The organism is Rhodococcus sp. 05-339-2 (assembly GCF_002258965.1).
In the GTDB taxonomy this organism is placed as follows: domain Bacteria; phylum Actinomycetota; class Actinomycetes; order Mycobacteriales; family Mycobacteriaceae; genus Rhodococcoides.
Genome location: NZ_NOYW01000021.1, coordinates 456,391 through 571,733 on the forward strand (window position 1 = coordinate 456,391; position 115,343 = coordinate 571,733).

General features: G+C 65.4%; 107 protein-coding genes, 1 tRNA gene and 2 pseudogenes (2 of these 110 only partly in view). 69 read left to right on the forward strand and 41 right to left on the reverse strand.

What is annotated here, in order from left to right:
* The 5 genes from CH273_RS27895 to CH273_RS26665 all read left to right on the forward strand — a co-directional run.
* A protein-coding gene (locus CH273_RS27895; protein ID WP_032394377.1) for a hypothetical protein crosses the window boundary here: on the forward strand, window positions 1–68 show its 3' end. Its footprint begins 109 nt before the window's first position; the window shows 68 of its 177 coding nt (coding positions 110–177); the start codon falls outside the window, past its left edge; its stop codon occupies window positions 66–68.
* A 307-nt stretch (window positions 69–375) separates the two neighbouring features.
* On the forward strand, window positions 376–3,513 hold the full coding sequence (gene ileS, locus CH273_RS26650; protein ID WP_032394376.1) for an isoleucine--tRNA ligase: 3,138 nt from the start codon (window positions 376–378) through the stop codon (window positions 3,511–3,513).
* Entirely contained in the window at window positions 3,510–4,160 is a 651-nt protein-coding gene (locus tag CH273_RS26655) for a peptide deformylase (protein WP_032394375.1), read from the forward strand. Before ileS ends, CH273_RS26655 begins: the two co-directional genes overlap by 4 nt.
* A gap of 62 nt (window positions 4,161–4,222) precedes the next feature.
* On the forward strand, window positions 4,223–5,524 hold the full coding sequence (locus tag CH273_RS26660) for a DNA polymerase IV (RefSeq protein ID WP_442981391.1): 1,302 nt from the start codon (window positions 4,223–4,225) through the stop codon (window positions 5,522–5,524).
* Between the two features lie 197 nt (window positions 5,525–5,721).
* A complete protein-coding gene (locus CH273_RS26665; protein ID WP_176459229.1) occupies window positions 5,722–6,207 on the forward strand; it encodes a WKL family lipoprotein in 486 nt (161 codons plus the stop codon).
* A gap of 96 nt (window positions 6,208–6,303) precedes the next feature.
* Here the strand turns inward: CH273_RS26665 and CH273_RS26670 are convergent, their stop codons facing one another.
* Window positions 6,304–7,047: a hypothetical protein gene (locus CH273_RS26670; RefSeq protein ID WP_032394374.1), complete on the reverse strand. Its 744-nt coding sequence runs from the start codon at window positions 7,045–7,047 to the stop codon at window positions 6,304–6,306.
* Window positions 7,044–8,006 carry a hypothetical protein gene (locus CH273_RS26675; RefSeq protein ID WP_230596641.1) on the reverse strand — a complete coding sequence of 321 codons (963 nt, stop codon included), beginning with the start codon at window positions 8,004–8,006 and terminating at the stop codon, window positions 7,044–7,046. The genes CH273_RS26670 and CH273_RS26675 overlap by 4 nt, the downstream gene beginning before the upstream one ends.
* 89 nt (window positions 8,007–8,095) lie before the next feature.
* Here CH273_RS26675 and lspA point away from each other — a divergent pair, with 89 nt between their 5' ends.
* The 4 genes from lspA to dnaE all read left to right on the forward strand — a co-directional run bounded on the left by lspA (window position 8,096) and on the right by dnaE (window position 13,987).
* A complete protein-coding gene (gene lspA / locus CH273_RS26680) occupies window positions 8,096–8,716 on the forward strand; it encodes a signal peptidase II (protein WP_032394373.1) in 621 nt (206 codons plus the stop codon).
* Window positions 8,713–9,639 (forward strand): RluA family pseudouridine synthase, encoded by a 927-nt coding sequence (locus CH273_RS26685; protein ID WP_032394372.1) that lies wholly within the window; start codon window positions 8,713–8,715, stop codon window positions 9,637–9,639. Before lspA ends, CH273_RS26685 begins: the two co-directional genes overlap by 4 nt.
* Entirely contained in the window at window positions 9,639–10,304 is a 666-nt protein-coding gene (locus tag CH273_RS26690) for a hypothetical protein (RefSeq protein ID WP_032394371.1), read from the forward strand. Before CH273_RS26685 ends, CH273_RS26690 begins: the two co-directional genes overlap by 1 nt.
* Window positions 10,305–10,450: 146 nt before the next feature.
* Window positions 10,451–13,987 carry a DNA polymerase III subunit alpha gene (gene dnaE, locus CH273_RS26695; protein ID WP_032394370.1) on the forward strand — a complete coding sequence of 1,179 codons (3,537 nt, stop codon included), beginning with the start codon at window positions 10,451–10,453 and terminating at the stop codon, window positions 13,985–13,987.
* Here the strand turns inward: dnaE and CH273_RS26700 are convergent.
* Window positions 13,958–14,227, reverse strand: coding sequence for a hypothetical protein (locus tag CH273_RS26700; RefSeq protein ID WP_045194929.1), 270 nt, complete (start codon window positions 14,225–14,227; stop codon window positions 13,958–13,960). The two genes, dnaE and CH273_RS26700, sit on opposite strands and share 30 nt — an antisense overlap.
* Before the next feature lie 157 nt (window positions 14,228–14,384).
* Here CH273_RS26700 and CH273_RS26705 point away from each other — a divergent pair, with 157 nt between their 5' ends.
* Together CH273_RS26705 and ilvA are read left to right on the forward strand one after the other, a co-directional pair.
* Window positions 14,385–14,819 (forward strand): nitroreductase family deazaflavin-dependent oxidoreductase, encoded by a 435-nt coding sequence (locus CH273_RS26705; protein ID WP_032394369.1) that lies wholly within the window; start codon window positions 14,385–14,387, stop codon window positions 14,817–14,819.
* 70 nt (window positions 14,820–14,889) lie between these two features.
* Window positions 14,890–16,245, forward strand: a complete 1,356-nt coding sequence (ilvA, locus tag CH273_RS26710; protein WP_032394689.1) for a threonine ammonia-lyase IlvA — start codon at window positions 14,890–14,892, stop codon at window positions 16,243–16,245.
* A gap of 29 nt (window positions 16,246–16,274) precedes the next feature.
* Here the strand turns inward: ilvA and CH273_RS26715 are convergent, their stop codons facing one another.
* Window positions 16,275–16,799 carry a TetR/AcrR family transcriptional regulator gene (locus CH273_RS26715; RefSeq protein WP_032394688.1) on the reverse strand — a complete coding sequence of 175 codons (525 nt, stop codon included), beginning with the start codon at window positions 16,797–16,799 and terminating at the stop codon, window positions 16,275–16,277.
* Between the two features lie 132 nt (window positions 16,800–16,931).
* Here CH273_RS26715 and CH273_RS26720 point away from each other — a divergent pair, with 132 nt between their 5' ends.
* Window positions 16,932–18,479, forward strand: coding sequence for an MFS transporter (locus CH273_RS26720; protein ID WP_032394368.1), 1,548 nt, complete (start codon window positions 16,932–16,934; stop codon window positions 18,477–18,479).
* On the opposite strand, the gene treZ is transcribed toward CH273_RS26720, so the two are convergent.
* The 4 genes from treZ to CH273_RS26740 are packed head-to-tail and all read right to left on the reverse strand — an operon-like array spanning window position 18,452 to window position 27,077.
* Window positions 18,452–20,212: a malto-oligosyltrehalose trehalohydrolase gene (gene treZ / locus CH273_RS26725; protein WP_230596639.1), complete on the reverse strand. Its 1,761-nt coding sequence runs from the start codon at window positions 20,210–20,212 to the stop codon at window positions 18,452–18,454. The genes CH273_RS26720 and treZ overlap by 28 nt on opposite strands.
* Window positions 20,209–22,584, reverse strand: coding sequence for a malto-oligosyltrehalose synthase (gene treY, locus CH273_RS26730; protein WP_032394366.1), 2,376 nt, complete (start codon window positions 22,582–22,584; stop codon window positions 20,209–20,211). The genes treZ and treY overlap by 4 nt, the downstream gene beginning before the upstream one ends.
* A gap of 3 nt (window positions 22,585–22,587) precedes the next feature.
* Entirely contained in the window at window positions 22,588–24,885 is a 2,298-nt protein-coding gene (glgX, locus tag CH273_RS26735; protein ID WP_032394365.1) for a glycogen debranching protein GlgX, read from the reverse strand.
* Window positions 24,886–24,941: 56 nt separating this feature from the next.
* Window positions 24,942–27,077, reverse strand: a complete 2,136-nt coding sequence (locus tag CH273_RS26740; protein WP_032394364.1) for an acyltransferase family protein — start codon at window positions 27,075–27,077, stop codon at window positions 24,942–24,944.
* Window positions 27,078–27,370: 293 nt separating this feature from the next.
* On the opposite strand from CH273_RS26740, the gene CH273_RS26745 reads away from it, so the two are divergent.
* A complete protein-coding gene (locus CH273_RS26745) occupies window positions 27,371–28,585 on the forward strand; it encodes an MFS transporter (RefSeq protein ID WP_032394363.1) in 1,215 nt (404 codons plus the stop codon).
* Window positions 28,586–29,114: 529 nt separating this feature from the next.
* Here the strand turns inward: CH273_RS26745 and CH273_RS26750 are convergent.
* Window positions 29,115–29,912 (reverse strand): MerR family transcriptional regulator, encoded by a 798-nt coding sequence (locus CH273_RS26750; RefSeq protein WP_032394362.1) that lies wholly within the window; start codon window positions 29,910–29,912, stop codon window positions 29,115–29,117.
* 147 nt (window positions 29,913–30,059) lie between these two features.
* On the opposite strand from CH273_RS26750, the gene CH273_RS26755 reads away from it, so the two are divergent.
* Entirely contained in the window at window positions 30,060–30,980 is a 921-nt protein-coding gene (locus CH273_RS26755; RefSeq protein ID WP_032394361.1) for a GGDEF domain-containing protein, read from the forward strand.
* On the opposite strand, the gene CH273_RS26760 is transcribed toward CH273_RS26755, so the two are convergent.
* Window positions 30,932–31,528 (reverse strand): CHAP domain-containing protein, encoded by a 597-nt coding sequence (locus CH273_RS26760; protein WP_032394360.1) that lies wholly within the window; start codon window positions 31,526–31,528, stop codon window positions 30,932–30,934. The genes CH273_RS26755 and CH273_RS26760 overlap by 49 nt on opposite strands.
* Window positions 31,529–31,575: 47 nt before the next feature.
* Between CH273_RS26760 and CH273_RS26765 the strand changes: the two genes are divergently transcribed.
* Complete coding sequence (locus CH273_RS26765; RefSeq protein WP_032394359.1) at window positions 31,576–32,352, forward strand: SIR2 family NAD-dependent protein deacylase; 777 nt, start codon at window positions 31,576–31,578, stop codon at window positions 32,350–32,352.
* A gap of 157 nt (window positions 32,353–32,509) precedes the next feature.
* Here CH273_RS26765 and CH273_RS26770 read toward each other — a convergent pair whose 3' ends face one another.
* Window positions 32,510–32,890, reverse strand: a complete 381-nt coding sequence (locus tag CH273_RS26770; RefSeq protein WP_230596636.1) for a helix-turn-helix transcriptional regulator — start codon at window positions 32,888–32,890, stop codon at window positions 32,510–32,512.
* A gap of 62 nt (window positions 32,891–32,952) precedes the next feature.
* On the opposite strand from CH273_RS26770, the gene CH273_RS26775 reads away from it, so the two are divergent.
* The 3 genes from CH273_RS26775 to CH273_RS26785 all read left to right on the forward strand — a co-directional run bounded on the left by CH273_RS26775 (window position 32,953) and on the right by CH273_RS26785 (window position 36,113).
* Window positions 32,953–33,342 carry a hypothetical protein gene (locus CH273_RS26775; RefSeq protein WP_032394357.1) on the forward strand — a complete coding sequence of 130 codons (390 nt, stop codon included), beginning with the start codon at window positions 32,953–32,955 and terminating at the stop codon, window positions 33,340–33,342.
* Window positions 33,343–33,409: 67 nt separating this feature from the next.
* Window positions 33,410–35,713 carry an accessory Sec system translocase SecA2 gene (secA2, locus tag CH273_RS26780; protein ID WP_032394356.1) on the forward strand — a complete coding sequence of 768 codons (2,304 nt, stop codon included), beginning with the start codon at window positions 33,410–33,412 and terminating at the stop codon, window positions 35,711–35,713.
* Complete coding sequence (locus CH273_RS26785) at window positions 35,706–36,113, forward strand: META domain-containing protein (protein ID WP_052049321.1); 408 nt, start codon at window positions 35,706–35,708, stop codon at window positions 36,111–36,113. Before secA2 ends, CH273_RS26785 begins: the two co-directional genes overlap by 8 nt.
* 4 nt (window positions 36,114–36,117) lie before the next feature.
* Here CH273_RS26785 and CH273_RS26790 read toward each other — a convergent pair whose 3' ends face one another.
* Window positions 36,118–36,705 (reverse strand): TetR/AcrR family transcriptional regulator C-terminal domain-containing protein, encoded by a 588-nt coding sequence (locus CH273_RS26790; RefSeq protein WP_032394355.1) that lies wholly within the window; start codon window positions 36,703–36,705, stop codon window positions 36,118–36,120.
* A gap of 125 nt (window positions 36,706–36,830) precedes the next feature.
* Between CH273_RS26790 and bioB the strand changes: the two genes are divergently transcribed.
* Genes bioB through CH273_RS26805 form a run of 3 tightly spaced genes read left to right on the forward strand, consistent with a single transcriptional unit; the run spans window position 36,831 to window position 38,667 of the window.
* Window positions 36,831–37,823, forward strand: coding sequence for a biotin synthase BioB (gene bioB, locus CH273_RS26795; protein WP_032394354.1), 993 nt, complete (start codon window positions 36,831–36,833; stop codon window positions 37,821–37,823).
* Between the two features lie 22 nt (window positions 37,824–37,845).
* On the forward strand, window positions 37,846–38,070 hold the full coding sequence (bsaP, locus tag CH273_RS26800) for a biotin synthase auxiliary protein BsaP (protein WP_032394353.1): 225 nt from the start codon (window positions 37,846–37,848) through the stop codon (window positions 38,068–38,070).
* 6 nt (window positions 38,071–38,076) lie between these two features.
* The gene (locus tag CH273_RS26805) at window positions 38,077–38,667 is read left to right on the forward strand and encodes a DUF2567 domain-containing protein (protein ID WP_032394686.1); all 591 of its coding nucleotides are present in this window, start codon (window positions 38,077–38,079) and stop codon (window positions 38,665–38,667) included.
* A gap of 10 nt (window positions 38,668–38,677) precedes the next feature.
* Here the strand turns inward: CH273_RS26805 and CH273_RS26810 are convergent, their stop codons facing one another.
* Window positions 38,678–39,376: an NUDIX hydrolase gene (locus CH273_RS26810; RefSeq protein WP_032394685.1), complete on the reverse strand. Its 699-nt coding sequence runs from the start codon at window positions 39,374–39,376 to the stop codon at window positions 38,678–38,680.
* Window positions 39,377–39,455: 79 nt separating this feature from the next.
* Between CH273_RS26810 and nadA the strand changes: the two genes are divergently transcribed.
* From nadA to CH273_RS26835, 5 genes are all read left to right on the forward strand, one after another.
* Window positions 39,456–40,514, forward strand: a complete 1,059-nt coding sequence (gene nadA, locus CH273_RS26815; RefSeq protein WP_052049319.1) for a quinolinate synthase NadA — start codon at window positions 39,456–39,458, stop codon at window positions 40,512–40,514.
* A complete protein-coding gene (locus CH273_RS26820) occupies window positions 40,511–42,079 on the forward strand; it encodes an L-aspartate oxidase (protein WP_032394352.1) in 1,569 nt (522 codons plus the stop codon). Before nadA ends, CH273_RS26820 begins: the two co-directional genes overlap by 4 nt.
* Window position 42,080: 1 nt before the next feature.
* Window positions 42,081–42,956, forward strand: coding sequence for a carboxylating nicotinate-nucleotide diphosphorylase (gene nadC / locus CH273_RS26825; RefSeq protein ID WP_032394351.1), 876 nt, complete (start codon window positions 42,081–42,083; stop codon window positions 42,954–42,956).
* A gap of 33 nt (window positions 42,957–42,989) precedes the next feature.
* Window positions 42,990–43,364 (forward strand): RNA-binding S4 domain-containing protein, encoded by a 375-nt coding sequence (locus CH273_RS26830; protein ID WP_032394350.1) that lies wholly within the window; start codon window positions 42,990–42,992, stop codon window positions 43,362–43,364.
* A gap of 65 nt (window positions 43,365–43,429) precedes the next feature.
* Window positions 43,430–43,612 (forward strand): hypothetical protein, encoded by a 183-nt coding sequence (locus CH273_RS26835; protein WP_032394349.1) that lies wholly within the window; start codon window positions 43,430–43,432, stop codon window positions 43,610–43,612.
* A gap of 150 nt (window positions 43,613–43,762) precedes the next feature.
* Here the strand turns inward: CH273_RS26835 and CH273_RS26840 are convergent, their stop codons facing one another.
* Complete coding sequence (locus CH273_RS26840; RefSeq protein ID WP_052049318.1) at window positions 43,763–45,520, reverse strand: HNH endonuclease signature motif containing protein; 1,758 nt, start codon at window positions 45,518–45,520, stop codon at window positions 43,763–43,765.
* A gap of 79 nt (window positions 45,521–45,599) precedes the next feature.
* Entirely contained in the window at window positions 45,600–46,583 is a 984-nt protein-coding gene (locus CH273_RS26845) for a LysR family transcriptional regulator (RefSeq protein WP_032394348.1), read from the reverse strand.
* Window positions 46,584–46,661: 78 nt separating this feature from the next.
* On the opposite strand from CH273_RS26845, the gene CH273_RS26850 reads away from it, so the two are divergent.
* A complete protein-coding gene (locus tag CH273_RS26850) occupies window positions 46,662–47,078 on the forward strand; it encodes a DUF5997 family protein (protein ID WP_032394347.1) in 417 nt (138 codons plus the stop codon).
* Here CH273_RS26850 and CH273_RS26855 read toward each other — a convergent pair.
* The 3 genes from CH273_RS26855 to rhtB are packed head-to-tail and all read right to left on the reverse strand — an operon-like array spanning window position 47,075 to window position 48,239.
* Window positions 47,075–47,458, reverse strand: coding sequence for a YchJ family protein (locus CH273_RS26855; RefSeq protein WP_032394346.1), 384 nt, complete (start codon window positions 47,456–47,458; stop codon window positions 47,075–47,077). The genes CH273_RS26850 and CH273_RS26855 overlap by 4 nt on opposite strands.
* Window positions 47,455–47,601, reverse strand: a complete 147-nt coding sequence (locus CH273_RS27900) for a hypothetical protein (RefSeq protein ID WP_155290785.1) — start codon at window positions 47,599–47,601, stop codon at window positions 47,455–47,457. Before CH273_RS27900 ends, CH273_RS26855 begins: the two co-directional genes overlap by 4 nt.
* Before the next feature lie 11 nt (window positions 47,602–47,612).
* Entirely contained in the window at window positions 47,613–48,239 is a 627-nt protein-coding gene (gene rhtB / locus CH273_RS26860; RefSeq protein WP_032394345.1) for a homoserine/homoserine lactone efflux protein, read from the reverse strand.
* An 81-nt stretch (window positions 48,240–48,320) separates the two neighbouring features.
* Here rhtB and CH273_RS26865 point away from each other — a divergent pair, with 81 nt between their 5' ends.
* The 12 genes from CH273_RS26865 to hisI all read left to right on the forward strand — a co-directional run bounded on the left by CH273_RS26865 (window position 48,321) and on the right by hisI (window position 57,294).
* On the forward strand, window positions 48,321–48,788 hold the full coding sequence (locus tag CH273_RS26865) for an SRPBCC family protein (protein ID WP_032394344.1): 468 nt from the start codon (window positions 48,321–48,323) through the stop codon (window positions 48,786–48,788).
* Between the two features lie 21 nt (window positions 48,789–48,809).
* Window positions 48,810–49,328 (forward strand): DinB family protein, encoded by a 519-nt coding sequence (locus CH273_RS26870; RefSeq protein ID WP_032394343.1) that lies wholly within the window; start codon window positions 48,810–48,812, stop codon window positions 49,326–49,328.
* 89 nt (window positions 49,329–49,417) lie between these two features.
* Complete coding sequence (gene hisD, locus CH273_RS26875; RefSeq protein WP_032394342.1) at window positions 49,418–50,770, forward strand: histidinol dehydrogenase; 1,353 nt, start codon at window positions 49,418–49,420, stop codon at window positions 50,768–50,770.
* Window positions 50,767–51,897 (forward strand): histidinol-phosphate transaminase, encoded by a 1,131-nt coding sequence (locus CH273_RS26880; RefSeq protein ID WP_032394341.1) that lies wholly within the window; start codon window positions 50,767–50,769, stop codon window positions 51,895–51,897. The genes hisD and CH273_RS26880 overlap by 4 nt, the downstream gene beginning before the upstream one ends.
* Window positions 51,894–52,517, forward strand: coding sequence for an imidazoleglycerol-phosphate dehydratase HisB (gene hisB, locus CH273_RS26885; protein ID WP_032394340.1), 624 nt, complete (start codon window positions 51,894–51,896; stop codon window positions 52,515–52,517). The genes CH273_RS26880 and hisB overlap by 4 nt, the downstream gene beginning before the upstream one ends.
* A 61-nt stretch (window positions 52,518–52,578) precedes the next feature.
* Window positions 52,579–53,697: an MFS transporter gene (locus CH273_RS26890; protein WP_032394683.1), complete on the forward strand. Its 1,119-nt coding sequence runs from the start codon at window positions 52,579–52,581 to the stop codon at window positions 53,695–53,697.
* Window positions 53,694–54,323: an imidazole glycerol phosphate synthase subunit HisH gene (gene hisH / locus CH273_RS26895; protein ID WP_032394339.1), complete on the forward strand. Its 630-nt coding sequence runs from the start codon at window positions 53,694–53,696 to the stop codon at window positions 54,321–54,323. Before CH273_RS26890 ends, hisH begins: the two co-directional genes overlap by 4 nt.
* Complete coding sequence (locus CH273_RS26900) at window positions 54,320–54,526, forward strand: hypothetical protein (RefSeq protein WP_032394338.1); 207 nt, start codon at window positions 54,320–54,322, stop codon at window positions 54,524–54,526. Before hisH ends, CH273_RS26900 begins: the two co-directional genes overlap by 4 nt.
* Window positions 54,527–54,582: 56 nt before the next feature.
* Window positions 54,583–55,317 carry a bifunctional 1-(5-phosphoribosyl)-5-((5-phosphoribosylamino)methylideneamino)imidazole-4-carboxamide isomerase/phosphoribosylanthranilate isomerase PriA gene (gene priA / locus CH273_RS26905; RefSeq protein WP_032394337.1) on the forward strand — a complete coding sequence of 245 codons (735 nt, stop codon included), beginning with the start codon at window positions 54,583–54,585 and terminating at the stop codon, window positions 55,315–55,317.
* Window positions 55,318–55,324: 7 nt separating this feature from the next.
* Entirely contained in the window at window positions 55,325–56,155 is an 831-nt protein-coding gene (locus CH273_RS26910; protein WP_032394336.1) for an inositol monophosphatase family protein, read from the forward strand.
* On the forward strand, window positions 56,152–56,925 hold the full coding sequence (gene hisF / locus CH273_RS26915) for an imidazole glycerol phosphate synthase subunit HisF (protein ID WP_032394335.1): 774 nt from the start codon (window positions 56,152–56,154) through the stop codon (window positions 56,923–56,925). Before CH273_RS26910 ends, hisF begins: the two co-directional genes overlap by 4 nt.
* Before the next feature lie 15 nt (window positions 56,926–56,940).
* Window positions 56,941–57,294, forward strand: coding sequence for a phosphoribosyl-AMP cyclohydrolase (gene hisI, locus CH273_RS26920; protein WP_032394334.1), 354 nt, complete (start codon window positions 56,941–56,943; stop codon window positions 57,292–57,294).
* Here the strand turns inward: hisI and CH273_RS26925 are convergent.
* Together CH273_RS26925 and CH273_RS26930 are read right to left on the reverse strand one after the other, a co-directional pair.
* The gene (locus CH273_RS26925; protein WP_032394333.1) at window positions 57,285–57,791 is read right to left on the reverse strand and encodes a MarR family winged helix-turn-helix transcriptional regulator; all 507 of its coding nucleotides are present in this window, start codon (window positions 57,789–57,791) and stop codon (window positions 57,285–57,287) included. The two genes, hisI and CH273_RS26925, sit on opposite strands and share 10 nt — an antisense overlap.
* A 183-nt stretch (window positions 57,792–57,974) precedes the next feature.
* Entirely contained in the window at window positions 57,975–58,436 is a 462-nt protein-coding gene (locus CH273_RS26930; RefSeq protein ID WP_032394332.1) for a peroxiredoxin, read from the reverse strand.
* A 56-nt stretch (window positions 58,437–58,492) separates the two neighbouring features.
* Here CH273_RS26930 and CH273_RS26935 point away from each other — a divergent pair, with 56 nt between their 5' ends.
* The 13 genes and pseudogenes from CH273_RS26935 to CH273_RS26990 all read left to right on the forward strand — a co-directional run bounded on the left by CH273_RS26935 (window position 58,493) and on the right by CH273_RS26990 (window position 75,207).
* Window positions 58,493–60,061, forward strand: coding sequence for an anthranilate synthase component I (locus CH273_RS26935; RefSeq protein ID WP_032394331.1), 1,569 nt, complete (start codon window positions 58,493–58,495; stop codon window positions 60,059–60,061).
* Window positions 60,058–60,723: a TIGR02234 family membrane protein gene (locus CH273_RS26940; RefSeq protein ID WP_032394330.1), complete on the forward strand. Its 666-nt coding sequence runs from the start codon at window positions 60,058–60,060 to the stop codon at window positions 60,721–60,723. The genes CH273_RS26935 and CH273_RS26940 overlap by 4 nt, the downstream gene beginning before the upstream one ends.
* A gap of 79 nt (window positions 60,724–60,802) precedes the next feature.
* Window positions 60,803–61,612 (forward strand): indole-3-glycerol phosphate synthase TrpC, encoded by an 810-nt coding sequence (gene trpC / locus CH273_RS26945; RefSeq protein WP_032394329.1) that lies wholly within the window; start codon window positions 60,803–60,805, stop codon window positions 61,610–61,612.
* A gap of 134 nt (window positions 61,613–61,746) precedes the next feature.
* Window positions 61,747–63,018, forward strand: coding sequence for a tryptophan synthase subunit beta (gene trpB, locus CH273_RS26950; protein WP_045199662.1), 1,272 nt, complete (start codon window positions 61,747–61,749; stop codon window positions 63,016–63,018).
* Window positions 63,015–63,818: a tryptophan synthase subunit alpha gene (gene trpA, locus CH273_RS26955; RefSeq protein ID WP_032394328.1), complete on the forward strand. Its 804-nt coding sequence runs from the start codon at window positions 63,015–63,017 to the stop codon at window positions 63,816–63,818. Before trpB ends, trpA begins: the two co-directional genes overlap by 4 nt.
* Entirely contained in the window at window positions 63,815–64,837 is a 1,023-nt protein-coding gene (gene lgt / locus CH273_RS26960; RefSeq protein WP_032394327.1) for a prolipoprotein diacylglyceryl transferase, read from the forward strand. The genes trpA and lgt overlap by 4 nt, the downstream gene beginning before the upstream one ends.
* Window positions 64,838–65,029: 192 nt before the next feature.
* Window positions 65,030–65,323: pseudogene (locus CH273_RS28545) on the forward strand (hypothetical protein); the annotation flags it as partial.
* A 139-nt stretch (window positions 65,324–65,462) separates the two neighbouring features.
* Window positions 65,463–65,726, forward strand: a complete 264-nt coding sequence (locus CH273_RS28550; protein WP_235387202.1) for an NINE protein — start codon at window positions 65,463–65,465, stop codon at window positions 65,724–65,726.
* A gap of 49 nt (window positions 65,727–65,775) precedes the next feature.
* Window positions 65,776–66,387, forward strand: a pseudogene (locus CH273_RS28555) (TM2 domain-containing protein); the annotation flags it as partial.
* Between the two features lie 267 nt (window positions 66,388–66,654).
* Window positions 66,655–71,238 (forward strand): glutamate synthase large subunit, encoded by a 4,584-nt coding sequence (gene gltB / locus CH273_RS26975; protein ID WP_032394680.1) that lies wholly within the window; start codon window positions 66,655–66,657, stop codon window positions 71,236–71,238.
* Window positions 71,231–72,736: a glutamate synthase subunit beta gene (locus CH273_RS26980; RefSeq protein WP_032394324.1), complete on the forward strand. Its 1,506-nt coding sequence runs from the start codon at window positions 71,231–71,233 to the stop codon at window positions 72,734–72,736. The genes gltB and CH273_RS26980 overlap by 8 nt, the downstream gene beginning before the upstream one ends.
* 122 nt (window positions 72,737–72,858) lie before the next feature.
* On the forward strand, window positions 72,859–74,277 hold the full coding sequence (gene pyk / locus CH273_RS26985) for a pyruvate kinase (RefSeq protein ID WP_082073683.1): 1,419 nt from the start codon (window positions 72,859–72,861) through the stop codon (window positions 74,275–74,277).
* 105 nt (window positions 74,278–74,382) lie between these two features.
* Complete coding sequence (locus CH273_RS26990) at window positions 74,383–75,207, forward strand: acyl-CoA thioesterase (RefSeq protein ID WP_230596678.1); 825 nt, start codon at window positions 74,383–74,385, stop codon at window positions 75,205–75,207.
* On the opposite strand, the gene CH273_RS26995 is transcribed toward CH273_RS26990, so the two are convergent.
* Window positions 75,173–75,691: a DNA-deoxyinosine glycosylase gene (locus CH273_RS26995; protein WP_032394321.1), complete on the reverse strand. Its 519-nt coding sequence runs from the start codon at window positions 75,689–75,691 to the stop codon at window positions 75,173–75,175. The two genes, CH273_RS26990 and CH273_RS26995, sit on opposite strands and share 35 nt — an antisense overlap.
* Before the next feature lie 57 nt (window positions 75,692–75,748).
* On the opposite strand from CH273_RS26995, the gene CH273_RS27000 reads away from it, so the two are divergent.
* The gene (locus CH273_RS27000) at window positions 75,749–75,952 is read left to right on the forward strand and encodes a hypothetical protein (RefSeq protein ID WP_141214795.1); all 204 of its coding nucleotides are present in this window, start codon (window positions 75,749–75,751) and stop codon (window positions 75,950–75,952) included.
* Here CH273_RS27000 and CH273_RS27005 read toward each other — a convergent pair.
* A complete protein-coding gene (locus CH273_RS27005) occupies window positions 75,928–76,548 on the reverse strand; it encodes an anthrone oxygenase family protein (RefSeq protein WP_230596635.1) in 621 nt (206 codons plus the stop codon). The two genes, CH273_RS27000 and CH273_RS27005, sit on opposite strands and share 25 nt — an antisense overlap.
* Before the next feature lie 19 nt (window positions 76,549–76,567).
* Between CH273_RS27005 and CH273_RS27010 the strand changes: the two genes are divergently transcribed.
* A complete protein-coding gene (locus CH273_RS27010; protein ID WP_032394678.1) occupies window positions 76,568–77,557 on the forward strand; it encodes an AraC family transcriptional regulator in 990 nt (329 codons plus the stop codon).
* Here the strand turns inward: CH273_RS27010 and CH273_RS27015 are convergent.
* The 3 genes from CH273_RS27015 to CH273_RS27025 form a co-directional block, all read right to left on the reverse strand.
* The gene (locus CH273_RS27015; RefSeq protein ID WP_032394319.1) at window positions 77,542–78,273 is read right to left on the reverse strand and encodes an AAA family ATPase; all 732 of its coding nucleotides are present in this window, start codon (window positions 78,271–78,273) and stop codon (window positions 77,542–77,544) included. The genes CH273_RS27010 and CH273_RS27015 overlap by 16 nt on opposite strands.
* 3 nt (window positions 78,274–78,276) lie before the next feature.
* The gene (locus CH273_RS27020; protein WP_032394318.1) at window positions 78,277–78,516 is read right to left on the reverse strand and encodes a hypothetical protein; all 240 of its coding nucleotides are present in this window, start codon (window positions 78,514–78,516) and stop codon (window positions 78,277–78,279) included.
* Window position 78,517: 1 nt separating this feature from the next.
* Window positions 78,518–78,594: transfer RNA gene (locus CH273_RS27025), tRNA-Leu, on the reverse strand.
* Between the two features lie 120 nt (window positions 78,595–78,714).
* On the opposite strand from CH273_RS27025, the gene CH273_RS27030 reads away from it, so the two are divergent.
* Both CH273_RS27030 and CH273_RS27035 read left to right on the forward strand, forming a co-directional pair.
* The gene (locus CH273_RS27030; RefSeq protein WP_032394317.1) at window positions 78,715–79,347 is read left to right on the forward strand and encodes an ANTAR domain-containing response regulator; all 633 of its coding nucleotides are present in this window, start codon (window positions 78,715–78,717) and stop codon (window positions 79,345–79,347) included.
* 173 nt (window positions 79,348–79,520) lie between these two features.
* Window positions 79,521–80,855 carry an ABC transporter substrate-binding protein gene (locus CH273_RS27035; RefSeq protein WP_032394316.1) on the forward strand — a complete coding sequence of 445 codons (1,335 nt, stop codon included), beginning with the start codon at window positions 79,521–79,523 and terminating at the stop codon, window positions 80,853–80,855.
* Between the two features lie 144 nt (window positions 80,856–80,999).
* Here CH273_RS27035 and CH273_RS27040 read toward each other — a convergent pair whose 3' ends face one another.
* Genes CH273_RS27040 through CH273_RS27055 form a run of 4 tightly spaced genes read right to left on the reverse strand, consistent with a single transcriptional unit; the run spans window position 81,000 to window position 85,224 of the window.
* A complete protein-coding gene (locus CH273_RS27040) occupies window positions 81,000–81,800 on the reverse strand; it encodes an ABC transporter ATP-binding protein (protein WP_032394315.1) in 801 nt (266 codons plus the stop codon).
* On the reverse strand, window positions 81,797–82,894 hold the full coding sequence (locus CH273_RS27045) for an ABC transporter ATP-binding protein (protein ID WP_032394314.1): 1,098 nt from the start codon (window positions 82,892–82,894) through the stop codon (window positions 81,797–81,799). The genes CH273_RS27040 and CH273_RS27045 overlap by 4 nt, the downstream gene beginning before the upstream one ends.
* A complete protein-coding gene (locus CH273_RS27050) occupies window positions 82,887–83,876 on the reverse strand; it encodes a branched-chain amino acid ABC transporter permease (protein ID WP_032394313.1) in 990 nt (329 codons plus the stop codon). The genes CH273_RS27045 and CH273_RS27050 overlap by 8 nt, the downstream gene beginning before the upstream one ends.
* Window positions 83,877–83,883: 7 nt before the next feature.
* Complete coding sequence (locus CH273_RS27055; protein WP_052049316.1) at window positions 83,884–85,224, reverse strand: branched-chain amino acid ABC transporter permease; 1,341 nt, start codon at window positions 85,222–85,224, stop codon at window positions 83,884–83,886.
* Window positions 85,225–85,485: 261 nt separating this feature from the next.
* Here CH273_RS27055 and polA point away from each other — a divergent pair, with 261 nt between their 5' ends.
* Complete coding sequence (gene polA / locus CH273_RS27060) at window positions 85,486–88,227, forward strand: DNA polymerase I (RefSeq protein ID WP_032394312.1); 2,742 nt, start codon at window positions 85,486–85,488, stop codon at window positions 88,225–88,227.
* Between the two features lie 77 nt (window positions 88,228–88,304).
* On the opposite strand, the gene trxA is transcribed toward polA, so the two are convergent.
* The 3 genes from trxA to CH273_RS27075 all read right to left on the reverse strand — a co-directional run bounded on the left by trxA (window position 88,305) and on the right by CH273_RS27075 (window position 90,478).
* Complete coding sequence (gene trxA / locus CH273_RS27065) at window positions 88,305–88,676, reverse strand: thioredoxin (RefSeq protein ID WP_032394311.1); 372 nt, start codon at window positions 88,674–88,676, stop codon at window positions 88,305–88,307.
* Window positions 88,677–88,763: 87 nt separating this feature from the next.
* Window positions 88,764–89,762 carry a helix-turn-helix domain-containing protein gene (locus CH273_RS27070; protein ID WP_032394310.1) on the reverse strand — a complete coding sequence of 333 codons (999 nt, stop codon included), beginning with the start codon at window positions 89,760–89,762 and terminating at the stop codon, window positions 88,764–88,766.
* Between the two features lie 209 nt (window positions 89,763–89,971).
* A complete protein-coding gene (locus tag CH273_RS27075; protein ID WP_032394309.1) occupies window positions 89,972–90,478 on the reverse strand; it encodes a 2'-5' RNA ligase family protein in 507 nt (168 codons plus the stop codon).
* Between the two features lie 10 nt (window positions 90,479–90,488).
* Here CH273_RS27075 and CH273_RS27080 point away from each other — a divergent pair, with 10 nt between their 5' ends.
* The gene (locus tag CH273_RS27080; RefSeq protein ID WP_032394676.1) at window positions 90,489–91,586 is read left to right on the forward strand and encodes an isocitrate/isopropylmalate dehydrogenase family protein; all 1,098 of its coding nucleotides are present in this window, start codon (window positions 90,489–90,491) and stop codon (window positions 91,584–91,586) included.
* 12 nt (window positions 91,587–91,598) lie between these two features.
* Here the strand turns inward: CH273_RS27080 and CH273_RS27085 are convergent, their stop codons facing one another.
* Window positions 91,599–92,429, reverse strand: a complete 831-nt coding sequence (locus CH273_RS27085) for a class I SAM-dependent methyltransferase (RefSeq protein ID WP_032394308.1) — start codon at window positions 92,427–92,429, stop codon at window positions 91,599–91,601.
* Window positions 92,430–92,644: 215 nt separating this feature from the next.
* Between CH273_RS27085 and rpsA the strand changes: the two genes are divergently transcribed.
* Window positions 92,645–94,123, forward strand: a complete 1,479-nt coding sequence (gene rpsA / locus CH273_RS27090; RefSeq protein ID WP_027497255.1) for a 30S ribosomal protein S1 — start codon at window positions 92,645–92,647, stop codon at window positions 94,121–94,123.
* Between the two features lie 156 nt (window positions 94,124–94,279).
* Here the strand turns inward: rpsA and CH273_RS27095 are convergent, their stop codons facing one another.
* Window positions 94,280–94,489, reverse strand: coding sequence for a hypothetical protein (locus CH273_RS27095; RefSeq protein WP_032394307.1), 210 nt, complete (start codon window positions 94,487–94,489; stop codon window positions 94,280–94,282).
* Between the two features lie 129 nt (window positions 94,490–94,618).
* Between CH273_RS27095 and coaE the strand changes: the two genes are divergently transcribed.
* On the forward strand, window positions 94,619–95,836 hold the full coding sequence (coaE, locus tag CH273_RS27100) for a dephospho-CoA kinase (protein ID WP_032394306.1): 1,218 nt from the start codon (window positions 94,619–94,621) through the stop codon (window positions 95,834–95,836).
* Window positions 95,837–95,881: 45 nt separating this feature from the next.
* Here the strand turns inward: coaE and CH273_RS27105 are convergent, their stop codons facing one another.
* A complete protein-coding gene (locus CH273_RS27105) occupies window positions 95,882–96,427 on the reverse strand; it encodes a ribonuclease FAU-1 family protein (protein WP_032394305.1) in 546 nt (181 codons plus the stop codon).
* A gap of 77 nt (window positions 96,428–96,504) precedes the next feature.
* On the opposite strand from CH273_RS27105, the gene uvrB reads away from it, so the two are divergent.
* A complete protein-coding gene (gene uvrB, locus CH273_RS27110) occupies window positions 96,505–98,667 on the forward strand; it encodes an excinuclease ABC subunit UvrB (protein WP_032394304.1) in 2,163 nt (720 codons plus the stop codon).
* A gap of 95 nt (window positions 98,668–98,762) precedes the next feature.
* Complete coding sequence (locus tag CH273_RS27115) at window positions 98,763–99,629, forward strand: SCO6745 family protein (RefSeq protein ID WP_032394303.1); 867 nt, start codon at window positions 98,763–98,765, stop codon at window positions 99,627–99,629.
* A gap of 6 nt (window positions 99,630–99,635) precedes the next feature.
* Here the strand turns inward: CH273_RS27115 and CH273_RS27120 are convergent, their stop codons facing one another.
* Both CH273_RS27120 and CH273_RS27125 read right to left on the reverse strand, forming a co-directional pair.
* Window positions 99,636–100,493 carry an ABC transporter permease gene (locus CH273_RS27120; RefSeq protein ID WP_032394302.1) on the reverse strand — a complete coding sequence of 286 codons (858 nt, stop codon included), beginning with the start codon at window positions 100,491–100,493 and terminating at the stop codon, window positions 99,636–99,638.
* A complete protein-coding gene (locus CH273_RS27125) occupies window positions 100,490–103,345 on the reverse strand; it encodes an alpha/beta fold hydrolase (protein ID WP_032394301.1) in 2,856 nt (951 codons plus the stop codon). The genes CH273_RS27120 and CH273_RS27125 overlap by 4 nt, the downstream gene beginning before the upstream one ends.
* Window positions 103,346–103,527: 182 nt before the next feature.
* Here CH273_RS27125 and CH273_RS27130 point away from each other — a divergent pair, with 182 nt between their 5' ends.
* Window positions 103,528–103,980, forward strand: a complete 453-nt coding sequence (locus CH273_RS27130) for a universal stress protein (protein ID WP_032378962.1) — start codon at window positions 103,528–103,530, stop codon at window positions 103,978–103,980.
* A gap of 69 nt (window positions 103,981–104,049) precedes the next feature.
* On the opposite strand, the gene CH273_RS27135 is transcribed toward CH273_RS27130, so the two are convergent.
* The 3 genes from CH273_RS27135 to CH273_RS27145 form a co-directional block, all read right to left on the reverse strand.
* Window positions 104,050–106,371, reverse strand: a complete 2,322-nt coding sequence (locus CH273_RS27135; RefSeq protein ID WP_032394300.1) for a HelD family protein — start codon at window positions 106,369–106,371, stop codon at window positions 104,050–104,052.
* A 140-nt stretch (window positions 106,372–106,511) separates the two neighbouring features.
* Window positions 106,512–107,702: a DoxX family protein gene (locus tag CH273_RS27140; RefSeq protein ID WP_032394299.1), complete on the reverse strand. Its 1,191-nt coding sequence runs from the start codon at window positions 107,700–107,702 to the stop codon at window positions 106,512–106,514.
* 137 nt (window positions 107,703–107,839) lie between these two features.
* A complete protein-coding gene (locus CH273_RS27145; protein ID WP_032394298.1) occupies window positions 107,840–108,529 on the reverse strand; it encodes an MBL fold metallo-hydrolase in 690 nt (229 codons plus the stop codon).
* Between the two features lie 257 nt (window positions 108,530–108,786).
* Here CH273_RS27145 and uvrA point away from each other — a divergent pair, with 257 nt between their 5' ends.
* A complete protein-coding gene (gene uvrA, locus CH273_RS27150; protein WP_032394675.1) occupies window positions 108,787–111,717 on the forward strand; it encodes an excinuclease ABC subunit UvrA in 2,931 nt (976 codons plus the stop codon).
* Window positions 111,718–111,831: 114 nt separating this feature from the next.
* On the opposite strand, the gene CH273_RS27155 is transcribed toward uvrA, so the two are convergent.
* Window positions 111,832–112,212: a DUF1844 domain-containing protein gene (locus CH273_RS27155; RefSeq protein ID WP_052049360.1), complete on the reverse strand. Its 381-nt coding sequence runs from the start codon at window positions 112,210–112,212 to the stop codon at window positions 111,832–111,834.
* Window positions 112,213–112,593: 381 nt separating this feature from the next.
* Here CH273_RS27155 and infC point away from each other — a divergent pair, with 381 nt between their 5' ends.
* The 5 genes from infC to pheS all read left to right on the forward strand — a co-directional run.
* Window positions 112,594–113,334, forward strand: a complete 741-nt coding sequence (gene infC / locus CH273_RS27160) for a translation initiation factor IF-3 (RefSeq protein WP_045199680.1) — start codon at window positions 112,594–112,596, stop codon at window positions 113,332–113,334.
* Between the two features lie 117 nt (window positions 113,335–113,451).
* Entirely contained in the window at window positions 113,452–113,646 is a 195-nt protein-coding gene (gene rpmI, locus CH273_RS27165) for a 50S ribosomal protein L35 (protein ID WP_032394297.1), read from the forward strand.
* An 87-nt stretch (window positions 113,647–113,733) separates the two neighbouring features.
* Complete coding sequence (gene rplT, locus CH273_RS27170; RefSeq protein ID WP_032378959.1) at window positions 113,734–114,123, forward strand: 50S ribosomal protein L20; 390 nt, start codon at window positions 113,734–113,736, stop codon at window positions 114,121–114,123.
* A gap of 38 nt (window positions 114,124–114,161) precedes the next feature.
* Entirely contained in the window at window positions 114,162–114,968 is an 807-nt protein-coding gene (locus CH273_RS27175) for a TrmH family RNA methyltransferase (protein ID WP_032394296.1), read from the forward strand.
* Between the two features lie 106 nt (window positions 114,969–115,074).
* Window positions 115,075–115,343: the start of a phenylalanine--tRNA ligase subunit alpha gene (gene pheS / locus CH273_RS27180; protein WP_032394673.1), read on the forward strand. The gene runs 799 nt beyond the window's last position; 269 of the gene's 1,068 nt are visible here — the first part of the coding sequence; it begins with the start codon at window positions 115,075–115,077; the stop codon falls past the right edge of the window.

Sequence of the window (115,343 nt, forward strand, 5' to 3'; positions counted from 1 at the left end):
TGGGTGCTGTTCTACTTCTGGTCGGCGCGCTCACGGGTCGACGACCGCCGCCCGAGCTCGACAGGTAGCATCACGATTCGCAGGTGTCAGATTCACAGGTGTCAGATTCAACGGCGTCGATCCGGCCATCACCGGGGAGCTTTCGGAAGAACGACGTCGGTACGAAGCACCCAGGTGCTTGGGAACGGTGTTCAGTAGAACCGAACGGGTGAGCCCGTCACAGCTCGTCTGGAGTGGCGCACTCCGACGATACGGTCGTCGAGAGCGTGCAAGCGGGGTGGTACCGCGGTATCGGGCGTACGAATCGCCCGGATGTCGTCCCCGTGCCAACTTTGCGTCGCGTCTGAGACGTGGCCGGCACGGAGGAGACTTGACATGACAGATGCAACCGAACGTCCGAACTCGGGGTCCTACCCATTGGTGGACCTCGCCGAGGGCCGCTCGGGCAGCGTCCCGTTCCCGGATCTCGAGCGCATCGTTCTGCACGAGTGGGCCGAGGACGGCACCTTTCGTGCCAGCATCGACAATCGAGCAGGTGCGGACGAGTTCGTCTTCTACGACGGCCCTCCCTTCGCGAACGGCCTGCCGCACTACGGTCACCTGCTCACCGGCTACGTCAAGGACCTCGTCCCGCGATTCCAGACGATGCGGGGCAAGAAGGTCGAGCGTCGCTTCGGGTGGGATTGCCACGGTCTGCCCGCAGAGCTCGAAGCGGAGAAGCAGCTCGGCATCAAGGACAAGTCCGAGATCGACGAGATGGGCCTGGCGAAGTTCAACGCCTACTGCAAGCAGTCGGTACTCCAGTACACCGACGAGTGGCGGGACTACGTCACCCGGCAGGCGCGATGGGTCGACTTCGACAACGACTACAAGACCCTCGACGTCGACTTCATGGAGTCGGTCATGTGGGCGTTCAAGACGCTGCACGACAAGGGCCTGATCTACCAGGGATACCGGGTGCTGCCGTACAGCTGGTACGAGCAGACACCGCTGTCCAATCAGGAGACCCGCCTGGACGACGCCTACAAGATGCGTCAGGATCCCGCGGTCACCGTCACGATGCCGTTGACGGCTCCCGGCTCGCCCCTGGACGGTGCGAACGCGCTGATCTGGACCACCACGCCCTGGACCCTTCCGTCGAACTTGGCGATCGCGGTGCACCCGGAGGTGCAGTACCTGCAGGTGCGAGGCGCGGACGGTGAGCGTTACGTGCTTGCCGCTGCACGTCTTTCGCACTACGCGAAGGAACTGGGGGAGGAGCCGGAGGTGCTCTCGGAGCACACCGGTGCCGAGTTGGTCGGGCTGTCCTACACACCTCCATACGATTTCTTTCTCGGCCACGAGAACTCGCACCGTGTGCTAGAGGCCGACTACGTCACCACCGATTCGGGCACCGGAATCGTCCACCTCGCACCGGCTTTCGGTGAGGAGGACATGGACGTCGCCACCGCGAACGGTATCGAGGTGGTGCAACCGCTCGACGCGGGCGGAAAGTTCACCTCGCTGGTGCCGCCGTACGAGGGTCTGATGGTGTTCGACGCCAACCCGGTGATCATCAAGGATCTCAAGGCCTCGGGTCGGTTGCTGCGGCACGAGACCATCGAGCACTCGTACCCGCACAGCTGGCGCAGTGGTCAGCCCCTGATCTACATGGCGGTGCCGTCGTGGTTCGTCGCGGTCACCAAGTTCCGTGATCGGATGGTCGAGCTGAACCAGGAGATCACCTGGGTTCCCGAGCACATCAAGGACGGCCAGTTCGGCAAGTGGCTCGAAGGTGCACGCGACTGGAACATCAGCCGAAACCGTTACTGGGGCAGCCCGATCCCGGCGTGGACCTCCGACGACCCGGCCTACCCGCGTCTGGACGTGTACGGCAGCCTGGACGAGCTCGAGCGTGATTTCGGCGTGCGACCGACCGATCTGCACCGCCCGTACATCGACGAGTTGACCCGGCCCAACCCGGACGATCCGACCGGCAAGTCGACGATGCGTCGCGTCCCCGAGGTGTTGGACTGCTGGTTCGAGTCGGGCTCGATGCCGTACGCGCAGGTTCATTTCCCGTTCGAGAACGAGGAGTGGTTCTCCACACACAACCCGGGCGATTTCATCGTCGAGTACAACGGCCAGACGCGAGGCTGGTTCTACACCCTGCACGTGCTGGCGACCGCGCTGTTCGATCGCCCGGCGTTCAAGACCGTTGCCGCACACGGCATCGTGCTCGGTGACGACGGACTGAAGATGAGCAAGTCCAAGGGTAACTACCCCGACGTCAAGGAGGTCTTCGACCGCGACGGCTCCGACGCCATGCGGTGGTTCCTGATGTCCTCACCGATCCTGCGCGGCGGCAACCTCATCGTCACCGAGCAGGGTATCCGCGAAGGCGTTCGCCAGGCATTGCTGCCGATCTGGAATGCGTGGAGCTTCTTGCAGCTCTACGCGTCGAAGCCAGGGCAGTGGCGAACCGATTCGCCGAACGTGCTCGATCGCTACGTACTGGCCAAGCTGTCGGCCACCCGCGACGCGATCACCGATGCGCTCGAGGGCAACGACATCGCCGGTGCCTGCGACGAGCTGCGCACGTTCTGCGATGCACTGACCAATTGGTATGTGCGCCGGTCGCGTTCGCGGTTTTGGAGCGAGGACGCCGACGCCATCGACACCCTGCACACCGTGCTCGAGGTGCTCACTCGCATCGCAGCCCCGCTGTTGCCGCTGATCAGCGAAGTGGTGTGGCGTGGACTGACCGGTGGCCGCTCGGTGCACCTGACCGACTGGCCCGAGGCAGGCGAACTGCCGTCGGATCCCGAACTCGTCGAGAGCATGGACGAGGTCCGCACCGTGTGCTCCACGGTGCTGGGTCTGCGCAAGGCCCAGAATCTGCGCGTGCGGTTGCCGCTGCCCGAGGTGACGGTCGCAGCCGCCGATGCGGAGCGGCTGCGTCCGTTCGTCGACATCATCTCCGACGAGGTCAACGTCAAGAAGGTCGATCTCACCGAGGACGTCGCCGTACACGGAAAGTTCGAGCTCGTCGTCAATGCCCGTGCCGCGGGCCCGCGTATCGGCAAGGACGTCCAGACGGTCATCAAGGCCGTCAAGGCAGGTGATTGGTCGGAGGACGCCGACGGAGTCGTCAGTGCGGCAGGCATCGCGTTGCTACCGGAGGAGTACACGCGCAAACTCGTTGCCGCCGAGCCCGAATCGACGGCACCGTTGCCAGGAAACGCCGGACTGGTCGTGCTCGATTCCGCCGTCACCGAGGAGCTCGAGGCGGAGGGCTGGGCCAAGGACCGCATCCGTGAACTCCAGGACGCCCGTCGCAATCACGGATTCGAGGTCTCGGATCGAATCGACATCGTCATCGACGTCCCCGAACATCGGCAGGCGTGGCTCGACACTCATCGTGATCTGATCGCAGGCGAGGTGCTCGCGCTCTCGCTGGTCGACGGACACGTGGGGGACGACGGCAACGATCTCGGCGAGGGAGTGCGAGCAGCGATCACCAAGTCGTCATGATAGACGGCGACGCCTCGGTCGACGCCGTTCGTGAGCTTCTCGCCGAAGCTCACGGCGGCGTCGTGCCCATCGTCGCCGCGGGTCACCCGGTTCTGCGGTCGAGGGTCGTGCCGTACGCCGGGCAGCTCGACTCCGAGACTTTCGGGGAGTTGATCGAGGTGATGCGCGCAACCATGCACGACGCGCCCGGTGTCGGTCTGGCTGCCCCGCAGATCGGTATTCCGTTGCAGATCGCGGTGATCGAGGACCTGTACGAGGTAGGAGCGGACGTCGCCCGCGTCCGAGAGCGCACGCCGCTTCCGTTCCGGGTACTGATCAATCCGCGGTACACCCCGGTCGGGACGCGGACGGCGGACTTCTACGAGGGATGTCTCAGTGTTCCCGGCTACCAGGCGGTCGTCACCCGAGCGGCGGAAGTCCGGCTCGAATGCACCGACGAGACCGGGCGCGCGATCGACGAGGTGGTCAGCGGTTGGCCGGCGAGGATCGTGGCCCACGAGACCGATCACCTCCACGGCACCCTGTACGTCGATACCGCCCACACTCGATCGCTGACCACCAACGAGACCTACGGCGAACTGTGGTCGGATCCCACACCCGAACGCGCCGCGCACGCTCTCGGATTCGCCACCGACGACCGTCGTTGACAACCGTGCCCGATACCGCCGACCACACCCTGCGGAGTCGTCGATGGGTGCTGCACCTGGACATGGACGCGTTCTTCGCCTCCGCCGAACAGTTGACGCGACCCACGTTGCGGGGCCGCCCGGTTCTCGTCGGTGGCGCGGGCGGGCGGGGAGTGGTGGCCGGTTGCAGCTACCAGGCCCGCGCGTTCGGAGCGCGCTCGGCCATGCCGATGCATCAGGCTCGCCGACTGGTGGGGGCCGGGGCCGTGGTGTTGCCGCCGCGGTTCGTTCTCTACTCGGAGCTGAGCCGACGCGCCTTCGAGGCGCTGCGGGGACCCATGCCCGTCCTCGAGCAACTCTCGATCGACGAGGCGTTCGGTGAGCCGCTCGAACTGGCCGGGGCGACGGTTCGCGAGGTGGAGCAGTTCTGCGCCGGCCTGCGCGCACTGATTCTCGCCGAGACCGGGCTGGTCGCCTCGATCGGTGCCGGATCCGGAAAACAGATCGCCAAGATCGCGTCGGGACTGGCCAAGCCCGACGGCATCACCGTCGTCGCTCCGGGAATCCAGGCCGAGCTGATGGCGGCTCTTCCGGTGCGGAAGCTGTGGGGGATCGGACCGGTGGCGGGAGAGCGTTTGCGGCGGTTGGGCATCGACACCATCGGCAAGTTCGTGGCCACGCCCGAGTCCGAGGTGGCGTCGATCCTCGGGGCCACGATGGGACCGAGCCTGCATCAGCTGGCGCGCGGAATCGACAACCGAGTCGTGGCCGAGCGAGCCGAGGCCAAACAGGTCAGCGCCGAGACGACGTTCGCCCAGGACCTGATCTCTCTCGCGCAGCTTCGCCCGGCCATCGAGTCCATCGTCGACTCGACGCATCGCCGATTGCTGAAGGACGGTCGGGGTGCCAGGACGGTGGTACTCAAACTACGCAAGTCCGACATGAGCATCATAACTCGATCGGCCACGTTGCCGTACGCCACGGTGGACAAGCAGACCATCGTGGCAACGGCGCAGCGGCTTGCCGTCGATCCGGTCGATGTCGGTCCGATCAGGCTGGTCGGGGTCGGATTGGCCGGGCTGTCGGCCGTTCGGCAGGGATCGCTGTTTCCCGAACTGGAGTACGAGCCGGTCGCCGATGCGACCGAGGAGTCGCCCGCCCCGATCGAGGCCGCCGCCGATGTCGTCGTCTCGGAAGGCCCTCGGTGGCAGCCGGGTATGGATGTGCGGCATCCCGACTTCGGCCACGGCTGGGTGCAGGGGGCCGGTCACTCGGTGGTGACCGTCAGATTCGAGACTCGCACCACCGGGCCGGGAATCGCGCGTACCTTCGCGGAATCGGACGAGAACCTGGTCGTCGCCGACGTTCTCGACAGCCTCGAGTGAGTTGTGGCCTGGCTGAGGAAACTCTGTGAGGTTTCACAGGTATGCCGATCGCGTTGTGACTCGGGCGTGTCGAGCTGACATAGTGGACCAGGTCCGAGACGACCCCATTCCAGACGACCGACGAGTCACAGAACGATCGAGATGTGACTCAGAGTGAAAAGGACAAGCACTTGAAGCTTCGCAACACCCGACGGGCAATGGTTGCCGGCATCGCCATCGCCGCAGCGCTCACCATGACCGCCTGCAGCTCGGAAGGCGGTGACGAGCCGACCGCGACCACGACGGCTGTCACCACCTCTGCGGTTGCCGCTCCCGACGCCGGTGCGTACCCCCCGGTTCCGACCGTCGAAGAGCTGAACGCCGAGCTCGCCCGCGGGCTCGATCCCAACGTTCCGGTCGAGGAGAAGGCCGCCCTCATCCAGGGTGCATCCGCCGATCCGGATCTGATCAACCAGGTCGCCGCCGCTGCAGTGGCCAACAACGCCCAGATCGAAATCACCAGCATCGACGATCTCGGCACCGGCGTTCTCAATGCCGGCATCACGATCACGCTCAACGGCCAGGCCAACCCCGGCACCTTCCAGTTCGTCCCCGAGGACGGCGTGTGGAAGCTCTCCAAGGAGAACGCCTGCGGCATCGTCTCGCTCGCTCAGCTGACCAGCCCGGCGTGCCCCGCACCCTGAGTCCTGCCGATCGTCTCTGACCGACAGTAGAACTGCCGGTGGCATGTCCCCTCGGGGATGTGTCACCGGCAGTTTTTCGTGGGGCGACCGCCCGGTTCACATGCTCGGTGTCACCGATCGGATGCGCTCGACGGCCGCCTCGGCGACAGCGGTGACCGTATCGGGTTCCAGGCCACTCCGATCGGAGACGACGATCTGGACGACCGTCGAATCGACGACGGCCACCACCACGTCGGAGATCAAGGTGAACCCTTCACTGCTGGTGGTCAGGCGTACCGAGGCCGATGCGTCACCGACCGACGACTGCTCCCGGCCTTCCAGCGCATAGTCGACGCTCACACCGTCCGCATCCGTACCACTGAACGTCGTGCACCCTGCCCACGCCTGCTGAATCGCCGTGAACGCCTCGGCCGTGCCCGTATCGGAGTAGCTCGCCGCATCCTCGTCGATCGACGAGAAGTTCGGTCCCGAGAAGCGGGCGACTGCGGTAGACGTCGCCCCGCCCCGCTGCTCCGAGATCGGAGCCAGGACAGCGGCGCATTCGGCCGGGTCGGTACCGGACCTGTCGGGGGAGTCGTACTCGGGAGCCGGGTCGAGCCCCAGATCCCGGACCGGGTCGGGGATCGAGGAGAACCCGTCCGGGAGGTCGCCGAGACCCAACATCGCCGCAGCCAGGACGCCGGAGTCGGTGATGGGGGTGCCGAGCAGAGGATCGGGCGCGGGGACGGAGCTGGGTGCGGCTGCAGGGCTCGGGGCAGGCTCGTCTGCACCGCACCCGGCCGCGGCGACGCCGACCAGCGCCAGCGCCGCCAGCAGCTGCGTCGTGGTCCGCGCCGTCATCGGGCAGCCCAGCCGATGGAGTCTCCGACGGTCTGGCGCAGCACCGTCGTGCTGTCGGGATCGGTGTACATCTGCTCACCACCTGCAGTGATCGACCCGCCGACGGGGAGTGGACGGGTCAGATCGATCTCCAGCGTTCCCGAGCCGGTGAAGGTGTACGTCGCGATGTTCAGCGTGCCGGCGTTGTCCGGCAGGTTCCATGTCGACGATTCGGGCGTTTGGGTGATCGCGACGTCCAGGGTCGCTCGGTCACCGTCGAGCGCTCGCAGCGTGACAGTGCTGCGCTGGTTCAAGGTGATGCCGCTCAGTACCTGCTGATCGACCGTCCATACCGCGCCCACTCCCACCTCTGCGTCGGGGAAGTCGACGGAGCGGTACACCGCGGCGTTCAACGACCGTTCGATCGCCGCGCGGGCGGTATCGAGCGCGGCGTCGGCGGGGGTGATGTGCAGTGCGGTGATCGCTCCGGAGTCGGTGCTCGCCAGCCGCGCCGTCGAGCCCTCGGAGGCGGCGAGTGCGTCGGTCAGTCCCTCGTCGGGTGACGTCGCAGCTCCGATGGTGAGCTCGACGGATCTGGTCGCGCCGGTAGCAGCGTCGTCGTCCGGCACGGTCTCGGACGTCGACGCGGACAGGGGCACGGTCAGATCGGGACTCGAGAAGTCCTGCGGAGCACCGTTGTCGATCTGCTGCGACACGGTGGATGTGGTGGTCAGGTCCACGGTCTGCTCGTCGGAGTCGGAGGTGTCGAAAGCCAGCACGCGCCGTGGCTCGGCACCGGGGTCGACGACCGTCGTGGTCGTCGGTGTCACGGCGATCGTCACCTCGTTCGAGGACGCGGCCTGATCGGGAGCTGGATCGGAGTCGGCGTCGGTGCTCGAACATCCGGCGACGAGTGCCACTGCACAGCAGGCAGCGAGAAAACCGGAGCGGACGGTGCGGTTTCGATCGGTCGTCTTCACGCGCACCAGGCTACTGACACCGCCCGCGGTGACCGGTGGTGCGCGGCACGGATGAGGACCCACCGCCGTCCATACGCCATGATGGACAGGTGAGTGAAGACCGCGCCGACGATCCGCCAGCCGAGACGAGTAGTGTTCCGGCACCGAACGAGACCGCGGACTCGCAGGTGACCGAAGCCGACAGCGCCGAGATTGGACTTTCGAAGCCGCTCAAGACGCGGTTGCTGATCGTGATCGCGGCCGTGATTCTTCTCTTCGATCTCGTGACCAAGATTCTGGTCGTGCACTACGTCGAGCCCGGCAACCCGATCGAGATCGTCGGAGATGTCGTGACGCTGCGGCTGGTACGCAATCCCGGTGCGGCGTTCTCGATGGCCACCGGAATGACCTGGTTGCTCACCGTCGTGGCCGTCGCGGTCGTCATCGGAGTGATCAAGATCGGTCGGACGCTGCGATCGCCGTGGTGGGCACTGGGATTGGGTCTCGTTCTCGGCGGCGCACTCGGCAACCTGATCGACCGCTTCTTCCGGGCACCCGGCCCGTTCCAGGGACACGTCGTCGACTTCGTGTCGGTGGGCTGGTGGCCGGTGTTCAACGTGGCCGACTCGTCCATCGTCTGTGGTGCCATCCTGCTCGTCGTCCTGAGCCTGTTCGGGTTCGAGCCGAACGGTGAACGAGCCGGCAAGTCGAGTTCCGAGGCCGACAAGTGAGGGAATCGCGCTCGATGCCCGTCCCCGACGGCCTGGACGGAATGCGGGTGGACGCCGGTCTGGCTCGGCTGCTCGGGCTCTCGCGTACCGTCGCCGCGACCCTCGCCGAGGAGGGCTCGGTTCTGGTCGATCACGGTGCCGTCGGCAAGTCCGACCGGCTGGCCGCCGGTTCGTGGCTCGAGGTGACGCTGCCCGAGCCCGCCCGTGAGTTGACGATCGAGGCGGAGCCGGTCGAGGGGATGGAAATCCTCTACGCCGACGACGACATCGTGGCCGTGGACAAGCCGGTCGGGGTCGCTGCGCACGCCAGTGTCGGCTGGACCGGCCCCACCGTCATCGGTGGTCTCGCGGCCGCCGGATTCCGTATTTCGACCTCCGGTGCGCACGAGCGGCAGGGCATCGTCCATCGCCTCGACGTCGGCACGTCCGGGGTCATGGTGGTCGCCACGTCCGAGCGGGCGTACACCGTGCTCAAGCGGGCGTTCAAGGCGCGGACCATCGACAAGCGCTACCACGCACTGGTGCAGGGCCACCCGGATCCGAGCAGTGGAACGATCGATGCCCCGATCGGTCGACACGGCAGCAACGACTGGAAGTTCGCCGTCCGAGCCGACGGCAAGCCCAGCGTCACCCACTACGACACGGTCGAGGCGTTCCAGGCCGCGAGCTTGCTGGACGTGCACCTGGAAACCGGTCGTACGCACCAGATCAGGGTGCACTTCTCGGCGCTGCGGCATCCGTGCTGCGGCGATCTGACCTACGGAGCCGATCCGAGGCTGGCCGAACGGTTGGGCCTGGAACGGCAGTGGCTGCACGCTCGCTCGCTCGGCTTCGCGCATCCGTCCGACGGCCGCTGGGTCGAGATCGAGAGCAAGTATCCGGCCGACCTCGAGCACGCACTCGAGGTGCTTCGGAAGGCGTGATGCGCAGCAGGGGAGTCTCCGGAGTGCTCGGCGGCGTCGTTGTCGCGGCACTCGTGATCGGGGCGCTCGCCGTGATCGGGCACCGGAATCCGGTACGACAGTCGATCGTGAGTACCGACCGCCTCGGCCCGGACAGTGGCGAGCAGGTGACCGAGTACCTGGCCCGCGCCGAGGAGAGTCTGCGCAGCGACACCACCGAACCTCGATGGGGCTCGGTGTCGTTCGATCGCGAACTCACCGCCGAACAGGTTCGTACCGTCGCCGACGGGGTCCGTATCTCGCAGGTGTTGGTGCGTGTTCCGCTCGACCGCGTGCAGACTCCGATACTCACCGTGGGTGTACCCGGCAGTGAGCGCTCGGTACTGAATTCGACCGCGCGTGCAGCGAGCCTGGCGGCGGCGTCGTTCGGGGTGGGGGACCGGCAGGCGCAGATCGCCGCAGTGTCGCAGCGACGTCTGCTCGACGGGTGCGCCTGTGTGGTGACAGTGGTGGTGCGCGGGACCCCTGCCGAGTTGACCGAGCTGGCCGGCCGGCCCGATGTGCGAGCGGTGCAAGCTCTTCCGCCGGATGCGGTGTCCGGCAAGTTCGCGGTCGAGCCGCTTCTGCCGGAGTACGTCGACGTCGTCGGGCCGCTTCCGGACGACGGTCTCGTGCCGACCGAATGAGGCGATTTCTCGTCGCATCCGTCACACCCGTCACGTCCTCCCAGGACACACCGGCAGCGTGGAAAATCTGTCGGTTCGACCGCTTACAGTGAGTACGTTCGCGGCTCGTACTGTCGACAACGCACGACCTTCAGGAGAGAACCTTCGTGGCCGATTCGTTCGTTCATCTGCACAACCACACCGAATATTCGATGCTCGACGGTGCCGCCAAGATCGGGGCGATGTTCGCCGAGGCGGCGCGGTTGGAGATGACGGCAGTCGGCATGACCGACCACGGCAACATGTACGGGGCCAGCGAGTTCTACAACGAGGCCAAGAAGGCCGGAATCAAACCGATCATCGGCATCGAGGCCTACATCGCCCCGGAGTCTCGCTTCAACAAGAAGCGCGTGCTGTGGGGCGACCGCAGCCAGAAGTCCGACGACGTCTCCGGTAGCGGTGCGTACACGCACATGACGATGGTCGCCGAGAACGCCACCGGAGTTCGCAACCTGTTCAAACTGTCCTCCCTCGCCTCCATCGAAGGGCAGCTGGGCAAGTGGGCCCGGATGGACGAGGAGATCATCGCCTCGCACGCCGAGGGCATCATCGCCACCACCGGCTGCCCGTCGGGGGAGGTGCAGACTCGCCTGCGACTGGGCCAGGATCGTGAGGCGCTGGAGGCTGCCGCGAAGTGGCGCGAGATCTGGGGGCCGGACAACTTCTTCCTGGAGCTGATGGATCACGGTCTGTCCATCGAGCGACGCGTCCGCGAAGGTCTGCTCGACATCGGCAAGAAGCTCTCGATCCCGCCGCTGGCGACCAACGACTGCCACTACGTCACCAAGGACGCCGCCGAGAACCACGAGGCGCTGCTGTGCATCCAGACCGGTAAGACGCTCAGCGACCCCACCCGCTTCAAGTTCGACGGTGACGGCTACTACCTCAAGTCCGCCGCCGAGATGCGTGAGCTCTGGGACGATCAGGTGCCCGGTGCCTGCGACAGCACCCTGCTCATCGCCGAGCGGGTGCAGCCCTACGACGAGGTGTGGGCGCACCGCGACCGGATGCCGATCTTCCCCGTGCCCGAGGGGCACACGCAGGGAACGTGGTTGCGCCACGAGGTCATGACCGGGCTCGAGCGGCGGTTCCCCGACGGTCCCGGCGAGGACTACCTCGCGCGTGCGGAGTACGAGATCAAGGTCATTCTCGAGATGGGCTTCCCGGCGTACTTCCTCGTCGTCGGCGACCTGATCAACCACGCCAAGGCCGTCGGCATCCGCGTCGGGCCCGGTCGAGGCTCGGCCGCGGGCTCTCTCGTCGCGTACGCGATGGGTATCACCAACATCGATCCATTGCCGCACGGTCTGCTGTTCGAGCGATTCCTCAACCCCGAGCGTGTGTCGATGCCCGATATCGATATCGACTTCGACGATCGTCGCCGCGGCGAGATGGTCCGCTACGCCACCGAGAAGTGGGGCAGCGATCGAGTGGCCCAGGTGATCACGTTCGGCACCATCAAGACCAAGGCCGCCATCAAGGACTCCGCGCGCGTGCAGTTCGGCCAGCCCGGGTTCGGAATCGCCGATCAGATCACCAAGGCGCTGCCGCCGCCCATCATGGCCAAGGACATCTCCGTGGCCGGCATCACCGACCCGGCGCACGAGCGCTACAAGGAAGCCGTCGAGGTCAGGGCCCTGATCGACTCAAACCCCGACGTCGCGACCATCTACAAGACGGCCAAGGGGCTCGAGGGCCTGATCCGCAACGCGGGCGTGCACGCCTGCGCGGTCATCATGTCGTCCGAGCCGCTCACCGATGCCATTCCGGTGTGGAAGCGCGCGCAGGACGGCGCGATCATCACCGGCTGGGATTACCCGTCGTGCGAGGCCATCGGTCTGCTCAAGATGGACTTCCTGGGTCTGCGCAACCTCACCGTCATCGGTGACGCCATCGACAACATCAAGGCCAACCGCGGCATCGACATCGACCTCGACGCGCTCCCGCTCGACGATCCGGCGACCTTCGACTTGCTCTCTCGCGGAGACACTCTCGGCGTCTTCCAGCTCGACGGCAGCGCCATGCGCGATCTGCTCCGCCGGATGCAGCCCACCGGCTTCGAGGACATCGTCGCCGTCCTTGCCCTGTATCGGCCGGGTCCGATGGGCATGAACTCGCACAACGATTACGCCGACCGCAAGAACGGTAGGCAAGAGGTCAAGCCGATTCACCCGGAGCTCGAAGAGCCGCTCAAGGTGATTCTCGGCGAGACCTACGGCCTGGTGGTCTACCAGGAGCAGATCATGCAGCTGGCGCAGAAGGTTGCCGGCTACACCCTCGGCCAGGCCGACCTGCTGCGTCGCGCCATGGGCAAGAAGAAGCTCTCCGAGCTGGAGAAGGCCTACGCCGGGTTCCGGCAGGGCATGTTGGACAACGACTTCTCCGAGGCGGCCATCAAGGCTCTGTGGGACACCGTGCTGCCCTTCGCGGGCTACGCGTTCAACAAGTCTCACTCCGCGGGCTACGGCCTGGTGTCGTACTGGACGGCATATCTCAAGGCCAACTACCCGGCCGAGTACATGGCCGGACTGCTCACCAGCGTCGGCGACGACAAGGACAAGGCCGCGATCTACCTCGCCGATTGCCGCAAGCTGGGCATCACGGTGCTGCCACCGGACGTCAACGAATCCGAACTCAACTTCGCGTCGGTGGGCAAGGACATCCGGTTCGGGCTCGGTGCGGTCCGCAACGTCGGTACCAACGTTGTCGCCTCGATCATCAGGGCGCGATCGGAGAAGTCCAAGTACACCGACTTCTCCGACTACCTCGGCAAGATCGATGCGATCGCGTGCAGCAAGAAGGTCACCGAATCCCTCATCAAGGCAGGTGCCTTCGACTCACTCGATCATCCCCGCAAGGGCCTGATGCTCATCCACGCCGACGCCATCGACGCGGTGATGGGCACCAAGAAGGCCGAGGCGATCGGTCAGTTCGATCTGTTCGGCGGCGAGGATGCCGACGAGTCCATCTCCGCCGTGTTCAACGTTCGGGTGCCGGACGAGGAGTGGGAATCCAAGCATCGGCTCGCCCTCGAACGCGAGATGCTCGGCCTGTACGTCTCGGGACACCCGCTGCTGGGCGTCGAGCACATGCTCGCCGCGAAGTCCGACTGCAACATCCCCACCATCCTCGAGGGTGACATCAAGGACGGCACACAGGTCACCGTCGGCGGCATTCTGGCTTCGGTGAATCGTCGGATCAACAAGAACGGGCTGACGTGGGCGTCGGCTCAGCTCGAGGACCTGGCCGGCGGTATCGAGGTGCTGTTCTTCCCGCAGGCGTACTCGGTGTTCGGTGCCGATGTCACCGAGGACTCGGTGGTACTCGTCAAGGGCCGCGTGTCGGTGCGCGACGATCGAATCTCGTTGATCGCCAACGATCTTGCGGTACCCGATCTGTCCGCGATCGGCATCGACAAGCCACTCGCGGTGAGTCTGCCGACTCGGTTGTGCACGGCGGACAAGGTCGGTGCCCTCAAGCGGGTGCTGTCGAGCCACCCGGGAACCTCGGATGTGCACCTGCGGTTGGTCAGTGGCGACAAGATCACCACGATGAAGCTGGACGACAGTCTGCGCGTCACGCCGACATCGGCGTTGATGGGGGACCTGAAAGCGCTACTCGGCCCGGGCTGCCTGACGGGCTGACGCCGGTCCGGTCGAACCCAGTTCGGTCAGGCGCAGCGTCCACCAGGTGAGTACGGCGACTGCTGCGCCGGCCAGCACTGCTGCGTGCAGGGAGCCGGCGACGACGAGCGTCGCAGTGAACACGATGAACCCGAGTGCGAGGGCCTCGAGCTTGTAGACGGGCCACGCGATGCCCGCCACGTCCGCGGTACGTAGGGCCGGAGCGGGTCGACGGCTCACCTGGGTGCTCGTGTAGGTCATCGCGTTCTCCTCTGGTGCCACCGGCAGGTTCGGGTCTCCGCTGCAGGAAGTTCAGACTATACCCGCAAAAGATTCGGTGGGCCGAACTTGGGGTCCGGACCTGGCAATGTCGATGATCTCGTGGCGTGCCGACGCCTCGAGGTGTTGACTGAAAGCCATGCCATTGACAGGAGAATACGAACCGAGTTCATCCGACTGGGCCCGCAAGCAGGCCGAGCTGTACGAGAACTCCGGCGGAACCGAAGGCACGACGATGAACGGGATGCCGGTGGTGCTGCTGACCACGAAGGGCAACAAGAGCGGAAAGCTGCGCAAGTCACCGCTGATGAAAGTCGAACACGATGGTGAGTACGCCATCGTTGCCTCCCTCGGCGGTGCCCCGAAGCACCCGGTCTGGTATCACAACGTCAAGGCCGAGCCGCTCGTCGAGCTGCAGGACGGTCCGGACAAGCACGACTACATCGCCCGCGAGGTGACCGGCGACGAGAAGGCAGTGTGGTGGGAACGCTCGGTTGCCGCGTACCCCGACTACGCGGAGTACCAGAAGAAGACCGACCGCGAGATACCTGTGCTCGTACTCTCCCGCGTCTGAAACGCCGTCGGTCCGGTCGTGGAGCGGTCCCGGATGGGCAACCGTTCCACGCTGGTGGCAGCATGTGCTGGTGTCTTCATCCCCTGAACTCGCCTCCCAGCATTCACCCTCGGTAGCCGTCACCGCTGCCGACATCGATGCCGCTGCGGTGCGTATTTCTTCGGTGGTTGCTGCGACACCCCTCCAGCTGTGCGAACGGCTGTCCGCGGAGACGGGCGCAAAGGTCTACCTCAAGCGCGAAGACCTGCAGATCGTGCGGTCGTACAAGATTCGCGGCGCATACAACCTGATGGACCAGCTGACCGAGGCCGAGCGTGCGGTGGGCGTGGTGACGGCGAGCGCGGGCAACCACGCGCAGGGCGTCGCATTCGCGTGCCGCACGATGCAGGTCCGCGGTCGCATCTACGTTCCGGCCAACACTCCCAAGCAGAAGCGTGACCGCATCCGCGTGCACGGCGGCGAGTTCGTCGACCTCATCGTCATCGGCGACACGTTCGATGCCGCGGCAGCAGCTGCTGCCGAGGATGTCGCTCGTACCGGTGCCACCATGGTGCCTCCGTTCGACGACCCCCGTACCGTCGCCGGCCAGGGCACCATCGCTGCCGAAATAGTCGACCAGCTCGGTGGCGCGCCGGACGTCGTCGTCATGCCCGTCGGCGGCGGCGGATGCATCGCGGGCATCTCGAGCTACCTGCGCGAGCGCGCACCGCAGACCTCGCTGGTGGGCGTCGAGCCGTCCGGTGCCGCATCGATGACCGCCGCACTGATCGCCGGTGGTCCGGTCACGCTCGCCGACATCGATCCGTTCGTCGACGGCGCCGCCGTCCGCCGAATCGGGGACGTGCCGTATGCGGCGCTCCGGTCGTTGGGTGCCACCGTCGTCTCGCACGCGTCGTTGCCATTGCTCACTGCGCCGGTGTTCGACAGTGCGGGTCCCGGTGCGTTCTTGGTCACGCAGATCGACGAGGGCGCGATCTGCACCGCGATGCTGGCTCTGTACCAGAACGAGGGTGTCATCGCCGAGCCCGCGGGCGCACTCGCGGTTGCTGCGCTCGAGCACCTCGACATCGCCCCCGGAAGTACCGTCGTCTGCCTGGTGTCCGGTGGCAACAACGACGTCTCCCGTTACGGCGAGATCCTCGAGCGTTCTCTGGTTCACCTGGGGCTCAAGCACTACTTCCTGGTGGACTTCCCCCAGGAACCCGGTGCGCTTCGCCGATTCCTCGACGAGGTGCTCGGCCCCGAGGATGACATCACGCTGTTCGAGTACGTCAAACGCAACAACCGCGAGACCGGTGCTGCTCTGGTCGGCATCGAACTCGGGTTCGCGAGCGGATTGAGCCCGCTGCTCGAACGTATGCGGGATTCTCACCTGCACGTCGAGCAGTTGGAGCCGGGTTCACCGGTCTACCGCTACCTGACCTGATCCGGCGCGCCGGGCCTGTCGGCGCGCAGTTACCGGCCGAGAAGGCGATCGACCACCTGTCGGTGCAGGTCGGGGTCGACGCCCGGGAGATCGAGAAGGGCTCCGAGGTAGATGCCGTCACCGACGAGTCGGATGATCTCGGCCTGAACCGGATCGTCGATTTCGGTGCGAAGACCCTCGTCCCACAGCCGCATCATCTCTGTGACGGCATCTTGCACCTCGCCGGAATTGCCGTCGACGCTGCGCAACGCGGCCAGGGTCGATCGATACAGGGCGATCTCCTTCTCGGAGATGGAGTCGGGTGGTTGCAGATACCACTCGGCCACCGAGGTGCCGCCTGCTGCGGCGTCGGCGCGCTGCTGATCGGCCTGGGCACCGAGTCGTCGCACCATAGCGGCGATCAGCGCGTCCTTGGTCTTGAAGTGATAGAGCAGCCCGCCCTTGGAGACGCCTGCGGCGGCGGCGACGCTGTCGAGGGTCACTTTGGTCAAGCCGTGTTCGATCAGCATCGCTTCGAGTGCGTCGAGTATCCGGTCGCGAGTGTCCGATGACATGAAACTCACTTTACCGGCTGGACGGTTGGAGGTACGCTCGATCACTGTACCGGCTGGACGGTCGGTACTCGTCGTCGCTTCGGGACCAGTTCCGGTCACCGAGCGCAGAACGTAGGAGCAGCAGTGAGTGACATGCGCACCGGTTCGGTGCACGAGGCGACCGGAGCATCCGAGCACCGAGCCACCCCGAAAGACTGGCTGGGTCTGGTGGTGCTGGCATTCGCCGTGTTGCTCATCGCCGTCGACGGCACGGTCCTCGATCTGGCCCTGCCCTTCATCAGCTCCGACCTGGCACCGACCAGCAACCAGCTGCTGTGGATCATCGACGTCTACTCGTTCGTCCTGGCCGGCCTGCTCATCACCATGGGCACGCTCGGCGATCGGATCGGTCGTCGTCGACTGCTGCTGATCGGTGCCGCGGGTTTCGGTATTGCCTCGCTCGTCGCCGCTGTCTCGACCAGCGCCGAGATGCTCATCGCGGCCCGGGTGCTTCAGGGCATCTCCGGCGCAACTCTGATGCCTGCGACCCTCGGCTTGATCAGGACCATCTTTCTGAACCCGCGTCAGCGCGTCGCCGCCATCGGAGTGTGGGGCGCAATGGCCGGTGGCGGTGCCGCCGCGGGACCGCTCGTCGGAGGCTGGCTGCTCGAGCACTACTGGTGGGGATCGGTGTTCCTCATCAACATCCCCGTGATGATCGTGCTGATCGCTCTCGGGCCGCTGGTCATCCCCGAGTCCAAGGATCCGAACCCGGGGCGCTTCGACCTGACGAGCTCGGCACTGTCGATGCTCGCCATCGTGCCCGTGGTGTTCGCGGTGAAAGAGACCGCGGCACACGGATTCGACGTGGTCTATCTGGTCTCCGCAGTGATCGGCATCATCGCCGGGTTCGTGTTCGTGCGGCGGCAGCGAACTCTCGCGGCCCCGATGATCGACCTGCGGCTGTTCGCCAACCGAGCGTTCTCGACGGGTGTGGCCACGAATTTCCTGTCGGTCTTCGCCCTCGCCGGGGTGCTGTTCTTCGGTTCGCAGTACCTGCAGCTCGTCCTCGGCAACAGTCCGCTCGAGGCGGGACTGTTGCTGCTGCCCGGCACCGCCGCCAGTATCGTCACGTCGTTGCTGGTCGCGGTCCTGGTTCGGTACTTCAGCGCGGGAACGGTTCTCGGTGTCGCGATGTTCGTCGCGGCTGCGGGCGCAGGCATCTTGGTCGGCTTGGCCACGGACAGTGGTCCGACACTCTTCATTGCCGGATTCGTGCTCGTGGGCGCAGGCGTCGGTGTTGCGCTCACACTGACCTCCGAGTTGGTCGTCAGCTCCGTCGAACCCGAACGAGCGGGAGCTGCCTCGGCAGTGTCGGAGACCGCATACGAGCTGGGCATCGCGTTGGGTGTCGCCGTACTCGGCACGGTGGTCATGGCCATCTTCCGTCGTGGAATCGACGTCACCCAGCTGACCCCCGAGCTCGGAGCCAAGGCAGGCGAAACACTCGGCGGCGCGGATGCCGTGGCTCGTGGATTGCCGGACTCGATGGCGACGGTTCTGCTCGATTCCGCACATGCTGCCTTCGTAGCGGGCATGCATGTAGCGGCCGTCGCCACCGCGGTGGTTCTCGCCGTCACCGCCGTGTTCGTCCTGGTCAACCTACGCAGGCGTCAGGACTCCAGTACGACGACGGAGTGACCGGGAACCGTGGTGGCAGAGCCGGTCTCGTTCGAGGTCGTCGGCTCCCACTCGAGTAGTGCGGAGCCGCCGACCGGCACCGTCACAGCGGATTCGGACAGGTTGCACACCACGCTGATGCGGCCGCGACGAACGACGATCCACTGCGCGTCCTCGTCGTAGTCCACCTTCACGTGGTCGAGCCACGGGTCGGTCAGTTCGGTCCGGTCGCGGCGCAGCCGCAACAAGTCGCGATAGACGGCCAACAGTCGCGCATGATCGTCGTCGCCCAGCTCCGACCAGTTCAGCTTCGACCGCGTGAACGTCTCGGGATCCTGCGGATCCGGGATATCGCTCTTGTCCCACCCGTGCTCGGCGAACTCCGCCTTGCGTCCCTCTGCCGTGGCCTTGCCCAGCTCGGGCTCGGGGTGCGAGGTGAAGAACTGGAACGGTGTGGACGCTCCCCATTCCTCGCCCATGAACAGCATCGGGGTGTAGGGCGAGGTCAGCACGAGCGCGGCCTTGATCGCAAGCTGACCGGGGGAGAGGTAGAAGCCCGGACGGTCGCCGATCGCGCGGTTGCCCACCTGGTCGTGTGTGGTCGTGTAGGTCACCAGGGAGCTGGCCGGGATGCGCCGGGTGTCCAGTGGTCGACCGTGGATGCGACCACGGAAACTCGAGTACGTTCCGGCGTGGAAGAACCCCTGCCGCAACGTGTTCGCCAGCCCCTGCAGCGAACCGAAATCGCCGTAGTAGCCCTGCCGCTCACCGGAGACCGCGGCGTGGATGGCATGGTGGATGTCGTCGTCCCATTGGGCGTCGAGTCCGTACCCGCCGCCCGACCGAGCAGTGATCAGCATCGGATCGTTGAGGTCGCTCTCGGCGATCAGGGTCAGTGGCCGACCCAGATGTGCCGAGAGACTTCGGGTTTCGATCGACAGCTGCTCGAGCAGGTGCACCGCAGTGTGGTCGACGATCGCGTGCACCGCGTCGAGTCGCAGTGCGTCGATGTGAAACTCGGAGAACCAACGCAGTGCGTTGTCGAGGGCATAGCGCCGCACCTCGCCCGAATCGGCCTCGGCGTAGTTGATTGCCTGGCCCCAGCTGTTGGCCCCCTCGGTCATGTACGGGCCGAAGCGGTCCAGGTAGTTTCCGGACGGGCCGAGGTGGTTGTAGACCACGTCCAGAACGACACCGATACCGCGACCATGGCAGGCATCGACCAAGCGCTGCAAGCCTTCCGGGCCGCCGTACTCTTCGTGCACGGTGTACCAGAGAACGCCGTCGTAGCCCCAGTTGTGCACGCCGTTGAACCCGTTGACCGGCATGATCTCGATGAACGTCACGCCCAGATCGACGAGATGGTCCAGCTTGCCGACGGCCGCGTCGAACGTGCCCTCATCGGTGAACGTGCCGATGTGCAGCTCGTAGATCGACGAGCCGGGCAGTTGCCGTCCGGTCCAGGCCGCGTCGGTCCACAGCGTCGGATCGACTTCGAAGACCTGCGACAGCTCGTGTACGCCGTCGGGCTGGCGGGGCGAACGCGGGTCGGGGAGCGCCTTGTCCGCGTCGTCGAGCAGGAAGCCGTATCGAGAGTTCGGTGCGGCGTCGACGTCGGCGTGCCACCATCCGTTCGAGGACCGCTGCATCGGGTGCACCGTGTCGTCGAGCTGGAGGCGGACCGTCTCCGGGGTCGGTGCCCAGACCTGGAACCGACGGGTCGTTGCCGGTGATGTCACTGCGGAAGACGTCACTGTGTCACCGTTCCTTCGTTGTCGCGCACCAGAAGTGCGACCGGGAGTGAGGCGAACACCTCGGCCACCGACACCGTGCCGGTGTGTTCGACGTCGGTGATGCGGTCGCGCCAACGGCCGTCGGGCAGGGCCACGGATGTCTCACCCCAACCCTGCTCGGACAGGCCGAGCGATAATCTCGTGGCGAGTGCGATCACGTCGGCGTTTCCGGGAACCGGTCCACGCGAGAACCCGACGAGGTGCTCGGCTGCGGATCCGTCCGCGACGATGGGCGTGTAGGTCCCGCCGACGAAACTCTTCGGCCGCTCGCGTCGCACGTGCAGTGCGGCGCGAACGACGGCGAGCTTGGCCGCACCCGTGTCGATCGAGAGCGCAGCGGTGTTCGACGCGGCGAGCATCGATCGACGCACCGAGTAGTCGACGGGCCTTCGGTTGTCGGGGTCGACGAGCGAGTCCTCCCACAACTCGGTGCCCTGGTACACATCGGGGATGCCTGGCCCGGCCAGGTTGAGCAGTTTTTGACCCAGTGCGTCGGAATGGCCGTGCGGAGCGAGCTTCTCGACGAGCATCGACATCGAGCGCGCGACGGCACCGTCGAAGATCGCGTCGAGCCAGCTGTGTACTGCGGACTCGAACTCCTCGTCCGGGTCGGTCCACGTCGTGCGAAGGGCGGCCTCGCGGATCGCCTTCTCCGCATAGGCGTGGACGCGTTCACGCAACGAGGACGTGACCACCCCGTCGGTCGGCCAGACTCCGAACAGGTTCTGCCACAAGAACATTCCGGTGGTGCCATCGGGACTCGGGGTCAGTTCTTCCCAGTCCGTTATACAGCGGGCCCACAGTTCGGGAGTCTGCGACAGCACGCCGATGCGTGCCCGCACGTCCTCGCCTCGCTTGGTGTCATGAGTCGACAGCGTGGTCATCGCCGCCGGCCAACGCTTCGCGCGGTCCGCATTGGTGAGATGGAAGAACTCGGTGCTGCAACCGAATCGGCTGGGATCACCGCCGACCTCCTGCAACGAGATGAGCCGGTTCGCACGATAGAACAGGCAGTCCTCGACACCCTTGGCCGTGACGGCACCGCACACCTGATCGAAGCGCACCGGCGATTCGGCACCGCTGATCAGAGCCGTCGTCAACGCGCCGAGGCCGGTTGCCAATTCGGGCTGCTCCTCGCCGATCTCCGCGATCACTCCGGGCAGCACGCGAGCGAGCGGCGCGTAGTCGGTCCGGTAGACGGGGACGGCCGCGACGACGGCGACGATCGCGTCGATGACGGACTCGAGATCGACGGTGGTGCCCGATTCGCGCACGACGGCCCGCGCGAGGCGTCGCACCTCCGGGGACAGATCGCCGCGGGCGACCCCGGTCTTGAGGTCCAGTTCGGTCTCGTGCAGCGTCTCGCTGTCGTAGGCGATGCCCGAACGCACCTGCGACAGAGCGGTGAGTGCATGCACGCCCTCGGGGTCGACGAACACGCCGCCGACCGCGGCCAAGGCGTCGTATCCGGTCGTCCCGTCGACGGGGAGCGATTCGTCCAACGGTTCGCCGTCGGCCAGGATCTTCTCGATGACCAACCACCGGTCGGGGCCGAGAAGTCCGCGGAGCTCGGTGAGGTAGCCGGCGGGGTCGGCCAGGCCGTCGGGATGGTCGACGCGAAGTCCGTCGATCAGACCGTCCTCGATCCAACTTGCCACCTGTCGATGGGAGTCGGTGAAGACGTCGAGGTCTTCCTGCCGGATTCCCGCCAGACCGTTCACCGAGAAGAAACGTCGGTACCCGATCAGCCCGTCGGACCAGCTCACCAGTCGGTACGACTGGCGATCGTGTACGGCCTGCGCATCGCCGCTGTCGGTGCCGTCGGCGATGGGGAAGCGGTGCTCGTAGAACGCGAGCAGAGGCCGGTCCTCGGAGCGGTCGACGGTCAACTCGCCGACATCGCTCGCGCTCCCGAGAACGGGGATGGCGATCTTGCCGTCGACGCCGTTGTCGGCTCCGAAGTCGATGTCGAAGTACGTCGCGTACTCGGAGTCACGACCGCGACGAAGTACGTCCCACCACCATGCGTTCTGCCGCGGGTCCTCCACTCCTACGTGGTTGGGCACGATGTCGACGATGATCCCCATGCCCACTTCGGATGCACGAGAATGCAACTGCGTCAATGCTTCTCGGCCTCCCAGTGCGGCCGAGACCGTCGAGGTGTCGGTGACGTCGTAACCGTGTGTCGACCCGTCCGTCGCCGTCAGGATCGGCGAGAGGTAGAGGTGGGTGACCCCGAGGTCATGCAGGTAATCGACCACGTCCGAGGCGTCGGCAAGGGTGAAGGCATCGCCCCGCAGTTGTAACCGGTATGTACTGGTGGGCAGCGGCATGTGTCAGGCAGTCTTTCGTAGAACGAGCAAGGAACGAGCGGTGACTTCCACCGGTGTACCCGCTTCGATCGATTTCTCACTTGTCCCGGTTCGCGACGCGGTGTTCAGCGCCACCGTCCATTCCTTGGCGTAATTTCCGTCGGGGGTCACGAACTCGATGGTCTCGTGATGTGCGTTGAAGCACAACAGGAACGAGTCGTCCACCACGCGCTCACCGCGTTGGTTCGGCTCCGGGATTCCCTCGCCGTTGAGGAACACCGTGAGCGACTTGCCGAATCCGCTGTCCCAGTCCTCCGGGGTCATCTCCTCGCCCGCGGGGGTGAGCCAGGCGATGTCTCGAGCCTGCTCGCCGGTTCGAATGGGGCGGCCCTCGAAGAACCGTCGGCGTCGGAACACCGGATGCTCGGCGCGCAGCGCGATGGCGTTGCGGGTGAACTCGATCAGTTCGGCGTTCTTCTCTGCCAACGACCAGTCCATCCAGGCCAGTTCGGAGTCCTGGCAGTAGACGTTGTTGTTGCCTTGCTGGGTGCGCGCCATCTCGTCGCCGTGGGCGATCATCGGCGTGCCTTGGCTCAGTAGCAACGTCGCCATGATGTTGCGGATCTGGCGCGCACGCAGGTCCAGGATCTCCGGATCGTCCGTCGGGCCCTCCACGCCGCAGTTCCACGAGCGGTTGTGACTCTCGCCGTCGTTGTTGTCCTCGCCGTTGGCGTCGTTGTGCTTGTCGTTGTACGACACCAGATCGTTGAGCGTGAACCCGTCGTGCGCGATGACGAAGTTGATGCTGGCACCGGGGCGACGGCCGGTGGCCTCGTACAGATCCGAGGATCCGGTCAGTCTCGATGCGAACTCACCCAGTGTGGCCGGCTCGCCCCGCCAGTAGTCGCGCACGGTGTCGCGGTACTTGCCGTTCCACTCCGTCCACAGGCCGGGGAAGTTGCCGACCTGGTAGCCGCCCTCGCCCACGTCCCAGGGCTCGGCGATCAGCTTCACCTGGCTGACGACCGGATCCTGTTGCACCAGATCGAAGAACGCGCTCAGGCGATCGACGTCGTGCAGTTCGCGCGCCAGGGTCGACGCGAGGTCGAATCGGAATCCGTCCACGTGCATCTCGGTGACCCAGTAGCGCAGCGAGTCCATGATGAGCTGCAGCGTGTGCGGGTGTCGCGCGTTGAGGCTGTTGCCGGTACCGGTGTAGTCCATGTAATGCTCGAGGTCGCCGTCGACGAGCCGGTAGTACGCGGCGTTGTCGATGCCGCGGAAGCTGATGGTCGGGCCCATGTGGTTGCCCTCGGCGGTGTGGTTGTAGACCACGTCGAGGATCACCTCGATGCCGGCGGCGTGGAACGAACGGACCATGGCCTTGAACTCGGTGACCGCGGCACCGGGGGACTGCAGCGAGGAGTACTCCGCGTGCGGGGCGAGGAAACCGAATGTGTTGTAGCCCCAGTAGTTTCGCAATCCCTTGTCCAGCAGAACCTGATCCTGCATGAACTGGTGCACCGGCATCAGCTCGATGGCCGTGACACCGAGGTGGTTGAGGTGGTCGATGATCACCGGGTGCGCCAGGCCCGCGTAGGTGCCGCGCTCGGCTTCGGGGATGTCGGGATGGTTGATCGTCATGCCCTTGACGTGGGCCTCGTAGATCACCGTCTCGTGATACGGGCGTTTGGGAGCGCGATCGGCCTGCCAGTCGAAGAAGGGGTTGATCACGACGGTGGTCATCGTGTGTCCGAGCGAATCATGCTGGGGGAAGTCGTTGTTCGGCACCTCGTCGTGCGCGACGGGGGCTTCGTCGATGATCTCGTCGTCGGGATCGGCGAGATCGGCGGCGTCCTCGAACGGGACCTCGACGTCGAGCGAATCCGCGGCTTCCTCGACGATCCGTACCTCGGACTCGGGCTCGGGTTCGGGAGCCGGGGCGTCCATGTTGTACGAGAACAGCGATCGGTCACCGTCGAACGTTCCCTCGAACGCCTTGCCGTACGGATCCACGAGCAGCTTGCTCGGATCACAGCGATGCCCGGCGGCCGGATCCCACGGGCCGTGAACGCGATAGCCGTAGCGCTGACCCGGTACCACCGTGGGCAGGTACGCGTGCCAGACGTAGCCGTCGGACTCCTCGAAACGGATGCGGGTCTCGGTGCCGTCCTCGGCGATCAGGCACAGATCCACCGCCTCCGCGACCTCGGAAAACAAGGCGAAGTTGGTTCCTGCTCCGTCGTAGGTTGCGCCCAGCGGATAAGCGGATCCCGGCCATACTGCGATGGCAGGCGTGTCGTCGGAGGCTTCGTGCAGCATGGATCAACCCTACTGTGGCGGGTGGGCCCGGGCTTACCGAGCGCGAGCCGCCCCGCTCACGGTCCGGCCCACCAGCCGGTGGCCGATCCGATCTGTCGGCCCAGCTCGGTGGTGAGGGTTCGCACGTAGGTCGCGGTGAGATGGTGTTCGTCACGGTAGATCAGAACGTTTCCCTGCTCGGCGCGGCACACGAAGTCGTCGCACACGGCATCGGACAGGTCGAGCGCAGAGAATCCGCCCAGCTGAAACGACGAGGCCAGGGCCGGATTGACGGGGTCCAACGCGTCGTCCCTCGGAATACCGCACGAGACGGCCGTGCCGCCGTCGGCGAGGCAGTCGATGGCCCGGTAGGCGAGCCACGGGGTGTCTCGGATACCGAGAATCCCGACGCCGTCCGCGGTCAGTTGCTGCCACACCGAGGCGTACCAGGGGGGAGTGAAGTCGCCGGGGGCGTCCTCTCGAGGCCGGGTGGCGGTTGTGAACACGTAGTCCGGCTGCATGTCGGCGATGTCGGAGAGCACGGTCCGAGTCCAGTCCAGGCAATCCGGGTACTCGTTCGGGCCGAGCATCGGCATCGTGTTCACGCTCAGCGGGCATCCCATCTTGAGGAAAGTGACCACCGCGAAGCCGTGTTCACGTCCCAGGGCGTCGAGGGCCGTGACCCAGTGCTCGGCATGCGAGCTGCCCGCCAGCACGATGGTTCGGGTCGCGTCGACGTCGCCGTAGGAGCACGAGATCGCTTCCCGGGTCTCGAAATCCGCGATGCAGCCCTCGATGGTGGTGGCCGGCAGGTCCTCCGGGGCCGAATACAGGGGCGGGATCACGTCGGCGGTGTCCGCACGAATCCCGTCGGTCAACTCGAGCGCGCCCGGGTGGGTCAGCTCGTCGATGGATCCGTTGGCTTGCACGGCGTCGATCGAGCGGCTGATGTAGGCGTTCCACCCGATCGAACTCGCGGTGACCGCGACCGCGGCCACCACCGCACACGCGGTCACCGCGATGCGTGCCGGGGTGAACGTGGTCGACTGCGTGGGCCGCTCGACCAGACGAACGGTGAGGAATGCGAGTGCGACCGAGGCAGCGACGATGCCGAGGCCGCCGAGCATGTCGACGTGGGACCGATCGGTGGCCGAGAGGTAGAAGATCAGCAGCGGCCAGTGCCACAGGTAGAGCGGAAACGCGATGGATCCGAGCCAGGCGAAGAAGCGGTTGGAGAGCGTGGCCGCGACGGCCGTCTCGGAACCGGCGACGATCAGCGCGATGGTGGCCAGCACCGGGATCAGGGCCAGCGGCCCCGGAAAAGCAGCAACACCGTCGACGAGAAAGCCGCACGCGACGATGACACCGATGCCGACAACGGCAAGGGCCCCGCGTGCTGCGGAGCACGTTCGGGTGTCACGGGCAGACGGCTCGGCCGCCGTATTGCCGCTGCGTGCGGCGAACACGGCTGCGACTGCCGCCCCGAGCATGATCTCCCATAGTCGCGCCCCGGTGTCGTAGTAGTTCCACGCCTGGTGGCGTCGAACACCGTCTGCTGCGTACACGAAAGACACCACCGCGATCACGGCGAAAATCACCGCGAACGTCACAGGTCGAAGACTTCGTGGTCCCTCGGGTCGCGCGACACGCCGGACCCATGCCAGACCGAACACGACGGCAATGGCCAGTAGGTAGAACTGGAACTGCACGGCCACCGACCACAGGTGCTGAACGGGACTCACCGAGGGGTCGGCCGCAAGGTAGTCGTTCGCCGTCGTCGCCAGCTGCCAGTTCACGAAGTAGAAGACACCGGCCACCAGCTGATCGCCCAGGTCGGCCCATCGGGTCCGGGGAAGCAGGAACACCGATGCGACGGCCACCGTGAACAAGGTGATCAGCAGTGGCGGCCCGAGTCTGCGCAGTACTCGCGAGATACGCGTGATCGGGTTCAGGCTCGCGCCGGACTCGGCCGATCTCAGCAGAGATGCAGTGAAGAAGAAGCCGGACAGGGTGAGGAACACATCGACGCCGCCCGACACTCGACCCATCCAGATGTGGAAGACGACGACGAGGGCGATGGCGACACCGCGCAGGCCGTTGAGGTCGTGTCGCTGTGGTGGCCGACGCGGTTCGCTCGACGGCGGAGCTGCGTCCCCCTGAGCCGGAACGGCAACTGCGGCCGAGGTATCGGCGCTGCTCTGGGGTACGTGCATGGAGGAGAAGTGACTTCCCGGCTGTGTATCGACCACTCGGTCGGGGGTCGCGGACGGTTGGTACCCGACTCCGGTGAAATCGGGATTCAGGGGGAAACAATACGTGTACGTGAGGTGAAGTACCCCTCGGAGTCTGCCTTGCGGCAATAGTCCCAGTTCGCGGACGGTTTCGGTCCAGCCACGCATGACCGGCTTGCGCATGCATGAGGCGTATGCAAGCATTTATCAAGCGCGTGCAACTAAACGCGATAGCTCGATAAATGCGTACGCATCTTCCATTCAGGAGTTCAGACATGCCACTCGGCTTGCTCGCCCTCGCCATCGGGGGATTCGGAATCGGTCTGACCGAATTCGTCATCATGGGCCTACTGCCCGAAGTCGCGGCCGATTTCGCGGTCACCGAGGCCACCGCCGGCTGGCTCATCACCGGCTACGCGCTCTCCGTCGTCGTCGGGGCCCTGATCGTCACCGCCGCCGTGACACGGTTTCCTCGCAAGAACGTCCTGCTCGCACTGATGTGCCTGTTCATCGTCGGCAATCTCGTCTCCGCACTGTCGAGCAGCTACGAGATGATGCTGTTCGGCCGCGTCGTCGCAGCGCTGTGTCACGGAGCGTTCTTCGGCATCGGTGCCGTCGTCGCGGCGAGCCTGGTCGAGCCGGCGAAGAAGGCCGGAGCCATCGCCATGATGTTCGCCGGCCTCACCGCCGCCAACGTCCTAGGAGTTCCGTTCGGGACGTTCCTGGGTCAGAACCACGGTTGGCGCTCGACGTTCTGGGCGATCACGGTGATCGGCATCGTCGCGTTGATCGGCATCGCCACCCTCGTTCCTCGCGACACCGGGAGCGACGAGGTGAGCAATCTGCGTCGCGAGTTGCGCGCGTTCCGGTCGGTGCAGGTATGGCTGTCCATTGTGGTCACGGTGCTCGGGTACGGCGGCATGTTCGGTGCGTTCACATACATCGCGTTCACGCTCACCGACGTCAGTGGCTTCGCGTCGAGTTCGGTGCCGTGGCTCCTCGTGCTGTTCGGCGGCGGGTTGTTCGTCGGCAACTATCTCGGCGGCAAAGCGGCAGACCGCAACCTCACCGGCACACTGACGATTCTGCTCGGGGCACTGACCGTCGTACTCGTCTTCTTCGCGCTCACCGCGGAGAGTCGCCCGGCGACGATCGCATCTCTCGTGCTCATGGGTGCGTTCGGTTTCGCGACGGTCCCTGGGCTGCAGATGCGGGTGATGTCGTTCGCATCCGACGCTCCGACGATGGCGTCCGGCGCGAACATCGCCGCATTCAATCTCGGAAACGCATTGGGCGCGTGGCTCGGCGGTGTGACGATCTCCGCCGGTCTCGGCTACACCTCGCCGATCTGGGCCGGAGCCGGTATCACTGCGGCGGCCTCGATCGTTCTGTTGTTCGCAACCGGTCTGCTTCGACGCGCCGACGCGGATCCGGTCGCGGGAGCGAGCCGACCGAGCGCTGCGACCAGTGCTGCGGGATCGTCCACCTGAAGGCCGAAGGAGTCGGCAGTACCGTCGACCCTCCGTCGCTTCAGAGGCGCGGGCACGGTAACCGTTGTGGCACAGGACAGGTCGATGTCGACCGAGGTGCCGTCCTGATTCGGTAGTACGAGTCGGCCGCCGTCGAGAGCCGGCGACGCGACTCCGTAACGGCGGTGGATTCGGGCGGAGACGATGGTCGCTCGGTTCACCGTCGCGACGACCTTCCCGGAGGATCGCAGAGTGAGTGTCGTCGGCGAGAGAACATGAGGATGGACGCGGGCCAGCGCGACCGACGAGGTGAGTACCAGCAGTGACGCCGCCGACAGGGCGGCAACCACTGCACTGATCCACAGCACCGGAATCAGCAGATGCAGAACGGCCATCTCGATGACGGTGACGATGCCGAACATCGCAGGCATGGCAAGGGTTCCACGCACTGCCGTGAACGTTGCGGAGTCCGAGTCGACCGGGGCATGCCGTCCCCGCGCCCACAGCAGCAGTGCGTGCCATCGGCCGACCTGGCCGGGAGTGTGGACCGTCATCGAGCACCACCGGGGCGGATGGGTTCGCCGGTCTCCAGACGCGCGATGGCCTCGATGATCACTGCGCGCTGAGCGGGATCGGGCACGATGTCGTCGATGCTCAGCGGGCCGCTCTCGTGGGCAGGGACGTCGGGCTCCGTCGAGACGAGAGCGTGGATATCGAGCACCGACGCCAATTCTGCTGCGAGAGAATCGATGTCACCTGCGGCATCGTCGACGCCTCGGCCTTCGAGCGCGCTGAATCTGCGCAGGAGTGCCAGGTACTTCAGACGGGTTCCGGGATCGTCGAGCGTCGCGGTCATCGTCTCGAAGAACGACGCGGGGACGGTGCTCGAGATCGCCATCACCTCGAGTAGGTCACGTTCACGAAGCAACGCGTCTCGGTCGGTCTCGGCGGCAGTATCGATCAACGCGGCCAGTGTGTCGGCCGCATCGCGCGGCAGGGCCGTCAGTGGACGCTGCTCGACGGCGTCGTCGAGCAGGGCCGACAAACGAGCATGCCTGTGCGCCAGCGCTTTTTGTTCCGTTTCGATAGCCGCGAGCAGAGCGCGCAGATCGGCGACCACGTCGCTCTCGTCCGTAGCGGACCGGTCGAGGGCGGCTGCGATCGCACCGAGGGGCATTCCGGCATCGGCGAGCCAGCGAATTCTCATCAGTCGAACCACGTCGTCGATCGTGTACTCGCGATAGCCGTTCGACAGTCGGCGCGGCTCACCGAGCAGGCCGAGACGGTGGTAGTGACGCACGGTTCGAGGTGTCGTTCCGGCGGCCTCGGCCAGGGATCCGATTCTCATGTGTTCAGTGTGAACCGTGACGCTACGTCAAGGTCAAGATCGGCCGCGCCCTGCTCGTGAGCAGTCCGATACGACGCACCGAGTAGTCTCGGTGGTCCGTGCGATTCGACGTGGCTCGCACAGTTCGAGGAAGAGACCCGGCTGAAGATGGTCGACACCGATCGTTGGTATCGGGAGATGTTCGAGGCCAGCACAGTCGGATTGGCCCTGGCCGACGAGAACGGATTGTTGGTTCTCGCGAACGAGGCGTATGCGGCCATCGTCGGTTGTCCGCGCCATCTGTTGTCCGGCCGGTCCTCGCGTGAGTTCACCCATCCCGACGATCTGGCTCAGCACGCCGCGATGGAACAGATCATGGACGACGCCAAGGCGCGCGGGGAATCGGTTCATGTCGAGAAGCGCTACCTGCATTCCGACGGCACGGTTCGGTGGGGGTGGATCTCGGCCAGTGAGGTTCCCGGCCCCGGGGGCATTCGGTGGACGATGGCCGTCGTACACGACACCACCGACCGGCGGCGCGTCGAGGACGACCTCCGTCAAGCCGCGCAGACCGATGCCCTCACCGGCTTGCTCAACCGACGTGGATGGCGAGATCGGTTGCATCAGTTGACGACACCCCGTGGTGCCGACCTCGCATTGGCTCTGGCGATGATCGACTTCGATCGGTTCAAGTCGTACAACGACAGGTACGGGCACGGACGCGGGGATCGGTTTTTGGTTCGGTTCTCCGCTGCTGCGCAGGACCTTCTCGGTGGCCGGGTCTCCATCGCCAGGTGGGGCGGCGAGGAGTTCGCACTCGCGATGCCCGGGGTGGATTCGACGACCATGTCGGCCGTGCTGGCCGAGCTGTCGGCGGTCGTGCCCGACGGACAGACCTTCTCGGCCGGTTACACGACCCTGCGCGCGGGGGAGTCCGTCGACGACTGTTTCGACCGCGCGGACATGCTGCTCTATCGGGCCAAACGAGACGGTGGTGCACGCTCGTACGGCGAGGCGTACGAAGCGCCCTGTGACGACCGTCAGCTCTGCAGCCGGCCGAATCCGACGACCCCGGAATCGGATGCGTAGTTCAGTGTGTGCACCCTGATCTTGCCGGCTTCGTTGCCTCCGACGGTGATGGCCTCGCCGCCCTCGACCGCAACGATCACGTTGGTGTGCTGGCCGGCCCAGCTGGCGTTGTCGTAGAGCACCACATCGCCCACCGATGGCGTGTAGTCGCCCACGGCCTCGAATCGGCCCTGCTCCTGGTAAAACTCCTGCAGAGTGTAGACGCCGGGTATGCGCCACGAACCCGAATGAGGATTCGACAGCGGCAGTCCCGCCTCCTTCATGATCCAGCTGACGAAATCGGCGCACCACGCTTCGTCGATGCCTTCGGCGTAGAACGTTCCCGGCCGCTGCAGCTCGTGCTCGGTGCGCAGGAGTTCGACCACCCGGGCCTGATCGGTGGTCAACTCGCCGGCATTCACCTCAGGGAATGCTTCGGTGTCCCATGGGAGGTACCGGCTCGGTGCCAGCCACAGAACACCGACTACCGCGACCACGACGACAGCCGTGCAGGCTGCCACCCACAGCGGCCACCGTCGTCGGGTCCGCGCGGTGGCGTCGATGCTCATGCGACCACGGTAGCGCGAGGTGGCACACCGCTCGGCACAATGACCGTGTGACCACTTTCGAGAATTCGTCGCCCGTTGCCGTTCCTGAGCCCGTCGTGGACGCCGCGAGAGGGGCAGCGCGGATCACCGTACTCACCGGTGCAGGCATGTCGGCCGAATCGGGGATCGCAACATTTCGGGACGCCCAGAGCGGGTTGTGGAAGGACTTCGATCCCAAGGATCGCGCCAGCCCCGAGGGGTGGTCGGCCGACAGCGATCTGGTGTGGGGCTGGTATCGATGGCGGGCCGAATTGGTCCGACGCTCCGAGCCCAACGCCGGTCACGTGGCACTCGCGCAATGGCAGCAGCGGGCGCACGTCGACATCGCCACTCAGAATGTCGACGACCTGCACGAGAGGGCGGGGGCCACGGTTCTCTCGCACGTGCACGGGTCACTGTTCGAGCCGTACTGCAGCGATTGTGGAACGCGGGCGCAGTTCGACGATGCCGCGGACGCACCTGCCGAGGCGGACCAGCGGGTTCCGCCGCCGGAGTGCCCGCTGTGCGGCGGGCTGATCAGGCCGGGTGCGGTGTGGTTCGGCGAATCGCTTCCCGAGGCCGCGTGGGAGGCGGCCGAGGATGCCGTCCGACATGCCGACCTGGTTCTCGTGGTCGGCACGTCCGGAGTTGTGTACCCGTTCGCCGGACTGCCTGCGATCGCTCGCAGCGCCGGAGCGACGGTGGTGGAGATCAACCCGGTCGAGACCGAGGTCTCGGACATGGCCGATCACCGGTGGCGTACCACGGCTGCGACGGGGCTGCCTGCGTTGGTTGCGCAATTGTGAAACGGGGGCCTCGCACCTCCAAGAGCCAGGAACAGTGACAGCCCACCGAACTGCGCAGCGAATCGCCTGTGTCGGGCCGTCTCGATCGTCGAAAATCGCCACAACTGCCGATTGCCACATCCAACGATTGCAGCTCGACGACTAAGGCAACCCCGGGTCAGTCGGTCGTCAATGCCTCGACCAGAGCGATCATTGCCGATGCGGCACTGTCGGTTTCGCTGGGTCCCAGGGCGGCGAGGCTGGCGATGAGTGCTGCTATCTCGGGGGCGGTCAACCGCACCGGCCGGGGCGCGGCGACGCTTGCCAGTCGAGATCCGCCGTGCACACCCGGTACCGCATCGATGGGAACCCCGGACTCACGCAACCGGGCAAGGTCGCGTTCGACGGTGCGCACGGAAACCCCGAGCCGTTGCGCGAGTTCGGGTGAGGTCAACGGCGCAGCCGCCGACCCCAGCCATTCCACGATCCGCTGCTGACGCGCGACGCGGCGCAAGGTGAGTGCGCTGTCGAGCGATCGGGGCGCGTTGTCCTTCGGCACCGTCCGAATTCTTCCCGATTCCCGACACTGCCCTGACGGGATTGGGTCCTACCGTTGTCGATATGACACCTGACACCGAATCGATCGACAGCTTCTTCGCCCGCTACACGGGGTACTTGACCTCGGGCGATCTCGACGGTCTGGCGAATATCTACAACTATCCGGCTCTGGCCGTCACGGCGCGGGGGTGTGCGGCGATCGCCGAGCCGCAGCAGACCCGAGAGTTCTTTCGGCAGGGGCAGACCTACTATCGGTCGCGCGGAATACAGGGGGTGCGGGCGCGCGACATCGTCACCGAGGCGCAGGTGCCGGGTATCTGGGTCGGGCATCTTCTGCTGGAGAACCTCGACTCCGACGGTTCGCCGGTGGGAACCGAGCGCAACGCCTATCAGGTGGTGACGCTGGACGACGGCACGCGTCGGATTGCGGTGACGACCCCGCTCGATGCCTAGAGCTGGGCGGAGCCGCACTCGGTACTGTGGGTGGGAACGGTTCTTCTTTCTCAGGTAGGGATAACAGATGGCTTTGGGCTCCGACCGATTCTGGCGCGTACTCGGCCGCTCGGCGCAGAAGGCGCAGAGCACCTCGCGTCGACGCGTCGACCGGGCCCAGGAGCATGCGGAATGGGCTGCTGCCCTGAGCGCGAGCGAGTTGGCGACCGAGGCGACCGCGCTGCGGGTCGACAATGCCGACCGTCTCGATGTCCCTCGGTACCTGGCGTTGACGCGCGAGGCGAGCGAGCGTGCCCTGAAGCTTCGGCCCTTCGACGTTCAGTTGCACGGTGCCGTGCGATTGCTCGCCGGTGACGTGGTGGAGATGGCAACCGGCGAGGGCAAGACGTTGGCCGGTGCCATCGCTGCCGTCGGATACGTGCTGTCCGGGCGTTCGGTGCACGTCATCTCGGTCAACGACTTTCTCGCGCAACGTGATGCGCAATGGATGCAGCCACTGTTCGAGTCCCTCGGTATCACCGTCGGTTCCATCGGCGAGTCGTCGACCGCATCCGAGCGGCGCGCCGCCTATGCCTGCGACATCACCTATGCCTCGGTCAACGAGATCGGGTTCGACGTTCTGCGTGATCATCTGGTGAACGACCGAAACGATCTGGTGGCACCCGTGCCGGACGTCGCCCTGATCGACGAGGCCGATTCCGTACTGGTCGACGAGGCGCTCGTTCCGCTGGTGTTGGCCGGTTCGGTCTCCGGCGACGTCTCGACCTCGACGGTCATGGATGCAGTCCGATTGCTGGACAAGGGAGTTCATTTCGACACCGATGCCGAAGGACGCAACGTGTTCCTCACCGACGAGGGCGCACTGCGGATGGAGAAGGAGCTGGGCGGTATCGACCTGTACTCCGAACATCACGTCGGGACGACATTGGTGGCGGTCAACGTGGCACTGCACGCCCAGGTGCTGGTCCAGCGCGACGTCGACTACATCGTCCGTGACGGACGGGTGCAGTTGATCAACGCCTCGCGTGGCCGGGTGGCCGAACTGCAGCGATGGCCGGATGGATTGCAGGCTGCGGTCGAGATCAAGGAGGGGCTCGCTCCCACCGAGACCGGTGAAATTCTCGACACGATCACCGTGCAGGCGTTGATCAATCGATACGCGACGGTGTGCGGTATGACCGGTACCGCCATGGCGGCGGGGGAGCAGCTTCGCACGTTCTACGGCCTCGGAGTCTCGATCATCGAGCCCAACGTTCCCACGGTGCGCGTCGACGAAGTCGACCGCGTGTACGACACGATCGAGCACAAGAACGCTGCAATTGCGCTGCAGGTGAAGGAGATCCACGAGACCGGTCAGCCGATCCTCATCGGCACCCACGACGTCGCAGAGTCCGAGGCGCTGGCCTCGACGCTCACCGCGTCGGGCGTGGAGGTGGTGGTGCTCAATGCCAAGAACGACGCCGAAGAGGCGGCGGTCATCGCTGCGGCGGGCGTACACGGCGCGGTGACGGTCTCGACGCAGATCGCCGGACGTGGAACCGACATCAAGCTCGGTGGTCCCGACGGCACCGACCGCGAACGGATTGCCGAGCTCGGCGGACTGTTCGTTCTCGGCACCGGTCGCCACACCACCGAGCGACTCGACAATCAGCTCCGAGGACGTGCAGGTAGGCAGGGAGACCCCGGCCGGTCGCTGTTCTTCGGCAGTTGGGAGGACGACGTCGTCAAGAACAACATCGGCGACAAGGATGCCCCGAAAGGCATCGACGAGAGCGGCCTCTTCACCTCGGCTGCTGCGGCCGACCGTGTCGATCATGCGCAACGCATCGCCGAGGGCCAGATGCTCGAAATACATTCGCGCACGTGGCGTTACAACCAGCTGACGGCTCAGCACCGTGAGATCCTCGATCGCCGCCGGGCCACGTTGCTCGACTCCGACGAGGCACTGACGCTGCTCGAGCAGCACGCACCGGCGCGCTCGAAGGAGTTGCGCGAGACCGTGTCCGAGGAGACTCTGATCGAGGTCGCCCGCCAGATCGTCCTGTACCACCTCGATCGGTCGTGGTCGGACTACCTCGCGCACCTCGCCGACGTACGGGAGAGCATCCACCTGCGCGCACTGGGGCGGGAGAACCCGCTGGACGAGTATCACCGGATCGCTGTCGAGGCGTTCAAGACGGTGTCCTCCAAGGCGATGGATCTCTCGCACGCGACGTTCGAGTCGGCCGAGATCACCTCGGAGGGAATCGATCTGGACGAAGCCGGCTTGCGTCGACCGACGTCGACCTGGACGTACATGGTGCACGACAACCCGTTCGCGTCCCGCGGAAATGCCGGTGCGGCCGGTCTGGGGCCGATTTTCGGTGGCTGACGCGCGGCGCGCGTTGCTCGCTCTCGCGTTCGGCGCGAGCGTGGTGGCTTCTGGGTGTGCCGACTCGTACGGCGAATTCCCGGCGGGCAAGACGTACTCGTCGGTCGATGCACCCGACTCCTACACGCCGGTCGCCGGAACGACGGTCAGGCTCGAATTCGTCGACGACCGGATCTCGGCCGAGGCGGGGTGCAACAGGTTGTTCGGCACCGTGGACACCTCGCAGGGCAGAATCACCATCGACTCTCTCGGGTCGACGCGCGTGGCCTGCCCGGAGGCGATCATGGAGCAGGACCGGTGGCTGTCGGCGTTCCTGACCTCCTCGCCACGGTGGTCGCGGGACGGCGGAACCATGACCCTGGACAACGGGAACGAGCGGATCGTCTTCGCCGAATTCTGATCGATCAGCGGCGGATGCGGTTCACCGCGGTGTGGCGTACCCCGTCGAGAAAGAGTTTCAGTCCGAAATCGAATCTGCTCGTCGGATCTGGACTCTCGAAAAGCGGCGACGCGTCGGGCGTGAGGGCTCCGGCGGAATCCATCTGAAGCCGCGCTTGCTCGTCCACGGTCTGACCGAGGATGTAGTACAGCAATGTGTCGGCGGTGAGTTCCGCGTCGCGTCGCGGCAGTCCTGCTCGAATGCACACGGCGGCAATGCGTTCGCGAATGTGGTTGGTGGTCAGCCTCGACGCGTAGGTCGCGGCCACCAATTCGGCACCGTCGCGTCGGGAGAGAAGCGCGTCGCGCAGTCGGTGCGCGATCTGAGCGATCTGTGCGTCCCACGAATCCTCGGTGGACGGTGCATCGGCACCCGAGAGTATGTGGTCGGCGATGGCACCGAGCAGCGTCTGTTTGTTGGGGAAGTGCCAGTACAGCGCGCCCGGCTGGACGTGCAGTGACGTCGCCAGACGGCGCATCGTCAGGTCTGCCAGGCCGTACTCGTCGAGAATGGCGATCGCGCCGTCCAGGACGTCCTGCCTGTTCAGTTGCACGTACTTCCCCCTGTCGTTCGACGCCGCGTCGCTTTGACAGTAGCCGAGCGCGGTGCCTAACGTGAACGCCGTTCAACTTGAACGGTGTTCAATTTCGATGCCGTTCGACGACGAGGGGACCCGGAATGGACATTTTGCGCACGGCGCGTACACAGGTGCTCGGCGACGGCACCGCGCTCGATCGATCTCAGGTTCTCGAGGTTCTCGAGCTCGGTGACGACCGTCTCGAGGAGACGATGCTGTTGGCCCACGAGGTGCGGATGAAGTGGTGCGGGCCCGAGGTCGAGGTGGAAGGAATCGTCAGCCTCAAGACCGGCGGGTGCCCCGAGGACTGCCACTTCTGTTCGCAGTCCGGGCTTTTCGCCTCCCCGGTCCGAGCTGCGTGGCTCGATATCCCCTCGCTGGTGGAAGCTGCGAAGCAGACCGCGAAGACCGGAGCGACGGAATTCTGCATCGTCGCCGCGGTGCGCGGACCGGACGATCGGTTGCTCGCGCAGGTCGCCGCGGGTATCGAGGCCATTCGGAACGAGGTCGAGATCGATATCGCCTGCTCGTTGGGCATGCTCGATCAGGATCAGGTCGATCGGCTCGCGGCAATGGGTGTGCATCGCTACAACCACAATCTCGAGACCTCTCGCTCGTACTTTCCGAACGTGGTGACCACCCATACCTGGGAGGAGCGGTGGAACACCCTGAAGATGGTGCGCGAGGCAGGCATGGAGGTGTGCTGCGGCGGAATTCTCGGCATGGGGGAGACGCTCGGGCAGCGGGCCGAGTTCGCAGCCGATCTCACCGCACTCGAACCCGACGAGGTGCCCCTGAACTTCCTCAACCCCCGGCCGGGAACCCCGTTCGGAGACCTCGACGTGCTGCCGGCATCGGATGCTCTGCGCGCTGTCGCTGCGTTTCGTCTCGCCCTGCCGCGCACGATTCTCAGGTTCGCCGGCGGCCGCGAGATCACTCTCGGTGATCTGGGTGCGAAGCAGGGAATTCTCGGCGGCATCAATGCGGTCATCGTCGGCAACTACGTGACGACGCTCGGTCGTCCGGCAGAGCAGGACCTCGACCTTCTCGGCGAGCTGCAGATGCCGATCAAAGCGCTCAACTCGACTATCTGATGGGCGTATTAGGGTGGGTCGAATGACGAGCGAGACCCACTACGACCCGTACACCGGCCTGCCTGTCGAATCCCGAGCCGAGATGGGCGCGGATTCGTTGTCGGTCGCCGTCCGGCTCGGGCTGGAGCCGCCGCGGTTCTGCGCAGAATGCGGACGCCGCATGGTGGTCCAGATCGTCCCCGACGGGTGGACATCGCTGTGCTCGCGTCACGGTCTCGTCGACTCGGCCGCGACGGGTAGGCGCTAGGTGGTCATGTCGGACGTTCTCGAAGTCCCACCGCGGACCAGTACCGTTCGTGTGCTGTCGGTGGTTGTCGGAGTCTCGGTGGCAGTGTCGGCTCTGGGCGGGATGTTGTGGGGATTCTTGGCACCGGCGCAGCAGCTGCTCGTGGTGGCGCAGGACCGTGGGGCCGCACTGACCGGTGAGAGTCTGCACCGCTTCGACGGCCTCGCGCTCTTCTCCTTCGTGTCCTTGGCCCTGGGTCTCGTCATCCCGATCGGGTGGTGGCTGTGGAAGTCGGAGCGAGGTCCGCGGCTGTTCGGTGCGATCTTCGTCGGCGCTCTCGCAGGTTCGGTCGCTGCTCTCCTGGTGGGCAACGGGATTGCTGCTCTTCGGTTTCCGAAGGCCGCCGACCCTGCAGTCGGGTCGATCGTCACTGTTGCGCCGAGCATCGACACTCCGCTGGTGCTGATCGTTCAGGCGCTGATGGCATCGCTGGTGATCCTGCTGCTGGCGGCGATGAATCCCAACGACAATCTGCACTACACCGATCCCGAACCGGACGACCTCGATGTCGAGTTCTCCCCGCCGCCGCCGTCGTTCGACTCGAATCGGGTCGACTGACCGCAGCGGTTCACGTCTGCGGTGGGCGCAATGCGGCGAACTCGTCGGTGACTCGAATGCTGTTGTCGGCAAAGCGGAACAGTGCAGGCGGTCGTCCACCTGCCTTGCCCGACGGCGCGCGTCGTCCGGTGGGTTCGATGACACCACGCCTGCTCAGTACGCGCTGCAGATTGGTGGCGTCGACCTGATATCCGAGTGCGGCACCGTAGATCTCGCGCAGCGAGGAGATCGCGAAATCGACCGGCGCGAGTGCGAATCCGATGTTGGTGTACGAGAGTTTCGCGACCAGTCGATGTCTCGCGTGCGCGACGACGGTTCCGTGATCGAACGACATGTGGGGCAGTGCGGAAACCGGGTGCCAAGCCGTGTCGGAGGGGAGTGTCGGCTCGGCCGAGATCGGCACCAGGCCCAGGAAGGTCGACGCGATCCGCCGATCTCCCGGCACACGTTCGGGTTCGCTGAAGACGGACAGTTGCTCGAGGTGTGCCACCGAGCGCACGTCGACCTTTTCCGCGAGCTGACGCCGAGCGGAGGTGGCGAGGTTCTCGTCGTCGCGCAGGGTGCCTCCGGGTAGCGACCAGGTCCCGGCCTCGGGATCGAGCGCGCGCTGCCACAGCAGTACCGCCAATTCCGGGGCATCGGGGTCGGAAAAGGTTCGAACTTGGAACACCGCAATGAGGACTTCGTGGACGGTGCTACGATGAATCATGTTTTCGATCATAGGTCGAAAACTCCCTCGGAGGAAATTCGGTCACCGACGACCGGATGATCGGTGAAGGAGAACCGTCATGACCAGCAGCGCTACCCGGGTGAACACCCTGGACTCGGCATTCGCCGGAGTTCGCGACATCGTCGACGGAGCCGGTGGCTACGGGGGAGTCGAGGCGACGCCGGAATGGGCCGCCGAGGTCCGACGGCTCGCCGATCTGCGTGGTGCGACGCTGCTCGCACACAACTACCAACTGCCTGCGATCCAGGATGTCGCCGATCATGTCGGTGACTCGCTCGCACTCTCGCGCATCGCCGCCGAGGTGTCCGAGGACACGATCGTGTTCTGCGGCGTCCACTTCATGGCCGAGACAGCGAAGATCCTGAGCCCGCAGAAGACGGTCCTCATCCCCGATCAGCGCGCCGGTTGCTCCCTCGCGGATTCCATCACCGCAGAGCAACTCCGCGAATGGAAGGCGGATTTCCCGGAGGCCGTCGTCGTCTCGTACGTCAACACCACCGCCGAGATCAAAGCGCTGACCGACATCTGCTGCACCTCGTCGAACGCCGTCGAGGTGGTCGAGTCGATCGATCCGGGCCGCGACATCCTGTTCCTGCCCGATCAGTTCCTCGGCGCGCACGTCAAGCGCGTCACCGGACGCGAAAACCTGCACATCTGGGCCGGAGAATGCCACGTGCACGCCGGTATCAACGGCGACGAGTTGGCCGAGAAGTCTCGCACCCACCCGGACGCAGAACTGTACGTCCACCCCGAATGCGGCTGCGCCACTTCGGCTCTGTACCTCGCAGGCGAGGGATTCGTACCGGCGGACAAGGTGAAGATTCTCTCCACCGGCGGCATGCTCGACGCTGCGCGCACCACGGCGTCCAAGCAGGTTCTCGTCGCCACCGAGATCGGCATGTTGCATCAGTTGCGGATGGCTGCACCCGAGGTCGACTTCCTCGCTGTGAACGACCGCGCATCGTGCGGCTACATGAAGATGATCACCCCTGCGGCTCTGCTGCGCTGCCTGGTCGAAGGACGCGACGAGGTGCACGTCGACCTCGAGACCGCGCACATCGCGAGCAAGTCGGTGCAGCGGATGATCGAGATCGGCACCCCGGGCGGCGGCGAGTGAATCCATCGGTCGCGTGGGAAACCACGGCCGATCTGGTCGTCGTCGGCGGTGGAATTGCCGGACTCACCGCGGCGCGCACCGCGACGGCCCGCGGCCTGCGGGTGGTGACCGTCAGCAAGGGACAGTCCACCGACACCGCAACGCAGTACGCCCAGGGTGGAATTGCGGTCGTCGGTCCCGAGCTCGAGGACTCGATCGAATCGCATGTGGCCGACACCTGTGTTGCCGGTGCCGGTTTGTGCGACGAGGACGCGGTGCGCTCCATCGTGTCCGGCGGACGCGCGGCGATCACCTCGCTCGAGGCTGCGGGCGCGCAGTTCGACCTGGCGGCTGACGGCGAGGTGGCACGGACCCGCGAGGGTGGCCACAGCGTTCGTCGCATCGTTCACGCCGGGGGAGATGCGACCGGGGCTGAGGTGCAGCGCACGCTGGACGCGTCGGTGCCCACGGTGCAGTTCGACACGACCGCACTGCGGGTGCTGACCACCGACGGAGAGGTTGTCGGTCTCCTCGTGCGTGGACCTCGCGGCGTCGGCGTCGTTCATTGCCCGACGGTGCTGCTCGCCACCGGCGGACTGGGGCAGCTCTTCTCGTGCAGCACCAACCCGCCCGGCGCGACGGCCGACGGCATCGCACTCGCACTCGACGCCGGTGCGCGGATCGCGGATCTGGAGTTCGTGCAGTTCCATCCGACGGTTCTGTTCGCCGCCGGGTCGACGGGCCGCCGCCCGTTGATCAGCGAGGCAGTGCGAGGAGAGGGAGCCCGCTTGGTCGACGTCACCGGTCGTGCGTTCATGGCGGAGGTGCACCCGCTTGGTGACCTCGCGCCACGCGACGTGGTGTCCCGCGCCATCGCCGAATTGCTGCACGACAGCGGTGACGACCACGTTTTGCTGGACGCCCGCACGGTCGAACGCGTCCACGAACGGTTCCCGACCGTGACCGCCTCGTGCCTGGAGGCCGGCTTCGATCCGGCGACGGACCTGATTCCGGTGGCACCGGCAGCGCACTATTCGTGCGGGGGCGTGGCGACGGATACGGCCGGACGTACCTCGGTCCCCGGCCTGCTGGCCGCGGGCGAAGTGGCGCGCACCGGCTTGCACGGTGCCAACAGGTTGGCGTCGAACAGTCTGCTCGAGGGTCTCGTCGTCGGTGAGCGTGCGGCCTACGTGGCTGCCGAACGGGTCGGCCGCACCGGCAGCATCTCGGATATCGCACTGCCCACCTACCGCCGTATCGACCGCGCGGTGCTGCAGCGCTCCATGACCGCCGAGGTCGGCGTCGTACGGGATGCAACGGGTCTTGCTGCAGCGCAACGTGTTCTGGAGCACGGCGTGGTATCGGAACCGCCCGTGGATGCGCGCGCGGTCGAGGACGCAGCGTTGACCGCTGCGGCGGAGGTGATCGTGCTGACCGCGTCCGAGCGGCGCGAGAGCAGAGGGTGTCATACCCGACGCGATGCGCCGGAGAGCGATCCGGCGCAGCGCCGCAGTCTCTTCGTCGAACGAGATCTCGATGGACGGTTGACGATAGTGAACGACGATGTGATGACGGGAGCACGTTGACATGACCGATTCCCCGAACGAGGTGAACCCGGGCGTCGACCGAGACGAGGTTCTCGCACTGATCAGGACCGCCCTCGACGAGGACCTGCGGTACGGACCCGACATCACCACGCTGGCAACGGTTCCCGAGGACGCCGTCGCCACGGCGTCGGTGGTCTCGCGCCAATTCGGCACGGTGGCCGGAATCGATGTCGGCCTCCTGGTTCTCGACGAGGTGATCGGAAGCGGCGGATACTCCGTCGTGCATCGCATCGAGGATGGATCCGACGTCGAACCGGGACAGGCCGTTCTGACGGTCGAAGCCCCGACTCGAGGTCTGCTCACCGCCGAACGCACGATGCTCAACATCGTCTGTCATCTTTCGGGAATCGCCACTGCGACGGCCGGCTGGGTCGCCGAGGTCGCCGACACCGAGTGCAAGATCCGGGACAGCCGAAAGACGTTGCCGGGACTGCGTTCACTGCAGAAGTATGCCGTTCGCGCCGGCGGGGGCGTCAATCACCGGATGGGTCTGGGAGATGCCGCGCTCATCAAGGACAATCACGTGGCGGCAGCCGGTTCGGTCGTCGCTGCGTTGAACGCAGTGCGGGCCGCGGCTCCCGACATCGCATGCGAGGTCGAGGTCGACAGCCTCGAGCAACTCGACCAGGTACTGGCGGAGAACGTGGAACTAGTTCTGTTGGACAACTTTCCGCTCTGGCAGACACAGATGGCGGTGCAGCGCCGCGACACGTTCGCGCCGCAGACGAAGCTGGAATCCTCGGGTGGCCTGACCGTCGACGTGGCACGGGACTACGCGCGTACGGGGGTCGACTTCCTTGCGGTTGGCGGTCTGACACACTCGGTCACAGTGCTCGACCTCGGCCTGGACATGTAGTCGAGCCTCGCAATGTGAGGAATTCTTTCGAAGATGGAAGTTCAGAGCGTCCGCCTCGACAGTTGGATCTGGGCGGTTCGGTTGTTCAAGACGCGGTCTGCGGCGGCTGCTGCCTGCCGCGGCGGGCACGTCCGCGTCAACGGAACTCCCGCCAAACCCGGGCATCGCATCGGCCCGGACGACGAGATCAGACTGCGGGCCGACGGAGTCGAGAAGATCGTCGTCGTGGTGCGGGCCATCACCAAACGAGTAGGCGCAGCGGTCGTTCCCGAGTGCTTGATCGATCGCAGTCCGCCGCCGCCACCGAAAGAAGTTCTGGCTTCCGTACCGAGGCGTGATCGAGGGGCAGGCAGGCCCACCAAGCGCGATCGTCGTGAAATCGACCGACTGCGGGGCCTGGGCCTCTAGTGCTCCCGGCTCCCTTCAGTTACCTTCGGTAACGACACGTAGTTCGTACGCGCAAGGAGGTGGGAATGGACTCCGTCCTGTGGACTCCACGTTTCGCAGCAGTCTATTTCCTGGCAGCAGCGTTGCTTCTCATTCTGTTTCTGGCCATCGACGCTTCCCTCACCATCGCAGCTTCACTGCTGGTGATACTGGTGGGGCTCGGAATCGCGGTTCTGATTCGCCATCGACAGCGTCATCCGGCCCGCTGATTCGGGCCGGTTCGACGGCAGGGCTGCGCCCTGACGGTGATATGGATCGTCAGGCGGGTTGTCGTGGTTCTTCGTCGCCGGTGTCGTTGTGGTTGTGGTTGTGGTTGTCGGGTGGGTAGAGGACTTCTTCTGGGTGGTGGGCGTGGTTGATCAGGCCTCGGCGTGTGGGGTCCATTCCGGCGGGTGGGTGCCAGAGGGTGCGGCCCGGGTACCGGTGTCCTGCTCCGGTTTGGTGGTGGCCCACTTGCCGGGGCCGGTGCCGACGAGTGCGTGGTGCATGTCGCAGCCGAAGGTCAATCCGTCGATGTCCGTGTTGCCGCCGGTGTTCCAGTCGGTGACGTGGTGGGCTTGGCACCAGGTTGCAGGGCGGGTGCAGGAGGGGAAGCTGCAGCCGCGGTCGCGGGCGATGAGCACGATGCGTTGGTCGGCGGAGGCGATGCGTTTGGAGCGGCCGAGGTACAGGGCTCGGCCGTGGTCGTCGAAGATCGTCAGGTAGTGGTGGGCGTGCGAGGCCATGCGGATCGCATCGCGGATCGACACCCGTGATCCGGTGGCGGTCATGGCGTAGCCGCAGCCGGCTTCGAGGTCTTTGAGGGTCATGGTGACGATGGCGGTGACGGGAAGGCCGCGGTGGGTGCCGAGTGTCCCGGAGGCCAGGGTGTGCCGGAGCGCGAGTTTGAGGGCGTCGTGCTGGCGTTCGCGTTGGGTGCGGATATCCCGCGCGGCGGCAGCGTCGCGTGCTGCAGCCTTACCCAGCGCTTCGTCGCCGTCGGTATCGGCATCGACTGTGTCGTCGGGCTCAGCAGTGTCCTCTGGTTCTGTGGTGTCGTCGTGCCCTGTGCAGCAACCACAGTCGAGGCCGTCACCGCACCGGCCGTCACCGTCGCAGGGATCGTCGCCGTCGTCGAATGAACCGCCGTCCCACAGTCCCGCATTTCCTGACCACCCGTCTTCGGGCTCCGGTAGCGGTGGGGTGTCGGTATCGCAGACGCCACCCGGTGTGGGCGAATCCGGTTCGGCTGCTGCAGGATCGGGACGCGTACCGTCGCTCGCAGCCCCGAGGTTCGTGCTGTTCTTGCCGCCGGAAGAGCTGTCGGTCTCGTCGTCGACGATCGGGTTACCGTCGGCGGGGTTGTACATGCCCGGTTTCGCGGCTTTGGAGAACAAGGCTTCGAGGTAGGCGCGTAGTTCGGGGTCGACGCAGAACTTTCCTTCCGACATACCGTCGGCACCCTGCTCGCCGAGGTAGAAGAACGCATCCCGCCGCTTCCGTGGCCTCGGCTTTCCGTCGTCGTCGTGGTCGCCGTCGGGGTGGAGAATCGAGTCCAAATGCGCGACGACCGGCGCGAAGTCGTCGGGCCGGAACTTCTTCGCCTCTGTCACCAATTGCTGTTCGGCGAGATCGCGGGTCTGCGGATCGACATCCCGGGGCAGATGGCGGAAGAACTCGCGGATCATCTGCACATGCTTGGCATCGAGTAACCCCGCCCGCAACGCAGCAGCAGTGTGCGGCAGCAACGGCGGCAGCACTTCACCGGAGAAGGCGGTGCGGTCACCCAATTCCGCAGCCAGACGCACCCGTGCTCCGGCTGCTCGCGGGGTGATCCTCAGCATCCACGCCACCGACGACGGCACCGATCCCGGATACACATCGAGGCCGTGCTGAGAGATCAGCTCGTTGAGCCAGGTGTACGAGTACGCGGTCAGGGATCTGGTCAGCATCTCCATCCGTTGGATCACCGCGCGCCGGTCGGCGTTCGACCACGACACCGACGCCTGCCCGGCCAACTCCGCGACCGCGGACTCGATCCGGACGACCAGCGCAGACAGTTCGGGATCGGGCACCTCGGGGGCGGGCGGCACCGTCTCGATGCCGTCCACCCCTGATCCGCCGTCCCCCGAAAGCATGAACAGAATCTATCGCCACCCACCGACACGCTTTCGAACACGCGTTCTCATGGATTCGGGGCGGAGCGAGATGCAGACGTCAGCGACGCTTCCCGCTGCGTCGAGCGCTCGTCTTCGTCTTGGCAACGGGGCGAGCGGGTTTGGAGGGGTGCGCTTTCTTCTTCTTGACCGGTGCCTCGTCCGACGGTCCGCGTGAACTGCGGGTCGAGCGGCCGCGGACGATACCGATGAATTCCTCGATGCGGTCGTCCTCGCGTTCGGCGACCCAGGCCAGTGCAATCTGTGACTGCTCGACATCGGTCACCGGGCGGTAGACGAGGTCCTTGCGGGCGTTGAATCGGGCGACCGAGTGCGGCACGATCGCCACCCCGAGCCCGGCGGCCACGTACTCGAACGTCTCGGCAACGGAATTCATCGGCGGCAGTCCCGGTCGATTCCCGGAAACGAGTTCGGTTGCCACCGCTGCCCATTCGGGCACGGTCGCTGGTTCGGCGAGCAGATGCTCGTCGGCGAGATCGGTCGCGGTGACCGAATCGAATGCGGCGACCGCGTGGTCTTTCGGGACCACCACCACCTGCACTTCCTGGTACAGACCGATCGCGTTGAGCCCATCGCGATCGATCGGCGGACGAACGAAGCTCACATCGACCGTTCCGTCGCGCAGGGCCGACACCTGTGTCTGCGGCGTCGTCGCCACCACGGACAGCGTGACGTCGGGGAACCGATCCGCCCAGATGCGTGTCCACTTCGTCAGCGTCACGCCTTCGGCGTATCCGATGGTGAAGGTCGTCGGCTCTGCCGCAGCGACCTGCGCGAGTTCCGAGAGCCGATCGTCCTCGGCGATCTCCACCAGCGCCCGCTCGAGCAGATCGCGGCCTTCGGCGGTGAGCTCGGTGGGGGATGCCCCGGGCACGAACAGGTCGACGCCGAGCTGTTCTTCGAGTTCCACGATCGTCTTGCTCAAGCGGATCCGCGAGATTCCGAGCGACCGAGCAGCGCGCGCGAAATGCAGTTGCTGCGCCACCGCCGCGTACCAGCGCAGTGTCTGCACATCGATGTTCACGATGTCGAGCCTATGGGACGAGGAGGGCAGTGAGGGACGGTGGCGTCGAGAGCGCCGACGGCCGGATAAGCTGGTCCGGTGAGCCCGGAGAACAAACAGCAGACCATGAAGCCATTGACCGCGGCGAACAAGCTCGGCATCTACCTTCCCGCAGCACCCGAAGAATTCCAGAACTCGATGATCAGCCGGTCCGACCTGGACGCACTGCGCAGCGATCCGCCGCAGTGGTTGACCGACCTGCAGACCAACGGACCCTTCCCCCGCGACGTCATCGCCAAGAAGCTCGGCGTGTCCATCGCGGGGCTGGCCCGCGGCGGTGTCACCGAAGCGCTGACCACCGAGGCAATCGACGAACTCGTCGCCAGCCCGCCCCAGTGGCTCGTTCGCGAGCGTCGCACCCAGATTCAGGTGCGCAAGGATGCCGAACGCATCAAGGAAAAGCAGGAAGCGCGTCGCACCTCGGGCAACCGACCGACCAAGCTGCGCAACCTCTAACGCGAGACGATCCCGTCGAGGTAGAGCCACCGGCCGTCGATGCGGGCGAATCGGCTGACCTCACTCATCGAGCCCGCCCCGTCGGGATGCTTGTACCGAGCGCGGAACTCGACCGTTCCCGCGTCGTCGAACATGCCACCGGCGTCGGTCGCGAGAATGTCGAGTCGATACCACCGCTGGTCGGGGTCCAATTCCAGCTCGGCCGGTGCGGTGTTGGGATGCCACGATGCGCGAAGATAGGCCACATCGCCGACGGCGAACGCGGTGAATCGCGATCGCATCAGCTTCTCCGCCGTCGGCGCGCTCGCATCCCCGCGCAGATACGGCTCGCAACAGGCATCGAACGTGTCACCACTCGAACACGGACACCGTCCGCTCACTCGTCGACAACTTCGACGGAATAGGTGCCCAGTTCGTGCTCGTCCCGTTTGCCGACGTCCTGGATCCAGGTGTTGGCCTCCAGAAGTGTGTCGAACAGTCCCAGTGGAATCGGGTCGCCGCCGAGGGCATTCTTCATGATCACGCGATATTTCCTCACGGAGTCACCCGCCGGACGGTCGCCAGAAACGTTGCGGCGGCAAAGAACAGCCCGGCGAACGTGCGATTCATCGTCTTCTGTTGACGCTGGGATTTCATCAAGCGCAACACCCGCGACGCCAGCGAGGTGTACCCCGTCATCACGAGCATGTCGACCGCGACCATCGTGGCGGCGATCAGCAGGTACTGGACGACGAGAGGCCGTGTCGGATCGAGGAACTGGGGGAGCACCGCGACCATGAAAACGACGGCTTTCGGGTTGCTGGCGTTGACGAGGAAGCCTCGGGCGAGCATCGTCGTGCCACGGTCGGCTACTGCCGGGGCGTCGGCGACCTCGGTCGGGGCTGCCCGCCACTGTCGAACTCCGAGGTAGACCAGGTATGCGACGCCGAACCATTTGATGACGGAGAAGGCCAGCGTCGAGCTCGCCAGAACGGCTCCCAGTCCGACGGCGACGACGCCGATCTGAATCAGCAGACCGATCTGCAGCCCGAAGATGTTCCAGTATCCGCGGCGCAGGCCGTAGCGGAGCCCGGTGGACATCGACGCGATGGCACCGGCGCCAGGGGAGAGACTGATGACGATGCTCGCGCCGAGAAAGGCGAGCCACACTGACCAGGACATGGGTTCATTGAACTACGGCCGTCAACTCCGATTCGGCCCGGTAGGTGTGTCGAACCGGGCGCTGTGGGGTAGACCGCGGACATGGCAGACATCAGAACCATTGACACAGGCCCGCAGCACGTCACCCGTCAGACCGAGGTGCGGGCACCGGCGTCCGAACTGTTCGACATGGTGGCCGATCCGAAGCGGCACGGCGAGCTCGACGGATCCGGCACCGTCAAGGACACTGTGCGCGGCCCCGATCGACTCAGCACCGGTGCGAAATTCTCCGTCGGCATGAAGCAGTACGGCGTGCCCTACAAGATCACCAGCACCGTCACCGAGTTCGTCGACGCCGATCGGCACAAGGTCGTCGAGTGGCAGCATCCGATGGGGCACAGCTGGCGCTGGGAGTTCGAGGAGAAGCAGCCGGGCCTGACCACGGTCACCGAGAGCTTCAAGTACGGCACCGCCAAGGTCCCGAAAATGCTCGAGCTGTTCAAGATGCCGCAGAAGAACGCGCAGGGCATCACGAGCACGCTGCACAACCTCGCTGCTCGCTACGCCTGACCCGAATCTATTCTGACCGGCATGCCGATCGATCCCGATACCAAGAACTGGACCTGGGTACTCGAGCGAGCGTGCCCGGACTGCGGGTTCGACTCGAGCGCCGTCGTGTACGACGACATCCCGGACCTCATCCGCGCCGACGTCGAGCGTTGGGAGGCGGTGCTGCAGCGCGACGACGCAGCACTGCGCCCCGACGACTCGACGTGGTCCGCACTCGAGTACGCCGCGCACGTACGTGACGCGCACCGCATCTTCCGCACCCGGCTGGCGTTGGTGTTGGCCGAAGACGATCCCGAGTTCGCCAACTGGGACCAGGACGAAACGGCGCTGGCCGAGAACTACAATGCACAGGACCCAGCGAAGGTGGCATCCGAACTCGGTGACGCTGCGCGCGCCCTCGCGGACGATTTCGCTGCCGTTCCGCCGGAGAACCGGCAGCGGACCGGTCGACGAAGTGATGGATCGATCTTCTCGGTCGAGTCACTGGCCGCCTACTACATTCACGACCCCATCCATCATCTGTGGGACGTGCGGGGCTGAGCCGAATTCGGTGGAACTATCCTGGGTGTTCGAACCACACTGTTTCGACCGAACCCCGGCACCGAACCGACTTCACGAAGGGGCCCACTATGCCTGCCCGCATCGAGCTCGCCCGCGTCGATCTACGCGGACGAACTCCATCCACCGCCGAACTACGCGGCGCACTTCCCCGAGGCGGAGTGGATGTCGATTCGGTGCTGCATCAGGTTCGCCCTGTCGTCGACGCCGTCCGAGAACGCGGCACCGAGGCTGCGCTCGAGTTCAGTGAGAAGTTCGACGGCGTCCGGCCGGATCGCGTTCGCGTCCCGCAGGAAGAACTGGTCAAGGCCCTCGCCGAGCTCGATCCGGATGTTCGAGCCGCCCTCGAGGTCGCCATCGAACGAACCCGTCTGGTGCACTCCGATCAGCGCCGAACCGACCACACCTCACAGGTGGTGCCCGGCGGCACGGTGACCGAACGCTGGATCCCGGTCGATCGCGTCGGGTTGTACGTGCCCGGCGGTAACGCCGTGTATCCGTCGTCGGTCGTGATGAACGTGGTGCCCGCGCAGATCGCAGGCGTCGGATCTCTGGTGGTGGCGTCACCGCCGCAGAAGAACTTCGGCGGACTGCCGCACCCGACGATCTTGGCCGCGGCCCAGCTGCTCGGCGTCGACGAGGTCTGGGCGGTCGGCGGCGGCCAGGGTGTTGCGCTGCTCACCTACGGCGGCGTCGACACCGACGGCGACGAGTTGGCACCGGTCGATCTCATCACCGGCCCCGGCAACATCTACGTCACCGCCGCCAAACGACTGTGCCGCTCGCTCGTCGGAATCGACTCCGAGGCAGGACCGACCGAGATCGCGATCCTCGCCGACGCCACCGCGGACCCCGTTCACGTGGCAGCTGACCTCATCAGCCAGGCCGAACACGACGTGATGGCGGCCAGCGTGTTGGTCACCGACAGTATCGAACTGGCCGATGCCGTGGACCAGTCCGTCAACGCGCAGATGGTATCGACGCGGCATGCCGAGCGGGTGGCCACCGCGCTGAACGGCAGTCAGTCCGGCATCGTGCTGGTCGACGACGTCACGCAGGGATTGGCCGTGGTCAACGCCTACGCCGCCGAGCACCTCGAGATCCAGACGAAGGACGCATCCGACGTCGCAGCCCGGGTGCGCAGCGCCGGTGCCGTGTTCGTCGGAGCGTGGTCGCCGGTGAGCCTCGGCGACTACTGCGCCGGTTCCAATCACGTACTGCCGACGGCAGGATGCGCGCGCCACTCGTCCGGCCTGAGTGTGCAGACGTTCCTTCGCGGTATCCACGTGGTCGACTACAGCGAAGCCGCCCTGAAAGACGTCGCGGCGCATGTCATTGCGCTCGCCAACGCCGAGGATCTACCGGCCCACGGCGAGGCGGTGCGGCTGCGGTTCGAAGGGTTGCGTACCGGTGATGCGTCATGAGTGATGCTTTGGGACAGTCGATCTCGCTGAACGACCTCCCGCTGCGCGAGGCGCTGATCGGCAAATCACCCTACGGCGCGCCGCAGCTCACCGTGCCGGTTCAGTTGAACACCAACGAAAATCCGCACCCGCCGACGCAGGCATTGATCGACGATGTAGCCGACTCCGTTCGGCTCGCCGCCGGGCAGCTGCATCGCTACCCCGATCGCGATGCCGAATCGCTGCGGGCCGACCTGGCTCGATACCTCACCGAGCAGACCGGCTTCGCCGTCGACACCGCCAACGTGTGGGCGGCCAACGGCTCCAACGAGATTCTGCAGCAGTTGCTGCAGGCCTTCGGGGGACCGGATCGCACCGCGCTCGGATTCGTGCCGTCGTACTCGATGCACCCGATCATCTCCTCCGGGACGCAGACCGAATGGATTCCGGCCAAGCGTCGGGCAGATTTCTCTCTGGACGTCGACTACGCCGTCGGTGCGATCGAAGAACGCAGGCCCGACGTCGTGTTCGTCACCAGCCCCAACAATCCGACGGGCCACAGCATCGACGAGGCGGATCTACGCCGAATCCTCGATGCCGCACCGGGAATCGTGGTGGTCGACGAGGCCTACGCGGAATTCTCCTCCGCTCCCAGTGCCATCGGGTTGATCGAGAGCTACCCCGGCAAGATCGTGGTCAGCCGAACCATGAGCAAGGCGTTCGCGTTCGCCGGTGGTCGGTTGGGATATCTGGTGGCTGCCCCGGCCGTCGTCGACGCAATGTTGTTGGTGCGCTTGCCCTATCACCTCTCGGTCGTCACGCAGGCGGCTGCACGAGCGGCGTTGCGGCACGCCTCGGACACTCTCGGGAGCGTGGCCGAGCTCTCCGCCGAACGAGATCGGGTGGCAGCGGCTCTGGGAGACCAGGGTTACGAGGTGGTGCCGTCCGACGCCAACTTCCTGCTCTTCGGCCGGTTCGCCGATGCGGCCGCGACCTGGCAGCGGTACCTGGACGACGGCGTGCTCATCCGGGACGTCGGAATTCCCGGCTATCTGCGCGTCACCATCGGATTGGCGCACGAGAACGACCGATTCCTCACCGTCAGCGCAGCACTCGCATCGACCGAAACAGCAGAGGCATCGAAGTGACCACACCCGCACCCCGCATCGCCAAGATCGAGCGCACCACCAAGGAATCCGACATCTCGGTGGAGCTGAACCTCGACGGCACCGGCATCGTCGACATCTCCACAGGTGTGCCGTTCTACGACCACATGCTCACCGCGCTCGGAACCCACGCTCGGTTCGACCTGACCGTGCGAGCGAAGGGCGACATCGAGATCGAGGCGCACCACACCGTCGAGGACACCGCGATCGTGCTCGGCCAGGCTCTCGGCCAGGCCCTCGGTGACAAGGCCGGCATCACTCGGTTCGGCGATTCGTTCATCCCGATGGACGAAACACTGGTGCATGCGGCGGTCGACGTGTCCGGTCGTCCGTACTGCGTGCATACCGGTGAGCCCGATTACATGGTGCACTCCGTCATCGGCGGCTACCCGGGCGTTCCGTACTCCACGGTGATCAACAAGCACGTGTTCGAGACGCTGGCGTCGAACGCTCGGATCGCGCTGCACGTGCGGGTGATCTACGGCCGGGATCAGCATCACATCACCGAGGCCGAGTTCAAGGCCGTGGCTCGGGCATTGCGCCAGGCCACCGAGTACGACCCTCGCGTGACCGGTGTGCTGTCCACCAAGGGAAGTCTGTGACCGGTCGATCGGCGCTCGTGCGTTGAACGGCCTGAGCTCCGTCCGTGGTCTTCCGGCCGCGATGGCGATGGGCGCGGCATCGTTCGGCGGCTGGGGATTACTGCTCCCGGTGGTTCCCCTCGCGGTGTCCCAGTCCGGATCATCGGACGCGGTGGCAGCGGCCAGCACCGCGATCTTCATGGCCACGACGGTGATCACTCAGCTGTTCGTGCCGAGCATGTTGATGCGAGTCGGCCACCGCGCGGTTCTGGCCGCCGGGTGTCTGCTTCTCGGGTTGCCCGCCCTGCTGTTCATCGTCTCCGTCGATGCCGTACCGGCGCTGGCGGTGTCCGCGCTGCGGGGCACCGGTTTCGGAATGTTGACGGTTGCCGGCGCGGCCATCGTCGCCGAGCTCGCTCCGACAGCGCTGCTCGGCCGGGCCACGGGTGCGCAGGGGATCGCCGTCGCTCTGGCTCAGATGGTCACGTTGCCACTGGGTCTGGTGATTTTCGCGGCGAGTCCGACGGCCGTGTTCGTACTCGGTGCTCTCGTGCCCGCCGCAGGCCTGATCGGCGTCGCGCTCCTGCCGCCCACCCGACCCGCCCCGCAGCCGCCCAGAATCGAGCGAGTTCGCCTCGACAAGCGCCGATTCCTGGTGCCCTGTCTCGTGGTGGCCTCGGTGTCCGCGGCCTACGGGGGAATCACCAGTCTGTTGCCGATCGCCGAATCGAACCGAGCCGCGATGATCGGACTAGCACTGGCCGTCGTCAGTGCCTCGATGCTCGTCGGGCGTTACGCCGCGGGGTCGGTGGCCGACCGCATCGGGATCGGACGCTCGGTGTTTCCGGCGTTGGTGTCGGCGGCAATCGGTATCGCTCTGTTCGCGATCGCCGCGCTCGGCGGCATGCCCGCTGCGCTGTTCTTCGTCGCAGCCATCCTGTTCGGAATCGGGTACGGCGCGTGCCAGAACGACAGTCTCGTGATGGCGTTCGACGCAGCCGGTCCGGCCCGATACAGCAGCGCGAGCGCAGTCTGGAACATCAGTTTCGACGCGGGTACCGGGGCGGGCGCACTCGCCCTCGGTGTCCTGGCGACGAGTGTGGGTTACACCGCGGGATTCACCGCAGCAGCAACGGCGGTGGTCGCAGTCGCGGCGGTGGCGCTCGTCGCGAGACCACGCCCCGATAGACTTCCCGCATGACTTCTGTGGTGTTGCTCGATTACGGCTCGGGCAATCTGCACTCGGCGAAGCGGGCTCTCGCCCGAGTCGGTGCCGATGTGACCGTGACCTCGGACTTCGACGAGGCACTGAATGCAGAAGCGCTGGTCGTTCCCGGTGTCGGTGCATTCGCCGCCTGCATGGAAGGGCTGCTGGCGGTGAAAGGCGAGCGCATCATCGGGCGACGCCTGGCGGGCGGACGCCCCGTCCTCGGCATCTGTGTCGGAATGCAGATCCTCTTCGACCGCGGGGTCGAGTTCGGGGTCGAGGCCGACGGGTGCGGGGAGTGGCCGGGAACGGTCGAGCGCTTGCAGGCCGAGGTGCTGCCCCACATGGGATGGAACACCGTCGAGGCACCGGAGAAGAGCGTGCTGTTCGACGGCATCGATCCCCAGACCCGGTTCTACTTCGTGCACTCCTACGCCGCACAGCAGTGGGAGCTCGAACCCAGCGACACCATCGCCGCCCCGTTGCTCACCTGGGCCGATCACGGCGGCCGGTTCCTCGCCGCGGTCGAGAACGGCGCTCTCTCGGCCACCCAGTTCCACCCGGAGAAGTCCGGCGACGCCGGGGCCGCGCTGCTCGAGAACTGGGTCCGATCGGTGTGAGCGACCGCGAGTTCTCACTCGGGCGCTTGGCGGTTCGCGCACTCGGTGCCGCTGTGGCGGTGCTGGCCATCGCGACGGCATTGATCGCTGTGCTGCAGCCGAGTGCCGGGGTGGGCTTGGTCATCGCATTGGCCGGTGTGGTCGGCGCGATCGCGGCGATGGGTGTGGTGTCCACGCGCATGACGCGCAAGGAACTCCGGTAGGACCACAGGCGACCCGTTTTGAGTTCACGGACGCTCGGCCCGTAGCATAACCGCACGTGAGCCTGGTCTTATTGCCTGCTGTCGATGTCGCAGGCGGCGAAGCTGTCCGTCTCGTTCAAGGAGAAGCCGGAAGCGAAACGAAGTACGGGTCGCCCCGTGACGCGGCCCTCGCGTGGCAGAACGACGGTGCCGAGTGGGTCCATCTGGTGGATCTCGACGCTGCGTTCGGGCGCGGATCCAACCGCGAGCTGCTGGCGTCGGTCGTCGGCGAGCTCGACGTCCAGGTGGAGCTGTCCGGCGGAATTCGGGACGACGAGTCGCTGCGCGCGGCGCTGGCGACCGGTTGTGCGCGAGTCAATCTCGGCACCGCAGCGCTCGAGGATCCGCAGTGGTGCTCCCGCGCGATCGGCGAGTTCGGTGATCGCGTCGCCGTCGGTCTGGACGTGCTGATCGTCGACGGCGCACCGCGGTTGCGCGGCCGCGGCTGGGTGAGCGACGGCGGCGATCTGTGGGAGGTTCTGGAGCGGCTCGAGCGCGACGGGTGCTCGCGCTACGTCGTCACCGACGTCACCAAGGACGGCACGTTGACCGGGCCCAACCTCGAACTGCTCGCCGACGTGTGCGCCAAGACCGACAAGCCGGTCATCGCATCGGGCGGCGTGTCCACGATTGCCGACCTGGAAGCGATCGCCGGACTGGTCGACCGCGGTGTCGAAGGTTCCATCGTCGGAAAGGCTCTGTACGCCGGACGTTTCACGCTTCCGGACGCTCTCGCTGCGGTGTCTCGGTAACGCAGGAATGACCCTTCCCGAGGAACCGACTCGTCTGCTCGAGATCGCCGGAGGTCTGCTCGACGGCATCCACGATCGGTTCGTCGCCGGCGTCGGCGCACCGAGTGCAGTGCAGAAGGGCCCCGACGACTTCGCCACCGCAGTGGATCTGGAGCTCGAGCGGCGGCTCGGTGCGGAATTGCACGAAGCCACCGGAATCGCTGTTCACGGTGAGGAGTTCGGGGGACCGGATCTGAACTCGGGACTCGTCTGGGTGCTGGACCCGATCGACGGCACCTTCAACTATTCGTCGGGATTGCCGTCGGCCGGAACGTTGTTGGCGTTGCTCGACGATGGCGAGCCGATCCTCGGGCTCACGTGGCTGCCGTTGGTGGACCAGCGTTTCGCCGCTGTGGCAGGCGGCCCCCTGTTGCTCAACGGTGCCGCACTTCCGGCGCTGCAGCCGAAAGCATTACGCGAGTCCATGATCGGGTTCGGTGCGTTCAATGTGGCCAGCCGCGGTTCGCTGCCGGGTCGGTTCCGATTCCGCATCCTCGAAGAGCTGTCGATGCATTCCTCGCGACTGCGGATGCACGGTGCCACCGGAGTCGATCTCGCCTACACCGCCAGCGGAGTTCTCGGCGGCGCGGTGGTCTTCGGGCACCGGGCCTGGGACAACGCAGCCGGCGCACTGCTGGTACGCGCGGCAGGCGGAATCGTCACCGACCTCGCGGGCGAACCCTGGACGGTCGACTCGGCGTCGGTGCTCGCAGCCGGACCGGGAGTGCACGAAGAATTGCTGAAGGTGATCACCGAACTCGGTGATCCAGTCGACTACCTGGAAGGACCGGTGCGATGAGCGTCGCGGTCAGAGTGATCCCGTGCCTCGACGTCGACGCCGGACGCGTCGTCAAGGGAGTGAACTTCGAGAACCTCCGCGACGCAGGCGATCCCGTCGAGCTCGCGGCCGCCTACGACGCGCAGGGGGCCGACGAGCTGACCTTCCTCGACGTCACCGCGTCGACGTCGGACCGAGGCACGATGCTCGACGTCGTGAGCCGCACCGCCGAGCAGGTGTTCATCCCGCTCACCGTCGGCGGGGGAGTGCGCACCGTCGCCGACGTGGATCGACTGCTGCGAGCCGGGGCGGACAAGGTCAGTGTCAACACCGCAGCGATCGCGCGACCGGAACTGCTGCGTGAACTGAGCGAACGATTCGGTTCGCAGTGCATCGTGCTCTCGGTCGATGCACGAACCGTTCCCGACGGTCAGCAGGACACCCCGTCGGGCTGGGAGGTCACCACCCACGGCGGCAAACGCGGCACCGGCATCGATGCCGTCGAATGGGCAGTACGGGGAGCGGAATTGGGCGTCGGTGAGATCCTGCTCAATTCGATGGACGCCGACGGAACCAAAGCCGGATTCGATCTGCCGATGATCGCCGCCGTCCGGAGCGCGGTGCACGTGCCGGTGATCGCCAGTGGCGGAGCAGGCGCCGTGGAACACTTTTCGCCGGCAGTGCACGCCGGCGCGGACGCGGTTCTCGCCGCGAGCGTGTTCCATTTCGGTGATCTCACCATCGGCCAGGTCAAGGATGCGATGCGTGCCGAACGCATCGTCGTCCGATAGCGAAGAGGATTTCCGATGACACTCGACCCGAGTCTGTCCGCGCGGCTCAAGCGCAACGAGGCCGGACTGTTCAGCGCCGTCGTGCAGGAACGGTCGACCGGTCAGGTACTCATGGTGGCCTGGATGGACGACGAGGCGCTGGCACGAACCCTCGAAACCCGCAAGGGCACTTACTATTCCAGGTCCAGGCAGCAGTACTGGGTCAAGGGTGAGACGTCGGGCCACACGCAGTACGTGCACGAGGTTCGACTCGACTGCGACGGTGACACCGTGCTCCTGGTCGTCGACCAGGTCGGCGCGGCGTGCCACACCGGCACGCACACCTGCTTCGATGCCGACGTCCTGTTGGGCCCCGACCCTCAGGCGTGACCGGTTCCGGCCGCGATTCCCTTGTCCAACTGCGTCAGCAGAGTCGAGCTCAGGGTCGCGAGCTGCTCGACCTCCGCGTCCGAGAGCCCCTCGAACACCAGTGACTGCACCGTGCCGACGTGCCCCGGTGCCGATTCCACGACCTTCGCCATGCCTGCGTCGGTCAGCACCGCATAGGACCCGCGGCTACCCGGGATCGACTCGCGCCGCACCCAACCGGCCTTCTCGAGCTTGGTCACCACGTGCGAGAGGCGCGAGAGCGACGCGTTCGCGTACTCGGCGAGGTCGCGGAGCTGGATCCGTCGCTGCGGATTCTCGCTGACCGTCGCGAGGACGAAGTAGTCGAAGTGGGTCAGCTGCGAATCGCGCTGCAGCTGAGCATCCAACGCTGCTGGAAGTCGAGTGACCAGGGCGACGAGCGACCGCCAGGCCTCCTGTTGACTCTCGGTGAGCCAACGGGGATCCACCGTGTGTTGCGGTGTCGCCGACGTGTTCATCCCAGGGAACCTCTCGATCTCTCGGTCGTTGCTGCAGGCTCCGATGATCTCTCTCGGTCGTTCCCGCAGGCTCCACTCCTATCCGTGGGTCGTTCCTGCAGGCTCCACTCCTGCCCAGATAGTTGTGGTCTGCACATGATGCCTCGAGGTTCCCCCACCCGAGGCATCGCGTCGGACAGTGCTCTAGGTGCGATGTGCCCGCAGGTACTCGAGAGCCTTGTCCGCGTGGGCCTCGAACCGGACCTCGCTCGAGAAGGTCTCGAGGACCTTCCTGTCGGTGCCGATGACGAACGTCGCACGCTTGACCGGGGAGAGCTTGGCCAGCAGACCACGCTTGACGCCGAACGCGGTGGCGACGGTGCCGTCCTCGTCGGACAGCAGCGGGTAGTCGAAGGACTTGGCGGCGGCGAACTCTGCCTGCTTCGCGACCGCATCGGCGCTGATGCCGACCCGGGTGGCACCGACCTCGGCGAACTCGGACGCCAGGTCCCGGAAATGGCACGCCTCGGCGGTGCAGCCGGGGGTGAAGGCAGCGGGGTAGAAGAACAGCACCACCGGACCGTCCGCCAGCAATTCGGTCAGCGTTCGGGTCTCTCCGGTCTGGTCCGGCAGGGAAAAATCGGGAACGAGCTCGCCTGGTTTCATGCTCGGCAGGTTACCGCGAGCGCCGACGCTCGTGCCGAACCTGGGAGGATGGTGGCATGCACGGCGAGACGACCACCGACCCCAGCCCCACTCCCGACACCGAGAACTCGGACTCGACGACCTCGCGTGAGGTGTTCCGGCATCTCGCCGCCGAGCACCGCGTGGTGCCGGTGACGCGAAAAGTGCTCGCCGACTCCGAGACCCCGCTGTCGGCGTACCGCAAGCTCGGTGCCGACCGACCCGGAACCTTCCTGCTCGAGTCCGCACAGAACGGCAGTTCGTGGTCCAGGTGGTCGTTCATCGGTGCAGGCTCTCCGGCGTCGCTCACCGTCATCGACGGTGAGGCCGCATGGCGCGGCAACGTTCCTGCAGGGGTGCCGAGCGGCGGAGATCCTCTCGAAGTGCTGGCGCGGACTTTGGAGCTGTTGCACTCGGAGCGGCTGCCAGGTCTGCCTCCGTTGACCGGCGGCATGGTCGGGTACCTCGGATACGACTCGGTGCGGCGCATCGAGAAGCTGCCCGAGCATGCGCAGGACGATCTCGGTGTTCCGGAGTTGGTCATGCTGCTCGCCACCGATCTCGCGGCCGTCGACCATCACGAGGGCGCGATCACCTTGATCGCGAACGCGGTCAACTGGAACGGCACCGACGAGCATGTGGACGAGGCGTACGACGACGCGGTGCGCAGATTGGACCGTATGTGCGCAGACCTGTCGAAGCCCGCCGCCTCCACCGTCTCCACCGTGTCCAGGCCGAAGCCGCAGTTCCGCAGGCAGCGCACGTCCGAGGGCTTCGGTGCCGACGTCGCTCGCCTGGTGGAGGAGATCGAAGCAGGTGAGGCGTTCCAGGTGGTTCTCTCCCAACGTTTCGAGATGGACACCGATGCGTCACCGTTGGACGTCTACCGGATGCTGCGGGCCTCGAATCCGAGTCCGTACATGTACCTGATGCACGTACCGGGGGAGAACGACGAGACGGCCTTCTCCATCGTCGGATCGAGCCCCGAGGCATTGGTGACGGTGGTCGACGGTCTCGCCACCACGCATCCGATCGCGGGCACGCGGTGGCGAGGCAATTCCGAGGAGGAGGACGTGCTGCTCGAGAAGGATCTGCTGGCCGACGAGAAGGAGAACGCCGAGCACCTGATGCTCGTCGATCTGGGCCGCAACGATCTCGGGCGAGTCTGCGCTCCCGGCACCGTGCGAGTGAGCGACTACCGCCACATCGAGCGATACAGCCACGTCATGCACCTGGTGTCGACGGTCACCGGACGGTTGGCCGAGGGCAAGCGTGCCCTCGACGCGGTCAAGGCCTGCTTCCCGGCAGGCACCCTGTCCGGGGCACCGAAGGTGCGCGCGATGGAACTGATCGACGAACTGGAGCCGACCCGACGCGGCATCTACGGCGGCATCGTCGGCTACCTCGATTTCGCGGGAGACGCCGACACGGCGATCTCGATTCGCACCGCACTGATCAAGGACGGCACCGCCTACGTTCAGGCCGGGGCTGGCGTCGTGGCCGACTCGGTTGCGGAGTACGAGGACGACGAGGCGCGGAACAAGGCGATGGCGGTGCTGGGAGCCGTCGCCGCTGCGGAGTCGCTCCGTGAGGTCGGCGGCCGGTGACCGAGCGATCCGATCGCCGCGGGTCGGCCGCTCTGCCCGTCGCCCTTCTGGTCGTTGCTGCCGTGTGCCTGTGGGGCGCGTCGAGGATGACGTGGGTTCGGGTGACGTCGTTCGACGGGCTGGGGGAGAGCCGAACCGACGACCTGCTCGGCAGCACCTGGGCCGCTGCCACGACGCCGCTGGCACTGGTGTTGGTGGCGGCGATCGCCGCGTCGTTCGCCGTGCGGGGGTGGGCATCGCGGGTGCTGGCCCTGCTGATCGCCGTGGTGGCCGTGGCGGCCGCGATTCCGGCAGTTCGATTGCTCACTGCCGGGGCGTCCGATTCGGAGTCCGCGGCGCTGGCGGAGCTTCCGGCCCGCGCCCAGGTGTCGATGACGGACGTGTCGGTTCTGCCCGCGATCGTCACCCTCGTCGGTGCACTCTGCGCCTTCGCTGCGGCTGTGGTGTCGATTCGGAAAACGTTTGCCACGCAGGTACTCTCGTCCAAGTACGACGCCCCGGCGGTGCGTCGTGACGAGATCGCTCGTCGTGCGCGCAGCAGTGCCTCCGGTGCCGGTGTGCAGGACGAGGGCGAGGACCTCACCGAACGCATGATGTGGGACGCGCTCGACGCCGGCGAAGACCCTACCGACGAGTCCGGTACCCGGCGTTCGTCGGATTGAATCGGCCCTCTACGCTAGATCCGACCCCGATGAGATTCCTCACATCGGACGTCGACGCTCAGAAAGGACTGGGGGCACCATGACTGTTCTCGACTCGATTCTCGACGGTGTGCGAGCCGACGTGGCCGCGCGTGAATCGGTGGTCGATTTCGCCGCCGTGAAAGCAGCAGCGAAGGCAGCACCGGCCCCCCTCGACGCGGCAGCTGCCCTCCGTGAGGACGGCATCGGCGTCATCGCCGAGGTGAAACGAGCGAGCCCGTCCAAGGGGGCGTTGGCCGACATCGGTGATCCGGCCGTTCTGGCCCGCGCGTACGAGCAGGGCGGCGCGCGCATCATCAGCGTTCTCACCGAGGAACGTCGCTTCCACGGGTCTCTGGCAGACCTCGATGCCGTGCGTGCCGCGGTGTCGATTCCCGTGCTGCGCAAGGACTTCATCGTCGGCCCCTATCAGATCCACGAGGCTCGGGCCCACGGTGCCGACGTCATCCTGCTGATCGTCGCGGCGCTGGAGCAGGATGCGTTGGCGTCCTTGCTCGACCGCACCGAGTCGCTGGGCATGACGGCGCTGGTCGAGGTGCACACCGAGGCCGAGGCGGACCGCGCCCTCGAGGCCGGTGCCAGCGTGATCGGCATCAACGCCCGCAATCTGAAGACGCTCGAGATCGATCGTGACAGCTTCGGCCGTATCGCTCCCGGGTTGCCCAGCGAGGTCATTCGTATCGCGGAGTCCGGAGTGCGTGGCACGGCGGATCTGCTCGCCTACGCCGGTGCAGGTGCCGACGCGGTACTCGTCGGCGAGGGCTTGGTCACTGCAGGAGATCCGCGTACGGCCGTCTCGGACCTGGTGACGGCGGGCACGCATCCGTCGTGCCCCAAGCCCGCACGCTGACCCTGCACCGCTGACCCGGCACCCGACCCGAACGCGGCGGCGGTCCGCCGTTGGGGCACACTGGACCGGTGAGCACCAGCAATTCTTCTTCCATCACGGACGCCCCGCAGGCAGTCCGTTTCAAGGGCGCTGATCTGCCGCAGAGCAGCATCGGCCTCACCGATCGCAGCGCGCACGAGCCCGATGTGGGCGGCCATTTCGGTGTCTACGGCGGCAGATTCGTGCCCGAGGCACTGATGGGCGTGATCGAGGAAGTCACCGCCGAGTACGAGAAGGTCCGCAGCGACAACGAGTTCCTCGGTGAACTCGACCGACTGCAGCGCGATTACACCGGTCGCCCCTCGCCGGTCTTCGAGGCGACGCGGTTGTCCGAGCACGCAGGCGGCGCTCGGATTCTCCTCAAGCGAGAAGACCTCAACCACACCGGTTCTCACAAGATCAACAACGTGCTCGGACAGGTGCTCCTGGCCAAGCGTATGGGCAAGACACGGATCATCGCCGAGACCGGTGCGGGCCAGCACGGAGTGGCCACCGCCACGGCGTGCGCGCTCCTCGGGCTCGAGTGTGTCGTGTACATGGGCGAGGTCGACACCGAACGGCAGGCCCTCAACGTCGCCCGGATGCGTCTGCTCGGATCCAGTGTCGTGGCCGTGAAGTCCGGATCGCGCACCCTCAAGGACGCTATCAACGAGGCGCTGCGCGACTGGGTCACGAACGCGGACAACACGTACTACTGCTTCGGCACCGTCGCCGGGCCACACCCCTTCCCGGTCATGGTGCGCGATTTCCAGCGCATCATCGGTCTCGAAGCGCGGCAGCAGGTGCTCGCGTCCACGGGCCGGTTGCCCGATGCCATCGCCGCCTGCGTCGGCGGTGGCTCCAACGCAATCGGCATCTTCCACGCCTTCATCGACGACGCCGATGTTCGGCTGATCGGCTTCGAGGCGGCGGGTGACGGTGTCGAGACCGGCCGCCACGCTGCGACGATCAGTGGTGGAACTCCGGGAGCCCTGCACGGTGCGTACTCCTACCTGCTGCAGGACGAGGACGGTCAGACCGTCGAATCTCATTCCATCTCAGCGGGATTGGACTACCCGGGCGTCGGTCCCGAGCACTCGTACCTGCACGACATCGGTCGGGCCGAGTACCGCGGCATCACCGATACCGAAGCCATGAACGCCTTCAAGCTGCTGTGCCGCACCGAAGGCATCATCCCGGCCATCGAGTCCTCGCACGCCATCGCAGGCGCGCTCACCCTCGGCAAGGAGTTGGGCAAGGACGCGATCATCCTGGTCAACCTCTCCGGCCGCGGCGACAAGGACGTCGACACCGCAGCCGAATGGTTCGGTCTGATCGACGGAGACGGCGAAGCGAACGTGGACGACGAAGCAGGTATCAAGCCATGAGCAACAACGACTCCCGCCTCTCGGGGACCTTCGCGCAGTGCCGTGCCGAAGGGCGCGCAGCACTCGTCGGATACCTCCCGGCAGGATTTCCGACGGTGCCGCGATCGGTCGAGGTGTTCAAGACGATGGTCGACGCCGGATGCGACATCGTCGAGGTGGGCATCCCGTACTCCGATCCGGTGATGGACGGCCCCACGATCCAGGCCGCGGCCGATGTCGCGCTGCGAGCCGGGGCCCGAGTCAAGGACGTCTTCGCCGTCACCGAGCAGGTTGCGGCAGCGGGCGGCCGAGCGGTGGTCATGACCTACTGGAACCTGGTCCTCAAGTACGGCATCGAGAACTTCGCGCGCGACCTCGCGAGTGCGGGTGGGCTCGGGATCATCACTCCGGATCTCATTCCCGACGAGGCGCAGGAATGGATCGAGGTCTCGAACCGGTACGAACTCGACCGAATCTTCCTCGTCGCCCCGTCGTCCACCGAGGAGCGGCTGGTCAGCACCGTCGAAGCCAGTAGCGGCTTCGTGTACGCGGCCTCGACGATGGGCGTCACCGGTGCCCGCGACGCGGTGTCCTCGATGGCCCCCGCACTTTCGGCACGCATCCGTCAACACTCCGACATTCCCATCGGCGTGGGTCTGGGAGTGCGCTCGGGTGCCCAGGCCGCCGAGATCGCCCGCTACGCCGACGCCGTGATCGTCGGTTCGGCATTGGTCAGTGCCGTCGACAAGGGACTCGACGCCGTGCGCGACCTGACGACGGAACTTGCCGAGGGTGTCCGTTCGGCTAACGTAGCGTCGTGACTTCGACCGCGATCCTGGCCTACATTCCCAGTCCGCCGCAGGGGGTGTGGCACGTCGGACCGCTGGCTCTGCGGGCCTACGCCCTGTTCATCATCATCGGCATCGTCGTTGCCGTCGTGTGGGGTGATCGCCGCTGGGTGGCCCGAGGTGGAACCAAGGGAACGGTCCTCGACGTCGCGGTCTGGGCCGTCCCGTTCGGCCTGCTGGGCGGGCGCCTCTACCACGTGGCAACCGACTGGAAGACGTATTTCGGCCCCGGCGGAAACCCGGTCGAAGCGTTGTACGTCTGGAACGGCGGGTTGGGAATCTGGGGAGCGGTGTTCCTGGGCGGCGTCGGTGCCTGGATCGCGTGCCGTCGACGCGGGATTCCGCTGCCGGCGTTCGGTGACGCAGTCGGTCCTCCGATTCTGCTGGCCCAGGCGATCGGCCGCATCGGCAACTACTTCAATCAGGAACTGTACGGACGCGCCACCACCCAGCCGTGGGGTCTGGAGATCTACGAACGGGTCGACTCCGACGGACGGCTCGATCCACTCAACGGGATCTCGACCGGATTCGTGGAAAAAGTGGTGCACCCGACGTTCCTGTACGAGCTGTTGTGGAGCGTCGCGGTCGTGGTGCTTCTGGTTCTCGTCGACCGCAAGTACACGATCGGCCACGGTCGACTGTTCGCGCTGTACGTGGCCGGATACTGCGCCGGACGGTTCTGGGTGGAACTCATGCGCGACGATTTCGCCACGACGATCGCCGGTATACGCATCAACACCTTCACCTCCGCCATCATCTTCGTTCTGGCGCTCGCGTACTTCGTGATCGCCACCAAGGGCCGTGAAGATCCGGCGACGCTGAAATCGAACGACGACGTGGATCGCGAGACCTCTTCCGAGGACACCGCATCGGATGCAGAAGGTTCGCGTTCGGCATCGATCGACAGCACCACGGACGCAAGCACCGTCGACGCGCAGCCCGGTCCGGCGTCCGACAAGAAAGCCGAGGAAGAAGGCAGTACGCGTGGTTGATTTCGACAAGACCCCTCAGCCCGACCCCGAACCGGATTCCACCGCCGATTCGAGCGACAACGGGTCGAATCCGACCGCGTCGTTCGGTACGCCTTTCGATTACGACGCCACCGCCGAAGCGTCGCTCTCGGAGCCGCCGGGGACGTCGGAGTCCGCGCCCTCGCACGGTCCGACCGGTCCCACGGGCCCGGGGTGGGACACGTACTCGGGTATCGGAAACGGCCCCGGTTGGTCCAGCACGCCGAGCTACCCGGCACCGAGCCCGGACGGCAGTACCGACAACCCGCTCGGTGGATTTCCGGCACCCCCCGGCTACCCGCAGCAGGGGTACGGCCAGCAGCAGAGTTACGGTCAGCAGGGCTACCAGCAGCAGAATCACGGCCATCAGGGCTATCCGCAACCGAATTACGGGCAGCAGGGTTACCCGCAGCAGGGCTATCCGCAGCCGAATTACGGGCAGCAGGGTTACCAACAGCAGGGCTACCCGCAGCCGAATTACGCGCAGCAGGGCTACCAACAGCAGGGATACGGCCAGCAGGGGTACGGCGTACCCGTCGGCTATCCGGGTGGATCCGCATTCGGCGTCGGCCCGGATGCACCGTACGGGCGCGATCCGGTGACCGGCGTGCCGCTGTCGGACAAGTCGAAGATCGTCGGCGGATTGCTGCAGCTGTTTCTCGGTTGGTTGGGAGTCGGCCGCTTCTACATCGGAAGTATCGGGATCGGCGTCGCGCAGTTGCTCTTGTTCTTCTTCGGATTTCTCCTCACGGCGGTGTTCGGCCTCGGAGTGATTCTGCTTCTGGGGCTCTTCGTATGGCACGTGGTCGACGGCGTCCTGATACTGGTGGGCAATGTGACGGATGCTCAGGGGCGAAAACTGAGAGACTGATGCCCTTGCTGGTAGTGCATCGGGAGTAAGGGAGTTCGACGTGAGTGAATCGGGTACATCGTCATCGGACGGATCCCCGGGCGACGGATCCACTCCGTCGGAGCCGACCATCTCGTTCGAGAAGGGCTCTCCGGCAGGTTCGGGTCCCGTATACGGGGCTCCCGACCCGAACTACAGCGCTCCGAGCCATGGCACTCCTGATGCCGACGATCGGGGGCAGTTCGGACCTCCCCCCGGTGCCGGTTACCCACCACCATCGGATGGTTCCGGTCAGTACGGTGCGCCGCCGCCCCCGCCGTATGAGGGCGGGCAGTACGGCGCTCCCCAATACGGTGGTCCCCAATACGGCGCTCCCCAGTACGGTGGTCCCCAGTACGCAGGCGGGCCCGGATACATGGACCCGATGGCTCCGTACGGTCGGCACCCGGTCACCGGTGAGCCGTTTTCCGACAAGCAGAAGCTGACGGCCGGTCTGCTCGGCATTCTGTTGGGCGCGTTCGGAGCCGGGCGCTTCTATCTCAACCAGCCGGGCATGGCGGTGGCGCAGATCGCCGTCACGTGGCTCACCTGCGGCATCGGCGGAATCTGGCCGTTGATCGACGGCATCATGATGCTCACCGGCAGCATCCGTGATCAGCACGGTCGGCCGTTGCGCGACTGACCATCACGTTCGTCGCAGCCGGCATTCGCGATTGCATCGATGCGAATGACAGCTGCTACGATTTCGCCATCCGGGAGAGATCCCGGTTTCTTTCGCGGGCCAGAGCTGTCCCGGTGAGTTCCCGACAGGCAGTTCAATTCGGCTCTTCCGACCGTTTCGGTCGACTCGAGCCGACCAGCCGGCGGGGTTGCCGAGACTTCCGGTGCAGCGTCGAACACACTGCACCGCTCTTCACGCACCCCACCGGCCTACGTGGAGGTGATCGTGGTGCTGTTTTCTCGGATGCCTGCGGAGCAAGGTCTGTACGACCCGAGCGCGGAGAAGGATTCCTGTGGCGTGGCGATGATCGCCGACATCGCCGGTCGCCGCTCCCACGCGATCGTCGCCGACGGGGTTCTGGCACTGGAGAATCTGGAACATCGCGGAGCTGCCGGTGCCGAGCCCAACAGTGGTGACGGCGCGGGAATTCTGATTCAGCTGCCGGTCGAACTCCTCGCCTCCCTTGCGCCGTTCGATCTGCCCGCGGCCGGAGCCGACGGCGACAACACGTTCGCGGCCGGAGTGTGTTTTCTGCCGCAGGGCATCCGTGAGCGAGCGATGGCCGTCGAGCGCGTCGAATCCGTTGCGGCCGAAGAAGGTCTGGACATCCTGGGCTGGGTTCCGGTCGAGGTCGATCCCGATCGAGCAGACGTCGGCCTCACCGCCCTCGGCTGCATGCCGTACATGAGCTACCTCTTCGTCACCGCCCCCGAAGTCGACGGCACGCGTCCGGCCGGTCTCGCTCTCGACCGTCTCGTCTACGGGCTACGCAAGCGTTCCGAGCGGGTCACCCCCGAGATCGAGGCCGAAGGCTCGGGGCTGTTCTTTCCGTCGCTGTCCTCGCGCACCATCGTCTACAAGGGCATGCTCACCACGATGCAGCTGCCGCTCTACTTTCCGGAACTTCGTAATCCTTTGTGCACGAGCGCCATTGCCATCGTGCACAGTCGCTTCTCGACCAACACGTTCCCGTCGTGGCCGCTGGCACACCCGCATCGTTACGTTGCGCACAACGGCGAGATCAACACCGTCAAGGGCAACCGAAACCGGATGCGGGCTCGCGAGGCACTGCTGTCGAGCGACCTGATCCCCGGGGACCTCGAGCGTCTGTTCCCGATCTGCAACCCCGATGCCTCGGACTCGGTGTCCCTGGACGAGGTGCTCGAACTACTGCACCTCGGCGGCCGCAGCGTGCCGCACGTGGTGATGATGATGGTGCCCGAGCCGTGGGAGAACCACCGCACGATGGATCCGCGGGTGCGAGCGTTCTACCAGTTCCACTCGTCGATGATGGAGGCATGGGACGGTCCGGCCTGCGTGACGTTCACCGACGGCAGCTACGTCGGAGCCGTGCTGGACCGCAACGGTCTTCGCCCCGGCCGCTGGTGGCAGACGGCGGACGGCCGAGTCATCCTCGCCAGCGAGGCAGGCGTGCTCGACGTGCCGCAATCCGAGGTCGTCGCCAAGGGTCGCCTCGAGCCCGGAAAGATGTTCCTGATCGACACCGTCGCCGGACGTCTGGTGCCGGACGAGGAGATCAAACTCCAACTGGCAACCGAACATCCGTACCAGGAGTGGCTGCATGCGGGCCTGCTCGAGATCAAGAGCCTGCCCGAGCGTGCTCACATCCAGTACAACCACGACTCGGTGGTGCGCAGGCAGGTCGCCTTCGGCTACACCGAGGAGGATCTACGCGTGGTGCTGACGCCGATGGCCGCGTCCGGGGGCGAGCCGCTCGGTTCGATGGGTACCGATACCCCGGCCGCAGTGATGTCGCAGCGGTCGCGTCAGCTCTACGACTACTTCATCGAACTGTTCGCCCAGGTCACCAACCCGCCGCTGGATTCGATCCGCGAGGAGATCGTGACCTCGCTCGCCCGGGTGATGGGTCCTGAGCAGAACCTGCTCGAACCCACGGCGGCGTCGTGCAGGCAGATCGTGTTGCCGTGGCCGGTGCTCGACAACGACGAGCTCAACAAGATCATTCACATCAACGACGACGGTGATCATCCGGGACTGTCGGCCACGGTGTTGCGTGGGCTGTACGAGGTCGAGCGCGGCGGCGAGGGTCTCGCCGAGGCCATCGAGGAGTTGCGTGCCCGGGCGTCGGAGGCGATCGCTGCGGGGTACACCACGCTGATCATCTCGGACCGCGACTCCGACCACACGCGTGCGCCGATTCCGTCGCTGCTCGCGACGTCCGCGGTGCATCATCACCTGGTGCGCACCAAGGAGCGCACCAAGGTCGCGCTCGTGGTCGAGTCCGGCGACGCACGCGAGGTGCACCACCTCGCGCTGCTCATCGGCTTCGGTGCCGCAGCGGTCAACCCGTATCTGGCGATGGAGTCGATCGAGGATCTGGTCGGCGAGGGCGAGCTGACCGGAGTCGAACCGACGATCGCGGTACGGAACTATCTGTACGGGCTCGGCAAGGGCGTGCTCAAGGTGATGTCGAAGATGGGCATCTCGACCGTCGGGTCCTACACCGGCGCACAGGTTTTCGAGGCTGTCGGTCTCGATCGCGAGGTGGTGCGCGAGTACTTCAAGGGCACGGTCAGCAAGCTCGGCGGCGTCGGTCTCGACGTGCTCGCCGAGGAGGTCAAGCTGCGCCATCGTCGGGCGTACCCCGAGAATCCGACCGACCGCGTCCATCGCCGGTTGGAGATCGGCGGCGAATACCAGTTCCGCCGCGAAGGCGAGCTGCACCTCTTCACCCCCGAGACGGTGTTCCTGCTGCAGCACGCAACGCGTACCGGCCGATACGACGTGTTCCAGAAGTACACCGACGAGGTGGACCGGCTCGCTCGCGAAGGCGGTGCACTGCGCGGTCTGTTCGAGTTCAAGGACGGCGTCAGGCCGCCGGTTCCGCTCGACGAGGTGGAATCGGTCGAGTCGATCGTCACGCGGTTCAACACCGGGGCCATGAGCTATGGATCCATCTCCGCCGAGGCGCACGAGACGATGGCCGTAGCGATGAACAATCTCGGCGGACGGTCCAACTCCGGGGAGGGCGGTGAGGACGTCGACCGGCTCTACGACCCGACGCGACGCAGTGCCGTAAAGCAGGTCGCCAGTGGCCGGTTCGGTGTCACCAGCGACTACCTGGTCAACGCCACGGACATTCAGATCAAGATGGCTCAAGGTGCCAAGCCGGGTGAGGGCGGGCAGCTGCCCGGGTACAAGGTGTATCCGTGGGTGGCCAAGACCCGACATTCGACGCCGGGCGTCGGCCTCATCTCGCCGCCCCCGCACCACGACATCTACTCGATCGAGGATCTCGCGCAGCTGATCCACGATCTCAAGAACGCCAACGAGAAGGCGCGCGTACACGTCAAGCTCGTCAGTTCCGTCGGCGTCGGCACGGTGGCGACGGGCGTGAGCAAGGCGCACGCCGATGTCGTCCTCATCTCCGGATACGACGGCGGAACCGGAGCTGCGCCGTTGACCTCGCTCAAGCATGCAGGCGCTCCGTGGGAGATCGGGCTCGCCGACGCCCAGCAGACGCTGGTGCTCAACGGCCTGCGTGATCGCATCACCGTGCAGTGCGACGGCGGTATGCGCACCGGGCGCGACGTCATCGTCGCGGCACTGCTCGGCGCGGAGGAGTTCGGGTTCTCGACGGCCCCGCTGATCGTGGCGGGGTGCATCATGATGCGCGTGTGCCACCTCGACACCTGCCCGGTCGGTGTCGCTACGCAGAACCCGGAGCTACGCAAGCGGTTCACCGGAAAGCCCGAGTTCCTCGAGGACTTCTTCAAGTTCATCGCCGAGGACGTGCGAAAGTACCTCGCGCAGCTCGGTTTCCGGAGTATCGACGAGGCCGTCGGTCACGCCGATGTGCTCGAGACGGCAGCCGGAGTGGCGCACTGGAAGAGCAAGGGACTCGATCTCGCGCCGATCTTCGCGATGCCCGTCGACCGCCACGGAGCCCCGATGACGCAGCGTCGACGCCTTCGCGCGCAGGACCACGGTCTCGATCTCGCGCTGGATCGGACTCTGATCCAGTTGGCCGAGGGAGCGCTGGAGGACGCCCACCCGGTCACGTTGGAGTTGCCGGTACGCAACGTCAATCGCACGGTGGGAACGCTTCTGGGATCCGAGGTCACCCGTCGCTACGGCGCGGTCGGGTTGCCGGACGACACCATTCGCATCGCGTTCACCGGATCGGCCGGTCAGTCTCTCGGGGCCTTCCTGCCGCCGGGCATCACCATCGACCTGGTCGGTGACGCGAACGACTATGTCGGCAAGGGATTGTCGGGCGGCCGAATAGTCGTGCGACCGGCCGAGGATGCGCCGTTCGTCGCAGAGGACAACGTGATCGCAGGAAACACGATTCTCTACGGTGCCACCTCGGGCGAGGTGTATCTGCGTGGTAAGGCAGGGGAGCGGTTCGCGGTGCGCAACTCGGGAGCGATCGCGGTGAACGAGGGCGTGGGCGACCACGCGTTCGAGTACATGACCGGCGGTCGTGTCGTGGTTCTCGGGCCGACCGGTCGCAATCTGGCTGCGGGTATGTCCGGTGGCATCGCGTTCGTCCTCGGTCTCGATCCCGCGGACGTGAACCCGGCGATGGTCGAACTGCAGGCACCCGACCCGGACGATCTGGTGTGGCTACGCGAGACCGTCGAGAATCATCGGCGCTGGACCGGTTCCACCGTCGCGACCTCGTTGCTGGCCGACTGGCCCCGGCGGTCTGCGCTGTTCACCAAAGTCATGCCCGTCGACTACCAGCGAGTGCTGGAAGCGACAAGAATGGCGCGCGCCGAAGGGCGCGACGTCGATGCTGCGATCATGGAGGCTGCACGTGGCTGATCCACAGGGATTTCTGAAAGTCGTCAAGCGTGAGGCCGCCAAGCGTCCGATCGGCGAGCGCGTCAAGGACTGGAACGAGGTGTACTCGCACCAGCCGACGAGCGAGCGTGCCGCCGAGGTCTCCGATCAGGCGCGTCGCTGCATGGACTGCGGTATCCCGTTCTGCCACTCGGGAACTGCGGGTTGCCCGCTGGGAAATTTGATTCCCGAGTGGAACGACCTGGTGCGCCGTGGCCGCTGGGACGCGGCCAGTGACCGACTGCATGCGACCAACAATTTTCCGGAATTCACCGGGCGGGTGTGCCCGGCCCCGTGTGAATCGGCGTGTGTGCTGTCGATCTCCGAGGCGGCCACCGGCGGAAGCGTGACGATCAAGCGGGTCGAGCAGACCATTGCGGATCTGGCGTGGGAGGAAGGCAGCGTCGTTCCGCAGCCGCCGACGATCACCACCGGCAAGCGAGTCGCCGTCGTCGGATCCGGTCCCGCGGGATTGGCTGCGGCGCAACAGCTCACCCGCGCCGGACACGACGTCACCGTCTACGAGCGCGACGATCGTCTCGGCGGACTGCTCCGCTACGGCATCCCCGAGTTCAAGCTCGAGAAGTCTGTCCTCGATCAGCGCCTCATGCAGATGCGGGCCGAGGGAACGCATTTCGTCACCGAATGCGAGGTCGGCATCGACTTCACCGTCGAGCAACTACGCGAATCCTTCGACGCGGTCGTTCTCGCGGTCGGAGCTCTGCGGGCCCGTGACAATGCCGAGGTCATCGGTCGGGAACTCGACGGCATCCACTTGGCCATGGAGCATCTGGTGCCGTCGAACAAGGAGTGCGAGGGCGACGGTCCCACCTCCATCTCCGCTGCGGACAAGCATGTGGTCATCATCGGCGGTGGTGATACCGGAGCCGACTGCCTGGGAACGGCCCACCGACAGGGTGCTGCGTCGGTGACGCAGCTCGACTACAACCCGGCTCTGCCCGGGGCCCGCGACGACAGCCTCTCGCCCTGGCCGTCGTGGCCGCTGGTACTGCGGACCTCACCCGCACACGCCGAGGGTGGGGTCGTCCGTCATCAGGTCGCGGTCCAGCGATTCCTCGGTGACGAGCGCGGGCACGTTCGCGCGATGGTGCTCGCCGAGGTGGAGGTGCAGCGCGACGCGGACGGTCGTCGCATCGTCACGCCCATCGGTGAGGAAGTCGAACTGCCGTGCGATCTGGCGTTGTTCGCCATCGGTTTCGAGGGTGTGGAGCATGGTCCGTTGCTCGACGAGTACGGCCTGACGCTGACCAAGCGCGGTGCGCTCTCGTGTGGTCCGGATTGGCAGACCACCGCACCCGGAGTGTTCGTGTGTGGCGATGCGCACCGTGGTGCGTCGTTGGTCGTGTGGGCGATCGCGGAGGGTCGTTCGGCGGCTCACGGAGTCGACGCCTTCCTCACCGGACACTCGGAATTGCCGTCCCCGGTACACCCGACTGCACTGCCTCTCGCCGTCGTGTGACGCCCGTCTCTGAACCGGTACAGACCGTCTCAGCAGCAAGGTAGCGCGGCTACCGATCGGTAGTATTCGAGTGGACTCGTCTGCGATAGAGAACGCGGCGTCCAGCGGCTAGGCTCGCCTTCGTGAGCCGACGTACGAAGATTGTCTGCACCCTTGGACCCGCAACCGCAACCACAGAGCGCATCCGCGAACTCGTCGAGAGTGGAATGGATGTCGCGCGACTGAACTTCAGCCATGGTGATCACCCCGATCATCAGGCCAACTACGAGAGGGTTCGAGCAGCATCGGACGCCACCGGCAAAGCCGTGGGCATTCTGGCCGACCTGCAGGGACCGAAGATTCGTCTCGGCCGTTTCGCCGAGGGCTCGACCACCTGGGCGGCCGGCGAGCTGATTCGCATCACCGTCGAGGAGTGCGAGGGCACTCACGACCGGGTGTCGACCACCTACAAGGAGCTGGCCCAGGACGCCAAGGAAGGCGACCGCCTGCTCGTCGACGACGGCAAGGTCGGCCTCGTGGTCACCGGTGTCGAAGGCAACGACGTGTTGTGCCGCGTCACCGAAGGTGGACCGGTCAGCAACAACAAGGGCGTGTCCCTGCCCGGCATGGATGTGTCCGTTCCCGCCATGAGCGAGAAGGACATCGCCGACCTCGAGTTCGCCCTCGCCCTCGGTGTCGATTTCATCGCCCTGTCGTTCGTGCGTTCTCCCGCCGACGTCGAACTCGTCCACGCCGTGATGGACCGCGTCGGCCGCCGAGTTCCGGTCATCGCCAAGCTCGAGAAGCCCGAAGCCGTCGACAACCTCGAAGCCATCGTGCTCGCGTTCGACGCGATCATGGTCGCCCGTGGTGACCTCGGCGTCGAGCTGCCCCTCGAGCAGGTGCCGCTGGTGCAGAAGCGCGCGATCCAGATCGCCCGCGCCAACGCCAAGCCCGTCATCGTCGCAACTCAGATGCTCGAATCGATGATCGAGAACTCCCGCCCGACGCGCGCCGAGGCGTCCGACGTCGCCAATGCCGTGCTCGACGGCACCGACGCGGTCATGCTCTCCGGTGAGACCTCGGTCGGCAAGTACGTGATGGAGACCGTGCGGACGATGGCCCGCATCGTCGAGACCGTCGAGACCGAGGGCGACAGTGTTCCTCCGTTGACGCACGTCCCGCGCACCAAGCGTGGCGTCATCTCGTACGCCGCCCGTGACATCGGCGAGCGGCTCGACGCGAAGGCGCTCGTAGCCTTCACTCAGTCGGGCGACACCGTTCGACGGTTGGCTCGCCTGCACACCAAGCTGCCGTTGCTCGCCTTCACCTCGATCTCCGAGGTCCGTAGCCAGCTGTCGCTGAGCTGGGGCACCGAGACGTTCCTGGTCCCCGATGTGGGCTCGACGGACGCGATGGTGAAAGAGGTCGACAAGGCTCTGCTCGAACTCGGTCGGTACAACAAGGGCGATCAGGTCGTGATCGTGGCCGGTGCCCCTCCCGGCACAGTAGGCTCGACCAACTTGATCCATGTGCACCGAATCGGAGAAGAGGACCGGTAAGTGGTCGAAGCGGGGGGAACCGGCGTCAGCGAAAGCGCGTCGAGCAGTACAGCTGTACGCAAGACCGATCTCGAGACGCTCCTCGATCTCCTCGCACTCGAGGAGATCGAGGAGGACGTGTTCGTCGGCGTTCATCCCGAGCAGGTGGGTAGCCGAACGTTCGGGGGGCAGCTGGTGGCTCAGGGCTTGATCGCGGCCGGCCGCACCGTCTCCGGTACCTCGCGGGACGTGCATGCGATCAATGCGCACTTCATTCGCGGCGGCGACGTCAAGAAGCCCATCGAGTACCGGGTATCACGGCAGCGTGACGGTCGCGCATTCGCCAACCGTCAGGTGACCGCCGTCCAGGACGGCAACGAGCTGTTCGTCATGCTCGCCGCTTTCCAGGATTTCGGCAAGGGACTCGAGCACAGCGTGGAGGTGCCCGAGGTTCCGTACCCCGATGCATTGCCTCCGCTCGGCGACCACTTCGTCGGGTACGAGGACCGGCTGCAGATGTTCGTCGACGCCCTCAAGCCGATCGATATGCGTTACGCGAACGATCCGGCGTGGATCATGCACGGCACCGGCGAGAAGCTCAATCACAATCGGGTCTGGATGAAGGCCGACGGCGATCTGCCCGACGACTCGATCTTTCACGCCGCGACCATGGGCTACGCGTCGGACACGACTGTGCTCGACTCGATCATCACCACCCACGGTCTGTCGTGGGGGCTCGATCGCATCGTCGCGGCGACGGTCAACCATTCCATTTGGTTCCACCGCCCGTTCCGGTTCGACGAGTGGGCTCTCTACGCCACCGAATCGCCGGTAGCGGCCGGGTCCCGTGGGCTGGCCACCGGACGCTTCTTCTCGATGGACGGCCAATTGTTGGCCACTGTCGTGCAGGAGGGTCTCATCCGGCACTTCCCGAAGCGGGAGCGGGCCTGAGGGCATTCGACCACTCCAGCGTTTTCGCGGCGAGATCGAGCGTGGCGAGCGCAGGGCTGGTCGACGGCAGTCGGGTGAATCTGACGTGGGGCGTCACCGTCCTCACGTGGCGACGGTAGCTCTCGGCCGCTTTCGCTCCGTTGAAGAACACCCTGTCGATGTCAGGGTTCTCGGCGAACAGATTCCCGAAATCGTTTGCCTCGATCGAGGATTCGACGATCGCCGAGTCCAGGCTTCCCTCTCGCGTGCACAGCTTCAGCACATCCCACACGGCGACGCCATGGACGCGCAGACGCTCGGTGCGTTCGTCGTAGGGTAGCTCGGAGCCCGCACCGAACAGCGTTCCCATGATCGGCCAGAACGCATTTCGCGGATGCGCGTAATACTGCTGCGCGGCCAGCGACGCGACGCCGGGCATCGACCCCAGGATCAGGATGGTTGCGCCCGGTCCGACGATCGGCTCGAAACTGTGCACGACGTTCATTGCGCGATTACAGCAAATCCCCGCGGGGGCAGCGGACGGGGGACCACAATGGAGGTCATGTTGGATCCACGCGTACTCGACAACAACGAACTCGAAGCCGAACTCGCCGCACTGCGTCGGGGGCGTGACGCCGCGATGGACGAAGGCGCGCGGGATGTCTCGACCGCCGACACCGACCACCTCATCGCGCGGTTCGAGGAAGAAATCCGCAGGAGACATCAGGATTCGGTGTCCGATCAGCCCAGTGCCGATCTGCCCTGACCCACGATCAGGACAGCGCAGGCGGCAGTCGCCGCAATCGTCCTCACGTTGTTCCATCGCGTCCACGTGTCGGTGAAGTTCTGCCACACCTGAGCGCCGGCAGCACTGCCGGGATCCACGCCGGCCAACGCGTCGTTGAGGGGGGCGTTCAGAACGGCCGTGATCGCGACGCAGCCGAGTATGTAGAGAACGGCACCGCTCACGACGAGCAGGGGTGATTCTCGACCGGTCGACACGGCGAGAATCGCTGCGAGAGTGCATGATACGGCCGTTCCGAAGAAGAGGCCGAGAAACACCGGACCGAGAATCGCCGCATTGAATCTCTGCATCGCGGCGATCGCGTCGGGTACCGGCAGTGTCGCCAGGCCGGGCAGCACGCTGACGGAGAACGCGAGCAGCACTCCTGCCATCGATCCGCATCCGACGGCGGATACGGTGGTGGCGACCGAGGACGCCCGCTCGATCACGACGGGTCTGTTCGGTGGATGTTCACGGTCGGTAGTCCTTTCGTCGAGAATTGCTCTGTCGTCCACTGTTGCTCGGAACGGCAGGATGAACAATGCTCGAAACGCCGGATTCGATGTCCGATCGTCCATGTCGTGGGACAATCGATCGATGCGTGGACTCGACCCCTGGAAATCGCCCGATCCGCTCGGTGAGGCCCTGCACTTTCTACGGATGACCGGATCGTTCTACGTACGATCGGAGATGAGCGGTTCGTGGGGTCTCGACCTGCCCGCCATGGAGGATGCGCTGTGGTTTCACACGGTGGTGGACGGTCGGTGCCTGCTGGCGGTTCCCGATGAGCCGACGCGGGAGTTGGTGCCAGGCGATTTCGCGTTGGTCCCTCATGGGCGCGGTCATGTTCTCTCCGCCGACGCGGATGCGGCGACACGAGCGGTGAGTGTGTACGACCTCCCGCACGAGTACGTCAGCGACCGCTATGCGGTGATCACTCACGGTGAAGGAGCAGGACCGCCTGCCACTCTGGTGTGCGGGGCGGTGCGGCTGGATCACCCTGCGGCGCAACAGCTCGTTCGTCTGCTCCCTGCCGTGGTGTTCGTCGATGCGGAGCCAGGACCGCAGCAAACGAGGATGCAGAACGTCCTGGCGATGGTGGCGGACGAAGCCCGAGTTCTCGAGCCCGGGGGAGAAGCGGTCATCACCCGGCTGTCCGACATTCTGGTGATCCTGGCGCTGCGGTCGTGGATCGGCAACACTGCGCGAGCGCAGTCGGGGTGGCTCGGAGCGTTGCAGGACGATCGAATCGGCGCTGCTCTGGCTCTGATTCATCGACATCCTCACCAGCGGTGGACCGTTGCGGCTCTGGCGTCGAGCGCGAACATGTCGCGTTCGGCGTTCTCGGCGCGTTTCACCGAGCTGGTCGGTAGATCCGTGATGAGCTACCTGGCCACGTGGCGAATGCAGGTCGCATATCAGACCCTGCGTTCCGAGGACGTCGCGCTGGCCGAATTGGCCCGGCGCAGTGGGTATCTCTCGGAGGCGGCGTTCGGGAAAGCGTTCAAGCGGGCGATGGGGGTCTCGCCTGGAAGTGTGCGTTGCCGTCCCGAGGTGTCGATGGCCGCGGTTCAGTCGAGCAGATGACGGAGATAGCTGTTTGGGTCCTCGAGGTAGCGACGCCAATGCTGGACCAATTCGAGTTCGTCCCAGGTGCTTCGGCGCAGACCGTGTTCGCCGACTTCGACGATGTCGGCACCGGGGGTCGACGCCAGAATCGGTGAATGGGTGGCGCAGACGATCTGCGCGCCCTCGTCGCCCAGCTCGGACATCAGTGCAACGAGCTGCAGGCTCGCGGTGAACGACAAGGCAGATTCCGGCTCGTCCAGAACGTAGAAGCCGGGTTCGGCCAACATTGCACCGAACATGGTCAGGAACCCTTCGCCGTGGCTCATCTCGGCGGTGTTCTCGTCCCAGAATCCCGGCATCCCGCCGAGGTTTTCGGCCATGTCGAACGCGGTCTCGGCGCGCAGAAAGAAGCCGCGCTTCTGCTGTCGCGGACCACGAAGCATTCGAGAACCCCGCGGTGTGGTCTCGAGCTCGAGTACCTCACCGAGAGCGCTCGTCACCTCGTCGAGTCGACGCGACTGCTGCGCCGCCCGACCGCCGCGGGCATCGATTCCGAAACCCTCGGCGATCGCCTCGACCAAGGTGGATTTACCGGAACCGTTGTCGCCGACCAGAATTGTGACCGGTGCCAGGAATTCGAGTCCGTCACGGGCGAGGTCGGCGACTGCGGGCACGGTGAAGGGCCAATCCGCTCCGACGTCGTCGGTGTGGACGTACGCGCGCTCTACGAACATGGTTCAGGCAGTGACCAGGCGGTCGACGTAACCGGTCTCGTGGGCGGAGTCCGCGCTGCAGGTGTAGAAGACCCACTGCGCCGACAGGTCCGCCGAATCCCCGAACCGATGGTCGACCTTCGCTGCGCACAAACTGCCCGCACTGGTGTCGTGGCAACGAAGACTGCTGGGTATGTACATCACCCCACTGTAGGCGCGATCGACGAAGACGATTACCGACGTCGCGAACGGGGATGTATCCACGTGGTGCCCTCGGTGAGACTCGAACTCACACTGGACGGGTTTTGAATCCGTTTCCTCTGCCAATTGGGATACGAGGGCTGGCGTCTTTCAAGCAACGATTGACGAGTTTAGAAGATGCGCTTTCGGCGTCGCGCACCGGTACCCTTCAGATGCTCGACGGCCCCGATGGGCGATGACTGTCAAAGGAGACCGATACAGATGAACGCTCCTGGTGCGCACGGTACTGGCAAGCCCCCGCTTCGTGTGGTGGTGGCAGAGGACGAATCCCTGATCCGGCTCGACCTCGTGGAGATGCTCCGCGAAGAGGGCTACGACGTCGTCGGTGAAGCGGCCGACGGTCAGCAGGCGGTGGAGTTGGCCGTCGAACTGCGTCCCGATCTGGTCATCATGGACGTGAAGATGCCGCGTCGGGACGGAATCGATGCGGCATCGGAGATCGCCGAGAAGCGTATCGCGCCCGTCGTCATTCTCACCGCGTTCAGTCAGCGCGAGCTCGTGGAGAAGGCGCGCGATGCCGGAGCGATGGCGTATCTGGTCAAGCCGTTCACAAAGGCCGATCTGATGCCTGCGGTGGAGTTGGCCGCCAGCCGTTTCGGTGAGATCTCCGCGCTGGAATCCGAGATCGTGGATCTGCAGGACCGGCTCGAGACGCGCAAGCTCATCGAGAAGGCCAAGGGCATCCTGATGGAATCGCAATCTCTCACAGAACCGCAGGCGTTCAAGTGGATTCAGCGCGCCGCCATGGATCGCAGGACGACGATGAAGGCCGTCGCGGAGGTCGTGATCGACACGCTCGGTACCCCTGCGAACAAGCCTGTGGCAGAGAGCTGATCGGCCCTCGAAAGCTACGGCCACGTAAAACTTCGACTCCCTAGGTCACAGTCAGGTCACGAGCGTCGTTCTAGGCCTTGCGAATCAGCTCCGAGCATTAGCGTCTGACCCACACGTGAGCCACATGTAACTCAGGTGCGCTTCATCGACGAGCAATTTCAAGGAGAACCTAGATGGCAATTCGGACCTATGTCCGCACGGCTGCGGTGCTGAGCGTTACCTCGCTCGCACTGTTCGGCTGTTCGTCGAGCGACGACTCGGGCTCGACCGACTCCACCAGTGCCAGCGGCGGCACTGCAGCCGCGGAAACGACCGTCTCCACCGACTGCACGCCCGAGCAGGCCACTGCCGGGGCAACCCCGGATACGGCACCGCTGGTGGTGGGCACCCTTCTCCCCGAGACCGGAACCCTGGCCTTCCTCGGCCCGCCCGAAGTTGCCGGCGTCCAGTTGGCCGTCAACGACGTCAACGCCGCCGGTGGCGTCCTCGAGCAGCCCGTCACGCTCATCCCCGGTGACTCGGGCGACACGACGACCGATACCGCCAACACCACGGTCGACCGTCTGCTCGCCGGCGGTGCCGACGTCATCGTCGGTGCGGCGTCGTCCTCGGTCTCGCTCAAGGTCATCGACAAGATCGCCAGCGCAGGCGTCGTGCAGTTCTCGCCGGCCAACACGTCCGACCAGTTCGTCTGCTACCCGGACAAGGGTCAGTACTTCCGTACCGCACCCACCGACGTGCTGCAGGCACAGGCCTTGTCCCAGCTGATCGCCCAGGACGGTGCGCAGCGCGTCGCCATCCTCGCGCTCAACGACCCGTACGGTACGGGCCTGGCCGCGAACACCGCGGACAACCTCGAAGAGGCCGGCATCGCGGCGGACCAGATCCAGACCACGATCTACGACCCGAACGCACAGTCGTTCAACGCAGAGGTCGACGGCGTGAAGAACTTCAACCCGGACGCCGTGGCCATCATCGGCTTCGAGGAGTCCGCGAAGATCATCACCCGTATGCACGAGATCGGCATCGGACCGTCCGACGGCACGCTGGTCTACGGAGTCGACGGCAACATGGGTAACGCCCTCGGAGAGTCGGTGGCAGCAGGTCTGCTGGACACGATGCGTGGCACCACCCCGTTGACCGACGTCGGCACCGGATTCCAGGATCGTCTCAAGAGCGTGGATCCGGCCCTGGTTGACTTCAACTACGCAGGCGAGTCCTACGACGCGGTGGTCATCTCGGCACTCGCGGCCGAGCAGGCCAAGTCGACGGCAGGCACCGACATCGCTGCGAACATCAACAGCGTCACCAAGGACGGCACCAAGTGCACCAGCTACGCCGAGTGCCTTCCGCTCGTCAAGGCCGGAACCGACATCGACTACGACGGAATCACCGGCGCGCTGAACTTCAGTGACGCAGGAGAGCCCGCCACCGGTTCCTACGGCAACCTGGTCTTCGGACCGGACAACACCCTGACGACGGACGGTTACATCGTCGTCGGTGAGTGATCTGTAACTGTCACACAGCCTCTGGGCCCGAGTCCTCGATCAGGAGTCGGGCCCAGTGGCTTGCGTATGTGCCGCACGTTCGACGGCAGCGAGAAGGCCCCGGTTCGATGTCGATCGAACCGGGGCCTTCGTCGTTGCGAGGAGCTACTTCTTCTCTTTGCTTCCTGCCAGCGTGCCGAGATACAGCTCGATCACCTTCGGGTCGTTCATCAACGCCGGACCGGTGTCGGTGTAGGCGTTACGGCCCTGATCGAGAACGTAGCCGCGGTCGCAGATCTGGAGGCAACGACGGGCGTTCTGCTCGACCATGATGATCGACACGCCCGCTGCATTGATCTTCTTGCAGCGGATGAACACCTCGTCCTGGAACATCGGTGACAGTCCGGCCGACGGTTCGTCGAGCAGCAGTACCGACGGCTCCATCATCAGTGCGCGTCCCATGGCGACCATCTGTCGCTCGCCGCCGGACAGTGCGCCCGCCTTGACCTTCTTGCGCTCACCGAGCAGCGGGAACAGTTCGCTGACGAACTCGAATCGCTCGCCGAACTTCTTGGGACGCAGATAGATTCCCATTTCGAGGTTCTCTTCGATGGTCAGCGACGGAAAGACGTTCTGTGTCTGCGGAACGTAGCCGACTCCCTTGGTGACCAGGACGTGCGCTTCGGCGGAGGTGATGTTGTCACCTCGCAGTTTGACGCTGCCCTCACGGACGGCAACCAGCCCGAACAGGGTCTTGAGGAGGGTCGACTTCCCGGCTCCGTTGGGTCCGATGATGCCGACGATCTCCCCGTCGTTGAGGAAGAAGTTGCATTCACTGAGGATGTTGACGCCCGGGATGTACCCGGCCACCAAGCCGTCGGCGCGCAGCAATGCACCTTCGGCGAGGCGGGCGTGCTCCTCGGGTGTCGCGGCGAACTCTGCCGGCGTCAATGTCTGTTCGCTCATCGTTCGTCCTCCTCGGCCCGGTGCGAGCCGCCTTCGGTCACGTCGGTTACCACCGGGTGTACGAACTCCGGCTCCGAGAGGTCGCCTCCCGCTTCGAGTTCCTCGGCCTCGGCCTTCTTCAGTGCCTCTGCGAGCTCCGCAGTGGCACCGACCGGATTGCCGTCGGCATCGAATTCCAGAGCCTGATCGTGATGGCTACCGAGATACGCATCGACGACGGCTCCGTTGTTGGAGAGCTCCTCCGGGGTGGATTCGGCAATGATGCTGCCCTGTGCCATCACCACCACCCAGTCACTGATGTCGCGGATGACGTCCATGTCGTGCTCGACGAACACCACCGTCATACCGTCGTCGCGAAGCGACTTGATGTGCCCCAGAAGCGATTGCGTCAGAGCAGGATTGACCCCGGCCATCGGCTCGTCGAGCATGACCACCGACGGATCGGTCATCAGCGCGCGCGCCATCTCGAGCAGCTTGCGTTGGCCGCCGGACAACGAGCCGGCCAAGTCGTCGGCCTTGGCGTCGAGCTTGAAGCGCCCCAATAGCTCGTAGGCGCGTTCGGTGATCTGACGTTCCTGGGCCTTCCACGTCCACGGCATGAACGTGTTGATCATGCGCTCGCCGCGCTGACCGGTTGCGCCGAGCCGAACATTGTCCAGCACAGTCAGTTTCGACAGCGCCTTGGTCAACTGGAACGTACGGACGACACCTTTGCGTGCCACCTGGTGCGGATGCATCCGACCCAGTTCCTGGCCGTCCATCGACCAGGTACCGGTGTCGGGCCTATCGAATCCCGTGAGCAGATTGAACAGGGTGGTCTTGCCTGCGCCGTTGGGCCCGATGAGTCCGGTGATGCACCCACGCTGGATCTCCAGGTGCGCCACGTCTACGGCTTTCAGGCCGCCGAAGGTGCGCGAGACGCCGTCGACCACCAGGGTGGCGTCGGGCTTGGGGGATCCGGGCTCGTTGGCGACACCGGCGAACAACGCCGACCGCTGATCACTCGACAGTGCTTTGGCAGCACGTGATTCGAGGGTGCTTGCTTTCTTGCTCGGTGCCGCTGTTGCGGCGGCATCCTTGCTCGGGTCAGGCATTGAGTTGAACCTCTCGCTTGTTGCCGAGAATGCCCTGAGGTCTGAACACCATCAAGACGGCGATCAGAATTCCCAGGAGCACGAACCGCGTGGCACCGACCTGCGCGCCGGTGAGGTTGAGCACCGGGTCGTCGCCGGAGATCAGCTGTCGCAGAATGGCATCGGGAATGGACAGCAGGAACCAGAAGAGCATCGCGCCCAGGACGGGGCCGAACACCGTTGCGGCGCCACCGAGAATGAGGGCACCGAAGGCGAAGAACGTCTGTGCCGTCGAGTAGAAGTCCGGGTTGATGGACTGGGTTTGCAGTGCGTTGAACACGCCGCCCATGCCGCCGATGACACCACCGAGAACCAGCGCCTGCATCTTGTAGACGAACACGTTCTTACCCAGCGAGCGGGCCGCGTCCTCGTCTTCACGAACGGCCTTGAGCACACGTCCCCAGGGGCTGTGCGTCAGGAGGTAGACCACCCCGCACAGCAGCAGGACCAGCGTCCAGCCGACGAGCATGGCCCACAGGTCGTTACCCAGGAATCGCACGCCGATGAAGCTGTACGTCTTGCCACCCTCGAACGGACTCATGCTGGTGAACGGGCCGGCGAAGCCGGTGATGCCGTTGGTCGACTTGGTCACCGAATCCGTTGCGGTGGAACGAAACACGAGTCGCAGAATTTCCGACGCGGCGATGGTGACGATCGCGAGGTAGTCGGCTCGCAGTCGCAGAGTCGGGATGCCGAGCACGAGGGCGAGCAGTCCTGCCGCGGCGAGACCGACCAGAATGCCGAGCCAGAGCGGCTGTTCGTAGGTGATCGTGGTGATGCCGACACCGTAGCCGCCGAGCAGTGCGAAGCCGATCTGGCCGAAGTTGAGCAGTCCGGCGTAGCCGAAGTGCAGGTTAAGGCCGATGGCGAGCAGAGCGTAGAAGATGGCGGACGGGCCGACCAGCTGAGCGAGTGAGATCTGAAGTGCGCCGATGATATCCATGTGAAGGTCACCCGATCCTTTGTCGCGAGCCGAGGATGCCCTGTGGACGGACGACGAGGATGAGAATCAAGACGAGCAACCCTCCGATGTATTTGAGATCGGGATTGATGACCAGCGTCGACCACTGCACGAGCAGACCGACGATGACGCAACCGAGGAATGCGCCGTAGGCCGTTCCCAGGCCACCCAGTGTGATGCCGGCGAACATGAGCAACAGAAGTTTGAAGCCCATCTCCCACTGGACGCGACCGCCGAGTTCGGAGAGCCCGAACAACACGCCGCCGAGGGCAGCCAGGCCGCCGCCGAGGCACCAGACGAACGTGACCACGCGCTCGACGTTGATGCCGGAGGACGCGGCCAGATCCCGGTTGTCGGCCACCGCACGCATGGCCTTGCCGATCTTGGTGCGCTGCAGCATCAGCGCGACGCCGACCAGGACGACGATGCTGATGACGATGCAGGCGAGGTTGACGTTGGTGATCGACAACGGACCCCAGTCGTTCTCGGTCTGCGCCTGGTAATCGTCGAAGGGCTCGGAGCGATCCGAGAAGAAGATCAGGATGAGGTAACGCAGTGCGATCGCCAGGCCGATGGTGACCACCAGCTGAGCGATGAGGCCGGTTCGCCGCTTGCGCAACGGCCGCCAGATCAGGGCATTGTTGAGCCAGCCGATCGCGACTCCGACGACTATCGCGAGCAGCGTGGCCGGGATCAGTTGTATGCCGACACTGACGTTGAAGAACCACGCCGCGACGGCACCGAGCGTGACGAGTTCTCCGTGTGCGAAGTTCGTCAGACCGGTGGTGCCGAAGATCAGACTCAGCCCTACCGCGGCGAGCGCGATGACGAGGCCGAAACGGAAGCCGTCGACGGTGGTGCGAACGAACTTCTCGTAGAACGGAATGGTGGTGGCGGTTCTGGCCTCACCGAACGAGAAGATGACGGTGTTGGAACGCCCGGCCTGCACATCGCGCTGGACCTCGCCCTGGACGCTGACGCCGTCGGGGAGCGTTTCCTGAACCACCTGGAACGTGTAGGTGCCGGGAGACAGTTCGAGGGTCCACCGGCCCCCGGTTTCACTGGTGGTACGGGCCACTTCGGAGCCGGACGCGTCGAGCGCCGCGACGTCGACGCCGACGAGTCGTTCGCCACCGTTGTTCAGGGATCCGGCGACGCTGACCGCGTCCGCCGGTGGTGCCTGTTCGGCACTGGTCCCCGGCGCTGCCGGGGGAGTGGGGGTAGGTTCCTGGGCCAATGCCGGCGCACTGAACAGCAGGGCGGCAATGGAACTCAGAACGGCGAGTAGGAGTGTTCGCTGAAGGAGCCGAACGGCAGATCTTGCGCGCAACCTCGGCGGTTGCACCTTTCTGGTCCATCGAACATTTGGAGCCACGCACGTCCTCCGGACGGTTGTCGTTGTGCCACGGGTATGTGGGTTTCCTGCAATTGTCGGACTCTATCCGCTGAAACGACGCAAAATCGGCGACTGAGATTTCCGGAAAGTATCGGTTGTGTTTCGCGGTGCGCGGCGTGCGCATCGAGTGCGATCGCGTCGTGGCGCGCGCATCCGGCTACGAGTTGTCGGACCGTCTCCCTAGACTGGTCAACCGTGAGCCCAGTAACGGAGAAAAGTGCAGCGCCCGCAGCCGAGACCGATGCGAAAGCGGGCGGAGAGCGGCCCACGTTGCTGCTCATCGACGGCCACTCGATGGCCTTCCGTGCCTTCTTCGCGTTGCCCGCGGACAACTTCAAGACCACGAGCGGTCAGTCCACCAATGCGGTGTACGGGTTCACCTCGATGTTGATCAATCTGCTGCGGGACGAGAAACCGACGCACATCGCGGCGGCGTTCGACGTCTCGCGGCAGACCTTTCGCGCCGAGCGGTACCCCGAGTACAAGGCCAACCGCAGCAAGACGCCCGACGAGTTCGCCGGTCAGGTCGACATCACCAAGGACGTACTCGGGGCCATGGGTATCCCGGTGATGGCCGAGGCGGGCTTCGAGGCCGACGACATCATCGCCACTCTGGTGACCCAGGCAGAGGCACTGGGGTACCGCGTTCTGGTGGTCACCGGCGATCGCGATGCGCTGCAGTTGGTGACGGACAACGTCACGGTGTTGTATCCGCGCAAGGGTGTGTCGGATCTGACTCGGTTCACCCCCGCCGAGGTCGCCACCAAGTACGGGTTGACGCCATCGCAGTACCCGGACTTCGCGGCCCTGCGCGGAGACCCGAGCGATAACCTCCCCGGCATTCCCGGGGTCGGCGAGAAGACCGCGACCAAGTGGATCATCGAATACGGTTCCCTCACCGCTCTTGTCGACAACGTGGACAAGGTCAAGGGCAAAGTGGGAGATGCACTGCGGGCCAACCTGTCGAGTGTGGTGCTCAACCGCGAGCTCACCGAGATGGTCCGCGATGTGCCGTTGCCCTACACCCCCGATCAGCTCGAACTGGCTCCGTGGGATCGCGAGAAGATCCACGCCTTGTTCGACGACCTGGAGTTCCGCATTCTGCGGGACCGATTGTTCGAGACGCTCGCGTCGGTCGAACCCGAAGCAGAAGAAGGTTTCGACGTCCGCGGCGGCATTGTCGCGCCCGGCGATCTGGCCGCATGGCTGGGAGAACACGCGGCCGACGGCCGACGGAGCGGGCTGTCCATCCTCGGCCCGCGTCGGCCTTTCGACAGCGACGCGACGTCGGTGGCGATCGCTGCGGCCGACGGGGAAGGCGCGTTCGTCACGACGACCGCTCTGGACGAATCCGACGAGCAGGCACTTGCCGCCTGGCTCGCCGATCCGGCACAGCCGAAGGCTCTGCACGAGGCCAAGTGGGCTCTGCATGCAGTTCGTGGCCGCGGCTGGACCCTCGGTGGGTTGACCACCGACACAGCCCTTGCGGCGTACCTGGTGCGGCCCGGGCAGCGGTCGTTCAACCTCGACGACCTGTCGTTGCGCTACCTCAAACGCGAACTCCGGGTGGAGGATGCGGGTGAAGGCCAGATGTCGTTGCTCGATGCCGAGGACACCGCCGATGCGGCGTTCGCGGAGGGCGAGATTCTCAAGGCGCGGGCCGTCATCGACCTGGCCGATGCGTTGGACGCCGAGCTCGCCGCCATCGAGTCGACCACCCTGCTCTCCGAGATGGAGCTGCCGCTGCTGACGGTGTTGGCCGATGTCGAGGCAACGGGTATCGCCGTGAACGGTGATCACCTCCGCGCATTGCAGTCCGGATTCGCTGCGCAGGTGGACGAGGCTGCGAACTCCGCCTACGGCGTGATCGACAAGCAGATCAACCTCGGGTCACCGAAGCAGTTGCAGGTGGTGCTGTTCGAGGAACTCGACATGCCCAAGACCAAGAAGACCAAGACCGGCTACACCACCGACGCCGATGCGCTGCAAGGGTTGTTCGAGAAGACCGAGCATCCGTTCCTGAAGTTCCTGCTCGATCATCGGGACGCGACGCGGATGAAGGTGACGGTCGACGGCCTGCTGAAATCCGTCGCCGACGACGGACGCATTCACACCACGTTCAATCAGACGGTCGCGGCAACCGGGCGACTGTCGTCCACCGAGCCGAACCTGCAGAACATTCCGGTGCGCAACGAGGCGGGACGCCACATCCGTGACGGCTTCGTCGTCGGGGCCGGATACGACACGCTTCTCACCGCCGACTACAGCCAGATCGAAATGCGCATCATGGCGCACGTCTCCGGCGACGAAGGGCTGATCGAGGCATTCAACACCGGCGAGGACCTGCACAGTTTCGTCGGTGCCAGGGCCTTCGGAGTGCCGATCGAGGAGGTCACGCCCGAACTGCGTCGCCGCGTCAAGGCCATGTCGTACGGATTGGCCTACGGACTGAGCGCCTTCGGTCTCGCCGCGCAGCTCAAGATCTCCACCGACGAGGCGAAGCAGCAGATGGAGGCGTACTTCGCGCGGTTCGGAGGCGTCCGTGACTACCTGCGCAACGCCGTCGAGGAAGCGCGCAAAGTGGGATACACCTCCACGCTGTACGGCAGGCGCCGCTACTTGCCCGACCTCAACAGTGACAATCGTCAGCGCCGCGAGGTCGCCGAGCGGGCCGCTCTCAATGCGCCCATCCAGGGCACCGCCGCAGACATCATCAAGGTCGCGATGATCGACGTGCACCGATCGCTGGCGGAGTCGACGCTGAAGTCGCGAATGCTCTTGCAGGTGCACGACGAATTGGTACTCGAAGTCGTCGACTCCGAGCGCGAGGAAGTCGAGGCACTGGTACGCGACAAGATGTCCTCGGCCATCGAACTGTCGGTGCCCCTGGAAGTCTCGGTCGGCACCGGTCGCAGCTGGGACGCCGCGGCACACTGATTCGACCCATGGCCAGGCGAAGGGCCGCTCACCGAATTCGGTGAGCGGCCCTTCGCTCTATGTACGGCTGCGGCGAACTACTCCGCCGCGGGAGCCTGCTCGGCGATCTGCTGGCGTACGACGTCCATGTCGAGTGCCTTGATCTGACCGACAAGGTCTTCCAGCGCCGGTGCAGGCAGTGCGCCGGGCTGTGCGTAGACGAGAATTCCTTCGCGGAACGCCATGATCGTCGGGATCGACTGGATCTGCGCTGCCGCAGCAAGACCCTGCTCGGCCTCGGTGTCGACCTTGGCGTGCACGACGTCGGGGTGTGCGTCCGACGACTTCTCGAAGGTGGGCGCGAACTGGCGGCACGGTCCGCACCAGGACGCCCAGAAATCGACCAACACCACGTCGTTGCTCGTCACGATCTCGTCGAAATTCTGCTGGGTCAAAGTCTGAGTGGCCACGCGGTCCCTTTCGTTTGATTGCGCTTCTGCTGTGTCTCAACGCAGGTACTCGCCGGAATCATCCCGACCGTGTCGGAGCGCGGCGGGTCAGGCTGGTTGGGGTGCAGCGCGGAACGTGCGGCGGTAGGAGTTCGGTGTGGTGCATCGCAACCGCACGAAGTGTTGCCGCAGAGCCGCGGCATTTCCGAAGCCGACCACCTCGGCGATCGAATCCATCGGAAGATCGGAGTTCTCCAACAGTTGCTGCGCTGCCAGTACTCGCTGGTCGTTGAGCCAGCGCGCCGGCGTCGTTCCGGTTTCGGCCGCGAACCTGCGGGCGAAGGTTCGCGCAGACATGTTCACCCGCGCCGCCAGTCGACCGATGGTGAGCTCGGAGTCGAGATTCTCGGTCATCCAATCCAGCAGCGGAGCCAGTGTCTCGGTGCGAGTGGCGGGCAGCGGACTGGTGACGAATTGAGCCTGCCCGCCGTCGCGATGCGGAGGAACGACCATCCGGCGGGCGATCCCGTTGGCCACGACGCTGCCCTGGTACTTGCGCACGATGTGCAGGCACAGGTCGATGCCGGCTGCCGTGCCTGCGCTGGTGAGCACGTTGCCGGCATCCACGTAGAGGACGTTCGGATCCACCTGTGCCAGGGGATATTTCGCGGCCAGCGAGTCGGAGTGCCGCCAATGCGTCGTGCAGGGTCTGCCGTCGAGAAGACCCGCTTTGCCGAGTACGAACGCACCGTTGCACAGGCTCGCGACCATCGCGCCTCGTTCCACCGCCGCGCGCAGTTTGGCCAGCAGAGGTTCGATGGACGCGTCGTATTCGGTGCCGCACACGAAGCTGCCGTCGACTGCCGCCTCGGTGCCTCCCGCCGGAATGATGATCAGATCGGCGGTGTCGAGGCTGTCGAGATCGTGTGGCACGTCGATGGTGTAGCCGACGCGGGTGCGGATCGGTTGTGGGACACCGGCGATCAGGGAGAAGTCGTAGGTGGGCAGTCCCTCGTCCGAGCGATCGAATCCGAACACCTCGCAGGCGACGCCCAGCTCGAACTGTTCTGTCAACGGCATCAGCGCGACGACCACTCGTTTCAGCATGTACAGAAGTATGGCAGAAAGTCGTCGATATATGGCGTTACTGCCACTCGTGCACCGTCTCCGCAGGTTGGAAGCTAGCGACATGACAATTGTATTGGTAGTTGTGCTGCTGTTCCTGGCCCTCGACGCCCTCGTGGTCGCAGGTGTCGCTCCCGATACCCACGCGGAGGTGACTCAGTTCGGCGATTACCGGTTCTAGGGTGCGTGGATCAGCCGATTCGCCACTCCCGCTTGGCCTCGCCGTCCCATCGGCGCAGCGCGACCGCAGATCCGACCAGATCGTCGACGTCTACCGAGAGCAGGCGCACCGCCGCTCCTGCCTCCTCGGGCGTCAACCGTCGGGCCACCGTGACATGCGGTGTCCATCGGCCGGGGTCGAGGTGATCGAGCGAACGTTCGCCCACGGCCTCGTGCAGCCGGGCGTGCAGATCGAGCAACTCGCTCGACGGAACCACCAGTCTCGCCAGGGTGATCGATCTACCACCGAACACGACGAGCCCGCCGAGACGCACGTCGAACGGATCGAAGCGGACCGCATCGCCGTCGTCCACCGCGTCCGGCATCGACGCTGCCACGGCGACGGTGATGTGCGGACGATTCGATTCACCGAGGTGCCGGTTCTGGCTCGGCAGTCCGGCGTCGGACAGTACTGCCCACTCGCGGCGAACCGCAGCGTCGAGGCCGGGGTCGAGGAGAAGTTCTGCGGACTGCACCATGGAGGCCATGATGTCGCAGACGAACGGTCGCAATGCAACGGCACTACGGATCGGGGCCATGACCGGCGACGGGATAGGCCACGAGATCGTGCCTGCAACCATCCGGGTGGTCGATGCGGCCCTCGCGGCGGCCGGTGGACCGGCTGCCGACTGGGTGCACCTGCCGCTGGGGCTCGGTGCCATGGACGAGCACGGAACACCGATGCCCGAGTCCACACTGGCGGAGTTGGGCGAGCTCGAATGCTGGATTCTCGGTCCGCACGACAGCGCCTCCTACCCGCAGCCGTTCCGATCTCAGCTGACCCCGGGCGGACGGATTCGTAAGAACTTCGGTCTGTTCGCCAACATTCGGCCGGCGAAGGCACTGCCCGGCGTACGTGCAGTGTCCCCGCGAATGGATCTGGTGGTCGTACGGGAGAACACCGAGGGGTTCTACGCCGATCGCAACATGTTCGTCGGCAGCGGAGAGTTCATGCCCACTCCCGATGTGGCTCTCGCGGTCGGAGTGTTCACCCGCGCGGCCTGCGAACGCATTGCACGCGAAGCGTTCTCGTTGGCCGAGCGACGCAATCGACAACTGACGATCGTGCACAAGACCAACGTGCTGTCGATGACGACGGGGTTGTTCCGCGATGCGTGCCGCGCAGTGGGAGAACAGTTTCCGCACGTCGAGGTCATCGAGGAGCACGTCGACGCCCTTGCCGCGCACCTGGTTCGACGGGGCGAGGACTACGACGTCATCGTGGCCGAGAACATGTTCGGCGACATTCTCTCGGATCTGACGGGTGAGCTGTCCGGGTCGCTGGGTACCGCGCCGTCGATCAACTCCTCGGAAACCCAGGCGATGGCGCAGGCCTCGCACGGATCGGCCCCGGACATCGCGGGCAAGAACCGAGCCAATCCGACCGCGCTCTTCCTGTCGGCCGCGATGTTGCTCGAATGGCTTGCCCCACGGCATCGGGACGAACGGTTGGCCGCAGCCGCCGGCAGGATCCGACACGCCGTCGACGCCACGGTCGAATCCGGGGTCGCGACAGCCGACCTCGGTGGACAGGCGTCGACAAGTGCCTTCACCGAGGCCGTCGAAGCCAGGGTGCATCGGCGTTGAGCAGTGCGGTGTCTATCGGAGCGGTTTGCGGCTGCTGAAGATCGCGGTGCCGGGAAAGAGTTGCCCGCGCAATGGGCTCCACTGACCCCACTCCCGGTCGAGCCACTCCGGCCAGTCGGGTTCGACGATGTCGCGTACCTCGAGGCCTGCGGCGACCAGTTCGCGCACCCGATCGCCGATCGTGCGGTGATGCTCGACGTAGTTGGGGGTTCCGTCCGCGTCGTACTCGACGTACGGGGTTCGGTCGAAGTACGGAATCGTCGCGGTCAGCCCGGCCACGCCGGGATCGTCGGGGAACACCCAACGCATCGGATGATTGACGGCGAACACCCAGATGCCACCCGGTCGAAGAACCCGCGCCACTTCCTTCATCACATTGGCGGAGTCCGCGACGAACGGCACCGCACCGAATGCCGAGCAGACGATGTCGAAGCGCTCGTCGGCGAACGGCAAGGACTCGGCACTGGCCTGCACCAGCGGAACCGTCGACCCGCCCGCGGCCATGGCGTCGACGCCGCGCTGCAACATGCCCATCGAGATGTCGAGACCGATCGCGCGCGCACCCTGGGTCCCGAGCCAGCGGGCGCACGGTGCGCTGCCGCAGCCCACCTCGAGCACGTCCTTGCCGATGACGTCGCCCAGCAGATGCACGTCGCCCTCGTGCAGTCCCTCCGGGCACCAGACGAACTCTCCGGATTCGGTCGTCACCCCCAGGAACGCGCCATGGGTACGGTGGTAGGCCTCGGCGTCGGAATCCCACCAGAGGCGACTCGCGCGGTCGCTCGCGACCGAGTCGATTCGGCCGCGGCCGGGAGTGGACGACGGTGGGGAAAGATCGGTCACACGCCGACTCTAACCGGGTTTGTGCTGGTACTGCGGCATCGCGTACCCTGTTCAACGCGAGTGTGTTCATGCTGCGCCCAGGTCGGGTCCGCCCGGCGTCGGCGCATGCGGATCCGGCAACGGTTCCGCCGAATGTGCTCGTGTTGCACACGTTTCACCAAGTCCGACCGAACATCCATCAACCGATACCCAACCCGTCCGGAGCAACTCAACACATGCCCTCAACCACAACCTCACCGCAGGTAGCCGTCAACGATATCGGCTCCGCAGAGGATTTTCTCGCCGCCATCGACGCCACGATCAAGTACTTCAACGATGGTGACATCGTCGAGGGCACCATCGTCAAGGTCGATCGTGACGAGGTTCTACTCGACATCGGTTACAAGACCGAAGGCGTCATCCCCTCCCGCGAGCTCTCCATCAAGCACGATGTCGACCCCAACGAGGTCGTCTCCGTGGGAGATGAGATCGAAGCACTCGTCCTCACCAAGGAGGACAAGGAAGGCCGTCTGATCCTGTCCAAGAAGCGAGCTCAGTACGAGCGCGCTTGGGGCACGATCGAGGAGCTCAAGGAGAAGGACGAGGCCGTCAAGGGCACCGTCATCGAGGTCGTCAAGGGTGGCCTCATCCTCGACATCGGTCTTCGTGGCTTCCTCCCCGCTTCGCTCGTCGAGATGCGTCGCGTCCGCGACCTCCAGCCGTACGTCGGCAAGGAGATCGAGGCCAAGATCATCGAGCTCGACAAGAACCGCAACAACGTGGTCCTGTCGCGCCGCGCGTGGCTCGAGCAGACCCAGTCCGAGGTCCGCAGCGAGTTCCTGCACCAGCTCCAGAAGGGCCAGGTCCGTAAGGGCGTCGTGTCCTCCATCGTCAACTTCGGTGCCTTCGTGGACCTGGGTGGCGTCGACGGACTCGTGCACGTCTCCGAGCTGTCCTGGAAGCACATCGATCACCCGTCCGAGGTTGTCGAGGTCGGCACCGAGGTCACCGTCGAGGTTCTCGACGTCGACCTGGACCGCGAGCGTGTTTCCCTGTCGCTCAAGGCAACTCAGGAAGATCCGTGGCGCCAGTTCGCTCGCACCCACGCGATCGGCCAGATCGTGCCCGGCAAGGTCACCAAGCTGGTTCCCTTCGGTGCATTCGTGCGCGTCGAAGAGGGCATCGAGGGCCTCGTGCACATCTCCGAGCTGGCCGAGCGCCACGTGGAGGTTCCGGACCAGGTCGTGGGTGTCGGCGACGACGCACTCGTCAAGGTCATCGACATCGATCTCGAGCGTCGCCGGATTTCGTTGAGCCTCAAGCAGGCCAACGAGGACTACGCAGAAGAGTTCGATCCGTCCAAGTACGGCATGGCCGACTCGTACGACGAGGGTGGCAACTACATCTTCCCCGAGGGCTTCGACTCCGAGACCAACGAATGGCTCGAAGGTTACGAGAAGCAGCGTGAAGAGTGGGAAGGTCGCTACGCCGAGGCAGAGCGTCGCCACAAGATGCACACCGCTCAGATGGAGAAGACGGCCAAGGACGAAGCTGCCGAAGCCGCCAACACCAACTACTCCTCCGAGTCGGGTCAGGCTCCCGCCGATGCAGAAGGCGACGCTCCCGCAGCGTCGGCTCCGGCCTCGACCGGTGGATCGCTGGCCAGCGATGCGCAGCTCGCTGCACTTCGCGAGAAGCTGTCGGGCAACGCCTGATAGATGTGGTCCACCCGTGAGGGTGTGACGCCGAGCCCCGGTTCTCTCCACGAGAACCGGGGCTTTCTCGTTCGAATCAGGTGACCGAAAACTCTGCGGAAACGACGATGGACCCGGTTCGGATGAACCGGGCCCATGGTGGAGGGGGAGTGCGAACTACGCGGCGGTGGCTGGACTCCACTGGCCGACGCTCTCCGTGCGCTTGCGCATGGTCGCGAAGCTGTGGCGGGCGGGGGTCAGGAGGTTGGTGAACCAGTTGCGCCGATGGTCGGCCAACGCCGAGGCTACTTCCGGGATCAGAATGCAATGAACGCCTGCATCCATGCCAAGGCGGTGCCGACCCGGTTGGATCTGATTGCTTCGCATGGGTGTCCTTTTCAATAGCTGTGGGTCGGCACATCGAGGTCGCGCTCGTCGAAGATAACCGACGGATCTGCGAAACCGGTGCATTTGAGGCTGGTGTGCTTCGGCGTGTTCGAGTGTCAGACTGGGTGCATGCTGAGACTGGGACTGACCGGTGGAATAGGTGCCGGAAAATCGACCGTTGCGAAGGTGCTGACCGAACTCGGGGGAGTGCTCGTCGACTCCGACGTGCTTGCCCGTGAAGTCGTGGAGCCGGGAACACCTGGGCTGCAACAACTGACCGATACCTTCGGAACCGACATTCTCGCACCCGATGGCTCGCTCGACCGTCCGGCATTGGCGGCCAAGGCATTCGGCGACGAGGAATCCCGCAAGAAGCTCAACGCCATCGTTCACCCGTTGGTCGGTGCGCGCACTGCCGAGATCATCGACGGAGCAGCGTCGGATGCCGTAGTGGTGCAGGACATTCCGCTCCTCGTCGAAGGATCGATGGGCCCGTTCTTTCACCTCGTGGTCATCGTGTGGGTCGACGCCGAGGAACGGGTGCGTCGTCTCACGGGACAGCGAGGCATGCCCGAGGCCGACGCCCGGGCGCGGATCGCAGCGCAGGCAACCGATGATGCGCGCCGAGCCGCGGCCGACGTGTGGATCGACAACACCGGTGCGCCGGGAAGCGTCGACGACGACGTCCGAGCCCTGTGGAACGACCGACTGATTCCCTTCGAGCGCAACATCAGGGAGGGGGTCATCGCGCGTGTTCATCCGGAACAGGTGACTGCCGACCCCGCGTGGGAATTGCAGGCCCGACGGATCGTCTCGCGCCTGGCTCTTGCCTGTTCCGACAAGGCGGTCCGTATCGATCACATCGGATCCACCGCAGTGCCCGGCCTCGACGCCAAGGACGTCATAGACATCCAGATCACCGTGCGCGGGCTCGACGACGCCGATTCCGTAGCCGAACAGTTGCGCGTGGCAGGGTTCCCGCGGCGAGAGGACGCCGACTTCGACCATCCCAAGCCCGCGTACGGAATCGGCGGCGAAGCCGATCCGGCCGTGTGGTCCAAGCGTTTTCACGGCAGTGCAGACCCCGGCCGACCGGCGAACGTCCACATCCGGGTGGACGGCTGGCCCAATCAGACGTTCGCCCTGCTGTTCCGGGACTGGTTGCGGGCGGACGACAGCATCAGGACCGAATATTCCGGAATCAAGCGACGCGCCTCCGAGGCCGCTGCCGGAATCACGGACTTCGCATCGGCGATCGAGGCCTACGAGAACGCAAAAGCACCGTGGTTCGATGTGGCATACCGCCGGGCATGGCAGTGGGCCGAGGAGACGAACTGGACTGCGTGAATCGGGTCGGGTTGATCCTGGACCCTGAGAACCCGGGTCGGTGGATCAGGACGGTTTACCGTTCCACTCGGTCGGCATTCCGACGGACGCGAGCCACGCGTTCAGGTCGTAATCGTGTCGCGTCAGACCTTCGATGGCCGTGATCGATCTGGCCAGTGCCAGCTCGGCTGTCGGGGTATCGACGTGTTGCGCCACCCGAGCGTCGAACAACTCGTCGACGTCGAGCAGGTCGTAATCGCGGCCGGTACGGACACTGAGGTCGAGATAGTGGTCGACGGATGTCCATCGGGTGGTGCCGGCGGTGTACTCGCCGATGTCGACGTAGTAGTCCTGATCGCGGGCGTGTGCAGGCAGGTAGTGGAACACCGAGGCTCGGAGCCCGAGAGCGGGCAGCAACCAGGACTCCAGGTAGTCGAAATGGGCGTGATCCGACGGGCGGGCCATGTACAGCCCCCACGGCTCGACGCGGTATTCGTCGACGACACGGACGAACCCCTTGGGATCCACGTTCGTCTTGGCGACGAGGTCGAACGTCTCGTGCTTGGGGGCATGAACGACGGCGTGCGCACCGGCTGACGTGTGAGCGACCATGCCTGTAGAAGCTACCGGGAACCAGCGTGTGGGTCTGTCCGACGGAACTTGTCGGTGGTCGCGTCTACGCTTGTGAAATGGCGTTTGCATCCGAACATCCCGTTGTCGCGCACTCCGAACACCGTCCGGTGGGCGCAATCGAGCGCACCGGACCGGCGTTCGAGGTCGTCAGCGAACACGTACCGGCAGGCGATCAGCCGACCGCCATCGCCGAGCTCGAACGGCGGATCAAGGCGGACGAGAAGGATGTCGTCCTGCTCGGTGCCACCGGTACCGGCAAATCGGCCACCACCGCCTGGCTCATCGAGAAGCTGCAGCGCCCGACCCTGGTGATGGCACCGAACAAGACGCTGGCGGCGCAGTTGGCGAACGAGCTGCGAGACATGTTGCCCAACAACGCAGTCGAGTACTTCGTCTCGTACTACGACTACTACCAGCCCGAGGCGTACATCGCGCAGACCGACACCTACATCGAGAAGGACTCGTCCATCAACGACGATGTCGAACGTCTGCGGCACTCGGCGACGGCGTCGCTGCTCTCGCGCAGAGACGTGGTCGTGGTGGCGTCGGTGTCGTGCATCTACGGTCTCGGCACCCCTCAGTCGTACGTCGATCGGTCGATCGAGCTGGAGGTCAACGTCGAAGTGCAGCGTGACGCGCTGCTCCGGCTGCTGGTGGACGTGCAGTACACCCGCAACGACATGGCCTTCACCCGCGGATCGTTCCGGGTCCGCGGCGATACCGTCGAGATCATTCCGTCCTACGAGGAACTCGCGATTCGCATCGAGTTCTTCGGCGACGAGATCGAAGCGCTGTACTACCTGCATCCGCTCACCGGCGACATCGTTCGGCAAGTGGATTCGGTGCGCATCTTCCCGGCCACGCACTACGTTGCCGGTCCGGAGCGAATGGAGCGAGCCGTCAAGGACATCGAAGCCGAACTCGAAGATCGGCTCGCCGAGCTGGAGAGCAAAGGAAAACTGCTCGAGGCTCAGCGGTTGCGGATGCGGACGCAATACGACCTGGAGATGATCAAGCAGGTCGGGTTCTGCTCTGGTATCGAGAACTACTCGCGGCACATCGACGGCCGTGGTGCAGGCACCGCGCCCGCGACACTGATCGACTACTTTCCCGAGGACTTCCTACTGGTCATCGACGAGTCCCACGTGACGGTGCCGCAGATCGGAGCCATGTACGAGGGCGATATGTCGCGCAAGCGCAATCTCGTCGACTTCGGGTTCCGCTTGCCGTCCGCGACCGACAACCGACCGTTGACGTGGGAGGAGTTCACCCAGCGCATCGGTCAGACGGTCTATCTCTCGGCAACTCCGGGAAAGTACGAGCTGGGCCAGACCGGGGGAGAGTTCGTCGAGCAGGTGATTCGTCCTACCGGACTCGTCGACCCCAAGGTCGTCATCAAACCGACCAAGGGGCAGATCGACGACCTGGTCCATCAGATCCGGGAACGCGCGGAGAAGGACGAGCGTGTGCTGGTGACCACGCTGACCAAGAAGATGTCAGAGGATCTGACCGACTACCTGCTCGAACTCGGCATTCGTGTCCGCTACCTGCACTCCGACATCGACACGCTGCGCCGCGTCGAACTGCTCCGGCAACTCAGGTTGGGCGAGTACGACGTACTGGTGGGCATCAACCTGCTCCGTGAGGGTCTCGACCTACCCGAAGTCTCGTTGGTGGCGATTCTCGACGCCGACAAGGAAGGCTTCCTTCGCAGCGGCACCAGTCTCATTCAGACCATCGGCCGTGCCGCGCGAAACGTCTCCGGTGAAGTCCATATGTACGCCGACAAGATGACCGATTCGATGACCTACGCCATCGAGGAAACCGAGCGTCGACGCGAGAAGCAGATCGCGTACAACAAGGAGCGAGGCGTCGATCCGCAGCCGCTGCGCAAGAAGATCGCCGACATTCTCGACCAGGTGTACCAGGAGGCCGAGGACACCGAGTCCGTCGTCGAGGTCGGTGGATCCGGTCGCAACGCCAGCCGCGGACGGCGAGCACAGGGCGAGGCGGGCAGGTCGGTCAGCACCGGTGTGTACGAGGGTCAGGACGTGTCGTCGATGCCCCGCGCCGAGCTGGCCGATCTGATCAAGAACATGACCGATCAGATGATGAACGCGGCACGTGAGCTCAAGTTCGAGCTCGCCGGCCGGCTGCGCGACGAGATCCAGGATCTGAAGAAGGAGCTCCGAGGCATGGACGCGGCCGGCCTCAAGTAGGTCGGGCGGGTGGCGCGTGTGGAGGCAGCGGAATGAGCCAGTGACGCGAGTGGAGCCTGCGGAGTGGTTCGAGATGGTTCGGTTACGGTTCAGTGATGGACGCAACCACCGCCGGCCGCACCTCTCGCGCGCTCGAATTGATCCACTCGATGACCTATTTCCTTCCGGAGACGCAGGATGCTCTGGTCGCAACCGGGTTGGCGCCGCGGGCCTGCTATTTCGCGGGTCGAGCAGCACCACTGGGGCGCGTCGGCGCGGGCGTCGTGACCGCCACGTTCTACAACTTCAATCGGGAGCTGGTGGCACCGCTCATCCCGGCGGCCTGGGACGTCACGTCACCCGACGAGATCATGGCCATCCGTTACGCCACTCTCGATGCCGCCTTCGGCCGACTGCTGGGCCCCGAGGTTCTCGAATCCGCGGACATGGCCGAGGCCGCGGACCTGGCATCGATCGCGGCCCGGGGGATTCCCGGTGACGACGGTCGACCCCTGTACGCGGCGTATGCAGAGCTCGACTGGCCGACAGCTCCGCATCTCGTGCTGTGGCACGCCCTCACTCTGATCCGTGAATACCGCGGTGACGGTCACATCGCGGCGTTGCAGACGGCGGGTCTGAGCGGTCTCGAAGCGCTGATCACCCATACCGCCACCGGATACGGGTTCGAGAAGGAGTTCGCCCGCAAGCGTCGAGGGTGGTCGACCGAGCAGTGGGACGCGGCGGTCGCGTCTCTGGCCGATCGAGAGCTGCTCTCGTCCGACGGTGCACTGACCCAGGACGGCAAGGATCTCCGAACTTTGGTCGAGGACATCACCAACGACCTCGCTGTTGCGCCCTGGGCCGCCCTCGGCGAGGACGGTGCTGCTCGGCTGGTCTCGATCGCGACGCCGTGGCGCGAGTCGATCGTCGGCCAGGGCGTCATTCCCGCCGGCGTCTTCGGGCCCGCGCTCACGAAGAAGTGATCCGCCTCAGCTGGTGATGTCCTTGGTGCCGAAACGTCGCCACGCGATCAACCCGAACACTGCCGCGTACGTGATGGCGGAGAACGATCCGACCACCATGTCGTTCCAGTCGATGCTCGTTCCGAATGCGTCGATCCACGAGTTCGCGTAGTGCCCGGGAAGGTAGTTGCGGAGCGATCCCAGCGCCGTGATCTGATCGAGGATCTGCATCAGAATCGACGTCATCACGGCACCACCGACGGCCCCGAGCGGGGCGTCGGTGAGTACCGACAGCAGCATCGCCAGGCCGGCCACCCACAGCAGGTTGATGCCGATGTACGCGACTGCGATCAGCAGCCGCACCAGCGAGGTGCCGTAGGGCAGTCCCTCACCCAGCGGGGTGATGAGTGATTCGGCTCCGTAGAGCACGGTTCCGATCAACAGCGACACCCCGACGAGCACGGCGATCGCCACGCCGGACAGCGTCGCCGACACCAGAGCCTTCTGCGTCAGCAGTCGACTCCTGGGCACGGGAATGGCCAGCAGGTACCGCAGACTCGACCACGACGCTTCGCTTGCCACCGAGTCGCCGAAGAACAGGGCCACCACCACGATCAGCAGAAATCCGACCGACATGAACAAAGCGAAGACCGTGAAGTTCATACCGCCGCGAGTGCCGAGCTCGATGAGCCCGTCGGCATCGGAATCCGCATTCGAGCTGCCGACGGTGAAGGCGATGGCCAGGATCACCGGAAGCAGGGCCAGAAAGCCGATGGCCAGCTGAGTGCGGCGACGTCCCAGTTGCCTGCGCAACTCGGTACGGAACGGCAAGGTGCTGCCGCCGGTGTACCCGGCAGCGCGCCCGTCGGCGTGTGTGGTGCTCATGCGCGATCCTTGCTGGTGTCGGACCCTGGGTTGTCTCGGTGGACGAGGTCGAGGAAGACGTCTTCGAGGCGCGTCGACTGCGAGAATCCGCGCACCGAGACCCCCGAGGTGACGAGTTCTCTGATGACGACTGCGGCATCCGCATCGGTCAGGTCGACGGTCACAGTGCCGTCGTCGACGATCACCGCGCCGTCGTGACCGGAGGCGTCGAGCACCGACTGCGCGCGGGTGGCGTCGTCGACCCTGATCTCCGTCTGTCCGCCGGCCGCGGTCAGTTCGCGGACGGTACCGGAACTGATCACCGATCCGCGATTCATGACGACCACGTGGGTGCAGGTCTGCTCCACCTCGGCGAGCAGATGGCTCGACACCAACACGGTTCTACCGGTTTTCGCGTAGTTGATCAGCACATCGCGCATCGTCCTGATCTGTGGTGGGTCGAGTCCGTTGGTCGGTTCGTCGAGGACCATCAGATCCGGCAGCCCCAACATGGCCTGGGCGATCGCGAGCCGCTGCCGCATACCTTGGCTGTAGGACTTGACCTTGCGTTCGATCGCGGTGCCGAGGTCGGCGATCTCGAGAGCTTCCTCGAGGTGAGCGTCCTCGATCGGGCGACCGGTCGCTTCCCAGTACAGCCGCAGATTCTGTGTTCCGGTCAGGTGCGGCAGGAAGCCGGATCCCTCGACGAAGGAGCCCAACCGGGACAGCACCGGGGCTCCGGGGGTCACCTTGTGGCCGAAGACTCGAATGTCGCCGCCGGTGGGCGTGATCAGGCCCATCAGCATGCGCAGGGTGGTGGTCTTTCCTGCGCCGTTCGGCCCGAGGAGACCCAGAACCTGGCCCTGCTTCACCTTGAAGCTGACGCCGTCGACGGCGCGGAAGCCGTTGGAATACGTTTTGGCCAGATCGGTGATCACCAGGGGAGTGTCGATGAGATCCTCGTCCACTTCGGCGACTGCGCGACGTCTGGTCCGCACGATTCCGGCGACTATCGCACCGGCGACCGCCAGCAGGACGATTCCGATGCCGATGAGCGGTGCCACCGGAACGGTGCTGTCGGCGCTCGCCTCGGCGGGGACGGTGGGCAACGCGATGGTGTCGTCGGTCATGGCCACACTGAACTGCGCCGGCTCGAGCGGAACGGCGTACGCCTGATCGGTGGTGGAGATGCTCAGTTCGAGGCGATGACCCTGCTGCACGGTGTAGCTGATGCCAGGAAGCGCAACCGTGACGTCGACGGGATCGATGCCCTCGGTAACGGGCAGTCGGATCGCCGAGACCGCCCCGCCCGGAAGCGTTCTCGTGCCGTTCGGCGCAACGTCGTAGAGCTTCGCGAACAGAACGGCTTGATCGGGTGACGCCAGCGACGCCACACGCAGGTTCACCCGCGGGGCACCGGTGATCGTCACGGACGACTCGACGGGATCGCTGGTGAACGTTGCCGACTGGCCCGGCAGGTCCGCGGTCAGGGCTGCTCCGGCCCCGGTCGATCCGAGAGTCGAGAGCACCGAGCCCAAACCGGGTACCGACGAGATCGCCGACGGCGATGCTCCGGGTGGACGAATGATCGACTGGTTCTCGGCGGTGGGAGTGAACGTCACCGATCGGGTCTGCGTGGGATCGGACGCGGGGGTCAGTCCCGGGTAAGCAGGAGCCGTCATTCGGCGGTCACGATCGCCGCCGCGCTCGTCGGCTGCTCGCTGAGTGGAGTAGACGAACGGCTCGGCGTCGGTGCCGGTGGGGGCCTCGGTGCCCCGCAATGTCGTGTCGAAGAAGTCGGCGATGGCTCGATCGCTCGTGCCGTCGGTTCCGCCTGCATCGTGGCCACCGTCGAACCATCGCACGGTGACGTTCCCACCGGCTGCGGCGATCTGACGTGCCGTTGCGTCGGCCTGGTCGAGACCGAACAGTGTGTCCTGGGTGCCCTGAACCAGCAGCGTCGGTGCCGTGATGTTCGACGCCACCGCGACCGGCGAGTGAGCCGTCAGCAGATCGAGCAACTGCTGGCTGGGGATTCCGGTCACGGCGGATTCGGTGTAGGCGTCGCAGAATTCGGGTGCAAATCGTCCGCAGGCCGAGGTGCCCTCGGAGGTGCCGGAATCGGTGCTGTCGTCGCCGTTTCCGCCGGGTGGTGCACTCGCTGCGCCCACTCCGAAGAACACTCCGGCCCAGCCGCGCTTGAGGACGCCGGGTCCCCCGTACTCGGCAGCTGCGGGAGTGGCGATGTCGCCGAGGGCTTCTCGGCCTTCGACCGAGGTGACGCCGTAGTTGGGAAACAGGGCCTGGCCCAGGTCGTTCCAGGTGATCGCTGCGGCTATCGAATCGATCCGGGGGTCGGTGCCGCCTGCGCTCAGTGCCAGTGCGCCGCCGTAGGATCCGCCGGCAACTCCGACGTGCGGGTCGCCGGGAGCGTCGAGTTCCACCTCCGGTTGTTCGGCGAGCCAGTCGATGAGTCCGCGTGCGTCGGCGACCTCGCGATCGGGGTCGTTGAGCGAGATCGAACCCGTGCTGTCGCCGAACCCGCGTGCACTGTAGGCGAGCACCGTGTACCCGCGAGCAGCGAGATCACGTGCCTCCCCGTCGACCGAGTCCTTGCTGCCGCCGAAGCCGTGGGCGAGCAGCACCGTCGGCGCGGGAGTGACGGAGGGTACGTAGAGACGAGCGTCGATGTCGACGGTGCCCGTCGACCCGGGGTCGTCCGGTAGCGTGATGCGCGCTTCACGCGTGGATGTGTCGGCGCTCGAATCCTGGGGGAGGAAGACGAATGCGAGGGCGACCAGCGCCAGAACCGCAATCACGGGGGCACCGACAGTCATGGCCCGTCTCGACAGTGGCGGGCGGGGAATCGGCATGGAAACCAATGTATGTGAGTGGCGCGGATCGTGTTGTTCCCCAAGTTCACGTGCCGATCGGCCGGTTCCGGCTAATGTCAGCGAATCAGTCCCCGGACCACGTCTTTCGGTCCTGTGACTTGCACCAATCGAGTTCGACCAGAAGTGTCACATCTGTGTGTGACCGACAAATGGAGGAATGAATGAGCGCCTACCGCACCGTCGTCGTCGGGACCGATGGCTCCGAATCGTCACTGCGGGCAGTGGAGAAGGCCGCGGCTCTCGCGGGAGACGCCGATGCCACCCTGGTGATCGCTTGCGCGTACTACCCTGCCGATCCGAAGGACACGTCCGCTGCCGCCGACGCATTGCGCGAGGACGCCTATCAGATCACCGGATCGGCACCGACGCGTGAGATTCTGCGCACGGCGCGCGAGCACGCCACCAAGGCCGGTGCGAAGAACATCGAGGAGAAGGCGATCGTCGGTGCTCCCGTCGAGTCGCTGCTGGCACTCGTGGACGAGGTGAAGGGCGACCTGCTCGTCGTCGGCAACCGCGGCCTGAACTCGTTGACCGGCCGCCTGCTGGGCTCGGTTCCGTCGGACGCCGCGCGCAAGTCCACCTGCGATGTTCTGATCGTGCACACCGTCCGCTGATCTCACCCCGCACACACCAACGGCCCGCCCGTCGAATCGACGGAGCGGGCCGTTGGTGTGTGCGGTTCTCTACGCTTCCGGCTCGAACGGCTGCAGCGCCGAGAGTTCACCCGGCAGTGCGTTCACGTGCACCACGCCGAGTCGCTGCGTGGCCCGGGTGAGGGCAACGTACAGATCGTTCATGCCTTTGACCGAATCGTTCACTATGGCACCGGGTTCGACGATCAGCACCGAGTCGAACTCGAGTCCCTTGGCATCCTTGACAGTCGACACGGTGACCAGTTCCGAGGCCAGATGGCGGAATCGGTCGACGTGGTCTGCGGGAACCAGCACCGCGCTCAGGCCAGGGCGCGGGTGATCGGCCACTCGCTTCTCCACCGCGGTGACCAGATCTGCCGCTGCCACCCGTTGAGCCCACGGCCGGGTTCCGGTGCTGCGGATGGACCGCGGCTCGGACTGCTCGGGATCGATGGCAGCCAACACATCGTGTGCCACGGCCATGATCTCGGACGGTGTTCGGTAGTTCACCGTCAGTTCGGTCAGCTTCCAGCGCTTGGCGACATACGGTTCGAGAACCGAACCCCACGACGAGGTTCCGGCGGGATCACCGGTCTGCGCCGTATCGCCCACCAGTGTCATCCACCGATTCGGTATGCGCCGCATCACCATTCGCCACGCCATCGCAGAGAGTTCCTGCGCCTCGTCGACGATCACGTGCCCGTAGGTCCACGTTCGGTCACCGGCGGCCCGTTCGGCCGTCGTGAGTCGCTGACCCGAATTCTGCCGTCGTGCAAGCTGATCGGCATCGATGAGGTCGTAAGCCATCAGGATCTCCGGATCGAGTTCGTCCTCTAGGTCCTGAGGTGCCGAACCGGTCAGGATGTCCAGGGCACCCTGGGCGTCGGCGATCTGGCCGCGCCATTGTCGTTGCGCCTGTTCACGTTCGGCTGCGTCGTCGACGCCGAGCAGTTCGGCGAGCTCGTCGAGCAGGGGAGCGTCGGCCGACGAGAAGCCGTTGCCCCGACGGACGAGTGCCTCACGCTCCGCCTCATCGAGCGCAGGCGCGGCCGACGCGATCTTCTCGGGAGATGCGTAGAGGTCGCGGAGAACCTGCTGGGGAGACAGATCCGGCCACAGTTCGTCCACGGCGGCCATGACGTCCTGATCCTCGCGCATCTCGTCGCGCATGTCCGCGATGTCGTCGGCGCTGAGCAGGCTGGACCCGTCGACGAGATTCTGCCCGAGTTTCGCTGCCAGCTGGTTGGCCAACTGGTCGATGACCGAGGACACGAACAGCGGCCGAGCCAGGTTGTGCGGTCGCCGGGACGAGCGAGCGCGACCACGAGCCCTGGTGACGATCTTGCGATCGAGCGTGATGTCGTAGGTGTCGAACTTCAGTCGACGGGGCTGCGCGGGGACTTCCTGACGGTCTCGTACCGCCTGGGTCAGCACCTCGACCATCGACAGTCTGCCCTTGACCTCGGTGGCCAGGGCCGAATCTTCCCGTTGCGCACGAACTCCCGGGTAGAGGTCACCGATCGTGGACAGCAGGACGCCCGTCTCGCCGAGCGACGGCAGCACCTGCCCGATGTAATCGAGGAACGTGGCGTTGGGTCCGATGATCAGCACACCGCTCTTACCGAGCTGCTGGCGGTAGGTGTAGAGCAGGTAAGCGGCGCGATGCAGCGCGACGGCTGTCTTACCGGTGCCCGGTCCGCCCTGAACCACCAACACGCTGCGATGCTGCGAACGGATGATCGCGTCCTGCTCGCTCTGGATCGTCTCGACGATGTCGTTCATCTGACCAGTACGTGCGGCATCGAGAGCGGAGAGCAGCGCACCTTCGCTCGCGACACCGCCTGCCACGGCGGCATCGCTCGACGATCGGGCAGAGTTCAGGTCGAGAAATTCGTCGGCGATCGACGTCACTCGACGACCACGGGTGCGAATGTGTCTGCGCCGCAACACGTTTTCGGGTGCGGCGGGTGTGGCCAGGTAGAACGGCCGGGCCATCGGTGCTCGCCAGTCCAACAGTAGAGTCTCGTAGTCGTTCTTGTCGTCGAGAATTCCGACGCGGCCGATGTAGCGCTCGGGCCGATCGTCGACCTTGGGGTCGAGGGACTCGGGATCGAGGTCGATGCGCCCGAAGCACAGTCCGTTCTCGGCCGCGTCGTACTTGGCGATGTCCTCGGTGTACATCTGGTTGAACGATTCGCGTTCGCTCCGGGCCTGCGGGGTGCCGCCGGTCTCGAGCAGCACTGCGCGCAATCGGTTCGCGGCGTATTCGCGTAACGCGTCGAGCTGCGTGTAGAGCCGCGTCAGATGCGCTTGCTCGAAGTCTTCTTCGATCGGCACATCGGGGTTCGTCGATGTGTGGCCGTCGTCCGGCAAAGGGTCTCCTCGGGAGTTCGGCCGAGGCGAAGATATCGCCTCGAAATCAGCCAGAGCAGTCTACGTCGCACAACGGCCCTGCCGCAGAACCGCTGGTTCCGGGGCAGGGCCGCATCTGTCGTTCGTGCTGTCGCGGGGAACTACTTCGCGTACTGCTGCAGCTTCTTGTCCAAGTTCTTCTGAGCCTTGGCGACTCGCTTCTCGAGCTTGGCGCGAGCCTGCTCGGTCACCTTCTCGAGTTCCTTGCTCTGCTTCTCGGCGCGCTTGCGGGCGCGCTTGCTCAGCGTCTCGACGCGATCGGACGCCAGATCGGCCCACGTGACTCCGCGCTTCTGTGCTTCGTCGGCGAGGACAGACCCCTTCTCGGCGGCCAGATCGGCGAGCTTGGACGCGCGCTTCTGCGCGACATCGGCCAATTCACTGCGACGATCGGCGGCGACGTCGACGAGCTTGGAGCCGCGCTTCTGCGCGAGCTCCGCCAGGTCGGTTCCGCGATGCGCTGCCTTGTCGGCGAGCTTGGAGCCGCGCTTCTGCGCCTCGTCGGCCAAGTCGCTGCCGCGGTCGGCGGCTAGCTCGGCCAGCTTGGATCCACGCTTCTGTGCTTCCTCGGCGAGCACGGATCCCTTGTCGGCGGCCAGGTGAGCCCAGCGGTTCAGTGCCGGCTGAGCGACGTCGGCCAGCTCCGAGCCCTTGTCGGTGGCGATGTCGGCGAGCTTGGCCAACTTGGGCTGGGCGGCGTCGGCGAACTTGGCCAGCTTCGGCTGTGCGGCCTCGGCGAGATCGGCACTGCGACTTGCGGCGATCGACGCGATTTCCTTGACACGCTCACCGGTCTCGTGGGTGGAGTGCCCGGGCAGTGCCGAGACGACGCTCTCCTGCGCACGACGTGCTGCTCGCTTGCTCCGCCATGCCACGGACGGCTTACCCTCGGTGTCGACGGCTGCGATGAGCAGTCCGCCGAGCAGGCTCAGGTTCTTGAAGAAATGGATACGCTGCGCAGCCTTCGCCTCCGGGTCGGTCTCGTTCCAGAAGGCGTGTCCGGCGAGCGTCGTCGGTACGAGACTTCCGGCGAGGGCGAGAGAGGCGATCCGCGGTGCCTTGCCGGTGGCCAGCAGAATGCCGCCGGCAACCTGGATACCGCCGTTGATGCGGACCAGCGTCTCCGGGTCGTTCGGCACGTTCGCAGTGACGTCGTTGGGAAGGGCGTCCTTGCTCTGCTCGATCAGCGGAGTGGCGACCTGCGCCTTGCCGGTGGGATTACGGAGTGCGTCGACGCCCCCTGCGATGAAGATCGTAGACATCAGCGGACGGGCGATACGGCGGACCAGCATTGACAGCCTCCTGCGTAGTTTCTCGTGTCATCGGCGGTGGAACGTTGGACGGCACGGCGATCCGAAAACCTACCGCTGTGCGTCCTTTTGTCACACTATTCATACCCCGTGGTTCGCGGTCTCAAGCACGCCGATCGTCACCAACCGCGGGCGCGCCATTCGTCCAGGTGAGGGCGCTCGGCCCCGAGCGTCGTGTCCTTTCCGTGGCCCGGGTAGACGACGGTCTCGTCGTCGTAGCGGTCGAACAATTTCGCCGTCACGTCGTCGAGCAAGCGCGTGAAATCCTCGGGGCTGCCGGTCTTGCCCACGCCACCGGGAAAGAGTGAATCTCCGGTGAAGAGGTGGGTTCGAGCGCCGTCGGCATCGGTCAGTGCGAGGGCGATCGAGCCGGGGGTGTGTCCGGTCAGGTGCACAACATCGAACGTGAGCTCGCCCACCGACACGGTGTCTCGATCGGCCAGCAGTCGGTCCGGCGTGACGGGCAGCGGCTCGGCATCGAGTTCGTGGGCTGCCGTCGGCGAGTCGGTACCGCCGGCGATGTCCGCCAGCGCCTGCCAGTGGTCGGCGTGCTGGTGAGTCGTCACGATGAGTGAGAGCGTCGGCGCGTTCTCGTCGATGAGCGACGAGATGCGGTCGGCCTCGTTGGCGGCGTCGATCAGAACCGACTGACCTGTCGCGGAACAGACGACGAGGTAAGTGTTGTTGTCCATGGGGCCGACCGACATCTTGGTGATCGTCGCTCCGGGAATCGTTCGCCGCTGCGGCTGCGAACCCTGCGAGACGACGCCGGTGTAGTTGTCATCGATGACCATGAGGTGCTCGTCCATTTCGAGGACGCTACCGTCGTCGACGGCACGATGGGCGGCGGGGTCGCGGACGTGGAAAAGTCTGTCGGTGCCTGGATCTACCATTGCAACCGGGTGAGGTTCGTCCCTCACCGCAACAGGTTTTCGACGTGGGGTCCACGGTTACACGACGTGTGACGATGCGTCGGCATCACACGTCATCACGCGACTCGAAGGTCATGCAGTGCTGCGACGCAGCAACTCGGCTGGACGTGCTCGTTCGGAAAGAAGGGAACACAGTGGCGGATCGCCTGATAGTGCGAGGTGCGCGGGAGCACAATCTGCGAGGAGTCGACATAGACCTGCCTCGGGATGCGCTGATCGTGTTCACGGGTCTGTCCGGATCGGGCAAATCCTCTCTCGCCTTCGACACGATCTTCGCCGAAGGGCAGCGTCGCTACGTGGAGTCGCTGTCCGCATACGCGCGGCAGTTCCTCGGACAGATGGACAAGCCGGACGTCGACTTCATCGAGGGCCTGTCGCCTGCGGTCTCCATCGATCAGAAGTCGACCAACCGCAACCCGCGTTCGACGGTGGGCACCATCACCGAGGTCTACGACTACCTCCGTCTGTTGTACGCGCGTGCGGGAACGGCTCACTGCCCCGTGTGTGGCGAACAGATCGCGAAGCAGACTCCCCAGCAGATCGTCGATCAGGTGCTGGACATGGAGGAGGGCCTGAAGTTCCAGGTGCTCGCCCCGGTGGTGCGCACCCGCAAGGGCGAGTTCGTCGACCTGTTCGATTCGCTGAACACTCAGGGCTACTCACGTGTTCGCGTCGACGGCGTCGTGCATCAGCTCACGAGCCCGCCGGTGCTCAAGAAGCAGGAAAAGCACGACATCGAAGTCGTCGTCGACCGCCTTACCGTCAAGTCGAGCTCGAAGCAGCGTCTGACCGACTCGGTGGAAACCGCCCTGCGATTGGCCGACGGCATCGTGGTCCTCGATTTCGTCGACCGTGACGAGAACGCATCGGACCGTGAGCGCCGGTTCTCCGAGAAGCTCGCGTGCCCCAACGGTCACCCGTTGTCCATCGACGATCTCGAACCGCGGTCGTTCTCCTTCAACTCGCCGTACGGTGCGTGCCCGGATTGCGTCGGCCTCGGCGTGCGCAAGGAGGTCGACCCGGAACTGGTCGTTCCCGACGGCGATCTCAGCCTCGCGGACGGTGCCATCGCACCGTGGTCGATGGGCCAGACGTCGGAGTACTTCGGCCGCCTGCTGTCCGGGCTCGCCGACGCCATGGGGTTCGATCTGAACGCGCCGTGGAACAAGTTGCCCGCCAAGGTCAAGCGCGCGGTCCTCGAGGGCAGCGACCACCAGGTGCACGTGAAGTACAAGAACCGCTACGGCCGCACGCGGTCGTACTACGCCGAGTTCGAGGGTGTGATGCCGTTCCTGCACCGTCGGTTGGAGCAGACCGAGTCCGAGCAGATGAAGGAACGCTACGACGGCTACATGCGCGACGTGCCGTGTCCCACCTGCAACGGCGCCAGGCTGCGGCCCGAAATCCTGTCGGTGACGATCTCCGCGGGCGACTTCGGGCCGAAGTCGATCGCCGAGGTGTGCGAGTTGTCGATCGCCGACACCGCAGATTTCCTGAACAGCCTCACCCTGGGTCGCCGCGAGGAGGCAATCGCAGGTCAGGTTCTCAAGGAGGTGCAAGCTCGTCTCGGTTTCCTGCTGGACGTCGGTCTGGAGTATCTGTCACTGGCCAGGACCGCCGGCTCGCTGTCCGGTGGCGAGGCCCAGCGCATTCGACTCGCGACCCAGATCGGATCGGGACTCGTCGGCGTTCTCTACGTCCTCGACGAGCCGTCGATCGGACTGCATCAGCGTGACAACCGCCGGCTCATCGACACGCTGACCCGGCTGCGTGACCTCGGGAACACGTTGATCGTCGTCGAGCACGACGAGGACACCATCCGCACCTCGGATTGGATAGTCGACATCGGTCCGTTGGCGGGTGAGCACGGCGGACGCGTCGTGCACAGCGGTTCGTACGAGGACCTGCTGACCAACGACGAATCGCTGACCGGTGCGTACCTGTCCGGGCGGATGGAGATTCCGCTGCCCGACATGCGCCGGGTCGTGGACAAGAAGCGTCAGGTCACCGTGGTCGGAGCCCGCGAACACAACCTCCGCGGCATAGACGTCAGCTTTCCGCTCGGCGTACTGACCTCGGTCACAGGGGTGTCGGGTTCGGGCAAGTCCACCCTCGTCAACGACATCCTCGCGACGGTGATGGCGAACAAGCTCAACGGTGCCCGTCAGGTTCCAGGGAGGCACACGCGCATCAACGGCCTCGATCAGCTCGACAAGCTCGTGCGGGTGGATCAGTCGCCGATCGGACGCACGCCCCGCTCGAACGCCGCAACGTACACCGGGGTGTTCGACAAGATCCGCACGCTGTTCGCGGCGACCACCGAGGCCAAGGTGCGCGGCTACCAGCCCGGCCGATTCTCGTTCAACGTCAAGGGCGGCCGGTGCGAGGCGTGCTCGGGAGACGGCACACTCAAGATCGAGATGAACTTCCTGCCGGACGTCTACGTTCCGTGCGAGGTCTGTGAGGGTGCGCGGTACAACCGCGAGACACTCGAGGTGCATTACAAGGGCAAGACCATCGCCGAGGTCCTGGACATGCCGATCGAGGAGGCTGCCGACTTCTTCGAGGCGATCACCTCGATTCACCGCTACCTGAAGACGCTCGTCGAGGTCGGTCTCGGGTACGTCCGCCTCGGCCAACCGGCAACGACGCTGTCCGGCGGCGAAGCTCAACGCGTCAAACTGGCCGCGGAACTGCAGAAGCGCTCGACCGGCCGCACGGTCTACATTCTCGACGAACCGACCACCGGCCTGCACTTCGAGGACATCCGCAAGCTGCTCGGCGTCGTGAACGGCCTGGTGGACAAGGGCAACACGGTGATCGTGATCGAGCACAATCTGGACGTCATCAAGGTCTCGGACTGGGTCATCGACATGGGCCCCGAAGGTGGTTCCGGAGGCGGAATGGTTGTGGCGCAAGGTGATCCGGAGGCCGTGGCGGCCGTTTCCGAGAGCTACACGGGCAAATTCCTACAGGAGGCGCTCACCCGCGAGTCGGTGGTCGCTCCTCCGGTGAAGACGGCTCCGAAGAAGCGCAGGCCTCGCAAGGTCGCCGCCGTCCGATGAGCGGCGAAGCCCGATAGAGGCAGCCGCCGGATTCACACCCCGGCAACGACGAAGCCGCATCCGGTGCTCACCGGATGCGGCTTCGTGCTTCTGCCGACTTCGCCGGCGTTCTGCTCAGTGCACCGGGCCGGTGTACTTCTCGCCCGGGCCCTTTCCCGGCTCGTCCGGGTGGGCCGATGCTTCCCGGAATGCGCGCTGCAGTGCCTGCAATCCGTCGCGAATGGGCCCGGCATGGGGGCCGAGGTATTCCACCGATGCGGTGACCAGGCCGGCCAGTGCGGTGATGACGCGTCGTGCCTCGTCGAGGTCCAGGTAGGGGCTCTCCGCAGGATCCGGCTCGGAGAGTCCCAGCTTCTCGGCCGCAGAACTCATCAGCATCACCGCAGCGCGGCTGATCACCTCCACAGCGGGGACCTCGGCGAGTTCACGGACTTCGGGCTCGGCACCCAGGGGATCGGCACCTGCGGAATCGTCGGGATTGGGGGAGCTGGTCATGCCTACGAGAATCCCACGCCTCCCGCTGGGGAGAGCATCGGGTATCCGCAGAGAAGGGGCCGACACCGCTCGATTGTTCGATTCGGGAATCTGCTGGTAGTGTGACTCGACGACCGTCTTCGGCGTGCGCTCCTCGATGGAGTTCACCGCACGGAGGCAGCAAGTGGAGCCCGACTCCCACCGGCACGTAGCCTTCAACAAGTTACTTCCGGTCCGGTCGCACGACGGAGATCCTCACAGATTTCCTGCGTGCTTCCTCCCAGTGAGGAGACTGTACGACGACAGTTGTCGTGCTGGTCGACCGGTCGACATCGGGCCCTGCTATCGGATCACACCGAGAGCAGGGTTTTTTCGTTGCAGTGGTACGCATCGCTGCAGGGAATGTCGAGGATCGACGGCGACGGGCTGTGCCAGTGGCAGGCGGTCGGGTTACACACCACACCGCACTACCTAGGAGGCCCCATCAGCACTGAGACCCGCATCAACGATCGCATCCGAGTTCCCGAGGTCCGGCTTGTCGGACCGGGCGGTGAACAGGTGGGGATCGTGCGTGTTGAAGATGCACTCCGCTTGGCTCTCGAAGCCGACCTCGATCTTGTAGAAGTAGCTCCCGACGCACGTCCGCCGGTCTGCAAGATCATGGACTACGGGAAGTTCAAGTACGAGGCTGCGCAGAAGGCGCGCGAATCGCGCAAGAACCAGACGCTCACCGTCATCAAGGAGCAGAAGCTCCGTCCCAAGATCGACGCGCACGACTACGAGACGAAGAAGCGCAACGTCGTTCGCTTCCTCGAAGCCGGCTCGAAGGTCAAGGTCACCATCATGTTCCGTGGCCGCGAGCAGTCGCGTCCCGAACTCGGCTTCCGGCTGCTGCAGCGCCTGGGCGCGGACGTCGCGGAGCTCGGCTTCGTGGAGACCTCGGCCAAGCAGGACGGCCGCAACATGACGATGGTGCTGGCACCGCACAAGGGTGCCAAGACTCGCGTCAAGGCACAGGAGAGCGCAGCGGCTCCGCCCGCCCAGCGCGCACCGGCCCCCGCGCCGGAACAGCCCGCCGACGCAGCCCCGGCTGCCGAGGCACCGGCCGCAGCAGCTCCGGCTACTCCGGCGCAGACCAACTGAGCCTCGCGCTCTACCAGTAAGACAGCCCTACACCTGCTGCGGTGCACAGCTTTTCCGTGGCGATGTACGGCTGTGCCATGCAACACCGAAGAGCTATCAGAAGAAGAAGAGGATTTCATGCCCAAGCAGAAGACCCACAGTGGTGCCAAGAAGCGATTCAAGGTGTCCGGCAGCGGCAAGATCCTGCGCCAGAAGGCCGGCCGTCGCCACCTGCTCGAGCACAAGCCCACCAAGGTGACTCGTCGCCTCGATGGTGTTGCCGTCGTCAAGAAGCCCGACGTACCGCGGATCAAGCGCCTGCTCGGCATCTGATCTGGACCGGCCGCCGACCGATAGCGGTCGGCTTCATCCCATTACCATTCGGGGTTTCACAAGCCCCCAGATCGACAGGATTTACCAGTGGCACGCGTAAAAAGGGCCGTCAACGCCCAGAAGAAGCGCCGTTCGATTCTCGAAGCGTCCAAGGGCTACCGCGGACAGCGCTCACGTCTGTACACCAAGGCCAAGGAGCAGCAGCTCCACTCGCTGACCTACGCCTACCGGGACCGCCGCGCGCGCAAGGGTGACTTCCGCAAGCTGTGGATCACGCGTATCAACGCTGCAGCTCGGGCCAACGACATCACGTACAACCGCTTCGTCCAGGGCCTCAAGGCCGCGGGCGTCGAGGTCGATCGCAAGATCCTCGCCGAGCTCGCCGTGTCGGATGCTGCGGCGTTCGCAAGCCTGGTCGCCATCGCAAAGGCTGCACTGCCTGCCGATGTCAACGCTCCGGCCGGAGAAGCAGCCTGAGCGAGTCGACGTACGACGACTCAACACCGAAACGGCCCGTGGATTCGCTGACCGAGCGAACTCCGCGGGTCGTTTCGGCCGTCAAGCTCGCTCGAGCCGCGGAACGCAAGAAGACCGGGCTGTTTCTCGCCGAAGGCTTCAATGCGGTGTCCGAGGCGGCGCAGTCCCGGTTGATTCGTGAGCTCTTCTACACCGCCGATGCCCGCGAGCGCCACCACGACCTCATCGCGTCCGTCGAGGCCGGTGGCGCACGAGTTCATCCGATCACCGACCGTGCTGCGAAGGCGCTGTCCGACACCGTCACCCCGCAGGGCCTGATCGCGGTCACCGAGTTGGTCGACGTCCCGATCGACCGCGCGTTGGCCGGAACACCGCGGCTGGTGGCCGTACCGGTGGAGATGGCCGAGCCGGGCAATGCCGGGACGGTCATTCGCGTCGCCGACGCAGCCGGAGCGGATTCGGTCGTTCTGTTGGGCGACTCGGTTGATCCCCACAACGGCAAATGCGTCCGCGCATCGGCCGGCAGCGTGTTCCATCTCCCCATCGCTCGGGAGCGGTCGATCGAGTCCGGAATCGATGCGTTGCGCGGAGCGGGTCTGACCATCGTCGCCACGGCCGCCGACGGCGAAGTGGACTTGGACGACGCCGATGAGCTCCTTGCGCAACCGACCGCGTGGTTGTTCGGCAACGAGGCGCACGGGCTGCCCGAGTTCGTGACGCGCAATGCCGATCACCGCATTCGAATCCCGATCCACGGCCGTGCCGAGAGCCTCAACCTGGCCACCGCCGCGGCGATCTGCCTGTACGCGAGTGCCCGAGTGCAGCGACGCTCCGAAACTTCGTGAGCGCGTCTCGCCTAGGATCGATACCTGTCTGCTCCGCGCAGGAGTGAAGCCTGCGCAACGACCCTTCGTGGCAGACACCGACTATTACTCGAGGAGTGCAGCTGTCGTGGCGAAGAAAGTTGTCGGAACCGAGCCGGTGGATCCGAGCGTTCTCGAGGAGTCCGCGCTCGGAACCGCAGTGGACTCGGCCGAGCAGGCGTTCGCCGACGCGTCGGACCTCGATGCTCTGACCAAGGTCAAGATCGATCATGTGGGCGGCAAGGCTCCGTTGGCGCTGGCACAGCGCGCCCTCGGTGCGATTCCGGGGGACCAGAAGGCGGACGCGGGCAAACGCGTCAAGGCAGCACGTGACCGAGTGCAGAAGGCCTTCGACGA

Coding starts and splice junctions, on each gene's coding strand:
- ileS (WP_032394376.1), top strand. CDS start 376: ATGACAGATGCAACCGAACGTCCGAACTCGGGGTCCTACCCATTGGTG.
- CH273_RS26655 (WP_032394375.1), top strand. CDS start 3,510: ATGATAGACGGCGACGCCTCGGTCGACGCCGTTCGTGAGCTTCTCGCC.
- CH273_RS26660 (WP_442981391.1), top strand. CDS start 4,223: ATGGACGCGTTCTTCGCCTCCGCCGAACAGTTGACGCGACCCACGTTG.
- CH273_RS26665 (WP_176459229.1), top strand. CDS start 5,722: ATGGTTGCCGGCATCGCCATCGCCGCAGCGCTCACCATGACCGCCTGC.
- CH273_RS26670 (WP_032394374.1), bottom strand. CDS start 7,047: ATGACGGCGCGGACCACGACGCAGCTGCTGGCGGCGCTGGCGCTGGTC.
- CH273_RS26690 (WP_032394371.1), top strand. CDS start 9,639: ATGCGCAGCAGGGGAGTCTCCGGAGTGCTCGGCGGCGTCGTTGTCGCG.
- CH273_RS26700 (WP_045194929.1), bottom strand. CDS start 14,227: ATGACCTACACGAGCACCCAGGTGAGCCGTCGACCCGCTCCGGCCCTA.
- CH273_RS26705 (WP_032394369.1), top strand. CDS start 14,385: ATGCCATTGACAGGAGAATACGAACCGAGTTCATCCGACTGGGCCCGC.
- CH273_RS26715 (WP_032394688.1), bottom strand. CDS start 16,799: ATGTCATCGGACACTCGCGACCGGATACTCGACGCACTCGAAGCGATG.
- CH273_RS26720 (WP_032394368.1), top strand. CDS start 16,932: ATGCGCACCGGTTCGGTGCACGAGGCGACCGGAGCATCCGAGCACCGA.
- treY (WP_032394366.1), bottom strand. CDS start 22,584: ATGCCGCTGCCCACCAGTACATACCGGTTACAACTGCGGGGCGATGCC.
- glgX (WP_032394365.1), bottom strand. CDS start 24,885: ATGCTGCACGAAGCCTCCGACGACACGCCTGCCATCGCAGTATGGCCG.
- CH273_RS26740 (WP_032394364.1), bottom strand. CDS start 27,077: ATGCACGTACCCCAGAGCAGCGCCGATACCTCGGCCGCAGTTGCCGTT.
- CH273_RS26745 (WP_032394363.1), top strand. CDS start 27,371: ATGCCACTCGGCTTGCTCGCCCTCGCCATCGGGGGATTCGGAATCGGT.
- CH273_RS26750 (WP_032394362.1), bottom strand. CDS start 29,912: ATGAGAATCGGATCCCTGGCCGAGGCCGCCGGAACGACACCTCGAACC.
- CH273_RS26755 (WP_032394361.1), top strand. CDS start 30,060: ATGGTCGACACCGATCGTTGGTATCGGGAGATGTTCGAGGCCAGCACA.
- CH273_RS26760 (WP_032394360.1), bottom strand. CDS start 31,528: ATGAGCATCGACGCCACCGCGCGGACCCGACGACGGTGGCCGCTGTGG.
- CH273_RS26775 (WP_032394357.1), top strand. CDS start 32,953: ATGACACCTGACACCGAATCGATCGACAGCTTCTTCGCCCGCTACACG.
- secA2 (WP_032394356.1), top strand. CDS start 33,410: ATGGCTTTGGGCTCCGACCGATTCTGGCGCGTACTCGGCCGCTCGGCG.
- bioB (WP_032394354.1), top strand. CDS start 36,831: ATGGACATTTTGCGCACGGCGCGTACACAGGTGCTCGGCGACGGCACC.
- bsaP (WP_032394353.1), top strand. CDS start 37,846: ATGACGAGCGAGACCCACTACGACCCGTACACCGGCCTGCCTGTCGAA.
- CH273_RS26805 (WP_032394686.1), top strand. CDS start 38,077: ATGTCGGACGTTCTCGAAGTCCCACCGCGGACCAGTACCGTTCGTGTG.
- CH273_RS26810 (WP_032394685.1), bottom strand. CDS start 39,376: ATGATTCATCGTAGCACCGTCCACGAAGTCCTCATTGCGGTGTTCCAA.
- nadA (WP_052049319.1), top strand. CDS start 39,456: ATGACCAGCAGCGCTACCCGGGTGAACACCCTGGACTCGGCATTCGCC.
- nadC (WP_032394351.1), top strand. CDS start 42,081: ATGACCGATTCCCCGAACGAGGTGAACCCGGGCGTCGACCGAGACGAG.
- CH273_RS26830 (WP_032394350.1), top strand. CDS start 42,990: ATGGAAGTTCAGAGCGTCCGCCTCGACAGTTGGATCTGGGCGGTTCGG.
- CH273_RS26835 (WP_032394349.1), top strand. CDS start 43,430: ATGGACTCCGTCCTGTGGACTCCACGTTTCGCAGCAGTCTATTTCCTG.
- CH273_RS26840 (WP_052049318.1), bottom strand. CDS start 45,520: ATGCTTTCGGGGGACGGCGGATCAGGGGTGGACGGCATCGAGACGGTG.
- rhtB (WP_032394345.1), bottom strand. CDS start 48,239: ATGTCCTGGTCAGTGTGGCTCGCCTTTCTCGGCGCGAGCATCGTCATC.
- CH273_RS26865 (WP_032394344.1), top strand. CDS start 48,321: ATGGCAGACATCAGAACCATTGACACAGGCCCGCAGCACGTCACCCGT.
- CH273_RS26870 (WP_032394343.1), top strand. CDS start 48,810: ATGCCGATCGATCCCGATACCAAGAACTGGACCTGGGTACTCGAGCGA.
- hisD (WP_032394342.1), top strand. CDS start 49,418: ATGCCTGCCCGCATCGAGCTCGCCCGCGTCGATCTACGCGGACGAACT.
- CH273_RS26880 (WP_032394341.1), top strand. CDS start 50,767: ATGAGTGATGCTTTGGGACAGTCGATCTCGCTGAACGACCTCCCGCTG.
- CH273_RS26890 (WP_032394683.1), top strand. CDS start 52,579: ATGGCGATGGGCGCGGCATCGTTCGGCGGCTGGGGATTACTGCTCCCG.
- hisH (WP_032394339.1), top strand. CDS start 53,694: ATGACTTCTGTGGTGTTGCTCGATTACGGCTCGGGCAATCTGCACTCG.
- CH273_RS26910 (WP_032394336.1), top strand. CDS start 55,325: ATGACCCTTCCCGAGGAACCGACTCGTCTGCTCGAGATCGCCGGAGGT.
- hisF (WP_032394335.1), top strand. CDS start 56,152: ATGAGCGTCGCGGTCAGAGTGATCCCGTGCCTCGACGTCGACGCCGGA.
- hisI (WP_032394334.1), top strand. CDS start 56,941: ATGACACTCGACCCGAGTCTGTCCGCGCGGCTCAAGCGCAACGAGGCC.
- CH273_RS26925 (WP_032394333.1), bottom strand. CDS start 57,791: ATGAACACGTCGGCGACACCGCAACACACGGTGGATCCCCGTTGGCTC.
- CH273_RS26930 (WP_032394332.1), bottom strand. CDS start 58,436: ATGAAACCAGGCGAGCTCGTTCCCGATTTTTCCCTGCCGGACCAGACC.
- CH273_RS26935 (WP_032394331.1), top strand. CDS start 58,493: ATGCACGGCGAGACGACCACCGACCCCAGCCCCACTCCCGACACCGAG.
- trpC (WP_032394329.1), top strand. CDS start 60,803: ATGACTGTTCTCGACTCGATTCTCGACGGTGTGCGAGCCGACGTGGCC.
- trpA (WP_032394328.1), top strand. CDS start 63,015: ATGAGCAACAACGACTCCCGCCTCTCGGGGACCTTCGCGCAGTGCCGT.
- CH273_RS26995 (WP_032394321.1), bottom strand. CDS start 75,691: ATGAACGTCGTGCACAGTTTCGAGCCGATCGTCGGACCGGGCGCAACC.
- CH273_RS27000 (WP_141214795.1), top strand. CDS start 75,749: ATGTTGGATCCACGCGTACTCGACAACAACGAACTCGAAGCCGAACTC.
- CH273_RS27005 (WP_230596635.1), bottom strand. CDS start 76,548: ATGGACGATCGGACATCGAATCCGGCGTTTCGAGCATTGTTCATCCTG.
- CH273_RS27010 (WP_032394678.1), top strand. CDS start 76,568: ATGCGTGGACTCGACCCCTGGAAATCGCCCGATCCGCTCGGTGAGGCC.
- CH273_RS27015 (WP_032394319.1), bottom strand. CDS start 78,273: ATGTTCGTAGAGCGCGCGTACGTCCACACCGACGACGTCGGAGCGGAT.
- CH273_RS27030 (WP_032394317.1), top strand. CDS start 78,715: ATGAACGCTCCTGGTGCGCACGGTACTGGCAAGCCCCCGCTTCGTGTG.
- CH273_RS27035 (WP_032394316.1), top strand. CDS start 79,521: ATGGCAATTCGGACCTATGTCCGCACGGCTGCGGTGCTGAGCGTTACC.
- CH273_RS27040 (WP_032394315.1), bottom strand. CDS start 81,800: ATGAGCGAACAGACATTGACGCCGGCAGAGTTCGCCGCGACACCCGAG.
- CH273_RS27045 (WP_032394314.1), bottom strand. CDS start 82,894: ATGCCTGACCCGAGCAAGGATGCCGCCGCAACAGCGGCACCGAGCAAG.
- CH273_RS27050 (WP_032394313.1), bottom strand. CDS start 83,876: ATGGATATCATCGGCGCACTTCAGATCTCACTCGCTCAGCTGGTCGGC.
- CH273_RS27070 (WP_032394310.1), bottom strand. CDS start 89,762: ATGCTGAAACGAGTGGTCGTCGCGCTGATGCCGTTGACAGAACAGTTC.
- CH273_RS27075 (WP_032394309.1), bottom strand. CDS start 90,478: ATGGTGCAGTCCGCAGAACTTCTCCTCGACCCCGGCCTCGACGCTGCG.
- CH273_RS27080 (WP_032394676.1), top strand. CDS start 90,489: ATGTCGCAGACGAACGGTCGCAATGCAACGGCACTACGGATCGGGGCC.
- rpsA (WP_027497255.1), top strand. CDS start 92,645: ATGCCCTCAACCACAACCTCACCGCAGGTAGCCGTCAACGATATCGGC.
- CH273_RS27095 (WP_032394307.1), bottom strand. CDS start 94,489: ATGCGAAGCAATCAGATCCAACCGGGTCGGCACCGCCTTGGCATGGAT.
- coaE (WP_032394306.1), top strand. CDS start 94,619: ATGCTGAGACTGGGACTGACCGGTGGAATAGGTGCCGGAAAATCGACC.
- CH273_RS27105 (WP_032394305.1), bottom strand. CDS start 96,427: ATGGTCGCTCACACGTCAGCCGGTGCGCACGCCGTCGTTCATGCCCCC.
- uvrB (WP_032394304.1), top strand. CDS start 96,505: ATGGCGTTTGCATCCGAACATCCCGTTGTCGCGCACTCCGAACACCGT.
- CH273_RS27115 (WP_032394303.1), top strand. CDS start 98,763: ATGGACGCAACCACCGCCGGCCGCACCTCTCGCGCGCTCGAATTGATC.
- CH273_RS27120 (WP_032394302.1), bottom strand. CDS start 100,493: ATGAGCACCACACACGCCGACGGGCGCGCTGCCGGGTACACCGGCGGC.
- CH273_RS27125 (WP_032394301.1), bottom strand. CDS start 103,345: ATGCCGATTCCCCGCCCGCCACTGTCGAGACGGGCCATGACTGTCGGT.
- CH273_RS27130 (WP_032378962.1), top strand. CDS start 103,528: ATGAGCGCCTACCGCACCGTCGTCGTCGGGACCGATGGCTCCGAATCG.
- CH273_RS27140 (WP_032394299.1), bottom strand. CDS start 107,702: ATGCTGGTCCGCCGTATCGCCCGTCCGCTGATGTCTACGATCTTCATC.
- CH273_RS27145 (WP_032394298.1), bottom strand. CDS start 108,529: ATGGACGAGCACCTCATGGTCATCGATGACAACTACACCGGCGTCGTC.
- CH273_RS27155 (WP_052049360.1), bottom strand. CDS start 112,212: ATGACCAGCTCCCCCAATCCCGACGATTCCGCAGGTGCCGATCCCCTG.
- infC (WP_045199680.1), top strand. CDS start 112,594: ATGTCGAGGATCGACGGCGACGGGCTGTGCCAGTGGCAGGCGGTCGGG.
- rpmI (WP_032394297.1), top strand. CDS start 113,452: ATGCCCAAGCAGAAGACCCACAGTGGTGCCAAGAAGCGATTCAAGGTG.